We start from the raw sequence: 115,343 nt of genomic DNA on the forward strand, positions 1-115,343 counted from the left end.
ATGATTGCAGCGCTCAGTGAAAGTTTTGTCAGTACCGTGATGCAGTCTATTGTTCAGCAATATCCATGGATTAATTTTAAGCTTCGGGTCTTGGACAGTGATCGTATCGCTGATCTGGTGATCAATGCTGAACTCGACTTTGGCTTGATTCTGAATCCCAAACATCAGCATCAATTGCAGATCAGCGCCTTTATTGAAATGCCCTTGGGTTTCGTGATTCCCAAACAGCATGCTTTAGCCCATAAAGAAAAAATCTACTTTTCCGATACGCTGGAGTTCAATCATATTGTTGCTGCCGAACCATTGATTATTCATGATCATGTGCATGCACTCTATAAAAAGCATGACTTCAACCCAGCACACACCATCGAATGTAATGATATCCGCATGATGGTCTCATTGCTTAAGCAAAACTTAGGCATCAGCATCATGAGTTATCTGGATGCAGCCCCTTATATTGAAAATGGTGCGTTTGAGTTTAGAACAATTAATGACCACGGCCTTCATCCGATTACAGTTGCACTTTGTAATGCACCAAAACGGCAACTTTCCCGGATTGCGCAAATCATGATGAATCAAATCATTAACGAGATGGAGGCACTAAAATCGCGCATGCAAAACAATATTCATCAATAAAACTGTATTTTTGCACCAAAATAAAACACACAAGCCATTGATTTAAATCAACATAATATTTGACACTCAAAGATTCAATCGGGTAAGTTGATGTGAAGATTCACCTTTTTCACGATTCAGGCATTGCTATGGTTTGGTCCAGTACAGACGCTCATTTAACAGCAGATTATCCACGCGATATGGTCGGTTATGCCGATCAACCGCCCCATGCCCAATGGCCCAATCAAGCAAAAATCGCGGTGCAGTTTGTGCTGAATTATGAAGAAGGGGGTGAAAAACATATTCTGCATGGCGATGAAGGTTCGGAACAGTTCTTATCTGAAATCAGTGGCGCAGAAAGTTATCCAGCACGGCACCTTTCGATGGACTCGATTTATGAATATGGTTCACGAGTCGGTTTCTGGCGCATTCAGCAGGAGTTTGCCAAACGCCAATTGCCCATGACCATTTTTGCCGTTGCGATGGCTTTACAACGTAATCCTCTGGTGGTCGAAACCATCAAACAACACAACTATGATGTGGTCTCACATGGCTTACGCTGGATTCATTATCAAAATATGGATATTGAAACCGAGAAACAACATATGGATGAAGCCATGCACATCCTTAAAGATTTGTTTGGTGAAATGCCGACAGGCTGGTATACAGGCCGTGATAGCCCCAACACCCGTCAATTATTGGCAGAATATGATCAGGTGCAATATGACAGTGATTATTACGGCGATGACTTACCTTTTTGGACAACACTCCGCAATGCAGCAGGTGCAACCCGTCCGCATTTAATTATTCCTTATACACTTGATACCAACGATATGAAATTTGCATCTCCTACGGGTTTTAATCGTAGTGAGGATTTTTTTGAATATTTAAAAGATGCTTTTGATGTCTTGTACGCGGAAGGAGCAACTCGTCCAAAAATGCTTTCTATTGGCATGCATTGCCGCATTTTAGGACGTCCTGCCCGCTTTAAGGCGCTACAACGTTTTCTCGATTATGTGCAAAATCATGATCGGGTCTGGATTTGTACCCGTCAGCAAATTGCTGAGCATTGGTATAGACATCATCCTTTTCAAGCTTAATTTTATTAAAGCGTCCTAAAGTGTCGTATATCCGATTTAAACAATTTATCCAAAGAAAATAAGTTTTAAGCTACTCCTTTAGAATAAGGAGATGAACAGAATGAAAGTACAATATTTTGCAGCGAGTACATTAGATGGATTTATTGCGACCGAAGACGATTCTTTAGAATGGTTATTTATATTAGGCGGACTAGATAACTCAAGTTATCCAACCTTTATTGCAAATGTTGGTGCTCTGGTGATGGGTTCAGCAACTTATGAATGGATATTGAATAACGCAGAGCAAGTTGCTGCTGAAACAGGTTCACCTTGGCCCTATACCCAGCCAGCCTGGGTGTTTTCCAGCCGTAAACTGCCCCTAATTGAAGGAGCAAATATCCATTTTGTGCAAGGAGACATCACTCCGGTTTATGCTGAAATACAATCCATCATTGGGAACAAAAATATCTGGGTTGTAGGTGGCGGCGAATTGGCTGGCCAGTTTTATGATGCCAATTTGCTTGATGAACTCATTATACAAATTGGTTCAGTCACCCTTGCAAAAGGAAAAGCGCTTTTTCCCCGACGAGTATTTGCGCCAAAACTTAAATTAATCTCCGTTCATCACATGGGGGAAGGTATGGTTGAATTACATTATACCGTTGCACCCATATAAAATTAGCCAGATGTTGAATGCCTTAAATGATCTATTGCCTTAAATGATTTATTTATCTACCTTACTAGAGAACAGCAAAGCAATTGGCAAACTCCTCAACTCAGTCGAAACAACCCATTCTGTTGAATAAAATGGGTGATTCGGAAGAATTTTCCAATCTTTTAGCTGATACAATTTATGACCTGATTGCGAATCGACAACATGTGTCTATACGGCATTTCTTAATGCCCAAATGGAAAATAACTTAAAAGGAAGAACACTTATGGCGCTTATTTCATGCCCCGAATGCAGCAGTCAGGTTTCGACCCAAGCTAACTCCTGCCCGCATTGTGGTTATCCGCTGCAGACCCAACGTCACACGCCCGAGTCAGGGGCATTGCAATCACCGCATGTCTTGAGCCGCGCCATCATGGCACTCGGCGCTTGGCTGGTCACACCCTGGATCGCGCGACTTCTGTTCGGACTAGCGGTGCTTGTCTTCGCCTATTTTTCGCTCAAGAGTAAATAAATGATCTTAATGAAACAACTACATCGCCTTGTTGTACAGTTGTACACGTGATTTTTATTAAGCAACATAGGCATTTGAAGGACTTAAAGCGACTCAATTAAAACAAAACACGGTCAACATATAAGTAGAGTAATTAGACATGTTTTCAATGAACAGGTTCATGGTGCTGGGAATGGCATTGCTCGCTTGCTCCTGCACGAAGTCCCCCTCGACTGACGAGGCAAAGACCAATGATGCAACTGCGAAAACAGCCAAAGTCGCAGCCAAGTCCGCCGGGGATGTCGACTTCCCGGTAATCCCGCAAATCGTTGTGCCAGAGATCATCGGTATTGGCCCGGCCCAGCGAGCACTGGAAGCATCAATGCAAGACATCATTGATCCGGTTGCAGGTATTAGCGTTAAGCCCGCTCACTGTGCAACCGACGGCGCATTACTCAACGATGCAGGCATCACCAGCATGGATGCGCAAGGCAATCTGTCGCGCAACGGTAATGAAGGCATCTTCCATATCAACGCAGATGGCAGTGGCACCGCCAACTATGAAGGCGGCGTCATCGTCGTCAACGCAGACGGTAGTGGTACAATCAACGGTAATGGCGACGGTGGTGCTGACGATGGGATCATCTCGGTCGAGGCCGACGGTTCGGGCACGTATAACGGCAAGTACGGCATCATCGTACTGGACGGCAAAGGTGGTGGCACCTGGAATGGTGAACATGGTGTGATTCGCAACGAAGGTGATGGTTCAGGTAGTTGGAACGGTCCGCAAGGCATTGTCACTATCAATGCCGATGGCAGCGGTACCTGGAACGGCCCATACGGGTTGGTGAGCAACGACGGCAAAGGGAACGGCAGTATAGGTACACCAGCACGTCAAGTGAAAATGGCACCAATTCCCAAGGTCGCGCCAGCTGGCAAGTTTCCGCCGTTAAAAAAATTCGCTCCATCAGGCGCACCATGCGGGTTCATCATCACTCTCAATGATCAGGTGTTGTTCGATTTCGACAAGTCGGATATCCGTCCTGACGCAGCCAAGGTACTGGATAGCTTGGCCGTGGCCTTGCAGAAAGTACCAGCCAAGGCAATAGAAATTCGCGGTCACACCGATGCCAAGGGCAGTGACGCCTACAATCTGGATTTGTCCGAGCGCCGTGCCAAATCAGTGGGCATGGCCTTGCGCCAGCGTGGTGCCGCAGCTGCCGCCAGTACACATGGTTACGGCGAGTCGCAGCCTGTAGCGCCCAACGAGGTCAGTGGCCAAGACAACCCCTCCGGCAGACAGTTGAACCGACGGGTGGAAATCTTCGTGCGCACTTGATGATGTTGAATGGCTTATCTAGCCTGTAAATACTGATAAAGCAATTAAAGAACTCCTCAACTCAATCTACATAACCCATTCTGTTAAATAAAATGGGTTATTCGGAAGAATTATCCCATCTTTGAACTGATACAATTTTATGAGCTGATTGCGAATCGAGGAGATGCGTTTATACGACACTCCTTAATGCTCAAATGGAAAATAACTAACTACGATAAAATTAAAATTTAAATCAGTATCATTATTTAAATGGTGAGTAATGGTGCAGTTTTTGGAGATATAAATCATGAAATACGATGATGCTTCTTGGCATTATGGAGGTGACTTCCCTGTAGATCTTCCACAAGAAGCAGGAGCAACCCATATTGGAATGTTTTTAACATGGATGCTTCTTCACAACTTTGCTAGTGAAGAATTAATTGAAGATTCACGAGATGCAATTGAACATCTAAAGACAAAACAAATTACAGGAGCACATTTTCTCATTGATGAACTTGATGAAAAGCTCACTGACAATGATTTTAACGAAGAAGGTAATGCTTTTGCTTTGGCGTATTACGAAGGATTAAATAATGATAGTCGATATATTGATGACTACTTGCTTAGCTTTTCGGTAGATACGAATAACGTGTATAGAGTCGCTGATACTTGGGAAAATTACCACAAATTGGCAAACCATATTGCTGAAAGGTATCGTAAGTGGGTCATGGATGGTAGGCCAAAATACATAGCTGAACGGTAGCAATAAAACAGTAATCAAAAACTCTCTGAAAAAATAAAGCTTAATATATAAAAAATGTTTTTTAATAATGAACTAGAGGTATTTCGTGTCCTTATATCAAAAAGGAAAATATTGGTATGGTCAAAATCGAGACGACTTGCGTTTAGAAATGACTCGTTTCAGCCACCTAAATGGTTATGAAGCAAAAGAATTTGCATCAAGTTTCTGTCGATGTGGAAACCATATTTTCTGTTTAGAAAGTGACGAAAATGAAGGAATTGCTAGAAGGATCTGTACTCAATGTAACCATGCACATTTGATGGGAGATAGTGCTGAATATATTGAGAATGCCGAGCTAGAAGAACATATTTGTATTTGTGACAATGAACAATTTGAACTGGAATCTGCAGTTGCACTTTATGATGGATCAGATGATGTCCGCTGGTATTACATAGGCTGTCGTTGTACAAACTGCTCACTTATTGGTGTATTTGCAGATTGGAAATGTGAAGGCGGAAATGCAACCAAATTTTTAGCTAAAATATAAACACAAGTATTTTAACTCTTGGATAGTCACTCTTTAAGAAAGAGAGCTATCCAATTCCATAAGGTAATCCATTAGCTTAGGCTATTTTTGCCATACCCATACTGCGCTGTTGTAACAGCTTCACCGCTTGCTTTGCTTGCCAAGCTAACTCCATCATATCCAGATCAGGAACCTGATCATTTTCCATCACCATTTTCCCTGCTACAAACATCGCCTTAATGTGCGCGCGTCCACCACTTGCCACAGGTCCAATCGCCATATCATGTAATCCAAAATAACGAGGATCATCTAACTGATATATGACCAAGTCAGCCTGTTGCCCCACCTCGATTGTCCCAACTTGATCAAGCCCTAAAATCTTTGCTCCTCCCACCGTTCCCCAACGGATTACATCCTCAATACGGGCAGCATCTGCACCACCTTCAAATTGCCCTCCCTCATATTGTGGCTTGGCTAACATGCCCTTTCTGGCTCGCTGCAATAACCAAGCGGCATGGGTTTCAGACAACATATCTGCAGCCTCATTGGAACCTGCACCATCTACCCCGATCGAAATCGTCATGCCTGCCTGTTCCAAAGCAACCAGATCGGCAATACCACTACCCAAACGGGCGTTACTCTGCGGGCAATGTGTAATACCTGTCTGAGTTTGTCCCAGCAACTGAATTTCTTCGGGTAATAATTTCACCAGATGCGCAAACCAGACATCACTGCCAATCCAGTCCTGCTCGGCACAGAACTGGACTGGTGTCATACCAAACTTGGCGCGTGCTGCATCCAGATAATCCACCGTTTCAGATAAATGGCTATGCATCCGAATCCCCAATTGTCTAGCGATTTTGGCACTTTCCCGTAATTGCTGTGCTGTAGTCGAATGTAAAGTCGAGGTCGGTGCCATCACGATTTTTCGGAAAGCTTTTGAATCGGGTTGATGATAGTGCTGCACCAAACGCTCAATATCCGCCATATAGTCTTCAAACTTTTCAGGGCGTAGGGCTTGAGGCAATTCACTTTCCAAGCCACGTGTAAGTGTTGCACCACCACGACACAACACAAAGCGCATACCCAGTTTTTCGGCTTCATCAAATAAAATCGCAGCGCCATCAAATGGCATCTTGGGCCAATACAAATAATGATGGTCGGCTACCGTTGCACACCCCGAACGTAATAGCTCGACAAGACCAATCCGCACTGCAACCCGAAAAGTTGCTTCATCGAATGCTCTACGGAACCGATATGGTGTACTGGCAAGCCATGAGGTCAGATTTTGATTTAAACCTTGTGGCTCACCCTTTAACACGGACTGAAATAAATGATGATGGGTATTTACCCATGCCGGGTAAATTACACAATCTTTAGCATCAATCACCTGTTCATTCGGCTGAGCATTTAACCGACCTATTTCGATAATCTTACCTGACTGGATACGGATATCAGTGGATGAAGCACGTGCGGCCTCTCCAGATAAACCCGTTAAAATGGCATGGGCATTTTGAATTAAATAGCTTTGATTTAGCTTTGAACTCATACTTGTTCACTCTCATGCCATTTACTTAGAAAGAACTGGCTTAATAAAGACATCAACATAAACAAGCCCAAACCCGTACAGGTTATCAGGAATAAGGCAGCAAACATCAGCGGTAAATCCAGTTGAAAACCTGCTTGCAAGATTTGATAAGCCAAGCCTGCACTGGTCCCTCCCGCACCGGCAACGAACTCGGAAACCACCGCACCAATCAGCGCCAAACCGCAGGAAATACGTAAGCCGCCAAAGAAATAAGGCAACGCATTCGGTACACGTAAGCGCATCAGAATTTGCCAGCGACTGGCTTTATTGATTTGAAAAAGATTGAGCAAGCCTTTATTGACACTACGCAGACCCAAGGTGGTATTGGTTAATATAGGAAAAACCGCAACCAGCATGGCACAGACCACTAACGCTAAAGTGGTATTTTGAATCCAAATGATGACCAGAGGAGCGATTGCAACAATGGGTGTCACCTGAAATAAAATGGCATACGGCATAAAACAGGCTTCAAGTACACGATTCTGTACAAACACAAAAGCGACCAAAGTACCGATCAGCACCGCGCATGCAAAAGCCAATAAGGTAATTTTTAGAGTGACCCATAAACTGCCAAATAACATACTGGATTGATGAATCAACGCCATCACAATATCGCTGGGCTTGGGTACCACATAAACCGGCACCGCAAGCTGCTGGAAGCTCAACTGCCAAATCAGCAGGAAGACCAGCCCCAACCCGAGCGGAGCCGCGATACGTTGTACGGTTGGATGTTGTATCAAGGGTTTAATCATGAGCATGCCCTCCGCTTGCCTCAGCCAGTAATTGCGATAGATGCGAACATTGTCGGATAAAAATCTCTGAGCTTCGGAAAGCGTCGTCACGTAAATAAGGCCCTTCAATGTCCAGATCGGCGACTACCCGCCCAGGCCGTGCGCCCATCACAATGACCCGTGAAGACAAATACACGGCCTCATAAATACTATGCGTGACAAAAACCACGGTTAAATCACGTTCAGACCATAATTGGCGAATATCGCTATCCAGTTTATGACGGGTAAACTCATCCAATGCACCAAAAGGCTCATCCATTAACAACAAGTCTGGTTTCGTCACCAGTGCCCGAGCCAATGAAGCACGCATTTGCATCCCCCCTGAAAGTTCGCGTGGATAGGCTTTGCTAAACTTCTCTAAACCCACTGCTGCTAAAGCCGCGATCACTTTCGGGGTACTCACTGATTTTGAGATATGTTGTAAATCGAGAGGCAAACGAACATTGTCTTCGATATTGGCCCATGGCATCAGCGTTGCCTCCTGAAACACCATGGCCATTTTGCACTGTGATTGAATATCAGATTTACCATTCCAGCGCACTAATCCAGCAGAAGGTTGTTCTAGATCGGCAAACATTTTCAGCAAGGTGCTTTTACCGCAACCTGATGGTCCCAGTAATGAAATAATCTCACCGCGGGCAATATTTAAATCTAATCGTTGTAAGGCGTTGGTGCCATTTGGATAGGTTTTTTCAACCCCTCTGGCCATAATCATCGGCGTAATAAAGCTCGAAGACTCATGTATTGGTGTATCCATTGGTAAAGCAGAATTCATGTGGTTTCCCCTTCGTGCGAGTGCCCTATTTTGTTCACTCTTTCACCCTGACTTACTTCTCAGGCAAGTATCTAAGATTATTTGGCTGCTTTAACAAACTGAGTGGTATAAGCGGCTTTCCAATTGGTTTGGGCTTTGAGTAAACCTGCATTCACCATAAAATCTCGGGTTGCTTTCCAACGTGTGTCTGTCATGACGCCAATGCCTTGGGTCTTGGCATCGCCACCATCAATCAGTTTTAATTTGCGCATTTGCCCGACTGCAAAAGTGAGTAGTTCATCATTCATATTCGGGTTTTCTTTTTTAATGATGCTATTGCCCAAACGTGGATCGGCTAAGTAGTTTTTCCATCCCTCCATCGATGCCTGAACAAAACGGCGTAGTACCTCTGGTTTGTTTTGAATCACATCATTACGGGTCACCAAGATACCGCCATAGGCTGGATAACCCGCATCAGCAAATAAAAAGAAATTACTCGAAGGTTCTGCTTTTTTGGCCTGAAAAACTTCAGAGGTCGCATAGGCTTGCTGTGCGACATTTTTGCCTGCTAAAAAAGGCTGCATATTGAAGGTATACGGGCGAGCTTGTGCTGCATCTAATTTATATTTGCCTTTTAACCAAGGCCACCAGCTTGCTTGTCCACTGGTCGAGACCAGAATCGTTTTTCCTTTCAGATCGGCCAAAGACTTTACATCGCTATGGGTTAGTACACCTTGCGGATCAAACTGGAATGGTGCTGCCACCGCTTTGATGGGAAAGTTGCTTTCGATGCCTTTTAAGACCTGTAGATCATAATTAATAATAATATCGGCTCGCTTGGACAATAATAAGCTCATGTTATTGACTTGTGGCCCGCCGATTTTGATATCGACATCAAGTCCGTATTTTTTATAAATTCCCTGTGCCAGTGCCTGATAATATCCACCTTGCTCGGCTTGCGCATACCATGTGGTTTGTAAAACAAGTTTATCGGCTGCAAAACTGGTTGAGCTGATAACTGTTGCCAACCCCAATAACGCGCCCGCAATTACAGTACGTCGCCCTTTGCCTACATAGTGCTGAATATTCATAAGTAAGACCCCTAAATCTGTATGGATTCATCTTGCTATTCTTTTTAGGGGGATAATCAATGTATAAGTACACATTTCTCTCAAAGCCAAATCAATTGGCTTTGTCCCCGAAAGAGGAACAGCAAACGCTGTAGAGCAATGTCCCGTATGTTCACAACATACTGACCGCTTATACTCAATCATGATTTAGCAAGCTCTGTGCCAAGATTGATTCCACCTTGTTTTTGTTGGTAATTCTCTAGGTCGGATTTATTTTTAATTGTTCTAAGATGAATAGACTGTATTGAGTCTTTGGTTTTGAGTGCAGTTTAATGGTGCATTCAGTACGTGCAGCTGCACCTTAAATGAACTACCTACTGGACAAATGGATGTTTTAAATAGTCATGTTGCATATCAACAATTGTTCTAAAACTGGGTTTTAAAAAATAAGTTGCCATCAAGTTCCCGACACACATTCCTCGAAGTATCCATCAATCGTCACTATAGCGGGTAAAAAATCCAAATGTTGTGATGACTCAAAGATAATCATTATATTGATCCGATTATCTTCACCACCAAAATAGTTTTCATCGGAAACCTCTATTTCACAAGGGGAAAGATACTGCCAGATATGATGCACATCAGAACCAAAGTCGCTTGGAAGAAGTTCACAATCCTCAAAAACATCAACCATTGCCTTGCTTGCCAATGTCTTAATGGTAGTAACATCAGAAAGCAAACGAGTCATTCCTGCAATCTGCGCATCTGTTGGACCATCACGTTTTGCTCGAACAATAACCCTAAGCATCCCTTCAAATGTCCCAAGTTCAACTTCTCCCTGCCAATGTGCACTGCCGTATTTCAATCTTCCAAATGGTGGACAATTCACTGTATGCCGATTAAATACGCTCATTACTGTCCTTTCTTGCAGATAGTTTAACCATTGAATTAATTTTACGCAGTATGAATTAAACCATTCAACATAGCTCAAAATTCAGGCCGATTTTAACATCATTCTATTTCACTTTATAAACTGGCACAAAAACTGCTTCATCCTTTCTGTCAGAGTAGAAGCGTTCAGCATAGTCAGTCACATCGGCTGTTATGTGGGTCATTGCTCAGAAATCAGCTTAGGTTCTTCATCAGAACGATCTTTTGAAGGGAATGAAGCTTTTTTTTGAATGTGACCCCGTCTCTTTCAATTCATTTGATTGGGTCACGGTTTATCCAGAAGATGAGGTTGAAATATGAATAGCGCCAACATATCTGCATTAGCGGAAAATAACTACAGCTTAGAAGAACTGCAAAAAGAAGCGCGTATGGGCGCTTTAGGTCAAGAGTCCTTTGAACGTGAAGTTCGGGTGATTGATTTATCCAACTTTGAACAACGTAAATATGAAATTGCCGAACAGCTTTGGGCAGCAGCAACGGATATTGGTTTTTTTCAGGTCTCGCATCATGGTATTCCACTTGAGCAGATTCAAACCGCATTTGATATGACACAACAGTTTTTTGCTCTGCCTGAACCCGTCAAAGCACGTTACCCGCTCAACCGAAATGCAGGTTGGGAAAGCAAGGCTCAGGTTCGTCCATCAACCAGTACCCCAGACCAGAAAGAATCCTACCAAATTACTCGTCCACGAATGGAGGGACTGTATCCAACCGAACAAGAGCTGCCTGACTTTAAAAATACCATGCTTGAATTTGAACATGCCTGCTGGCAAGTTGGGATGAAAATACTCTCCTGCTTTGCTTATAAACTGGGTTTTGCCGATAATTTCTTTAGTCTTGCCCACGATGCTGAACAAGACAGCTATCAAAGTACTTTAAGAATGTTGCATTACTATGCCATTGATCCTGCGTTAAAAGACCAATTGGGACTATGGCGTGCCGGTGCACATACCGATTTTGATTGTTTGACCCTACTGTTCCAGCGTAAAGGCCAAGGCGGATTACAAGTCTGTCCAGGTAAAGATATGGAATAGCAACAATGGACCAGTATCGAGCCACGGGATGATGTGATCACCTGTAATATTGGTGATATGCTGATGCGTTGGAGTGATGATCAATTACCTTCTAATTTCCACCGAGTCAAAAATCCAGAAGCAAATGAGTATCAAGGAGCGCGATATAGTCTGGCGTTCTTCTGCCAAGCCAATGAAGATGTGCTGATTGAAAGCCCACAAAAGAAATATCCAGCAATTACAGCCAAAGAATATTTAAAACAACGCATCAGCGCCAACTTCAAAGGTAAATATTAATCCTCTATTCTTTGCAGACAGAGATAGATCATCTCTGTCTGTTATTAAAAATTATCGATTTATTTTTTCCGTGATCTCGTCTTGGTTCTTTTAGGTATCACTTTTTGGGGAATAATAATTTTTCCCGTGCCTAATCCTCGAAAAAAATAGTTAACAAGATAAATGAATAAAAAACCAAAATAAAAAAATGGGAATATAGTAAAGACACTAAACATACTTTCCCAAAAAAGTACACCAATCCGATAATTATAACCTAACTGGATAAGTGCACCTCTACGACTACCATCCTGAAAGGAGATATTTTCCAAAAGAAAATGGCCCATCCCCATGATAAAGCAGAATAAAAATATCCCTGAAACAATCGTTTTTTTTATCCATGGCTTCTCCAGCCACGGATATTTCTTCGATGCCTCAAACTCAGCCTGAAAGAATTTACTATAAATTTTTTCCTGAAATGCCTTGTTCATGCCTACTTTCTTAATAAATAACAGGCATATGTAACAGCTCGCGACAAAAGTTAAAATAGTACAATAAATACTTGAAAGAATAGTAAAAAATGGCAATGGACCTTTAGTCCCCACCGTAATCAACATCTGCTCTGTAATATAACGATAAATCTCATACTGCCACTGATTGCGTGGATATGCTGGAAATAAAAATAAGGGTAAAACAAATAAGATAATCCAAAAAGCAATCTGTAATTTCGCTTTTCTTTTTACTTTAGCTTGTTGTTCAAGCGCCAAACGTCTTTGTTCTAATTTTTCTTGCTTCTTTTGCTTTGTGTGCTGCTCAAGCAATTCTCTTGCTACATAACGTTTTGTTGACATAGAAAATCAATATTTATGTTTTATATAAAAATCTTAATTAGAAAAAAATAAAGATACGCGAATATTCTTACGATCAAGAATTCTAGATTAAAATGAACAACCTTCCAATATTTTAAAGTACATATCTTCTTTTTATAAAACTTGTACAGTCAGAGATTGACGATCTCTGACCGTACTAAAGCTTCAGTGATCCAGCGAACCTGAGATAAATGGTGGACATCACAATTACTGCCGCCACCAATACGATCGACCACTAAAAAATCACTGTTTGCTTCCAAGGTAATTAAAGGATGGTGCCATACCCCTTGATGATAAGTAATTCCCTGTTGTCCGTTACTGATAAAAGCTTGAATTCGTTGCTCATCAGGTATTGTTTGATCAAACGGTAATGCTACTACAACAATAAATTTTTGTTGCTGTAATGGAATAAAAGACTGCGAACCATAAGGATGTCGTTCCAGCATCTCAATTTGAAATGGAATCTGAGTTGCAAATAAATTATGAAAAATGCTCATCCCAACAGCAACATGATCACCTGAAATTTGCGCCAGTGATAAGGCGTGATAACGCTCAGTGAGTCCCTGATTAATCGGGATAAAGTCTTTGCCGCTCTTTTCAATGACCTCACCAAAAGCAGCAAAACTGTCCTGAGTTAAAGGCTGGATTACAATATTTTTTTCATGCATAGCCATTCTCTTTAATACAAAGAAATATCAGCTCAAATCTCACTTATCTAAATGAAAATTATAGTAATATTTCACTATCGTGGTTGGCGGCATGGATGCCGCCTGTTTGGCTGTGGTATCAAGGACGTACCATCAGCCAAACAAAGGATTTTTGTTACTTTTCATCCTTGAAAAGTAAAATAACACCTATATAAAAATCAGCTTATAAACAGCCAATTTATGAGATCGTACAATCGTACTAAATAATATAATTTAACTTATTCAACTACTTTTCCCCATAAACGAATCCGGCTAATCCCGCCATCGGGAATCATATTGACGCGGATATAGTTCACTTTTTGATGTTGCAGTACTTCTGCAACATATTCATGAATATGGTCCATGGTCAAAGGCTGCTGTTCCAATAGAAATGGCCAGAACATACTTTGCGGAATCAGTTGTGCATCGGTTGCATCTTCAATATAAGCGGCTTGAATCGAACAAAATGCGGGGAAATTGCCTTTAAAATACGCGGTATCGACTTCAATTTTTTCAACGAATCCAGATTGTCCCAAAGCAATAATGCACCAATCAAAACCAGGGGCACGGCGACGTTTGGTCTCCCAACCATCGCCCATATTAATGCCGCGATCAGGACTGATCAGATTATTCGGATGGCCAAAATGTGCATCGCTAAAGGCCACAATACGCCCGCCATTTTTTAAACCAATCAAGTCCATCTGCCGAGTTGTATCGACATGTTCAAGCACCACACGGCCATACACTCTTAAACGTGCAATCCCACCATCAGGGAAAATATTAATACGAATATGGGTAACTTTCTGAGCAGCGCAGTCGAAAAAATGATGCTGATCCGGAGATAAAACCGAGTTTTCTAATAAAGCAGTCCAGATGATCCCTTCCAATTGATTATCTGGTGCATAACAGCCCTCAATAGAAGCAGATGCCGGATAATTGCCAGTAAAGAATGAGGTATCAATATCAAATCCAGATACAATCCCCGTTACACCTAAACGAACAATACACCAGTCATAGCCAGACTCACGCTTACGGCGGGTCTCCCAACCATCCATCCATTTACCGTGATCATCATATTTTCCTTCGATGAATTGAGCGGGTGTGCTTTGCAACATTCTTGCAGCTTCTGCAAAAAACTCATCGGAACAACTCACAATATTTGCACCAATTCTGGCATCAGCGAGATTGGTTAACGCTTGCAAATGGGTCGGTAAAGCTATGGTTTTAGCAACATGCACTGTCATTGATCGTTCCTGAAGGTTTGATTTCTATTCTATTATGCAAGATCCAGTCCAACTGGTCTGACCTGTTGGTAAAAATATAACGATTTTTGATCGACAGCACCAACAAAAAGATGAATTTTGTGTAGAATCAAACTGTTTATTTTGATCTTTAAGGCGTGTTTCTTATGAGTCCACAAGCTCTGCTCAATGGAAAATCATCTCAGGTGACTGAGCAAGCGGTGGAAGTGATTCATCAACGCATTCAACAAAATACCTATCCTGTCGGTTCTGCCTTACCCTCACAACGTGATCTTGCCCTCCAGTTGGGCATCAGCCGTGCTTCGTTACGCGAGGCCCTCACCCGTCTTGCCGCTTTAGGATTATTGGAAATCAAGGCGGGTAAAGGGGTTTATGTGATTTCACAACATAGTCAGGCTGCCGAACAATGGGACGGCGAACACCGTGTTTCTCTCAAGGATTTCTATCAATTACGCTATGTACTGGAAAGTTTTTGCGCGCTGTTGGCCTGCGAATATTTAACTGAACAGGATAAGTCGACCTTACAGCAACATTACCAGTCGCTGGCCTCTGCAATTCAGGCACAGAACTGGCAGGCAGCCTCCGAGGCAGATTATGCCTTTCATCAGCACATTATTGAACTTAGTCATAATCAGTCGATTATTCAAACACTTAAAATGCATACTGAATGGATTAAAAAAAGCCAGATCCTGCCTTTTGTTCAGCCGAATCTGGCATTTAAAACCATTCAGGAACATGAAGTCATTCTGCAAGCCTTATTTAATCAGGATGTAGCAGCGGCTGAAAAAGCCATGCAAGCGCATATTATTGGTGCTGCGCAACGTGCGGGTGTCTATTTTTCTCGACATGAAAATGCTTAAAAATCCCTACATTTAATTTGAATATAAACTTTTATTGGCTATCGTGACTGGCGGCATGGATGCCGCCTGTTTAGCTGTGGTATCAGGGAAGTACCATCAGCTAATGAGCAGCGATTCAAGCTACGAAAGATTTTTTTCCTTACTAAATAAATCCGTCCCCCTTCAAAAGTAAGGTAAAAAATTATCGCTTTTAATTGTACCGAATTAAGTTATTTAGAATAATATTTTAAAATATGTAGCCTATCGTAATCACATAAATTTAAGAAAAATCTTATTTCTATTTAATATAAAAACTTGAACTTTTATTAATGCACCACTTTGCCCCATGCCTTGAACCATATCCATGCAGCCTTCCTTTTTATGCTTTTTAATAAAGCAAATCATCTGGTATGACCAGTAAAACCAGTTGCTAAAATTGGCACACTTCTCGCTTAGAACTGTTTAGAAACTTATTTATATATTTAGGGTCTGAACGATGAATATTGCGATTGTAGGTGCTGGTATGGGCGGTTTGACTGCTGGTATCGCGTTAAAAAAATTTGGTCATCAGGTCACGATCTATGAACAGGCAGCCGAAATATTACCTGTCGGTGCGGCCATTTCACTGTGGTCAAATGGAGTCAAATGCCTGAATTATCTAGGCCTTACCGATCAAATTCAGGCGCTAGGCGGGCAAATGGAGTCTTTGGCCTATGTGGATGGACTGAGCCAACAAACCATGACTCAATTTAGCTTATCACCTCTATATAAAGAAGTCGGGCAACGTGCCTATCCGGTCGCCCGGGCCGATCTACAACATTTATTAATGCAACAATTTGGTCTGGAAGATATCAAACTGGGCATGAAAATGACGGCGATTGAAAGCCATCAAGATGAGGTCACCCTTCATTTTCAGGATGGCTCACAAATTACAGCCGATTTACTGATTGGTGCAGATGGCACACATTCTCTCACCCGACAATTTGTCCTCGGTTATCAGGTTGAACGTCGCTATGCAGGTTATGTCAATTGGAACGGTCTGGTTAATATTGATGAAACCATTGCGCCTGCCATGCAATGGACCACTTATATCGGTGAAGGCAAACGTGTGTCACTGATGCCGGTGGCCCAAAATCGTTTTTATTTCTTCTTTGATGTCCCCTTAGAGGCAGGACTGGAAAATCGACGTGAATACTATAAGCAAGATCTCAAAACTCATTTTAGCGGCTGGTGTGAACCCGTACAAAAACTGATTGAACATTTAGATGAGCAAAAAACCAATCGTGTCGAAATCCATGATATTGAACCTTTTATGGACTTTTACAAAGGACGTGTGGTGCTGTTAGGTGATGCAGCACATAGCACCACACCAGATATTGGCCAAGGTGGCTGCCAGGCCATGGAAGATGCGATATATCTCGCCCGTGCCTTGCAAATCAATACCTTCGGTCTGGAAGATGCTTTGGCACGTTATCAAAACAAACGTAATGAACGCACACGAGAAATGGTCTTGAGAGCACGTAAACGTTGTGATGTCACCCATATGAAAGATCCGCAGGTGACTGAAGAATGGTATCAATCGCTCTATCAGGAGCAAGGGTCACACATCATGCAAGGCATCATCAGTAATATTATCGGCAATCCACTAGATTAAGTGTTTTTGTTTTTAACTCCCCCCTATCTAGGGGGCTTTTTTTCATCTCAGGTTGCAGTCCACAAAAAATGCATATCTCGACCAGAATATGCATTCGATGTTGAACTTATTGCTTAAAATTTATAAGTCAGTGACAAACGGTTCTGCAAGAAGTTCTTGTCATAACGTGGTGAAGTCTGAATCCCTGCAAAATTACTGATACTGAAACCTTTTAAAGCCCCCATAAAATTATAAATCCCAAACAGCATATATTCAGATTGGTTACGGCTGGCCACATGCTCTGCTTCCTTTAAATCCATAAATGAATAACGTGCCCCTGCAATCACTTGATCTGTTAGTTTACCCTCTAAGGACAACATCAAAGCATTGCCCGCACCTAAATCCTGAGTACTTGTAAAAAAAGGCTGGGCAAAAATTTCACCTGAAGAGGTTTTGGCGGCATACGGCGTTAACAGTGCACCATTCAGATAACTTTCACGATCCGGTTTAATATAGTTATATGCAACTTTTAAAGTGGCTACAGGCAAGACCTTAACTGCTGCCTGTGCACCAAAAATCTGGCTGTTCACCTCACCTGCCAGTGCTTTGCCCTGATCTTTGCCAGACATATATTGCAGTGAAAACTCAGGGGCATATTTAAGTTTTGGCATTGCCAGATCCGCTTGTGTATAAATCAGGCGGGTATAATCATCATAACTTTGATACCACAACTGCGTTTTTAGACTTCGGTCTTCGGCTAGGTTGAAACGCTTGCCGACACCCACTGACCAAACCCCATCGGTTTGCAGATTCGAATTCTGACGAGCGCTTTTTGTAAACTCATCTTCGCCATAACTTTTATATTTATTGACTTTGGTCAGGCGCAAGAAATCGTTATTGTCTCCGATCTGGACATCGGCGGCCTGATATAAAAACATCAAGACACGGCGGTCTGCATAATCCCCCATAAACGGTAAATTGAGACGCTGATTCCCGACGGTCACCCGAGCCAAATCATTTTTCCACGTCAGATAGGCTTCTGCTAAACCATCACCATCTTCCTTGAGTTCATCGACTTCAGCCTTATTATCTTTCTCATCTAAACGACGCTGAATATCATAACCAACAGCGGCCTGTACCCCATAAAAAGGCGCTGTTTCATACTTTATATAACCACCGATGACAGCCGTATCCTGATTCAGATTATCCACAAAATAAGCATTATTGAGTGAGTAATAAGTTGATTTCACTGCACCATGCAGACTGCCACAGGCAAATACCGCAGCCAGTTGATCGTTCGCCTGACAATCCTGTTGCAGGTTCAATAGATGATTCAGGCTAGTATCCGTTGCCCACGCCTGTATGGCTGGGCTCATCACGAGCACGAATATGGCTGATTTTAATTTAAAACTTCTCATAAAATTCCCCGTAAGATTTGATTTAAAAATCACTTTTGGCTTTTAAAAATCCTGTTTCTGGCTTTTTCAAGACAAAAACTCCCCTTGACCTATTCAAGCTTGAATAAGCAACTTTGAATAATGTGCAGGTAAAAAGCGGGATTCAGACTAAATATTCGACCCTGAACCCGCGATGATCAATGCCCTGAATTTACAGGCAAGCTTGCTACTTCCACTGTTTTTTTAGTGAACGGTAGATGGTTAAAAATGATGTTAAGTAAGATAGCGGTAATACAGGCTGAGCTAATACCTGAATGCAATAAGGTTTTTACCCATGTTGGAAATTGTGCATAGAATTCCTGATTGACGATAGGAATCATGCCGATAGCCAGTGAAGTGGCCACAATAATCAGGTTTTTATGATCGTTATAATCCACTTTGGCTAAGGTACGTATACCACTGGCGGCAACCGTACCGAACAACACGATGCCAGCACCACCCAAAACAGGCATGGGAATCGATGCCACCAGACGCCCCACGATGGGCAATAAGCCGAGGATAATCAAGATTCCTCCTGCAGTCGCCACCACAAAACGGCTTTTAATGCCAGTCATGGCAACCAACCCGACATTTTGGGCAAAAGCTGTTTGCATGAATGAACCAAAGATCGGAGAAATGGCGCTCGATAACATATCGGCACGTAAACCGTCGCCTATACGTTTCGAATCAACTTTGCTTCCAACAATTTCACCGATGGCAATAATATCGGCGGTGGTTTCGGTCATAATCACCAAGGTCACAATCGTCATGGAAAGAATGGCAGAAAACTCAAATACAGGCGAACCAAAATGGAAGAAACTTGGAAATGCAAAAACCGGACCTGTACTGACCTTTGAAAAATCGGTAAATCCTGCCGCATAGGCGAGCACAGTACCTAGAATAATGGCAACCAGAATCGCGAGCCGACGGAGCATCTGACTACGCAACATGCTGAAGATAATCACAATCGCCAGCGTCATCACCGCCAGACCGACATTAGCCGGATCGCCCCAGTTCTCAGCTTTGGGATTACCCCCCATAATCCAGCGGATCGCCACAGGCAGCAGTGAAATACCAATCATGGTAATCACACAACCGGTTACCACGGGGGGAAAAAAGCGGATGATTTTGGCAAAAAATGGCGTCAGCAATAAACCAATGAGGGAAGCAACAATTACGGCACCAAAGGCAGAGGCTAACCCGCCACCGGTGCTGACAATTGCCAGAATGGTCGCAACACCTGCAAAAGAAACGCCTTGAACAATCGGTAATTTTGCTCCGAAATGCTTGAAACCTAGGGTTTGCAACACCGTCGCCAGGCCCCCTACAAACAAGGCAGCAGCCACCAGCAATCCAATTTCTGAAGCCTCCAGTCCTGCAGCAGCTCCAATAATCAATGGGGGTGCAATAATTCCACCATACATCGTCAACACATGCTGCAAACCATATAAAATGTTTTTATTCATGCCTAAATATTGATGTTCTGCCGAGATCAGCGTATCTCGTTCTGTGGGTGTGTTGTCTTGATGCATGGTTAATTCCTCAAATTAGATTCATAAGGTCCACATTGTTTAAGTTGATTTAGCTGCCGCGATAAGTTGAATATGAAAAAGGACTGATCAATAAAGGCACGTGGTAATGCTGTTGCGTATCAGTGACCTTAAAATCGATACAGACGCTTGGATAGAAACTGGCTGTGTTCAAAGTCTGAAAATAATCCCCTACTTCAAAAATCAACTGATAATTGGCTTGGATAAATGCTTCGATCCTGAAAGCAGGAATACGGCCATCCGCATCCGTTAACTGTTCATCCTGCAAAATATATTGATGATTGATTTCCTGATAGAGTTTCACCAATACCTGAGGTGCTGGCTGCCCCAGTGCTGCATTTAAAATATGTGTGCTGATACCCGCCATTATTGAATCTCCTGTTCTAAACGAATCAAAGCAATTTCAGCCAATTGTTGTTTTACTTCGACTTGCTCTTGTTCGACTGTATTGAGTAAGCGACGTTGCAACTCGGACAAGATTTGCTGACCAGAGCGACCCGCTGCACGGATCAGAAAAATATGCCCAAATTTGTGCTCGTAATCTAAATTGCCCTGATAAAGTGCCAGTTGCAGCACAGCATCCGTTTCGACCTGAGCTTGCTCACGTTGGGAGAACTGCTGCTCTTTCTCAGATAAAACTGCTGCTGCTTTTTTCTCGCCAATACGGGGATGTTGCGCCAAAGCTATAGAAATTTCAGGCCATGACCATGCCTGCGCTTGTGTCACTGCAGCTTGATAAAGTTGCTCTTTAGCTGGATAAGGACGTTGCTGTAGCAGTTCAGCAATCCAGTTCGGGATATGCACACAGGCCTGTAAAACACCTGCTGCTCTGTCTGGATCGAGTTGATTAAATGTTTCGAGTTGCATCTCTGCTCCAATTTAAGGCATTGTCTGACTGGTCAGACCAGATATCCTAAATAAAGCAATGAATATGCCAATTATGGCGTATGGAGCTTTCGATAGCGTTTGTTAAAAAATGATCTGGATATCTAAATAAAAAACGGCAATCACCGAGGATTGCCGTTTTTTTATTACTATCAATTAAAAAAGCTTTAGTTCAGGCTGTAAGCAATCACATAATCACCATGATCAGGTGATTGACGCGCGCCACCTGCAGTAATCAGCACATACTGCTTACCTGATTTCGGTGACACATAACTGATTGGCGTACCTTGGCTACCGACAGGTAAACGCGCTTTCCACAGCTCCTTACCTGAAGATGAATCCAGTGCACGCAAGTAATAATCCTGAGTCGCGGCAAAGAAGACTAAACCACCTTGAGTTGCCATTGGACCGCCAATGGTTGGCATACCAATTGGAACAGGCAGGCCCATTTTGATTCCCATCGGGCCAGTATCCTCTACCGTTCCCATTGGCACTTGCCATGCAACCTGACGCGTTTTCATATCTACTGCAGTCATGGTGCCATACGGCGGTTTTTGGCAAGGAATCATTAATTTCGACCAGAAGCGGTCTTTATTGACTTTGTATGGAGTTCCTTTCATTGGCACGGCGCCCATACCAGTATTGACTTTTTCACCACCATTAGCCTGAACTGCGAGATCTTCCGGCGTCTGTTTAATTAACTGAATCCATAAGCCCAAACGCATGTCATTGACGAACATATATTGATGGCTTGGATCAAAGGCAATACTGCCCCAGTTCATACCGCCTAGAGAACCTGGGAAGCTCAATGATTTATCGGTACCCGGTGCAGTGAATAAACCTTCATAACGCATCGATTTAAAGTTAATACGACACATGAGCTGGTCAAATGGTGTGGCGCCCCACATATCAGATTCCGTTATGGTCTGGTTACCAATCTGCGGCATTTCGACTGAACGTGGCTGTGTTGGGCTGTATTGTTCCCCTGGAATATCCGCAGGCTTCACCGCTTGCTCAACCACCTTGGTTAATGGCTGCCCGGTTACACGATCCAGTACAAAGAACTGGCCGGATTTGGTCCCAATTACCACAGCAGGTTTGTTGCTGCCATCCTTCATCGGGAAATCAACTAGGCTTGGCTGCATTGGCAAATCAAAATCCCACAAATCATTATGAACCGTTTGATAGACCCACTTTTCCTGACCTGTGGTCGCATCTAAAGCCAGTACGGATGAGTTGTATTTATGGTCCAGTGGTTGACGGTTACCGCCCCAGACATCAACAGATGAGCTACCCATTGGTAAAAATACCGTGTTCATTTGCGGATCGTAAGACATCGCAGCCCATGAATTTGCCGAACTGCGTTTATAGGTTTCACCATCCTTCAATACATAGTTCGGATCAGGATTGCGTGGATCAAAGGCCCAACGTAATTCACCTGTAATGACATCGTATGCACGAATTACACCACCAGGCATATCCGCTGCAAAATTATCGGCAATACGGCTACCGACGACAATTACCGTACCCGCAATGGTTGGTGCTGAAGTCACTTCAAAACGTGGTGCTGTGGTTCCCTCACCCAAGCCTTTGAGCAAGTCAACCGTGCCTTCTACCCCAAAGTCTTTACAACGTTCGCCCGTATCTGCATTGACAGCAATTAAACGACCATCTGGTGTATTGGTATAAACACGACGTAGGCATGAGGTATTGTTCGCCACCGCTTTTACCGGTGTCGCTCCAGCCAACGTCGGCTGAACCAATGCTTGCGTTGAGTCAAAATAAGCAACACCACGGCAACGTTCCCATGCATCTGACTTGGAATTGACTTCTGCTTTCCAGAGTTGTTTACCGGAGTCCGCTGCCAGGGCAAAAATATTGTTATGCGGGGTACACAGGAAAATCTTGTTGCCCACCTGTAACGGCGTCATCTGATCTTCTGCACCATTGCCTGAACCCGTGGTGAAATCACCGGTACGGAAACGCCAGACTTCTTTCAGCTGATGCACATTATCACGTGTGATCTGATCCAGTGCCGCAAAACGGCTTCCACCTGCATCCTGACCATAATGCTGCCAGTTGGTCTGCTTCATATCGGTTTTTACCGGGATCAGCGGTAATGCCTGTCCCGACGCAGTGACGGTTGGATGTGGCTGGAACATCTGATAAAGACCAATCACCATGCCAATCACTGTCAATATTCCAAGACCATAAGCAGGTAAATCCGCACTCGGTTGAAATTGATAACGACGAATGGCAGGTAAAGTAAACATCAGGGCTGCAAATAAGCCTGCTGGAAACATCAGTCGAGAAAATAAAGGCCAGAACTCCAGCCCTGCATCAAACAACGACCAGACGATTGTCCCCGCAAACACCAGGGTAAATAACCAGACACCGAACGCTTTTTTCCTGAAAATAAAAAGTGCAGCGATGAGCGTAAGGACACCTGAAATCACGAAATACCAGGATCCACCTAAAGTCGCCAGCTTTACTCCACCGACTGTAAAAAACAGTCCGGTCAGCAATAAAACCAGCCCCAGAATAAAACACCATATTTTCAGCATGGTATGCGAGCTTGAAGATTCAGACATCTGTCATACTCCTGTATTAGAAATTCAGCCCAACTGAAATACCGGCTACCCAGACATTATCACGAGACGGATTGCCCCTTGGCTGATAAACATACTGGATATTGGGACGTAACATTACGGCTGGGGAATAGTTGTAAACATAGTTCAGTTCAACATTCATCTCATCATCACGATCATGATTGGCAGGGATCTGGTCGTTAAATTTATAACGTCCCACCCCGAAACCGATCTGGTCGGCCGGTCGTGATGGCAAGGCTCCCTTGTACCAGAAGGCGATTTGCTGGGTATCAGAAATATTGGCGGTTTTATCGTTGTTCCAGACCAGATTCACGGCGCCATATAAACCACCCTTTGAATCCGTGGCATTGCTGCTCAACTGTTGCTGGGTATTCAGCCAGATGGCCGACTTTGGATCTTGTCCTGCTTGTGCATCAACCCGGTCATAGTCATGACTACTCCAGAAACCGCCAACTTTATACTCGCCCGCCAAACCGTTTAATTTATTGGTTTTCCAAGCCAATTCGACTGGAATCAGGACACCTTTTGCCCGATCCGTAGACAGGTTGAAATTGGCATTGTCCTTCACTTCAGTATTTTCGGGATTATTTTCATAAACGCCCACACCAAACGTCCATTCAGGCAGAAACTGGTATTTAACATTTGCAGCCCAGCCACTCACCGGACCGTTATACCAGACATCGCCCTGACTCTTACCCACTTGGCCACCACATAAAATCAGACTCTGGAAATTACAGTGTGAACCATTAAAGTCCTCGGACATGCCCATCCGCCCAAGCTTAAACTGTAGGGTATTGTCCAGAAATCCTGTTTTAATCCATGCTTGCGTTAAGCGCCAGATATTACCGCGCCCATAGATTTCCGTTGGACTACCGTTCATGCCAATATTGCTGGCAATATTACGTCCATCCCGTTTGGTCACGGTGAGAGCGGCTGTCGTGTTGGGTAATCCCGCAATTTTAGCCAGATCAAAATTTGCACCCAATGCCATCTGATTGGCATTTTTGGTGGGATGATGGTCCAGACCGTCCAGCACTGTTGCTGTCTGGTTCATGACATTGAGGTTAAATTTATAGCCCTCTTTTTCCAGTTGCTGGCGCTGGCCATTCCAGTCGCCGAGGAGCCATTGACGATCCTGTGACCAGGGCTGATCCGCAAAAGCAGATTGAGCAGCACATAGCGCCACAGCCAGACAGCTCATCTTGAGCAAAAATGCATTCGAATTCATATTCAGCCTCCTTGCCGTTTATTTCAGTTTTACAGCTGAACTGAGTTCAGACGTTGCACCCAAACGATCCGTAATATTTGCTGTCACTGAAGCAACTTGTGCTGTTGGTTTCCAAGTCAGCGTCGCTATTCCTTGCGCATTGGTGGCAGCAACCGCCGAACCTAAATAAAACTCTGCTTCATTTGAATTTGCCGATGAGTTTCCAAAAAACTCGACCTGATAACGCTGGTTCGGCTGCGCTTTAACTTCGACTGCAATTTGTCCTTTGGACAAGGTTAATTTCGGTACCTGAATATTTTGGTTGGGTTGAGCATTACAGCCTTGCTCATTGGCCTGCTTGCAGGTCTTCTGCAAGTTTGCAGGATCAATCTTGACGCCATGACCGCGAGATCCTACAAAATGCGCATGTTCCAGCCCTGGAATGTCAAAAATAATCGCGCCGACACGTTGATTCGGTACGCAGCTGCCGCCTGCTTCACAACGTTTAATCTCTTTACCATTATTCCAGATTTGGTTTTTAGTCAATGTGATATGTGCATCGGCATCTTTCTCGGAACGAATGGCAATGCCAACCCGGTTGCCATGTACCTTATTGCTATCAAAAATGTTGCCATCACCCGTCAGGTTAAAACCGTTGGAGTTATTGGTCAGCTCGTTATAAGCAATATAGTTGCGTTTGCCCCAGTTGATCTGTAGGCCATCCGAATAGTTTTCAAATTTATTGCCGATGACTGCATTGTCATTGCCCCACAAGATTTCAATCCCTTGTGATGGTTCAGGATTGGCTGCTGTAGAAATAAAATGGTTATTGGCAACCAGATTGAATGCTGCACCACGGGTCAGTTCAAGACCATCGCCATTGTCCTGAAAATAGTTATTCAATACTTTGTTGTTATTGGTGGTGGTCGCTGTTGGATTGCCCTTACCATCGTCTCCAGTCAACATCACCCCTGCGCCGCCATAGTTATGCATGATGCGGTTATTTTGAATCAGGTTATTGCTGGCACGGTTCATTAAAATTCCGATACAGAAATGACGGATTTCCAAACCTTGGATGGTGACGCCATTGATGTCACGCAATACGATGCCCGGTAAAGTCGTCGTCCGCACATTGGTCCCGAATTGTCCTTCAACCGCCCCCGGACAAGCTTCAACTCCTGTGCCTTTAATATAATTTGATCCATCGACTGCAATAAACTCCCCTGTTTTTGCCCATTGCGTTCCGATAATTTTTACCGGTGCCTTGATCTCGGGTAATGGACGATTCACCTTGATCGCATAAGGGGCTTTGCCGACTGCCTGAATCAGAATCTCGCTGCTTTCTGTCGGCTTGCTGTTGGCTTGCTCAATTGCCCAGCGCAAAGAACCCTTATCAGTATCATCCTGATAACGATCAACAATATACGTTTCTGCTGCTGCCATTCCCGAAACCACCATCGCCACAGCTAAAGTGCTTAAACGTAAGTAAATTGCTTTCATGTCTAAACATCCTTTTTAAATTATTGTGTAGGCTGAACCGTTTTTAAAAACTGTTTCAGTTGCGTAACGTCGATCTGACCTGGTGCTGAAGCTTCACCAATCATGCCAAAGCTAAAGCTACCGCCCATGTTGGCAGTAGCGATGCGGGAAATCGTGCCCAGTTTGCCCATCGACATGGTCAGTAACGGTTTTTTAGACTGTTGACTCACTTTCAAGGTCGCATTCATGAGGGTAAATACATCCTGTTTGTTTTGCGGCATCACTGCAATTTTCAGAATATCGGCGCCTAACTCATCCTGTTGAAGTAACCGCTTGATAATCTCAGACTCGGGTGGCGTTTTCTGGAAGTCGTGATTGGACATGACGATCAGTACTTTTTTCGCATGCGCCATTTTCACGGTATCGTTCACAATCTGCTGATCACGGAACATTTCCACATCCAGCATATCCATAAATGGCTGCTGTAAATATGCCTGATAGGTCTTGCCATAATCTGCATCACTTATTGTTAATTGCCCACCTTCGTTATGGGTACGAATCGTGGCGATCAGCGGTTTAGTGCCTAATATCTGTTTGAGCTCATGGCCTAAGGCAATCACCTGCTTGCGATCACTGGCAAAATTGAGTAAATCAATCCGAAACTCCGCAAGATCGGCATCCGCATTGGCTGCAATCACTTTTGCCTGAGCAATAGCCTGCTCTCTGGTTTTGGCCGTAATGGGCACAATGGTTTTCACCGGCAGCTTTGCCAGTTCAGATAATTCAACCTGCTTTTGCTGATGATCTTGCGCTTGTGCTGCTTGAACCATCAATAAGGGGCTCAATGCAAAAATGAATGCTGCAATTTTTTTCCTATCCATGAAGATTTTCCTTTTTAAATATGTCCCTTTATAAATATGGAAACCAGGGAGTATAGTGTTTCAAACTCTTTAATAGGTTTGCCACATAAACACTTGTATGATATCTGATACTCGGAGACGTCATCCGCAACTGTCTGAGTCAGGACCAAATCAATAAAATGCCATTTCTGCGATAGCATCGAGACGTGCTGGTCTTGAACGAGTTTTGCGGATGACAATGGTTTTGCCTACTTTTCCCGAAAGAAAAGTAGGTCGAGCCGACGGCTGATCCTAAAATAAGATGAGAACTTAAAAAGACTCCGTTGTGAGCCTTAACCTTTAAATATCAAAGAACACGGTCTCATCATCACCCTGAATACGGATATCAAAGCGATAGACTACTTCACCATCCACGTCACTGCGTTTGGCGATTAAAGTCTGGCGACGTACTGCCCACTCGATGCTGTTCAGCACTGGATCATTGGCATTGGCATCCACCTCATCATCAAAATAGATACGGGTGTGCAAACCGATATTAATGCCACGTGCAAAAACTGCGACTGCAATATGTGGTGCCTGAATTGAGCCTTTGCGACCGGCAACAGCGCCCGGTTTTACCGTATGAAAACTCCAGAAGCCAGTTTCAAAATTGGCACCTGTGCGTCCCCATCCCTGAAAATGTGGGTCGGCAGTTTTGCCTTGGGTATCCGCCTGACTTGGATAAACCCCATTGGCATCTGCCTGCCAGATTTCCAGTAACACATCTCTTAATGGCAAACCGAGTCCGTCAAACACCTGACCTTCCAGACGAATCCGTTGCCCTTGCGTCTGCTCATTGACTAACTGGTTATCGAAGTTATGCTCAAATACTTCAATATTGGCCTGTTGTGGTAATAAGCCGATATGCACATAAGGACCGCCGGTTTGTGATGGGGTCTCTTTCAATTCCTGAAAATTCCATGCATTCATCGTATGTCTCCCTTATGTCAAATCATTTTCAAAATAAGTCGCACGACGACCACGCAGATGAATATCAAAGCGGTAACAACGGCTATCTGCTTCAATGAAATTGTTTTTATCTTCCAGTGCGATCAAGGCACGACGCTGATCTTCAGATGGAATGGTTTTTAAAATCGGACAGGTGTCAATCAGCGTATCGCCTTCAAAATAAAACTGCGAAATCAGACGCTGTGCCCAACCATCAGCGATCAGGGAAAAATGGATATGCGCCGGACGCCATTCATTAATCCGGTTACGCCATGGATATGGTCCCGGCTTGATGGTGCGGAAAATATAGAAACCATTTTCATCAGTTAAGGTACGGCCACAGCCACCAAAGTTAGGGTCCATCGCACCAATAAACTTGTCATTGGGATGACGATACCGACCCGATGCATTGGCTTGCCATACTTCCAGCAAGGCATTTTTCACAGGACGACCAAACTGATCACGTACATAACCATGCACAATGATACGTTCACCAATCGGTAATCCTTCTTTGGCATAGTTCAGAATCAGGTCATTATCTTTGGGACCAAAAATACTCGGTGAAAAATGCGGTGACGTCACTTCAGTCAAGGTTTCATTAATTGAAATCAATGCATTCTTTGGCGAGCGTAATACACTGGTCTTATAGCCGGGTGTATATGCTGGCGGATGATCATCGGTATTTCGTTGTGGGTATGCACCTAATGTATGCTTTAACATGCCTGTCTCCTTAATCCTGTGGTTGTGCCGCAACGGGTTGCACGTCAATGCCAAGTTCTTTAAAGACGTCTTCGGCCATATGCATCGCCGCATTCGCTGCTGGCAAACCGGCATATAAAGAACTATGTAAAATCAGTTCCTTTAATTCATCTTTAGTCACACCGTTATTGAAGCAGGCACGTAAATGCATTCTCAGTTCGTCTTCTCGCCCTAAAGCCAATAAGATGGCAATCGTGACCAGACTGCGGGTATGGCGTGGTAAACCTTCACGTGACCACACTTCCCCCCAGGCGAAGCGACTAATAAAGTTCTGGAAGTCCTGATTGAAATCATTCAGGTTCTGTAAAGAACGTCCGACATGTTTTTCGCCCAGTACTTCGGTACGGACTTTCAGTCCTTGTTGATAACGCTGCTCATCATTCATTGACTTTTTCCTCGATTAGGTTGCATCGGTATGGGCAACGATAGATTTAACAAAAATGGCGACTGCGGCTGCGGCTGCAGGAATCATTAGCAGGCTCAGAATGGCGGTAAATGACCAGTTATTTCCAAGCAGAATCGCCCCGATCCACGCACCAAATACCGCACCAAAACGTCCAATTCCCATCATCCATGCAATCCCTGTTGCACGACATTGAGTCGGGTAGAAACGGGCACTTAATGCAGGCATGGAAGACTGGGCACCATTGATGGCAACACCGGCACAAAGCACCAGAATGGCCAATAAGGTCGGGCTATTCAGGCTTTGACCAACGGCTACAGCGAAAATACCTGCCACGACATAGAACACTGCCAGTACCCGGTTCGGATTGAATTTATCCATTGCCCAGCCAATCACCAAGGCACTGAGTACACCGCCAAACTGGAATAACCCGCCGATAAATGCCGCACGTTCCATGCTCGCACCGGTTTCACGCATCAAGGTTGGCAACCAGCTGGTCAATAGGTAAATAATGACCAAGCCCATGAAATAGGTGAGCCACAATAAAACCGTACCTTTGGCATATTGTTTGGAAAACAACATCTTGAATACGTTGCCCTTTGGTGCAACATTGGATTCTTCTTCAGGAATATGAAACTGGCTAATACCTTGGACTTGTGAAGGCGCAATATGGTTTAAAATTTTACGTACTTTTTCAGGGCTCTTATTTTTTACAATCAGGAAGCGATAAGACTCCGGCAAGAACACAATCACCAGAAGCATCAATATCAAAGGAATGATTCCGCCAAACAGGAATAAGCTGTGCCAACCAAAAGCAGGAATCAGCCAGCTACTGATAAAGCCACCAATCGCCATGCCTAGGTTAAAACCGCAGAACATACACACCACTAAAATAGAGCGTACGCGTTTCGGGCAATATTCCGAGAACAAGGTTGTTGCATTCGGCATGGCTGCACCCAAACCAATGCCGGTTAAAAAGCGTAATACCACCAATTGATCCAGACCTGATGCATAGGCAGAAGCAAAGGTAAAACCACCAAAAATCAGCATGGCCACGGTCAAAACGATCTTACGGCCAAAACGGTCAGCAGTTGGTCCCGAGACTAAAGCCCCAATAATCATACCGCCCAAAGCGGCACTCATCACCGGACCTAACTGGGAACGGTCAATGCCCCAGTCCTGTGTGAGGGCTGGTGCAATAAAACCCATTGCAGCAGTATCCACACCATCAAAAAAAACAATTAAAAAACAGATGATTGCAATCATCCATTGATACTTGCTAATCGGCGCATTATCAATTAATTCCTGTGCATCCATGCTGTTATTTTTTGCAGCGTAATCCTGAAACGCCATAGTAGTCTCCTTGAGGCGAAATCCTTTTAACAAACCTAAGTGTTTATATTCTTTGGATAAACTTTGTCAGTTCCTGAGTAAATACTTGTGGTTGCTCAATATTCGATAAATGTGAAGCCAGCAAAATCTCAAGCTGACTGTTTGCAATGTGATGATGCATAAACTCTGCATCCTGGATTGTGGTGACGGGGTCGTATTGCCCTGCGATAATTAAAGTGGGAATTTGAATCTGAGCAAGTTGCGCCCGAACATCGGCATCAGCTAAAGCACGACATGCATTGGCATACCCCTGTGCAGGTGTCACCGCCAGACTCTGAATGGTTTTCTGTGCCAGCACATCATGCGCATAATCAAAATGCTCACTAAACCAACGGGTATGCGTGGTTTTTACAAGTTCTGCCAAACCGTTTTGCTCTACGCTATCTGCACGGGTATTCCATGCCTCGGCATTCCCAATTTTTGCTGCCGAATTTGCAACCGTGATGCTATGAAAGCGTTGTGCATGATTGATGGCCAAGGCCAAGGCTGTAATTCCACCCATTGAAATACCGCAGAAATGGGCTTTTTCAACAGCTAAAGCATCAAGAATATCGATCACATCTTCAGCCAGATTTTGCAAGCTCGTATCGGCAATCACGCTACTGGTACCATGTCCACGTGTGTCATAGGTAATGACCTGATAATGCTCAGCTAAAGCTGTCACTTGCGCCTGCCACATTCCATGATCGGTTCCCAATGAGTTAGAGAACATGATCACAGGTGCATCTTTGCGCCCTTGAACCTGAACAGCCAACGGATGTCCCTGACGATTATTAATGTGCGTAATCATGTGCTTACTCTCCTTGTTGTGCATGTAGGACTGCATCGATTTGAGCCTGAATATTGCCTAGGTAAGATGCAGGATTGAACAACTCATCTAATGCCTGATCATTAAAATGGGCTCGCACTTGCTCCATGTCTGCTAACACGGTTTTTAAATGCTGCTGTTGGGCAACAGCTTGCTGGCAGGCTTGCTCAACCAGATGATGTGCATTCAAACGGCCAAGCTTTGGGGCCAACGCCATCATCACCGCCTCTGCCATGATCAGGCCATGGGTACATTCAAGATTACGTTGCATCGCGTCTGTGTTGACCTGCATGTGCTCAAGTACGTCACTGCTTCGCTCTAAAGCACCTGCACATAGCTGGAAAATTTCTGGAATCGCCAGCCATTCCGCATGCCAAGCCCCCAAAGCCCGTTCATGCTCTTGCACCATGCTTTGAAAGACACTTGCCATTAAGGCCGGTACACGATTGGCTGCGGCAAGAATTGAAGCTGCTGCCACCGGATTACGCTTATGCGGCATGGTCGATGATCCACCACGCCCTTTTGCCGCCGGTTCAAAAACTTCTGCGATTTCGGTTTGCATCAGCAATGACCAGTCTTTTGCCATCTTGCCGACATTCCCTACAATCAAGGCAAGCGTGCTGGCAAGCTCAACCATACGGTCGCGCTCACCATGCCATGTACATTCAGGCGCTGTTAAATTGAGTTGTGCTGCAAAAGCGGCAACCACCGCAGAGCCTTGATCCTGTAAAGATGCCAGTGAACCTACTGCACCACCGAGTTGCGCAGTTAATACGCGACCTTTCATGGCCTGTAGACGATCAAGATCACGTTTCAAGGCAGCTGCCCAACGGGCAAATTTATGACCTAAAGTAATCGGTAAAGCCTGCTGTAGCCAGGTACGTCCAATCATGACCTGATGGCGATATTGCTGCGCTTGCTTTAAACAAATTTGATAGGCTTGTTGCAGTTGCTTTTCGATCAATGCCAAGGCATCTCGGCATTGTAAAATCGTTGCTGTATCAATAATATCCTGACTGGTTGCACCCCAGTGCACATAACGGGATGCATCTTCATCCTGCTGTTTTACCAAGGCAGTGAATTGCTTGACCAATGGAATCGCAACATTACCTGCCAGCCCTGCTGCTGTAGCCAACGCTTCCATATCGATTTGCGCTACAGCATTTTGACCAACCTGTTCAATCATCGTTGCCGCCGAAGCAGGAATGACGTTGACCTTTGCCTGAGCTTTAGCTAAAGCCACTTCGGCCTGAATCATATATCCCAATAAAGCGTGATCACTAAAAATGGCTGTGACATCAGGCTGATAAAATAAGCTGGCGTATAACTGGCTCATAACAGACCTCACTCAACACGTTGAATAATCAAGGCAATCCCTTGACCGACACCAATACACATCGAACACAAGGCATATTCACCTTTGATCTGTTCAAGCTGGTTTAAGGCCGTGGTCACCAGACGCGCACCAGAGGCACCTAAAGGATGACCCAAAGCAATTGCACCACCATTCGGATTAACCCGTGTATCATCATCCGCCAAGCCTAAATCACGGGTCACCGCCAAAGCTTGTGCTGCAAAAGCTTCGTTTAGCTCAATCACATCCATTTGTTCTAACGTGAGATTGGCCTGTTTCAGCAGTTTCTTGATCGCAGGTGCAGGCGCAAAGCCCATAATCCGTGGTTCAACCCCAACTGTGGTGGCTGCAATGATTTTGGCGCGTGGCTTGAGTTGGTATTTTTCTACCGCTTCGTCCGACGCAATCAACACAGCGGCTGCGCCGTCATTAATTCCAGAAGCATTACCTGCGGTCACAGTACCTTCGGCTTTGACCACACCTTTGAGTTTGGTTAATGCTTCTAAAGTGGTTGACGCACGTGGATGCTCATCAGTATCCACCACAATGGCATCCCCTTTACGCTGTGGAATGTTGACAGGCACGATTTCATTGCTGAAGAAGCCTTTAGCTTGCGCCGCTGCAGTACGCTGCTGACTGTTTAAAGCAAACTGGTCCTGATCGGCACGGTTGATGTTGAACTGTTCCGCCACGTTTTCTGCGGTTTGTGGCATGCTGTCCACGCCATACATTTCTTTCAGCTTAGGATTGATAAAACGCCATCCCATGGTGGTGTCTTCAATTTTTTGACTACGTCCAAAAGCACTATCCGATTTACCCATCACATAAGGCGCACGGCTCATGCTTTCGACGCCACCTGCAATAATCAGGTCGGCTTCATTGGCTTTAATGGCACGGGCAGCCATGGCAATGGCATCCAGTGATGAACCACACAAACGGTTAACCGTGGTGGCAGGCACCTGATAAGGTACACCTGCCAATAAGGCTGACATACGTCCCACATTACGGTTATCTTCACCCGCTTGGTTGGCACAACCATAGATGACATCATCCACCTGCTGCCAATCAACACTTGGGTTACGTTGCATCAAGGTCTGAATTGGAACTGCTCCCAGATCGTCAGCACGGACAGGTGCAAGACCGCCTGCATAACGACCAAATGGGGTACGGATGGCATCAATGATATAAGCGTTTTTCATAGTCTTACATTTCCATTTCTAAATCTGTTGTGAGCACTGCCACAAATTATGGGTTTAGTCATTCTTCCTTTGCGTAGGCAATGCCTATACAAAAAGCCTCTGCTTTAATCCGTAATTAGTGGCTGTGTAAACATTATCATTGCGTCGCATCAATCAACTGAGCACCCGTCAACGCCTGCAACTCCTCAAAGCTCAGACCTTCGACTTTCTCAATCACTTTCAAACCGTCTTGAGTCACATCAATCACACACAGGTCGGTATAAATCCGATCGACACATTTCAATCCCGTTGCCGGATAAGTGAGTGCTTCGACGATCTTCGGTTCACCTTGCTTGGTATTGTGATCAGTGGTGATAAATACTTTCTTGGCGCCGACAGCCAAATCCATCGCACCGCCCACGGCAGGAATGGCATCTGCTGCTCCAGTATGCCAGTTGGCCAGATCACCATTGGCCGCCACCTGAAATGCACCGAGTACCGCAATATCCAGATGTCCACCACGCATCATGGCAAAGGAGTCACCATGATGGAAAAAACTACCGCCAGTCAGCATGGTGACGTATTCCTTACCTGCATTGATCAACTCAGGATCTTCCTCACCTTTGGCTGGTGGCGGACCGAATGCGAGTAGGCCATTTTCCGAATGCAGGAACACATCTTTATCGGCTGGAAGATAATTGGAAATCTTGGTAGGCAGGCCAATGCCGAGATTGACATAAGCACCATCTGGAATATCTTGTGCGACACGTTCAGCAATCTGGTCACGGCTTAGTTTTTGATAGCTCATTGTTCTGCTCCTATGCCATTGGCTGCATCGACAGCGACCACATGCTGTACAAAAATCCCTGGAGTAATAATGTGTTCAGGATCAAGCTGACCGAGTTCAGCCAGTTCCGACACCTGTGCAATGGTGACATCCGCGGCCATCGCCATAATCGGGCCGAAGTTACGGGCAGATTTGTTATAGACCAGATTGCCCCAACGGTCGCCTTTGTGGGCCTTGATTAATGCGAAGTCAGCCTTGATCGGATATTCCAGTACATAGTCTTTGCCATCGATATGACGGGTTTCCTTGCCTTCTGCCAATAAAGTACCAAAACCAGTTGGGGTAAATACGGCACCTAAACCCATCCCAGCAGCTTGAATACGACAGGCCAGATTACCTTGCGGGACCAGTTCCAGTTCAATCTTGCCGGCACGATACAGTTCATCGAACACCCATGAGTCTGACTGACGCGGGAAGGAACAGATGATTTTACGAACCGCACCTGTTTTAAGCAGTTTGGCCAAACCGTAATCGCCATTGCCTGCATTGTTATTGACGATGACCAGATCCTTGATGCCGAGTTCGATCAGTCCATCAATCAGTTCAGCGGGTTGTCCTGCGGTGCCAAAGCCACCGATCATGATGGTTGCGCCATCCTTGATCTGTGCCAGTGCCTCAGTCAATGTGAGCGTACTTTTATCAATCATCTACCTACTTCCTGTACGATGCATCACTCGTATTTTCATCCTGAAAACCGATGAAATTAAGTCGAGTGCTTTGTTCGGATTTCTTCTATTCATTCTTGATAAATTCTGCGCTCACTTCTAGACGTTGAAGTGCATTTTGTTCGATGATTATTTTTTATGTTCGATCATCGAACATTATCCAAGTAAAATAGTCATGTTTAGTTTAGAATAAATTCTTCAACAAAAGATTTGGAACGGATACCTAATCAATGGAAAATGATGAAGCTAAAAGCCCTCGGTTAATTCACCATAATGAAAATAAAAAGACCATCCGCCATGAAGACTTTATTGCAGGAATCGCGAAAGGCTTGGCTATTCTGGAATGCTTCGGTCCCGAACGACACCGCTTGAATATGAGTACGGCGGCTGAAAAAACCGGGATGACCCGTGCTGCTGCACGACGCCATTTACTCACATTAGAATACTTAGGCTATTTAGATTTTGATGGGCATTACTATTATTTATCACCTAAGATTCTAAAATTTTCAGGGGCTTATCTGGATGGTTCTACACTTCCAAAAATCTGTCAGCCCTTATTAAATCTTTTAACCAATCAGACTTCACTGATTTACTCGGTCATGGTTTTAGATGGTTATGAAGCAATTACTATTGCCCGTAGTGCAGCTCACCAACAAACCGATCGGGTCAACCCTTATGGTTTGCATTTAGGTAATCGCCTCCCTGCCCATGCCACCTCTGCCGGCAAAATTTTATTGGCACATTTAACGCCCGAACAACAAAAGCGCTGGCTGGAAAAATATCCATTAAAACGCCTGACCAAATATACCCATACCGAAACTGATCTATTTTTAGAATTACTGCATGAAATCAAGGAACAGGATTGGTGTTACTCTTGTGAAGAACATGAGCTGGGCGTACATGCGGTGGCTGTACCTATATATGACTCCAATGCAAGCGTAGTCGCCGCACTGAACATTGTGTCCCCGACCATGCGCACTACCAAGGATTATTTAATTGCACATATTTTACCTTTGCTACAGGAAACGGCGCGTGATTTGCGCCAAGTGATTTAACCCGTCATCTAAATTCAAGGCAAAAAAATGCCACATCTGGAATGTGGCGAAAGGTGTACTGCGTCAACAATTGTGTTGGTATGTTTAAATTAATCAACTTTTCTTAAATGAATATTAATTTTCTTAACCATGTTGCTGTTTTATTATTCAGTCATTTTTAAATCTTTCGTATCAATATTTAAAATAAATCATATTTAACTAAAATTTGAATTCCTAAAAATTATAATTGGTATTTAAGTATTCATACTAAATGATAAATATACTAAAGATTTAACACTTTTAGTTTCAATGTGATATGTAGCTCACAATTTATACAACATAGTCTAAATGTTATGTTTTGTATTTAAAAATTACTTATTGTAATTACTATCTTAATATTTAATTTTTTTATCACACCTCAATCTAAATAATTAAAATAAAAAATTGATATATAAATATTTTTATAAAATTGCTTAGCTAAAAATCAGTTAATTTGTATTAGCAAAAGAAGCATAGTATTTTAAAAAACACATGAAAAATAAATAAATTTTAAACCTAAACATAGATCGAATAATAAAAGTGAGATCGAAAAATGATTGAATGGTTACAAGGCGAATTAAAACATAGCCCAGAAATCTTATTGTTCTTATCCTTGGCAATCGGTTTCTGGATTGGACAGTTTCAATTCGGAAAATTTCAGTTTGGTGGTGTAGCAGGGTCTCTACTTGTAGCAGTGGTACTCAGTCTTATCGGGGTTCCGGTCGATAACGGAGTCAAGGCAATTCTATTTGCATTGTTCATTTATGCCGTCGGTTTTGAAAGTGGACCCCAGTTCTTTAAATCGCTTGGCCCCCAATCAATCAAAGAAATCCTGTTAGCTGTATTCATGGCAGTAAGTGGTTTAATTACTGTCTTGATCATGGCAAAGCTATTCCATCTAGATAAAGGACTGGCAGCCGGATTAGCCGCAGGAGGCATGACCCAATCTGCAATTATTGGGACTGCAGGCGACGCAATTTCCCGTCTCGACTTACCTTTGGCTGAAATTCAAAAGCTGCAGGCCAATGTCGCGATCGGCTATGCCGTCACCTATATTTTTGGTTCATTGGGCGCGATTATTGTCTGTGTGAATATTCTGCCTAAATTTATGGGTAAGGAAATTCACGATGATGCTTTAAAAGCGCAGTCTGAACGTCTCAAGGGGGCTTTTGAATTAGCCCCAGGTCAAGAACTGGCAATGCCAGAAATCGTTGGACGTATCTATAAAGTCAAACAAGCCAGTGGCCAAACCGTTGCAGAACTTGAAGCCAAGCAAACCAGCATCACCATTGAGAGGATCAAACGCAAAGATCAATTCATTGATGTGGTACCAGAACTCACATTACAAACAGATGATGTGATCTTACTGGTCGGTCGTCGAGCCAGTGTGGTGTCTATTTCCGAGCAAATCGGGACAGAGTTACAGTCATCACAAGGCATGGAAATGATAATGGATACCACAGACGTGATCCTGAGAAATTCCAAATATATCCATCGTATGCTTGCTGATATCAAATCAAATACCCCTGCATATCTAAAGCATGGGATTTATGTGCTGGCGATTAAACGCAATGGTGAAACCCAAAGTTTGCATGATGATACTGTTTTACAGCAAGGTGATGTCATCACTGTGTATGGGACTAAAAGTGATCTTGATCGTTTAGTGAAAGAAGCAGGAAAAGCACTACCAGAAAGCTTAAAAACCGATTGGATTTTTCACGGTGCTGGTCTGGTGGTCGGCTTATTGATAGGTCTGTTTGTAATTCGCATCGGTGATGTACCTCTGACACTCGGCGCAGGCGGTGGTGCATTACTCTCAGGCCTTCTGTTTGGCTGGTTACGCAGCCGTAATCAAGTTCATGGCAACATGCCTTTAGCCGCATCACAACTGCTCAAAGATCTGGGGCTTGCCGGATTCGTGGCTGCGGTTGGCTTGCAATCTGGTTTACAGGCCATCCAAACCATTAAAGACAGCGGTCTGTCCCTCTTTATGATCGGAGTGGTGGTCACTTTAGTTCCGCTGATTCTTTCGATGCTTTTCGCACGCTATGTGCTGCGATATGACAATGTTGCGGTTATGGCGGGAGCATTATCGGGTTCACGCAGTGCCAACCCTGCCTTTGGTGCGATTTTAGATAAAGCAGGAAACTCCATTCCTACAGTTCCATTCGCCATTACTTATGCACTGGCAAACGTATTCTTGACCTTGCTTGGCCCCCTCATCGTCGGCCTAGCCTAAAGATAATTTTTTTCAATCACTTATTGCTTCCACTATAATTAAGGAGACTTCCCATGGGGAACGTTGATTATTCAAAATACTCAAAACTCAGTCCATTCGAACTCAAAGATAATTTAATTGAACTTGCTCAAAGCAAAACAGACCGGATGATGCTGAATGCAGGACGCGGTAATCCAAACTTTTTAGCCACCATTCCACGTCGAGCCTTCTTCCAATTGGGGCTGTTTTCAACTACCGAATCAGAGTTTTCATTCTCCTATATGCCAGAAGGTTTAGGTGGATTCCCTCGCCCTGTGGGTCTGCAATCTCGCTTCGACAACTTCATTATGCACAATCGGGATAAACCCGGCGTGGTCTTTCTCGGCAAAGCCATTTCCTATGTCCGAGATCAGCTCGGTTTAGATCCTGATGCTTTTTTACTGGAAATGGTCGAGGGAATCTTAGGCTGTAACTACCCTGTTCCAGACCGCATGCTACGTATCAGTGAATCCATCATCAAAGAATATATCCTGCGTGAAATGAGCGTCCAGGGCATGCCAAAAGAAGGCTTGGACCTGTTTGCGGTCGAAGGTGGAACCGCAGCAATGGCCTATATTTTTAACTCCTTAAAAGAGAATAAAATTATTGCCAATGGCGATCGTATCGCAATTGGTACGCCCATTTTCACACCGTATTTAGAAATTCCAAAACTGAATGACTATCAACTTGAAGAAGTCCTGATCGAGGCAGATCCACAGCTTGACTGGCAATATCCGGAATCTGAATTGCGGAAACTGGAAGACCCATCGATTAAAGCGTTCTTCCTTGTGAATCCAAGTAATCCACCTTCAGTAAAACTCAGCGATGAAGGTTTGGCGATCTTGGCTGATATCGTGAAAAAACGACCTGATCTGATTATTTTGACTGACGATGTATACGGTACCTTTGCAGACAATTTCAAATCACTGTTTGCCGTCTGTCCAGACAATACCATCTTGGTGTATTCATTCTCTAAATATTTTGGGGCAACTGGGTGGAGACTTGGGGTTATTGCCCTTTCCAACAATAATATTCTGGATCAAAAGCTGGCGGCACTGTCGAAAAAAGATAAAAAAGAACTGGAAGAACGTTATTCATCATTAACGACTGATCCAGCCAAGATCAAATTTATTGATCGTCTGGTCGCGGATAGCCGTAATGTGGCACTCAACCATACCGCAGGGCTTTCTACGCCACAGCAAGTACAGATGGTCCTGTTTGCCCTGTTCAATATGATGGATTCACAACAGAACTATAAAAAAGCCGTCAAATCCGTGGTACGTGAACGTGATGCTGCACTGTATCGCCAATTGGGGGTGGCAGTGCCAGAAGATCCAAATTCGGTTGATTACTACACCTTGGTCAATCTGGAAAATACCTCTCGAACACTTTATGGTGATGAGTTTGCGGATTGGGTGATGAAGAATAAAAATCCAACCGAGCTATTATTCCGCGTTGCCGATGAAACAGGTGTGGTGCTGTTACCAGGTTCTGGCTTTGGTGTATTGCATCCATCTGCCCGTGCATCATTGGCCAATTTGAATGAATATCAATATGCAGCTATCGGAGACTCATTAAGACGTTTTGCTGAAGAGTCCTATCAAGAGTACATAATCACCAAGCAAAACAAAAAATAAATCTGAATCAATGTTCATGATCAATAAAAAAGCAGCCTAGGCTGCTTTTTTAGATTTAATAATTAAAGTTTATAATTTAAAGATCAAGTACCAGTTTTTTGCCTTTGGCACGCGACACACAGATCATCATCGATTGCTGTGAGGCTTTTTCATCATCACTCAGATATTGGTCAAAATGCTCTGCCTCACCTTCCAGAATCGTGGTTTCACACGTCCCACATACCCCTTCACGGCATAAACACTCCACATCAATATTCAGCAATTCAATCGCTTGTAAAATGGTTTGATTGCCTTGAACTTCGACTTGCTGATTGGATTTGGCCAACACCACCGTAAATGCTTCCCCCTCTTCAGGTACAGTTGAAGCAAATTGTTCCCAGTGAATATATTCATCGCGATAACGATGGTAATTACAACGATCAATCACCGCATCAATCATCGGTTTCGGACCACATACATAGACATGCGTGCCTTTGGGTTGAGACCCAATCAGTTGATCCAGATCAAGACATTTTCCATCCGAATCGACATAGCTAAATATATGTTCGCCATGTTTTTGTTTTAACTCTTCCAACAATGCTGCATGCTCTGGTGAACGATAGGCATAATGCAACTCATAGTCGGCACCGCGTGCAGCCAGTTCATCCATTTGCGGTACAAACGGGGTAATCCCAATTCCACCCGCAATCAGAATATGTTTCTCGCCATCTGCCGCTAAGGGAAACAGGTTCTTCGGTTCAGAAATCAGAATCTCGCAGCCTTCATTACACTGATCATGCATAAAGACTGAACCGCCCTTACCTTCGACATCCTTGCGTACACAGACTTGATAAGTCGACAGATCTTGAGCACAGCTCATCAATGAATAAGCATTGGACAACTGGTCATTCATTTTCACAATGATATGACTGCCGCCATTAAACTGAGGGAAATTTTGTCCATCCTGACGTTTAAATGTGAACCGTTTAATCAATGGAGTCAGTTGCTCTACACAAGTGACCACTGAAGGGAACATTTCATAATGACTCGCCATGTCTAAATCCTCTTTACCGCCTGCTGCTCATCCCAGCATTTTCTATTTTTAAATGCAAATGGCCTGTTGGAACGATCATTCAGCTCGTCCCAACAGGCAGTATTGCTATAATCCTAAACACATATACTTAATGGTCATGAATTCTTCTAAACCGTATTTAGAACCTTCACGCCCCACTCCTGACTGTTTGACACCACCAAATGGCACGACTTCGTTGGAAATAGCGGTGGAATTCATCCCGACCATGCCATATTCCAGTTGCTCAGCCACACGCCAGATCCGTGAAATATTTTCGCTATAAACATAAGCGGCCAAACCAAAAATCGTATCGTTGGCTTGCGCCACCACATCGGCTTGATCCGTAAAGCGAATTAACGGTGCGACTGGGCCAAAAATTTCTTCCTGAACAATCTCCATGTCACGCGAAACATCAGTTAACACCGTTGGTTCAAAGAAAGTCTGACCCAATGCATGTTGTTGCCCCCCGCACGCCACTTGTGCACCTTTTTCACAGGCATCATCAATCAACTGCTTGGCTTTCAGTACCGCCTTGTCATTGATTAACGGTCCGATCTGCACATTCGGCTCCAAACCATTGCCGATTTTGAATTTCTGTACTTCTTGTACAAATTTCTCGGTAAAGGCCTGATAAACCTGGTCGTGTACGTAGATTCGATTGGCACAGACACAGGTTTGGCCAGCATTACGGAACTTGGCAAAGATTGCGCCTTGTACCGCTTTATCCAGATCGGCATCATCAAACACGATCAGAGGTGCATTGCCACCGAGTTCCAGCGCCAACTTTTTAATGGTGCCTGAACATTGCTGCATCAATAAACGGCCGACGGGCGTAGAACCAGTAAAGGTCAGTTTTTTGACTTTTTCATGGCTAGTAAAGACCGAACCAATCTCTTGTGATTTGCCTGTCACCACATTAATGACACCTGCTGGAATGCCTGCCATTTCTGCCAGCTTGGCAATTGCCAGTGCACAATACGGCGTTTCATTGGCAGGTTTAATAACGATGCTACAGCCTGCTGCCAAAGCTGGTGCTGCTTTACGGGTAATCATGGCAATCGGGAAGTTCCACGGCGTAATCGCTGCAACCACACCCACAGGTTCTTTGGTGACAATAAAACGTTGCTGACTGTTGGTGGTCGGAATCACATCGCCATAAACGCGCTTGCCTTCTTCGGCAAACCATTGAATAAATGAAGCAGCATATTTCACTTCACCCAAGGCTTCGGCTAAAGGCTTGCCCTGCTCAATGGTCATGATCCGTGCCAGCTCTTCCGCATGGCTCAAAACCAGTTGATACCAAGCCAGTAACAGATCTGCACGTTTTTGTGCCGTTAATCCTTTCCATGCTGCTAAAGCCTGATACGCCACTTCTACCGCTTGCGTAGCTTCCGCTGCACCCATATTTGGAATCTGGCCAATTTCTTCACCCGTCGCCGGATTGGTCACAGGGATTGTGGCACTGGATTGTGAACTCACCCATTCACCATTGATCAATCCGCGTTGTTGAAATAATGGACTTCCTTGCAAACTTGACATGTCATGATCCTATCGATTGAAAGCAAGGTACGGTCTGCGTCCCGTACCTTAAATGACTGAATAGCTGATACGCGATTATTTGTGATATTGCGCAACAAGATTCTGGAAATAGGCAATGCCATGCTCACTGATGCCTGAACGTTGCTTGTCGGTCATAATCCGGCCCTGACCACGATATCCCCGTGACTTCAAGCCACGTTGTACGCTTTCAACCAGTTCCAGGTCTTCAGGACGGAAGACATTGCGATACCATTCGATCAAATCTTTCTGATCTTGGGTCAATTCTTCATTGGTGAAGAAAATGTCATAGTGCTGCAAAGTAGTTTCCGCATCCATCGGAAACTCATAGATCACGGTCATGAAGTTTGCACCGGGTGGCACGTTAAACATGGTACATGGCCAGGTCCAGAAACCGCTAAAGGTCGGATCTTTCACCGATGGATCAAGCTTGAATGACTTTTCTGAAGAACGTGCATAACCATATTGCAACGTCCAGTTCTGATGAGTGGTATGCCAGTATTTATCCACCTGCACTGAATCGGCAAAACCGGGATGCGCCGGACCACAGTGATAACATTCCAAATAGTTATCCACGATTACTTTCCAGTTGGCAGGTGTTTCCGTTACGAAACGTGCCGCCAGTTTCAAGTCTTTAATCACCGCACAGGCTTCATTCAGTTTTTGTGCAAATTCAGGCAACTGATCTTCAACACAAGTGGCATTTTCATCCATATTGATAAAGACAAAACCGCCATATTCTTCCACTTTTAACGGCACCATGCTGGAGTTTTGCTTGTCAAAAGACTCGACATGATCACAGTTACGCGCCAGTGCCAAGCTCCCATCCAGCTTAAAGGTCCATGCATGATATGGACAGGTAATCACATTTTTAGCTTTACCGCTACCGCTTAACAGCTCATGACCACGATGTGGGCAGACATTATAAAATGCACGCAATACACTATCTTTGCCGCGAATCACGATGATGTTTTCACCAATGACCTTACGGGTAATATAGTCATTGTTCTGGGCAACTTCACTGCCATGTGCCACGCAAATCCAGCTTTTCGCAAAAATTTCTTCTTTTTCACGCTCAAACACCTGAGATGAGGTATAGAACACTTTGGGGAATGTCCATGCGACATCCGGGTTTGAACAGAAATCTTCTGGTAATTTTTCAACTGCATTCATGGTTTTACTCCATTAAACTGTTTTGTCCTAACGACCGTTTTATCAAAATTGGCTGGTGTTCAAATCACTTGAACATTTGCTTTAACGAACTCAGCATGTGCTGATATAAATCCTGTACCACAGGACAGTCCCGTACTAAACGTAAACTGCCATGCAGTAATCCTTTGCCGAGATAAAACTCGGCAGCAATATTGGCTTGTTTTAACTTGTCTACGAAAATACGTCCGTCGTCACTCAGTGGATCGTATTCAGCCACCGCAACAAAACTGCGCGGCATGTCAGAAAAATCCTGTGCGTTCAATGGCGCTAAACGTGTATCTTTCCAGTCGCTTGCATTCGGTGCATATTCCTTCAGGTAATAATGCATTTCCTCTAGCGTCAGTAACGGCGCATGTGCATGCTGCTGGCAAGATGCCGTATCAAAACTGCTGCCTAAACATGGGTAGATCAAGGCCAGTCCGCAGGCCTGTTTCCCTCTATGCTGCAACTGAACCGCCAGTGCTGCGGCTAGATTGCCACCTGCACTATCACCTGCTAATACCACCTGCGCTGGATTGATGTTCCAGTCTGCGCCATGCTCACGTAGCCAGTGATAGACCGTTTCACAATCCTCATAAGCCGCAGGAAAATGATGTTCTGGTATCAAACGGTAATCTACGCTCAACACTGCAACATTCAGATCACGGCATAAATAGCGGGTGATAAATTCATGTGAATCCAGATTGCCCAGCATCCAGCCACCACCATGGATAAACAACACGCAAGGCCACCCCTCCGCGGGTGCTTGGCCTAATGGTGAATACAACCGAACATTGACGGGATGAGTCGCATGCACAACGGTTTTATCTTCAATATGGACTGACCCATCGCGTGGCAAGGTATAATGCCGGCACATCGCATCATAGGCTGCACGTATTGAATCAATATCATTATCCGCAGCTGAATAAATGCTGCTCCAGTACACCAGACTTTGCATTTCTTCGCTTAACTCATAGCGCGTGTTCGGCTGCTGTGTCATGACAATTCCTTTTGACTGCTTTTATGTGCCAGTGTGGTTGCCGCAATATCAATCTGCATCTGTTGATTTGGATCAGTATGCTCAAGCGCGTCCAGATCACTAAAGCTGCGCTGTTCAATCAAATGCGATGGCACTTTGGAATAATCCTCAATCAACCATTTCACCAGGCCATAGGTCTGCACCAGAATAATCACAATAAACGGTAAGGCAGTCACAATAGTGGCCGTTTTCATGGTGTCTAAGGGCGCCTTTGAGAAAATCATCGCAATCGGCACTAGGGTTAACATCAGACACCAAAACAAACGCGCATTCGGAGATGGATCTTGCCCTTCACTTAAACCACGGGTACAGGTTGCAGACACCGCATAGCCCACCGCATCCATATGTGCCGCAAGGAAAATCACCATAATGCCAAGGAACAACCACATCATCAGTTTGCCTGCTGGCAATAAACCCAACAGTTGACCAATCGCCACTTCACCGCCTTGCTGACTCAAGATTTGCGGCACATTGACCATGCCGTGAATGAAGCTGTGAACGCTGTAATTTTCAAATACCCCAAAGATGAACCATAAACCAACGCTACCGCCGATGACCATGGCAAGAATCACTTCTTTAATGGTGCGCCCTTTAGACACACGGGTGACAAACAACGCCACGCCCGGTGCATAAGAAATCCACCATAACCAGTAGAACACGGTCCATTCACGGGTGAATTTCCCATCGCCCATCGGGTCGGTAAACAGGCTCATATCGACAAAGTTGGTTGCCATCAGTCCAAAACTCATCAATGAATTATTCATAATGAACTGGGTTGGGCCAAAGCACAGCACATAGATCGCAAACAGCACCACGCCCAAACACACCATATGACTCAAGCGCTGCATGCCTTTATCCATACCCACATACGAGCTCAGCGCAAATAAGATGGATACCGCTAAAATAATGATGACTTTGGTCATAAAGGTATTCGGAATACCCGTGAGTTGCGACAGAATGTTGGTAAAAGTCACCGCAGTCAAAACCAGCGAAATGGTCAAGGCACCAAACATACACAGCAAGAACATCAGGTCGACCACACGTCCAACCAGGCCCGTTGCTTTAAAACCGGTGACTGCTTCCACCATTGACGCCAGACTCAAGCCTTTGTTCTTTCTGACATGATAGCTATAACACAGTGAAATTGATGCCAAAGCATAGATCGACCATGCACTCAAACCAGAGTGAAAGAAGGAATAAGCCACGCTGTATTTCAGCGCTGCTGCCGATTCAGGGGCCAAATTCAAACCTGGGGTCTGGTAATAATACGCCCAGTCCAGAAAGCCCCAGTACAAGGTGGATGACCCAATCCCCGACAAAATGAACATGAAAATCCATGACATGGTGCTGTATTGGGGCTTGCCTTCACCCAGCTTGATTTTGCCGTATTTACTAAAGGCCAAACCGAAGGTAAAAATAATTGATAAAAAAGCAAATAACAGCACTGGCGTAGTGAATACCGAGGTGGTCCACTGCATCCATTTTGCCGCCAGTTGTATTGATTCAGATGAGTAGATTGCCAGACCAGCCACCGAGGTAAATACAACGGCCAGACTGGTGATCGCAAGCGTCTTATCTGTATAAGGTTTTGTAATTTGATTATCCATATCTATTCAATCCATCTCGGATAGTGACTATTCCCTGAGGGGTACTTACTCCATCGCGAATAAATCCATTTTTTGCTGAGTCACACAGGCTGCAATCGCATCACCCACTTCATAAGTCATGGCAGTTCCACCGACATCAGGTGTTTTCGGGCCATGCACCAACACATGCTCAATCGCCTGCATAATCTCCTGTCCTGCCTGAATCACCTGCTCATCTCCATCTGCCAAGAAATCCAGCATCATGGCACCCGACCAGATCGCGGCAATCGGGTTGGCAATTTGCTGACCGTAAATATCGGGTGCTGAACCATGTACAGGTTCAAACAAGGATGGAAACTTACGTTCAGGATTCAGGTTAGCCGAAGCCGCCAGACCAATGGTGCCGGTACAGGCAGGACCTAAATCCGACAAGATGTCACCAAATAAATTCGACGCCACCACCACATCAAAACGCTCTGGCTGTAGAACAAAACGTGCCGCTAAAATATCAACGTGTTGCTTATCTGCCTTGATATGCGGATAGCGTTTCGCCATTTCATCAACTCGTTCATCCCAATACGGCATGCTCACCGCAATCCCGTTCGACTTGGTTGCAGCCGTGATTTTCTTAGCCTCACGCTGATCGGCAAATTCAAAGGCATATTTCAAAATGCGATCGACACCGTGACGAGTAAATACCGCTTCCTGCAACACAAACTCACGATCAGTGCCTTCAAAGGCTTTACCACCAATGGCAGAATATTCACCTTCACTGTTTTCACGCACCACATAAAAATCGATATCGCCCGGTTGCTTGCCTGCCAGTGGACATTTCACTCCAGGCATTAACCGGACTGGGCGTAAATTCACATACTGATCAAAACGACGGCGGAACTGCAGCAATGATCCCCATAGTGAAATGTGATCCGGCACCTTTTCAGGCCAACCCACCGCACCAAAGAAAATTGCATCATATTCCTGTAAGACTTCAAACCAGTTATCCGGCATCATTTTGCCGTGTTCAAGGTAGTAATCACAGCTAGCCCAATCAAAGCTATCCATTTGAACTTGAATGCCATATTTGTCTGCTGCTGCCTTTACAACCTTGATGCCTTCTGGTAGAACTTCTAAGCCAATTCCATCGCCTGCAATCGTGGCAACTTTATACTTTTTTGCCATAACGCTCCCTTACACCTTTGGTTAATATCCTGAGTTGTAAACATGCTGTTTTCGGCAGCAATGATCAATAAGAAAACTATCACCCCAATGGACACGGATCGTGAATAATCTACCTAACCTATCGGATTTAAAGGTTTTTTGCACAGTCGCCAAACGCAAGAGTTTCGTCGACTCAGCGGAGGAGCTCGGTGTTTCACCTGCATTTATCAGTAAACGCATCAATATTTTAGAAACCAACCTGAACTGCAAACTGTTCCACCGCAGTACCCGCCATGTCAGTTTGACCGAAGATGGCAAACTGATTCTGGATCGGGTCTCCAATATTCTGGACGAATTTGATGAAATCAGTGAGCTGGTGAATAACCCCTTAAGCACGCCCACCGGTCATCTCGACATTGTCAGCAGCTTTGGTTTTGGCCGTAAACATGTTGCGCCCATTTTGTCTAAACTGATGACCATGTATCCAAAACTGGAAATTCAGTTTGATACCATCGACAACACCAAAGACCTGATTCAACACAGCATTGATCTGGATATTCGCATTGGCAATGACATTGCCCCGAATATGATTGCCAAAAAACTGGTACCGAATTTCCGGATTTTCTGCGCTGCGCCAAGCTATTTGTTGCAACAAGGCATGCCTGAAAGTCTGGACGATTTACGCAATCATGATTGCCTGACCATCAGTGAACGAGATCAATCCTCAGTGTTATGGAAATTACGCCATCCTTCGGAAGATCGGTCGGTACATGTCACACCACGTTTTATTTCCAATAACGGCGAGATTATTCACCAGTTGGCAATTGAAGGACATGGCATTATCTTACGTTCGATTTGGGATGTGGCGGATGAATTGATTAGCGGTCAGTTACAGCATATCTTGCCGGAATACTGGCAAGATGCCGATGTCTGGGCAGTGTATCCTTCACGTTTAAAAAGCTCGTCTAAACTACAGACCTGTATCCTGTTTATTCAAAATGAACTGATCAACCGTTTACAACATATCCAGAATCTAAGCCGTGGTCAGTTGATCCAACCGATTGAGCCGATCAATCCAAATACAGAGAAAGTATTTCTATAATCCCGCTAAGCTGCCGGCTTTCTTTTTTCAACCACATCATGCACATTAGCAAGATCATGAATTAACAGGCAGCTTATGAGCACGGCAATATTTGGCCTTATTTTACTTGCAGCGGCATGTCATGCCACATGGAATGCCATTGTAAAAGCGGGTACAAATAAGTTTTTAACCACGGTATTGGTCACTGCATCCGCAGCCGTCTTAGCTGCGATATTGTTGCCCTTTTTTCCAATACCGCAACGCGAGAGCTGGCCTTTTATTCTGGCTTCAACCGCAATACAAATTCTGTATTTTGGCATGGTGGCTAAAATCTATCGGGTTGCCGATATGGGCCTGACCTATCCCTTAATGCGTGGTACAGCACCACTGATTGTGGCCGTTTTAGGTACCTTGTTATTGCATGAACAACTTCAATTCAATGCATGGCTAGGCATCATCACCATTTCCATCGGCATTTTATCGATGATTCTGGCTGCACCCAAAACGGGACGCAAAGGCATTGGTTTAGCGTTGCTGAATGCAGTGCTGATCGCAGGTTATACTTTGCTGGATGGTCATGGCGTTCGTCTTGCAGGATCAGCGATTGCCTATATCCTATGGAGTTTCTTACTCTCCGGACTGATCTTTTTTATCTTTGCCCTGAAAATGCAATATCGTCAGATGGGTGAGTATTTTCGTCATAATTGGCATTTAGGTTTAATCGGTGGAATCGGTTCATTTTTCTCTTATGGTTTGGCACTGTGGGCGATGACACTTGCACCGGTTGCGATTGTTGCCGCACTAAGAGAAACCTCGATTTTATTTGCCACGCTGATCTCAATCTTTATTCTAAAAGAACGCATCAATGCAGTACGGATTATCTCCTCATGTATTATTTTAATCGGGGCGCTGATTTTAAGAACCACCTAAATGAAAAAAGCCAGTCTATCGCAAACAGACTGGCTCATTTTCCAAGCTGGATTTAGAAATAATACCCCAGCGATAAATAGAACAATTTATTCCATTGATTGCTGTCACCTTGTGCCAGTCCATCTGCGCCACTACCCGTCATTGGGTCATTGCGACTCCAGATATATTCACCCTGTATGCCTACTTTTTTATAGTTAAAATATAGACCCGCGATTAAGCGATCCGAATCTTGATAGCCTGCTTCATCTTTATAAAAACGACTATACGACACATAAGGTTTAATATTTTCTAACTGATGAAAAGGCTTGGCAAAGGTGTAGTTAATTTCATTGGCCATATATTTGCCTTTGTTAGCCACTTGATAAGGATAGTCAAATGCGCCAATGGTCGAACTTTTTGGCAAAAGATCATCTGCATTTTTAATGTCCTGCTCTCCTGCCAGGAACAACCACTGCCATGCCTGATAATTGGTGGTGCTAAAAATGCTCCATGTACTACGATGCCCATCTTTATTGGTTCGGTTATTTTCCAGCTCCGAATACCAGTAAGAGCCACCAATTTCCGTGGAGAAATTCTGGGATTGATCTAGTTCAAACTTTCGGGATAAACGTGTCACCCACATATTCTTTTCATCAATATCGGTGCCTTGAGTCAGATCGTCTGCCCGCACAAAGTTACCGCTATAGCGACTGGAATCCTTGGAGGTACCTTTGTAGTTGCCACCATCAGTTGGATAAAAACCGAGAATGAAGTTATACAGATTGTCCTTAAACTGGTACTTCACCCCAAGGTTTTGAATGTCTTCCAGTCCAACGGTATTCAACAAAGTTTCATAATAACTATTGCCCCACAGTCGTCCAAAGCCGAAATCAACCGATTGAAAACCAACTGTCAGCCGTTGCTGATCCGAGAATTTATAGCCTGCCCAAGCATCTTTTAAAAATAGGGCATCACATAAGCGATCATACTGGTAGCAACGCACATCCATCGATGCAATCCAGTCTGGGTTTTCATAACTGAGTACCGCTTTGATATCTGCCAGTTGCCAGTCATCATTTTTAGAGCCTTCATTGGCTTCGACAATATAGTCTTTATGGATATAGCGGGTACGGATTGCACCTGTCAGTTTCAGTTCACCCGCTTGGGTTTTCGGGTCACCGATACTGATATCAGCGGCCCAGACTGGCGTATTTGCCAACACACCCATTGAACCCAAGAGAAGCAGTGCTTTTTTCATTGTTGTACGTCCTTGTTTAACTTCATAAGAAAATGAAGAAATTCACGCTGACAAACAATGCTTAAACTATAAAGTCGGTCTTTACGGAATGTGTTTAATGGGACAGAATTCGAGTTGCTGAAGCTATGTGCACACAGATTAAAAAAATTTAATTCATGCCATAGATAGCTTCAGCTTTTTTCATGGTTTAAAAATTTACGGTAGAAATCTCTTCTACAACTTTTAACCCTTGCTGTGTTTTTTTAACCGAGTACATATTCAAATCAATTGATGAGGCTAAGCCAAATTGAAGCCTTGTGCTCAAAAGAATTGAAATGTTACTACTGTCATTTATCAACTGCGGCTCAAGTGTCTGTAGATGATCTGCGAATGCTTGGGCAAAAAATGAATTATTCAGTTTTGCTGGGTCATTGATCTGTACATCAAATAAAATGAGTTGAGTCTCTGATTCTTCATCCGTTTCTGAAATCCGTTTTACATGAATAATTTCTGGTTGAATGTCCTTAAACTTGTTAATTTCAACAGTATTATCACGATCAAATAGGTTGAAAGAAGATATGCCAGTACCTAAGCACACCAAGGTAATCAATGCTGCAAAAATCTTATGCTTAGTCCACATCTCAGGAACTTGCTGTTCTTGATCATCTTTTTTTAAATTAATCACCATTGAACCCGCAACAAAGTCATGAAGTGAGCGGCGGTTTTGTCGGTTAAAAATATAAAAATAAATAATCAGGATTTGTAAGCAGACCAACAATAGGTTGAATAATTCAGATAACAGTAAAATCGGAAAATAACCACTTAATGACACGAGGCAGGATGGCGCAAACAAGATGGCTGAACGAAGCAACGATGGGGCTACAGCAAGATCTTTCCCATGTGTGTCAGTCACTCTAATTTTTAGAAGCTGTTTGCCAAAAGTTTGTCCAGAATGTAAGCAACTGTTTAACAAACCGAAATACAAAACAACAAAGAAATATCCAATAAAAATAGATATAACTGGAAATGGATACATAAACTCAGAGAGAAGTCGAATCGTACTCCAGCAGAAGCCTCCTACCAGTAATAAATCAATAAGAAAAGCAAATGATCGGCGCCAGAAACCAGCGATATAAGAAGATTTTAAAGAAGACAAAACTTACCCTTTATAATTAATTAAAAAATTTATTATTTTAGCTATACAAACCAATATTTCAAGATTATATAATAAATCTTAATAAAATAAAGTAATTAAGAGAATAAACCAACTGTCTAGGCTCTATTTCATTTTACTTAATTGTAATTATAGGCAAACCATCACCACAGAATGTTGTTCCTTGTTCTTGATAAAACATACCAATATTCCACTCCTTATCAATTGGAGAGAAAGTTAATTTATCTTCTTCATTAATAATTTCTTTCGAATATTTTTTAGGTCGAATAACTTCTAACTGATGTTTTTTTCCATTACAAAAAATATCAGCATTTTTTATACTCTTATTAAAGGTCCACCCATTTTCCTTAATTTTTGGAAAAATATTTTTTTGATAACTTTCTTCATTAAGCTCTTCTATTGGAATTTGTACCACTAAAAAACTTTGTGTTGGAGCAAAAGCAATCCCCTCATCTCTTAAGATATATTTCTGATCGTTGAAAACCTTATCTAATTGCTCTTTGAAAAAACTTAACTGTCCCTTAAATTGATCTGGTGAGACGTTACTGTAATCTATTTTGGCTGTTTCATTTACATTCTGCCGTTTTGACTCAAGATCTTTATTGCAAGCTGATAATAAAATAACAAAACCTATAATCAATGTTAAATGATTAAATTTTTTCACAACTATTCACACCATTTTTGTTATAGTACAACCCTATATTCCAAGAGTTTATATCCTCATAAGTAATTTCCTCACCTTTCTTGTTTCTCTCAATCAAATCATTAGGATACAAAATCCCAATAAGCTGATAATTACCAAGACAATACAAGGTATAGTTTTCCGAATTTTCCATTTCAACCCACCCATCTGATTTTATTTTATTTTTTATCCCATCCATTTCTACATTTGATAGTTTTGTCTTATCAATTAAAATTGTTCCAGCATGATTTCCAGGGCGCCTAATAGATACTTCAAAAGCAGGGTCATAAGATTCAAAATATTTAGATGTGATATCTTCAAAACTCATCATTTCAGATTTTCCGCGTTCGCCTGTACAAGATAAAATAGACAAAACAAAAACCAACAAAATATTTATTTTAAAAAATTTTCTCATCCAAGCAATTATCATATAAAAAAACATTTAATCCAAATTAATTACTGGAATTTCGTCTTTAATACAATGCTTAACCCCTGCTTCGCTGTAAGACAATCCAACTGACCATTCATCTATGTTTTCATATTTTATTTCCTCACCATCATAACCATAGTGCTTTGGATTTATTAGATACAACACTCCGATATATAACTTTTTATCCAAACAATATTCAAAAAAACTATCATGACTTGATATTAGCACCCAACCATCATCTCGCAATTTTTTTGTATATTTTCAAAATCACCAAATGACATCCTTGATTTTTTCACATCTGCTGTGACGTACTTATTCATAGGCTTATTAATCCAAACTTTCTCTTTTGGGTCATAGTTTCCAAAGTAGTTATCAATTACTTTATTAAAATATTGATCTTGGTGTTTTTCATCAGCATTTGAACATGCAGTCAGCAAAAAAGATAAAAACAATATTGAAATAACTTTCATAAATTTACTCTTAATATTTAACCTACAGTTAAAAATAAAATACTAATCGAAGCACAAGCCTCTATTTCTATTGTTTTATAGATACTAATATTATCTCCAAGAAAATATTAAGAATACGTCTAAAGACAGTATTTCAAAACTTGTTCAAATTATCTTTTTAAATTAATCTAATTTAATTACGGGTATCTCATCTTTTCTACATTGATTCACTCCACTTTCCCCATAAGATAACCCTACTAGCCAGTCATTAATATCTGTATATTTAACTTCACGCCCTTCAGGGTTGTAATGATGTGGTCGTATTGGATAAAGTATACCTATATGTATTTTCTCACCCAAACAATACTCATAGTAGCTATCTTGATCAGAAATAAGTTTCCAACCATCAACTTCCAACTTCTTACGAATATTAGAAAAATCATTTAAAGAAAGATTTGATTTTTTTATTTTAGTAATTGAATATTTACTTTCTGGCTTATCGACCCAAATTTTCTCATTTGGTTGATATTCCCCAAAGTATTGATTAATAACATGTGTAAAATACTTACCTTGTTGAGTTTCTTCAACGCTAGCACAAGAAGAAACACATATAGTCAAGAATATTATTAAACTTCTTACAAACCAATATTTCATTTCTTTCCTGCCTTGTTAAAATTTGGTAATTTAAAATCTAAATCTATAGTTTCCGTTTCTGAATAATCAAAAATTGTTGTACCTATTCCTTTTTCCCATCCAATTTGACTCTTCGTAGAAAATAGCTTTTGCCCATCAGGAACTGTTACTCCTCCAGTTAAACCTAACAATCCGCCTGTAATAGTGAAGCCTCTACCAGGGAGCCATCTATTGACAAAATTAGCTGTGTCTTCTTCTTTGGGTTTATTTGAAATTGTACCAAAGCTACAACCTCCTCCTTTAGCAGTTACACTTTTTAAAATTGATTTTCCAAACTCAAAGGGATTTTTATTTCGATTTTCAATTATTCCAGTAACTCCCGAAGCAACAGTTGAAAGGCTTAATGCTTTAGCTTTATAAACACTTCCATCATGAAGATTAATTACAACACCACCTGCTAATGGACCAACACCGCCTGAACAAATAGCATAATCAACACTTGGTGGGCAAACATAAGGAGTATAAGCATTTTTACCCAATACTGCTCTTGAGCGTAATCCACCTGGTTGTCTAGGTCTAGGCGTGCTTTCACAGACTGTACTCCTATAGAACTCTTCTGCACTTTTAGCCTTTGCTTCGTCTGCTAGTTTCTGCTGTCTTTCTTTTTCCGCTGCTCTCTGTTTTGCTTGCTCATTTGCAAGCTTTACCTGTCTTGCACGCTGAGCTTGCTGCTCAAGGCGTGCATTCTCAGTTTTGAGCCATTCTGAAGAACCCTCAGGTATTCTAAAAGGGTCTTTTTTACTCTTATTCTCAGCCATTAATCCCATCGGATCGACCCATTGAGTTGGATCACTTACATAGGCAGAAGTGTTATATCCACCAAATAACCCTATCGGATCTTTACTCAAATACCTTGCACTATACGGCTCATAATAACGATAACGGTTATAATGCAGTCCTGTTTCATTATCGTAATACTGACCTTGGAATCTAAGATTACTCTGCTCAAATGGATTGTCCTTATTGAGCATTTGAATCTCAAGTGCAGCCCCCCACGTATCCTGAGTAATTTCCCAAACACATTCACCTGCGGCATTGCTCAATGTTTGCGGTGTTCCGACTTGATCACAATGATAAAAAGCTGTTTGCTCTAAAGCCACACGGTTCTTACGTGTATCGCAGCTCCAAATTGGATCTTTATAAACCGAATAAGGCTTGTTGAGATATTCACTATAATCAGGTGTTTCTATCAGTTGAATAAAACCCTGATAACCCGCCTGCATTAACGGTACAAAGCTATCAGACTCATAGACATAATGTTTGGTATAGCTACTCTCAGGATTCTCTGTGCTTCTTTTTGATTCCCAGATCATCAAATCACCATCCCAACCAAATAAGGTGAAGTCTTGGTTTGATGATTTCTTATATAAACGACGTCCAAAGACATCATAACCATACTGAGTTACTTGCCCATTTAAGTTACTTTGAATTAAACGGTTATGATTGTCCCACGTCAGCTTTAAGACCTTGCCATTTTGCGTGGTTTCAATCACATTGCCTTGTACATCATATTGATAATGCTTGCCTTGATACTGCTTGATTAAATTGTTTTTGGCATGTGTTGTCTGGTTGATTGGGTCAATCAGATTCCCCGCTGGATCGAACTTAAAACTCTCGTTTTTATGCTGACTTTGCGTTGAAATCAAACGTCCAATCGGATCATATTGATAATTAAGCTGTCCTAAACGACTGTCTTCAACTTGGGTGAGCAAATAGTTTTTATCGTATTGATAATGTCTATGCGCTTGATAACGGAGTCGATCTGAGGTTTCTTGCTCAGGCTCAATCTGTTGAGAAATCAATAACCCGACATCATTATAATGTTTGGTTTGTACCAAACCATTTGCCAGAAAACGTACCGTTTCACGATGTAAATCATCTCGCTGAAAAGAAACAACATCCTGCTGGTTAAGCGCAATTCCGTAGATATGTCCTGAACCATAGCTCAGATTGGTCTGCTGCTGTCCATCTGGGCGAATGGTTTTAACCAGATTGCCCAGTTCATCATATTCATAACGTAGTACAGCCGTTAGATTCAACATCTTATAATGCTGGTGTTCACGCACCAATTGTCCAAGCTGGTTACGATACATTTGAACTTGGCTCTCAGCATTACTGGCTGAGCTTAATTGTTGATTTAAATTATATTCAAATTGCTCTGTCTGGCTTTGGTGAGTATGCAGATTGGTATAAGTTTTTGAAGCAATCTGTCCATCATCATAATAGCTAAATTCGGTCAGAATATTGGGTTGTCGAATCTGGAACAATAGACCATTTTCACTATAGCTATATTGCTTTTCTTCACCATCAAATGCTTGTTCACGAACTAACTGACCAAACTTGTTATAGCTAAACTGGTATTCAGCCTGATTCTGGTTAATAAGTTTTTGGATACGACCCTGCTTATCCCATTGATAGCCCACACGGTGTTGATTGGCATCAATGCGTTCTTCTAACAGGCCGACAGTATTGTATTGATATTGAGTGGTTAAGCCATTGGTATCGGTGTGTTTGAGTAGACGCCCTTCTTGATCATGCTCAAATAGTTCTTTCAAGCCATCTGGATAAACAATCGCTTGAAGTTGCCCTTTATCTTTACCTTGCAGACTATACAGATATTGAACTTTCTGTTCATTTGCCGCTTGCTGCGCACTTAGATCACCTTCCTCATCATATTCCCATGTACTGCTTTTGCCCGAACAATCAGTATAAGACAGCATTTGCCCTTGATCATTATATTGGATTTTCTTGATACCTCCTTTGGCATCAATCACTTCCACCACTTGATTATTGCTATTGTATTTATATTGAGTGACATGACCTAAAGGATTAATCTCTTTACTGATATTGCCTTGTGTATCATATTCACGTTTCCAGATATTGCCTTCTGGATCTTTGGTCTCGGTTAAATTGCCTTGTTCATCATAAGCAAAGCGAATCACACCACCATTCGGCTGTACAATTTTCGCCAGTTGGCCCTGATCATTATATTCTTGCTGAGTTTCCCGACCTTCAAAATCAATTTGTCGGGTGATGCGTTTCTCACCGTCTCGAGAATACCAAGACTCTCGACCATCGGCTAAACGGATACGATAGGTAAAACCATCCAAATCGAAATAATAATAGGTCGGTACATCATAAGCATCGTAAACCGCAACTTGGCGTAAACGCGGATGCCATTTCAGTTTGGTATGGAAACTGCCGTCATCCGCCCATTCTTCAATGGCTTTGGCATTTGGCAACGTCGATTCATAGCGAATATTTTGTCCACGGCCTGTACGATCGGTATAGCGCGTTAGCTGATGCGCCTGATTATATTCGTATTGACGTGCGTGCCCATTTTGATCGAAAGCTGTGATCAGATTACCTTGTGCATCATAGTGATAGCGTGCCCATGGCTCAATTTGATCATCCACAAATACAGCAATAATCTTGACTTGTTCATTAAAGGCTAATTTTAGTTGATGCTGTGCATGTTCAAACTGGAAATCAATGGCTTGAAGATAAGCAACACCATCTGCCAAAAGGTAACTTAGGCTAATTTTTTCATTGGTGTTTTCATTGAATTGTTGGATTAAATGATAGGGCTGGCCAAGACCAAATTGATGAAAATGGAAACTCCAGTCACCACCAAAATTTAATAATAAATCACCATTTTCAATTGGGTGAACCGTCATTCCCTCAAAAGGAACCGTGTAAGCCTGCTGCAAAATCGTGGATGGTAAGGCATGTTTACGCCCTTTCGCATCAATGAAGATATAACCTTGTGGCTTTGGCAGGATCACATTGGAAAAAGGCATCATCCAACGAGCACCCATCATCCCCTGATCAAACTCATCCATTTGCGAGTTATATTGGCGACTAAATACAAAACCAACTTTCGGTAAATAGAAATCGGCATGCTGAACCCGCTCTGCGCCAATTGAATAACTGATACTCTTACTAGTCTCTGAACCATCACCTTCACAAGGCGGTGCATTCAAAGCATCCGCCTGTAAGCTCACAAACTCTAAGGTATCCCCTTTGGTATGGCGCTCATATTCTCCAGTCTGATTAATCGGCACACTGGCATTGCCTTTATTTTCGCTGGCCTGAATCGCAGTTAAAGTTTGTTGTAATAACCAAGCCAAGCTGTATTTCTGCCCTGCATTGGCTTGCTGCTGTAAGGTCTGGCTTAAAGTTGCAATTGCTTGTGTTGCTTTCTGTTGCAGGTGTGTTTGAATATTTGGTTGTAGTTTAGGGGTTAAATCTGCCTGACTCGGTTTACCGATTAAATCAATAAGAGGTGCAGCCCAATTGCTAAATTTAAGTTGGGGGTCTCTTTTCTCGGCTGTCGCACCTGCCGACGTTACAGTCATGCCCGCACTTATTGCTGTCGCAGGCACGGACAAACTCGTAAGAATACTACTTCCTAAAATCGTTGCCTGTGAGAGCAAGGTCGCTAATTTGGCTTGCGTTTCTTGTAAAAACTTTTCTAAATCACCTGCGACCATCGCATTCAGATGCAGGCCCAAGCGTTTAATATCCGCGTCTTTAATCTTTCCATTTTCTGGATATAAACATTGCGACATTAGACCAAACATCGGACGTAATACCATACGCGCATGTGCTTCATTGCTTGGTTCAGCAAATAAACCAATTAAATTTGCAGCGAGCAATGCACCCTGTTGTACCGCAGCATCCTCTGTCTTGCTGTCGGTCGCATATAAAATTAAATCCAGCACACTGCCTGTTAAAGCAAAAATATTGGCTACCGTTGCAGTATTCGCACTCCCTTGTAATTGTTCTAAACTGGTATTCCCACATACCTGTAAATAAAGCTGGATTTGCTTGGCAATCATTTGCAGGTCAGTTACCGTGTGTACGCTGTCCAAATTAAAAACAGCAAGTTCAACCTTCGACGCTTTTTGATCTGTTGCCTGTTGTGTTTTTTCCGTAGCCATCAATCTCAAACCCTTAATTTATTTCAATACATCTATTTTTTAAATTGCTGCGCGTGAATTAAAATCTGTCCTAACCATTGTTCTGACCATGAAAACGATCAACGATGCCTTGTTGAAGAATCGAATCCATTTGGGTGGACTCCGCCAATTTTGTAGCTGCCTGATCTTTTACAAAACCCACACCCTGTGCTTTGATCATGTCAACCGACTGGCTCGGATTCATGGCGAGTTGTGCCAAGCTTTTCATTTGGTCTGGAGAAATATTAAGGTTCAGTTGCTTTGAAACAGCACTTAAAGCGGTATTACTGACTTGATCCTTGATTTGCCCAACCGTCTGCTCAACCAAACCATTTAAGGTATTTTTACCTATATTTTTAAGACTATTTTTATCCATTGAAACTAAACTGCTGGTCAGCTGTTGCTTCATGTTCTGTCCCAATGCACTGCTTAATGAGGCGGCAACTTTTTCTACCGGCTCTGCCCAAGTATAATCACGTTTAAAGTCACTACTTGATGCCCATGCACTGGTCTCATCTTTTTCAAAAATGACCTTGGCTGCGCCTGGTGCAATACCTGTCACTTGAGCAAAACCATTTCCATCCAGTTTGCCAGTCAGTTGCTTACCCAGAGAATCAATCACTTTATAGCTGTTCTGCTTAAAGAAATTATCTCCCCCATAACTTCTTAATAACTGTAGCGCTCCTTTTAGTGATTTTGCTTGTGGTAACTGGGGTGCATTGCTGCTTGCACTTGCGCCTGAGGCCAGTAAATGCTGCCCAGCCTTCACCTCAAACTTGCCACTGGTCACGGGGAAAATCCCCGAACCATTCAGCTTAATCTGAGAACCACCGGCAGTAATCACAATCTCTTTCGGACTGGTAATTTCAATTCGATCTTCGGTTGAAATAATCTGAATACCTTGCTTGGCCAGTAAATCCATGCCATCCGACTGTGCTTGGACTTCAAACTTACCTTTCGCAGCCACCTGTTTAATCCCATTCTGCGCAGCAAACACACTGATTCTGTTTTGTGCATGCGTAATCAGATTTTTCTGCGTGCTTAAGTTGATACTATCGCCTGCAAACTGATTGATCTGCCCATCCGCAGATAAATGAATATCTTCATTGCTACTTAAACCAATACCCGCAGGTGAGTTCAGCAATAATAATGATTTTTTAAACTGGGCGATCTTCTCTTGAATCTGCTCAGCGAATTCTTTGAGTTGATCAACTGATTCAATCTCATCGGTCTGCTGGTTCTTGGCCACTTCACTTAAGGCTTTGGCATTGCTTTGGTTACCTTCTAGCTGCTGCTTGGCAGGCTGTGCATCCAGATGTTCGCCTTGGGCTTGATCCTGTTTATGCGTGGAAACGAGTAAACCTTCTCCAGCTCGTACGGCTCCCCATTGATCGGTACGCAGTTCAAAACCTTCGCCCCGATCTTCACTTTCCGCTTTATCTTTCGGGTGGCTCAGTTTACCTAAGTTAAGTTGACTAGCAGCATGACTGCTCTGCAGTTGTGCGCTAATCTGTCCAGTGGTGTCATCAAAGCGTAACTGGTTAAAGCCTTCGCCCTGATATTCTTTCGATTTGATCCCTGCCAGTTTTTTGGGGTCTGGTAGCTTGCCTGCATTGTCGAATTTGCTTGGACTACGATGGGCTTCGTGGATACGTCCCACTACAAATGGACGGGCAATGATGCCATCAAAGAAGGCGAGGACTACGATTTCAGCGATACGCGGCAGGAAGCGTGCGCCATAGCCTTCTCCAGCCCACGGGGGCAGCACATCGACCCAGGCTGAATCGGTATCGTTGTCATTGGCACCTGCACCGCCATCATGGCTATGATCTTCATTACGGGTAAACAGGAAACGGACTTTGATACGGCCCCATTCATCCACGTGAATTTCTTCGCCGCTTGGGCCAACTACTTTGGCCCGTTGCGGTGAAGCGGCTGGACGGTGTTGTAATGGGTTAAATTCAGGAACGGTTTTGATGCTACGTCGTTGCAGCGTCAGCTGATTGGCTTGGCGTTCTTCTGTATTGCTTTGTTGGCTTGGCTGCCAATTACTTTGGGCCAATAGCTGATGAATCTGCTGGTGCAAATCTTTAGGCAAGTTGTTCTGGTTATAAAAGTTTTTGCCTGTGATCAGGAATTCTTTATCATTGCCATCGTGTTGATCGATTTCAGGGTGTTCGGCCAGTTCAAACCAGTAACCGACATGGGTGTCACGGACGGTGGTCTTCGCCACGAACTGTTTGGATTGCAGATCGTAGTATTGTCCGAGGTTCTGATTGAGCTTTTCTATCTGGGCATTGCCGGACTGGGTTGCACCATCTTCACCATTCAGGTCTTGCATCCAGGCAGGTGAAAAATGCCAGACCTGTTCCAGCCCCAGACTGGCATTGTCATATTGTTCACTGTGTTTATGGGTGCTTTGTACACTGCCTGCACCGTCTTCCTGTTCCAGTGCATCAGCTTGCCAGCGTTGCACATGTACGCTGCTCGGTTGTAATGAGCGTTGTCCGACCAGACTGGTCATGCTATCGTATTGTTCGGTGGCACTGCTGCGGTGATAACGGATCTGGCGACGTTCCAGGGCCTGATACTGACTATTGTCATCAATCAGACGCAGTTTTTGCGGCTGAATCGCAGCACTACTTTGTGGAACGATTCGTTCTGCTTCATCCACCAGCCAGTTGATGCCTTCACTACGCAGTAAACGGGTAAGAAAGTCATAGTCGCTCTCATTGGACTGCATTATGAATGGGCGGACATCGTAGTCCTGACTGAGTCCACTGAGGTCCAGCGTTAGGCTGGAGGCAAATAAGGGGCTTTTTTGTTGCCATTCTTTAAAGACGACTTCCACTACATCGCGTACGCTTTTATTCATAAACACGCGGCTGTTACGGCGTTGTTTCCACAGTGCGGTTGGGTCTTCTAAAGTGAGTTTATAGAGGGTTAAACTACCGTCCGACTGGCCTTGCAAGGCTTGGGTGATAATGCCCGTGACACGGCTGAGTTGTCCCTGATCGGTGACGGTATCAATGGCGGCCTGGCTGCCGATGAACTGTTTCAGGGGAATGGTTGCATTGGTCGACAAACAGATCAGCTCAGCCTTAAAACCGGCATTCAGCGCATGCTGGCCATCAATGCGTTGCAGGAAAACTTGGGTATTTAAATTTTGATTCGAAAACTGAATATGAATGGCACGTTTTGGTGCTGTAAGGCCTAAACTTTCCAGAGCCTGAAAAATATTGTTCAGCATTTTTTATAGAACATTTCATTAAATTTGCCATATTTTACTCAAAAAAACGATTTAATGTCTATACAGTTCTGTCTATAGATGACCATAATTGTCACATTCTATTTATTTTTTTAAACTTCCCTGTTAAGTACTGCACACGCTGCTGCTCAAAAAGACATTTTCCCTTTGTTCAGCTGCTGCGGATTTATTTGGTCAAGCGGATGGCTTTACCGTAATGTGTTGGGTTGAGTCTGATCATCAGTATGCTCACCACCACTACCATTGCCAAATGCCAGATCCAACCAAGGGTATAACCACCTGTGAGACCGTGAAATACAGCAAGTAGCCACGGCGCAAGCGCTGCAAGTAAGAAACCACCACCTTGCATCAAGGCAGAAAGCTGTCCTGCATGTGCGGGATCAGCCAGATGATCAAGTACCACAATCATCAGTAAGGCAAAACTGCCACCCAAGCCTGCCCCTAAAACCACGACCCATAGATAAGGCAGATATTCAGGGATAAAAGCCAAGCCCGCAAATCCAAGTAGTTGCATGAGCAAAGTTAAACCAATCCATATCCGGCGGTCCTGATTGCTTCGGGATAAATAAGGCAATAGCAATGCTGCCGCAGCTTGACTGAGTGTCAGTACTGCCATCAAATTACCGCTCGCTGTTGCACTCCAGCCTCGCTCCTGATAGGCCGGCGCCAGCCATGCCACGATTGAGCTGTAGCCACCATTGATCAACCCAAAGCAAAAAATCAACAACCATGTCCGCGGCTGTTTCATGAATACACCAACCGATGGAAGTTTGTATTGAGATTTTGCAGGTCGAGCCAAAAAACAACTGGCAAGAAGAAATGCAGCAATTGCGGGTAAAGTGAAAATCGATAGACCAACTTTCCAGTCTCCACTTACGCTAGTGACTATCGGCGCAATTAAAGCACCCAAAGCCCCGCCGCCCATCAACATGGCTGAATATAGCCCCATCATCGGCCCTAGATGATCCGCAAATTCTCTTTTGATCATGCTTGGAAAGCAGGCCTGTACAATCGCCACACCTAAACCAATGATGGCAGCAGTCAAAATCAAGAATCCACCATTCGGCACAATAAAACGTAATGCACATCCCAGACAGATAATTGCTAAAGCCGTCAGAATGGACTTACGCTCACCAAGCGCACTTTGTATCGAAGGCCCAACAAAGGCAATGATTCCCATCAGCAGCATAGGAACTAAAGTGAGTAAGGCAATTCCTTGCAAACTCAGGCTGGTTCCTGTTCGTATCGGATTCGCAACTGGCCCAATGCTGGTCATAAAAGGCCGTAAATTGAGTCCGACCAATGCCACAGTTGCGATCAGCATCGGACGATGATTAAAGGAGGTCATCATCATTTAGGCCAATGATTTCCAGTAAGCATACAAATCTGGTTTTTGCTCCAGCCGTACAGGGACATAGCGAATCTGCATCGACTGCTCGGCAAAAGGCTTGGCCAGGTCGGCATAAATTGCAGCGGTAGATAAGCCAAAGGGTTCACCCGCTTCATTTGAGTAGGCATAAGTCACGGCTTGTATACCTGCCATACGCATGGCAGCCATACACATCGGACAGGGATGTCCACTGGCAAACACCGAACATCCTTCCAGATTGGCCGAGTTCAGCTGTTTGCTGGCTGCACGGATGGCCTGTAACTCTGCATGCGCAGTGGGATCATTGCTGCTGAGAATCTGATTCACACCGGTCGCAATGACCACGCCATCTTTGACAATCACCGCCCCGAATGGACGGCCACCCGCCTCACTATTTTGATAAGCAAGTTCAATGGCCTGACGTAGAAAATCCGTATGTTGATCCATGTTTATCTCCTGTCGGTTTTATTTTGCACCAGCAACCAATAATGCATTTTCAATCTGCTTATAACCACGCGTCTGCGCATGGGCTAGAGGTGTTACGCCATCACGATCAGCCAGATTGACATTGGCACCCGCCTTGATCAGCAGCTCGACGATTTGCTGATATCGCGTATCGCCATTGCCCAGCATGATGGCTTCCAGTAATGCCGTCCAGCCCAGATGATTAACATGATCAACATTCACACCAGCCGCAATCAGTGTTTTAACCGTTTCGACATGACCTCGCTCACAGGCAGGAATCAATGCTGTACCGCCATAACGATTGGTACTTTTCAGGTCTGCACCATGTTGCAAGGTCATGGTCAAGATCTCTAAATGCCCTCTTCCACCTGCATAGAGATAAGGACTGTCCTGAATATTATCTTTGGCATTGACATCAGCCCCCGCCTTGATCAACGCCTGTGCCGCCTGAATATGGTTGGCGCGTGTAGCAATCATTAACGCGGTTGCACCTGATGAGTCACGCACATCGATGTCTGGACTTTTAGACAAGAGTTGCTCGATTCGGACCACATCATTTTGTGCTGCCGCCTGATGTAAAGCATTATTTTGCATCGTATCTCCTGAGCTGGCATAACCACAGGCAGACAATGCCATGATTAAAGCAGCAGCGATTAAGGATTTGTTCATCGACTTCCTCCTAGCCAACATAAAAAGGCAGCAAAGATGCCGACAACCTTGTGGTTGATCAATACCATCCTTGCAGTCAATCTACCTCTGAGTTGAGCATAGCGAGATTCATGACTATTTAAAAATTAAATTATTGAATCAAATGTATTAAGATAATGAATACCTATTTAAGTCTTAAATGGAAAAATAATTCCAAACAATGAGTTATTGCGATGTTTGATCCACGTTTGTTACGCGCCTTTGTCACGATTATTGAAGCGGGCAGTTTTACTTTAGCGGCAGAACGCTTGCACATGACACAATCGACAGTCAGTCAGCAATTGGCAAGGCTGGAACAAGCTACAGGAAAACAGTTGATTGATCGTCATGCCCGGCCAATGCAACTCACCAGCGCAGGTGAATACCTGATTAGTTATGCCCGGCGTATTCTGGCACTGCAGCAAGAGGCTCAGAACGTGCTCGGTGATCCAACAGGCACCATCCCGATTCATATCGGCTTGCCGGAAGATATTATGAATACCGACATGGCGCTGGCCTTGAGTCGGTTTAGCAAACAACATCGTAGTATTCGGCTAGATGTGACTGCAGGACTGAGTCGTGATCTGATGGAAGGCTACCGAAGTGGACAATTTGATCTGGTGATTGTGAAAGAAGCCATTGCCAGTGCGGATCATCATGCGACTTTTCCTGAAGAAATGGCTTGGTTTGAAAGTATTGATCATGGCGGAAACTGGTCTGATCCCCTGCCACTGGTGACCTTTCCACAAGGTGGGCTATATCGCGAAGATATGTTTGAGCAGATCGAACGTGAACGGCAACATTGGTATATCGCATTTACCAGTAACAGTTTAGCCAGCGTACTGATTGGTGTTGAAACCGGGCTGGGCGTGTCTCTGCTTCCGGTGGTTACCACCCGAGGCTATCGGGTACGTGAATATCTTGCGTTGGGTAAAGCACAGCCAATGACAGTTTCGATCTATGCCTGGGATAAAGACGGGCTGGTTGCACAGCTTTTACAGCAAATGACCGAAGTATTGAATCGACGTTTTGAACACTCAAAGGCGTCTGCTTTCTGATTTTTAAATGACCAGAAAGACAAAATTAAATCGTCTTTAAGTGTCAAAAAATATGCTTCATGTGCCAATAATCTGTTTCATGGCACAAGAAGTTAAATTCATTCATCTACTGTCAAGACATGTCTGATACTGCTTACTACTATCAATAGACATCAGTCCATTTGATAAGTAGATCACCATGGCAAAAAAAACAGCCACAAGATACAGCGAATATCATCGCAATAACCTGATTTTCAAGGTCATTGATACAGGTCCAATTGATGGTAAACCAGTTATTCTTTTACATGGCTTTCCAGAAACTGCCCACAGTTGGCAAGCAACTAGTGAAATCCTCAATCAGCATAACTTCCGCACTTTTGCCATTGAACAACGTGGCTATAGCTTAACTGCTGCTCCCAAAGGTCGTTTCCAATATTCGATTGGTGAACTGGTTGCCGATGTCAAAGCTTTCATTGATTTGTTAGGAAAGCCTGTATACGTCATAGGTCATGACTGGGGTTCGATCGTTGCTTGTGAATTGGCCTTGCAATACCCAAATTTGGTAAAACATCTAACGCTGGTTTCTGTTCCTCATACAGGCGCATTTCTAAAAGCCATGCTGAGCAGTACGCAAATCTTCACCTCTTATTATATTGGCTTTTTCCAGTTGCCATTCATTCCTGAACTGTTATTTAAAAGAGCCAAGACGCTCAGCCATTTTTTATTGAAAAATTCGGGAATGAATACTGCACAGATCAACGATTTTCAGCAGTATTTTGTTCAGGAGGATCGTATTGGCGCGGCGATTAACTGGTATCGCAGTATGCCACTGGCCCCAATTCGCTCTACCTTCAAGAAAGTCAAAGTGCCAGCCCTGTTTATTTGGGGGAATCAAGATATTGCGATTGGCAAAAAAAGTGCCCAGCTCAATAAACAGTTTTTTGCTGGTCCTTATCAAGAAGTTCATCTGGATGCCACCCACTGGATTCCGGTCCAGAATGCTGAACAGCTCAGCCATTATTTTCTAAAAGCAGTCAATTAAGGAGAACTGTAATGCACCCTAAACAACGACTGGAAAACCATTATTTGGAACAGCGCCGTGTCCAATTTGATTTTAGCCAAACCCCTGAACACTGGATTTATAACAATCCTTTTGCCACGCATTTAATTAATGCCGTGCATTTAATTTTACCAGTGGGTGAACTGTGGATGTGTCGTGCCTTTAATGAAGCGCTACCCTATGTAAAAGATGAAAAGCTTCGTGCTGATGTAAAAGGCTTTGTACATCAAGAAGCACATCATGCCTCTGCCCACAAAGTCGCGCAAGACTATTTAAGACATTATGGCTATGAAATTGATGACTTTATTGCTGCCCTAGATACAATATCGAAGCAACTCAATACAGCGCCTTTGGGCTTGGCATTACCGCAAAATCTGGCTTATCGCTGGTTAACCGTCCGTGTCGGCATTGCCGCAGCAGTCGAGCATTTCACCACCATGTTGGGAACCTGGTGTCTGGATGACCAACCTTGGCAAAACAAAACTGCCGATGAGATGATGTCTGATCTGATGACCTGGCATCTGGCGGAAGAGGTTGAGCACCGTAGTGTCGCTTTTGATCTGTATATGCATTTATGTGGTGAAGACAATAAAACTTTTGCCTATTTACAGCGCCAGATGATCATGATGGGTGTTGCGCCAGGCTTTACCCTCGCGATTTATCAATGCTTTAAGAAATTAGCACAGCAAGATACACAGGCCCAGCGCTATAGCCAGTACGGTTTACTGCGTTCTTTGGGTCAAACCGCAATTGAAAATGCCCGTAGCAAACAGGTCCCAAGTTTCTTCTCCATGATCTTTAGTTTAAGGCATTGGGTGAAACCAAGTTATCATCCCTACGATGAGGGAGATACACTTAAGGCCTTAGAAGTGATTAATAACTCTGCTGCAGTAAAAGCCCTAACCAGGCTCCGCGTCTGTTAAAGCAAAGTTGGTCACTTTTCTCAGGCACATCAAGTGCCTGTTTTTTTAATTCTAGATTAAATAAAAAAGCCTTATGCAATGACATAAGGCTTTTTTTTATCGTTAACCTTAAAGGAATCTATAATTCTTGCTATCAAAGTGCTCCAGATCATTTCTCATATATTGCATGGTCCAAGGATAATTAACCACATTGGTTTTATTTTCATCCAGATAATAACTTGCGCAACCACCTTGATTAAATACCGTGCCATGTAGCTTATTCTGCAATGTACGGTTAAATTGATCATCCGCGAAATGATTGATTTCAAAGCTGGCCAATTGATTATCCAGTACAAAACGAATTGCCTGAACCGCATAGTTCACCTGATTTTCAGCTGCCGTAATTAAAGAGTTATAGCTAATACTATTCGGTCCAAGCAACATAAACGCATTTGGCAAATCCTTGATCACACAGCCTTTATAGGCTTGAACAGTTTGTTTTGACCAAATGTCATCCAGCAAAGTTCCTTTTTTAGTGATAATCCGTTTCGCAATCGGCGGTTTTGCGACCTCGAAACCGGTACTCCAGACAATAATATCCAGTTGGATTTCTTGCCCATCGACCAAAATCCCCTTAGGGGTAATCTCCTTCACTCCTTGATTGATCAGATTTACATTTTTTGCAGCCAAGGCCGGATAATAAGTATTGGAAAACAAAATCCGTTTACAGCCCAAAGTAAATTTAGGAGTTAGCTTTGTACGCAGTACTGGATCCTGAACCTGATAATGCATCCAGTTAATCAATCCTTTGCCCAATACATTCAAGGTTTTGGGTTGATTGACACTTGAACTGAACATATCCATGGAAATGCTGGTGACTTTACGCAGCGATTGCATGGTAAAAGGGACTTTTTGCTGTAAATTTTTAGAACTTTCATTCAATACCAGATTCGGTTTTGGAATCACCCACGGTGCTGTTCTTTGAAATACATACAGTCGCTCAACGATGGGCTGAATTGCAGGAATAATCTGAATCGCGGATGCACCTGTTCCAATGACGGCAACCCGCTTGTTGCTTAAATCAACCGAGTGATCCCATTGTGCAGAATGAAATACCTTTCCCTTGAAGCTCTCCAAGCCCTTAACAGCTGGAGTTGCGGGTTCACTTAGAGGCCCGGTCGCAAAAAATACGAACTTGGCGGTGTAGCGTCCCTGATTGGTGTCAATCAACCAGACTTGTTGCTCATTTGACCAAGCCGCAGTAGATAGCTCGGTATTGAATAAAATATGTTGATCCATTTTAAAGCGGCTGGAGACATCTTTAATATATTGCTGTATTTCTTTCTGTTTCGAGAAAATATGGCTCCAATTGGGATTCGGGGCAAATGAATAAGAGTAGATGGATGACGGTACATCACATTCACAACCTGGATAAGTATTTTCACGCCAAACGCCCCCAACCTCATTGGATTTTTCCAAAATAATAAAATTATGAATGTTTTCCTTCTGGAGTTTTATTCCTGCTGCAATCCCTGAGAAACCGGCACCTATAATCACCACATCAAATGAATAAGCTTTAGTATTCCCATTTTGACCTAAATCTGACATTTTCCACTCCAAGAGATAAAGTTTTACTCGCTAAGCCTTTCAATACATTTCAAGTAGGCTTAAAAGACATATCCTTGGAAAATAATTAAATTTAGTACTAAAAACTTGACAGTAAATGCCACGGAGAAGAAAGATAAGTCAAATCAACACAATTTACTTATTCAACCATCTAATAATATTTTGATTTTTAATAGAATATTTCTCCAACTCTAAATAAAAGTATTCTGTCCTTTGATGATAAAGCTGAATGTGAGTAAATACGTTAAAATAACCAGGTAAATAAAAAAATCTGATCAATCCTATATTTTATTCACATGAAGTTAAAGGATTTGACTTTGATATCAGCAGAGCATTTATGACCGAAACACCAAGTATTCCCTCGGTTCTATTAGAACTGATTGCAAAGTATTTACAACAAAGAAATATGTCCAATTCCCAACTCGATGAATTGAGTCAACAATATGCTCATCAACAACGAATGCCGCTAAGTAAATGGTGGGAATTATTAGAAGAAATCTACCAGCAACATCCGACACCAGTTTTGGGGCACTATATTGGCGAATTGGCTGAACCACACCATATTCATATTTTAGGCTATTTGGCACTTTCCAATCCTAATCTGAACAGTTTTTTAAACTGCTTCAAGAATTTTCAGCCAATTTTACAAAATTCAGCGGCCTTTTCAATCCTGCAAAAAGAAGACAGCTTTTGTATGTGCTGGACCCCAGTGGTGCATAAAAACTCCCAACTTTCCAATGAGGTGCTAATTTCTGGTGTAATCAGTACAATTCGAAAAATTTTACATCGTCCCGATATCCAGCCTTTAAAAATAGAGTTTTCAGCTGTGGCGCCAGCAGACTGTACGCCTTATCAACAGGTCTATGGCTGCCCTGTCAGCTTTGATTCTGAAGTACTACGCTTATGGCTGCCACTCGAAATCCTGCATCTACCGATTCCGAGCAGCGATCCTCATCTCAAAAAACTATTGGATCAACAGGCTGAAGCCTTACTTAAAAGTATCCCAAACCCGGATACCTTTTTGAAAGATCTACAGTTGCTCATCGTCAATATGCTCAAGAGTGGCGAACCCTCTGCAGAGCATATTGCCAGACAGATGAAACTATCCTTAAGAAGTTTTTATCGTAAATTGGGCAGCTATAATTTGCAATACAGTGATCTGGTTAAAAGTATACGTTTAGAACTGGCAAAAACTTATCTGATTAAATCGGAACTCTCACTGACGGAAATTGCGTTATTGTTGGGTTATGCCGAGCAAAGTGCTTTTAGCCGTGCCTTTAAACAATGGGAAAAAGTATCTCCCTCTGAATATCGAAAAAATCATCTTCCCTAACCCACGCTTAAAAAGTAAAAGGAGTGAATCATGGCCATGACTCACTCCTTCTAGAAACGTAATGAATAAATCTTAGAAACTAAAGCCTATATTGAGATTGATACGGTATAACCATTGGTCACTATAGGGTGAAACCGTTGAGGTATAACCTGTGGCATTAGAAGCCCCACCGATAATATTGGAGTTTTTACCCCAGGTATAATCGGCCCAGACCATAAACGGTGAAGCAATAAACATCATCCCGGTGGTATTCATTTGTGAAGCTGACCAGTCATCACGTTTCTTGTCCATATAACTATAGTCATTATAGAAACGGATGGCCTTGAGTTTGCCCATATCCTGCACAGGCAAGGTATAAGCCAGATTTAAACTGGCAACAGTGGCTTCCGAAGCAATAAAATATGCAGGCGTAAATCCATTATTACCCATCAAGGTCACATCATTGCTCACGCCATCTGGGTTTTTGGCATCATATTGATAATGAATCACCGAGCTTTGTAAATTAAAGCGCTTATAATTATTGTCGCTATGCAGACCGACCGCATAATACTGACCATTCTTATCGGTAGTCTTGTTATGCAGTTGCGCAATCGCACCCGACACACCAAATTCCTGCTTGCCGAATTCAGTTTCAAGTTTGCGTACAATACGGGTGTTAAACTGATGGCGCTTTTCATTTTGGTAGGCTTTTTGAGTTGGGAAAGCATTTTCAGCCAAATCATCATAAGTGGCACTTTCAGGCGAATAGCGCAGACTGGTATCCAGCATCTGCGGATAATAGCCCAGCTTGATATCCCAGTCCTTGTTATTAAAATTCCAGTTCAATCCGGGTGCGATATTATTGCCATAGCCCAGGAAAAACGGAATATGGTAAGTCCAGCCATTTTGCGGATAAGGATAAATCGCAAAAGGTTTGTACACCAGACCAGCTTCAATACTGTTGTTCTGATCAAAATTATAGCCCACATAGGCTTTCTCGACCGAACGCTTTTCCTGATCCTGAAACAGGTAACTGGCATTAAAATAGGCATCGTCAAACTTGCCTTTCAGGTCAACCCTGAAAATATCAAAATAAAGCTTACCGAATCCGCCATTCGGTCCTTCCCAAGCTTCATAACGCTGATTCAGTCGCACCACCCCGCCGAGTTTAACTGAATCAGTTCCATCTTCACTTTTCCATTCTAGGGCTGAGCTTTGTGCAAACACCTGGGATGGTGTACCCAAATAACATGCAGCAAGCATCGCGACCATCACTGTCTTTTTCATCGGTTGTTCCTTCGCTTTCGTCCCAACGATCCTGTTGGTCTTGTTGTTGTTTTACCTATAAAACATAGTTTTTATTGCGTTATGGGCAAAAAATTTTGCCCATAACGCGGTCTTCACATCAGCACGGACTGCCAATGCTCAGTGGGATTAGTACAGTTTTTTCTGTGGTGGACCTGCGAAGTTCAATGGCCCAATTGAATGCATATCCAGTTCAATCACACTTGGCCCTTGAAAAGCAACCGCTTGCTGAATCACGGTCTTGAATTCATCAGCACTGCCCACTTTCCAGCTCTTCACGCCCATCGCTTCGCCTAAAACCTTATAGTCTGGGGTATGCAATTCATTGAAATACTGGCGACCACCGAAGTAGTTGTTTTGAATACCGCGCATCACGCCATAGCCACCATCATTCATGATCATCAGCACCATATTGGTATTTTCTTGCGCCATGGTTGCGATTTCGCCGATGCCTAACATTAAACCACCATCACCGACCAAGCCAATGACTTTTTTATCAGGATTGGCAATCGAAGCACCAATCGCAGTCGCCAGCCCCAAACCAATGGCACCTGCTAAAGAGTGAATATTTTGATTCGGTGCCTGTACCGGGAATAAACGGCTGCCCCAGGTACTGCCTGACATAGTAATGTCGCGTACGAAAATACCGTCTTGTGGTAATGCAGCGCGTAAGTGATCACAGATCAAGGCATATTGATCAAGCTGCTTGCGTAAAGCTTCAATCGCAGCCTGTTTTGCCTGAGCCACTGCTGCATCATAATCTGCGTCAACTTTTGAGATACCTTGCAGGCCCGTCAATACACGTTGCAGCACATCTTTGGCGTCACCACAAATGAAATTACGAACTTTGTAATTACGCTGTTGTGCGACTGGATTGGCATCAATCTGGATAATATTGTCAGGGAATTGCACTGAATAGGTCTTGGTTTCATTACTACGTAAACGTGAACCCACCACTACTAATAGATCAGCATCTTTAAGCAACTGCTCTACGCCAGCCGAGTTATGGAATGCGCCTAAACTACGTGGATGATCATCGGCCAATACGCCACGCGCATGTGTTGATGACACCACAGGAATACCAAGATCAGCAATCGCCTTGACTTCTGCCACACTGTTCAACGTACCACCACCGATCCAGAACACTGGACGTTTGGCTTTTTTCAGTTCATCGACAATCAGGTCAACTTCGATCTGTTCAGCCTGTGGCAATTCCAGTGCTTTCACTGGCCCTAAGTTCAATGGCAAATCGATTTCGGCTGCCTGTACATCAATCGGTAACTCAACACTGACTGGCCCCATCGGCACTGTCGTGGCGACACGAATCGCTTCACGGATCACACCCACCGCATTGTCAGGGCTGGTGATACGAAATGCAGCTTTGCTCGATGCACGCAAGAAGGTCAGTTGATCTTTGGTTTCATGAATAAAACTGGCATCACGATCCAAATATTCACGTTCCACCTGTCCGGTTAAATGCAACACTGGACTGCCTGCATTCATCGCTTCAATCAGTGAACCGACCGCATTACCTGCACCCGCGCCGGTACTGGTGAGCGCCACACCGAGTCCTTTAAAACGAGAGTGACCATCGGCCATGGTGACTGCACCTGCTTCACCGCGTGCCGCCACAAAACGAATTTTTTCACGGCGACCCACTGCATCAGCAATCGGTAAGTTATGGATCGAGATCACGCCATAAATACTGTCTACTTGGTGTGCTTCTAAAACACGGGCGATGGCTTCGCCGACATTTACACGTTCTGTCATTTATATATTCCTCAAAAACTGTTCATTCCATGAATGTATTAATTCGCCCAAGGATTTGGCTGCTCGCTTAATCCCATATAGATACTTTTTTGTTGCATGTAAGACAAAATGCCTAAACGACCTTTTTCACGCCCGATACCACTTTCTTTAAAGCCACCAAATGGCGCTGAAATCGAGAATTTTTTATAGGTATTGATCCAAACCGTACCCACTTCTAAAGCACGGGCAATTTGCCATGCCTTACGATAGTTTTCCGTCCAGATGCCTGCGGCAAGACCAAAACAACTGTCATTGGCTTGGGCAAGCAAATCTTGTTCATCGTCATATTTCATCACCACCAGCACAGGACCAAAAATCTCTTCCTGACAGGTTTGTGCTGAATTGCTTAAGCCCGTGATAATGGTTGGCAAGTAATAGCTACCTTTGGCAAACTCACCTTCGGTTAAGGCATGACCACCCACAAGGACTTGTCCACCTTCTTGTTTCGCAAGCTGTACATAGGCATCGACAGAAGCCAAATGCTTCGGGTTAATCAAAGACCCGAGATGTACGCCTGCTGTTTCAGGATGTCCAACACGTAAGCCTTTAGTGATCTCAACCAGACGATTGAGGAACTGATCATAGATGCTGCTGTGTACAAATAAACGTGAACCTGCAATACAAGCTTGTCCAGCCGAACTAAAGATGCCATAAGCCACGCCCTTGGCTGCCAGTTCAATATCTGCATCTGGCAATACAATCGTTGGAGACTTTCCACCCAATTCCAAAGAGGTGGTGATCAGTTTATCGGCTGCTAAATGTGCCAGATGACGACCCGTGGTGGTTCCACCAGTAAATGAAATTTTACGTACCAAAGGATGCTTTACGATTGCATCACCAATCACCGAACCACGTCCGACCAGTACACTGAGTAAACCTTTCGGTAGTCCTGCTTCTTCAAAGATTTTGGCGAGTTCCAATGCAATCAAAGAAGTCACTTCCGCAGGTTTTAGAATCACTGCATTACCGCCCGCAAGTGCAGGTGCCAATTTTTGTACTTCACTGGCAATTGGCGAGTTCCACGGGGTAATTGCAGCGACCACGCCCACAGGTTCATGCACACTCATGGTCATGAAATCTGCGGTACGTTGCGTGGTCAGCTCATCATTTAAGGTTTCACACGCTGCAGCTACATAACGTGCTGTTGCCGCTGCACTTAGGGTCAAGGCACGAGTTTCAGCCAATGGCTTGCCATTATCACGAGTTTGCAACTTTGAAAGCTCATCCACACGCGCTTCAATAATGTCGGCCACTTTATATAAAATACGGGCACGTTCATGCGGCATGCTGTTGCGCCATTCCGCCTTACGCCAAGCCGCATCTGCCTTTTCGATGGCTTCATTGACATCGTCCAGACTCGCCGTTGATATTTCAGCATTCACCGATTGATCTGCTGGAAATAAACTTTGAATCGTAGCGCCTTTACCTAATCGCCATTCACCTGCGATATAAATTTCCTTTACCATGATCAAATCCTTTTAAATCTGAATTGCTTCAACGCTATTGCGGCAAGCGCGAATGACACTTAATGCAGCCAAGGTTGAGGTTTTGGGATTACTCGCCAATGGGACCCCCACCAGTTCAACGGTCATCTCACCAAACACGCCTTCCGCCACGATGGTGTGTTTGTTTTTGTTGATATTTGGATCAACCGTCAGCTCCACCAGGGTCTGATCCATACCCAGTCCAGCCAGTGCAATTGTGGCGGCCACATTGGCATTGGCTGGAAACTTCAAGGCAGCTTCTCTGGCTGTGCCACGGAAAAAAACCGTTGCTTCGCTGACCTGATCGAGGTCGACCAGTTGTTCTGCATAGCTGCCACGCCAGCTTTTCGGACTCTTACAGCCCTTGTAAGTGACCTTTTCCAGACCGCCTTCTTTGGCTGCAGAGATACCATCAATCCCGGCAATTGCACCTGCTAAAAGGTGCAGATGTGCATCATGTTGTTCTGCAGTTTTTTTCAGTTGAATTAAAAATTCGTTATCCGCCAAAGTGCCCACTGAAATCAGGCCAATGGTCCAGCCTTTTTCCAGCACTTTTTGCGCATGTTCTTTCACCGCTGCCTGACCAGCCACTTCAATCACATAGTCCGGTGTACCCTGACATTGATCAATTGAAGAAATGACCTGTACATCAGCCGCAACCTGCGCCCGTACTTTTTCGACACTGCGTGCAGGGACCACAATCCATTTAAGTTGCAGGTCTTGAGGCATATGCGCATACACTTCTGCTGCCATGGCGCCAAAACCGATCATCATCAACTGTTTCATGGGAACACCTTATAAATGTTTATTAAATCCACCAGAGACATCGAGTGTCGAACCTGTGGTATAGGATGCTAAAGGTGATGCAAGGAACACCAAGGCACGTGCCGGTTCTTCCGGCTTGCCTAGACGTTGCATTGGAATACCACGGTTTTTGGCGATATTGCCAGTCCACTGCTCCCATGTTGCATTGAGGTCTGAACGGGTTTCAAAACGGCGTTTCCACTGGGCCGACTCCACCATGCCCAACAGGATTGAGTTGACCCGGATGCCGTACTGGGTAAATTCATGCGCCAGTGAATGGGTCAGGTTCAGCAATGCCGCACGTGCAGATGAAGTCGCAATCATGTGCGGTTCAGGTTGCAGGGCCAGCAAAGAATTCACATTGGTAATCGACCCGCAAGCCGACTGTTTTAAATCTTCCAGAAATGCCCGCACAGGATGCAACACACTGAAATACTTCAGTTCAATTTCCTTCATCCAGTCTTCATCCTGAGTATCTTCAAAATTAGACACACGGCCCTGACCTGCATTATTGATCAGCATGTCGACATTGCCCAGATGCTGATGGACCTGTTGGGCAAAGCGTTTCACATCTTGTTTATCCAAGACATTGCATGCGCTGGTGAAGATATTGGCATGCGGATATTGTTCTAAAATATATCGTTTTGATGCTGCCAAACGCTGCTCATCACGGCCACACCACGCCACCTTGGCACCTTCTGCAACTAAAATTTCGACTGCAGCCAAACCAATGCCTGACGAGCCACCTGTGACAACTGCTACTTTTCCTTCAACTTGGAAGCTCATATCCATATCTCTCGTTTAAGTCTTAATGCGCCGATAAAACAATGTCGTTAAACTGTTCAGGTTGATCGACATAACTCAGATGACCTGCATCGGTAATGAGATGACATCGGCTCAATTGCATTTCTACAGCCAGTTCCTTGATCGCTTGCGCAGGTGTAATTCCATCCTTGTCACCCGCAATGACCACACAAGGAACTGTCAGTTCTGTTAAATAATTTCGAATTTCGTCATACGCCAGCAAATAAGATGCTCGGGTAAAACCGTCTAATGTCAGTTGCCCCATCACTTCACTGACCAATGCCAGTGCCTGAGGGTCCTGTTTATAAATCAAATGCGGACCACGACTGGCTGCCATGCCTGCATTGCCCAAGCTTTTCAACATATTTGGTCGTTTTTGATAGACCTGTGCTTTGGTGTCTTCATCGGAACGTTGATAGCCTTGTGCCGCATTGGCAAGCACTAAAGTCTGTACCCGTTCAGGATAAAGATGGGCAAATGCACTGGCTTGCAATGCACCCAATGAATGACCAATCAGCATGGCTTTTGCAATGTTCAGCGCATCCATCAACCCCAATACACGTTCTGCATAATCACTTGCATCCGGTTGATCTGTGCTTAAGCCATCGGATAAGCCATAACCCGGTGCATCCCAGGCAATGACATGAAAATGCTGACTGAGTGTCTCTAGCTGGTTAATCCAGGATGCTGAACCCGAGCTAATCCCGTGTAGCAAAATCAGCGGCTGGCCTTGACCTGCTTCGCGGTAAGCCTGCACAGCGCCATTGACGACAACGGTTTTAACGGGATAGTGAATTAAGCGCTCAGTCAGGGTCATCATGTCATTCCTTCTACAGTTATGAAATCAATCGGATTAACGTTTGATTTGAGACAATGGATGCTCAGGTGGATAGTTCGGAATGGTCGGCTTACCCGCACCCAACATCACACACATCAAGGCATCTTCCTGACCCGGATTAAACAAGCCACGATAAATACCCGGTGGAATTGAAATCAGGTCACGCTCTTTCAGTCGGGTCTCGAATTTTTCGTCGTTATGTTCAATGAACAGGTCAATTTCGCCACGTAACATGAAAAACACTTCTTCCACATCGTGATGAATGTGCAAAGGCCCTTCGCACTGTGCTGGAAGCACCATAGTTGAAAAGGTAAAGTTTTCAGCTGGAACCGTATTGCCATCATTGACCACACCTGTTGCACCAGTACCCATATAACGCATTTGTGCACGGCGATATTTCGGGTCGTAATCTGCCTGAAACTTCAAGGCATCGAAATCATATTTACGTGTTTCAAAGCGTGCGATACGGGTATTTAACCAGTCTTGTAAGCTTGTACCTTCAGGTTGTGTCCATGATTCAAATTGTTGAGTAGTCATGTTTTAACTCCTAGGTTTTTGTTCAATAGTTTGATTAATAGCGTTTCAATAAAGGAACCAAGAAAAACGATCCGATCACGGCGACGGCTGCCAGGAAAGTAATTCCTAAATTAAAACTGTGGGTTTGCATCACGATGTAACCGATCAGAACAGGTGCAATTGCACTGGCAAAATTCCCCATTCCGTTGAAAATTCCACCCGCAGTTGCCCCCACATCGGCAGTGGTGACACGGGCAAGTAAGGCGAATACAGCTGCGACACCAAAGCCCCACGCCATTGCACTTAAAGACATGGCCGCGATAACGAGAATTGGGTCAGTCATAATGACCATGACATACATAAAGATGCCTGCCACCAACAGTCCACTGAAGACCTGAACAGCACGGCGGCCTAACTTGTCAGAAAGGAAAGCACCAATCACTTCACCAATCAGCATGGCAATAAATGGCAAGCTTGAATAAATACCAAACTCTTTGAGGTTAAAGCCTTTGTCCTGAATCAGATAAGAAGGTACCCAGCTGTTTAAGCCCCACAGATAAGTCATCAAGGCAATATTAAAAATACATACCAGCCAGAAAGCACGGTTTTGCAATAACAGCTTGGTATTGTGAATATGACCTTTGAAATTCAAACGCTTGCTGCTCGATTCCAGTTCAATGGTTTTCTTGAGTTGTAAATTACGCAAACCAAATGCAATGGCCAGCAGTGCAATCACCGTTAAACCCGCCATTACAAAGAAGGTGGTGTGCCAGTCATGCTTCGCAAGTACCGCTGCGGTAATGGGAAAACCCAGAAATGCACCAATTGGTGTTCCTAACAGGAACATGGTCGAAGCACGTGCCTGCTGGCGGTCGGTATAAGTCTGTTTAACGATGGCATACGCCAGTGCAAACAATGGTCCCTCAGCCAAACCCAGCAAAACCCGCAAAATCAGCATGCCGGTATAGTTGGTGGTAAAGCCCATGCAGAACATCAGGATGCCCCACGAAGCGACGCTCCAGAACAGCATTTTCTTCGGATTAAAAATATCGCCGAGGAAACTCAGGAATACCGAGGAAAAACCATAGGCTAAGAGAAAGCTGGTCATCAGCCATCCCAACTTGGCCTTATCTTGTGCAATTCCCATGGCACCTTGAAAGTGCGGGTCGGCAAATAATACGGCAATACTGATTTTGTCGAAGAATGCCAGTACGACACATACCATCAGGACAAAAGCAGGAACCCAATGCTTTAATCCACTTTTCTCTTCATTACTCATACTTCATCCCTTTGATTGAGTCATGAACCGGATTTAATGTTTATGGTTTTAATTTCATGACATTAAATTCAGGGTCTGCTAATAAGTTTGGGTCTAACACGGTATTCGACTGCATCCAGCGCTTTGCCAGTTTGACCAGTTTTGAATCATTAATGGCGATCATGTTGAGTAAACGGTTTTGATCATCCAGATACAAATAGCTGCATTGATCATCTGCGCTTTTACGAACCACAATCTGCCCGGTTTTTTCAGGTTGATAGGTGCCTAATATCTGAATATTGAAGTGATACTGATCAGACCATAACCACGGAATATCGCTATATTCGGTTGCGATGCCCAGCATTGATTTTGCTGCGGCAATCGCCTGATTCTGTGCATTGGCCCAAGACTGGATGCAATAGCCAAGACCCGGATGAATCGCTACATCACCTGCGGCATAAATATCCTGGTCAGACGTCTGTCCAAAACCATCCACCACAATGCCATCTTTCACGTCCAGACCTGCGTTGACACCCAGTTCTTTAGCAATATCTGCACCAGCACCGACCACCACACAATCGAACAGTTCACTTGCATTCGGATGATTCACCACTTCAACTTTTTGCTGACCGGCTTCAATCAAATGCAGATTTTTACTATCTAAATGAATCTGTGTCCCTTGTTGCTCATGCATGTTTTTCAAGAACTCAGAGACATCGGGACTGACGCTACGCGCGCACAGACGATCGCCATATTCAAAAATATGAACCTCTTTGCCTTGTTTACGTGCTGTCGCTGCAATTTCCAGACCGATCCAGCCACCACCAATCACGGCCAGCTTTTGCGAATGCTGCAAAATTTCGGCTAAACGCTCACAATCCTGAACATTACGTAAAGTCACCACATTGGGAATAAACTGCCACGTATTCACAGGAACACGCGCACGGCTACCTGTGGCAATCAACAATTTGTCATACGGTAAAACCTGACCGCTTTCCAGAACCACCTGCTTTTGCTGGCGATCTACCTGAGTAGCAACTGCTGGCTTGTGCCATTGGATATTAAAATCCTGCACCTGCTCTGGAGAAAACAGATGCAAGCTTTCATAAGTGGCTTCTTTTGAAAGTACCTGTTTTGACAATGGCGGGCGTTCATAGAACACACGGTCTTCATTAGAGACCACATGAATTTCACCTGCATAACCATTCTGGCGCAAGGTACTGACGGCCCAACCTGCGGCTTGTCCTGCACCCACAATTACAATTCTTTCCATCGCTTGCACTCCCTGCTCAACCGGACTTATACAGGTTTGATCTGACGGCGGGTCTGATCATCCAGACCGCCTTCAATCGCCCATTCTGTAAAGAGTTCCAGACGATGTTCTTCGATGCGTGGCTGCCATTCTTCAGTCAGGTAGTCATCGTTGGTGTAATACTCAAATGCGCCACCCAGCGGTGAATTGACATACCAGAAGTAAGCTGAAGAAATCGGATGACGCCCCGGGCCAATGAAAGTCGACCAGTCAGAACGGTTCATGTGCAATCCACCACCAATCACCTCATGGATATCACGAACGACGAATGCGACATGATTGAGTCCAGCAGGTTTATTTGGCACCGAAAGCAAGAACAGGTCATGGTGGAAACCTTTACCGCGACAGCGTAAGAATGCACCACGATTGCGATAAGCATCTGATAAGAAGAAACCAAGTTTTTCGATATAGAACTGTTCCGTCTTTGCTAAATCAGGGGTAAAAAACACCACATGACCAATTGCGACCGGTTGCCCCTTGTCATAAACAGGGCTGGCTGCATTGACACGCTGCACGTTGCCGTACTGGTTAATGCCTTCTGTTTTTAAGGCAGGTAGATCTTGGGTAAAGCTTTTCTGAAAGCGAATGGTCATGCCATTCGGGTCCAGACACTGCACCATGTCCGCAGTGGCCTGATAACCCTCTACATCCTTTAAAGCGGTTGCTAAATTTGCCAAATCCTGTGCCGCATCATCTAGCCCCCAAGTCACTTCACGTAACGTTGAACCTGACTCAATGGCTTTTGGTAAACGCTGGTCATCGCAATCATATAAGTAAATCTTGCTGCCATTTTGGGTCTGGTAAAGATCAGTCCCTTCAATATCCGACTGGCTTTGCTTGAGACCGAAATCTGCCAAAAATTTATTCGAAGCAGCTCTGTCTTCAACGCCAAACTTTAAAATCTCAATCCCTGTAATCATGAGATGACTCCTTAATTAAAGACAAAACCGCCATTTACCGGAATATTCTGTCCTGTCACAAACGAGGACAAATCTGACAGTAGATAAAGGGCTGTTCCGTTCAAATCCTGTGGTAACTGCTGACGTTGAATCGCACGGCCATTCACATAGAGATCATGGCGTTCTTGCGGCACATAGGCTGTAGCTTCGACCAAAGTCAGTCCCGGTGAAAGCGTATTGATACAGATATTGAACGGTCCAAGTTCTCTCGCCATGGAACGGGTCATGGCGGTTAATGCACCTTTGCTCGCCACATAGGCCATCAGATTCGGTGCGCCCCATAAAGCAGTATCCGAAGCCACATTAATAATTTTGCCTGCACTAGATTGCTGGAGATAAGGCACCGCAGCCTTGGTCACCAACCAGGTACCTTTGACATTGATGTTCATGACACGATCCCAGAGATCAGGGTCATAATCCATCATGCTTTTACCACCGACATTGGTTGCCAGTGCGGCACAATTCACCAGACCATCTATTCCGCCCATGCGTTCAGCCGCTTGCTGAACTGCTTGCTGGATCGAGTCGGCATTTGCCAGATCAATACTGACCGCATCAACCTTAAAGCCTTGTGCTTGTAAAGCAGCGGCTTCTTCTTGTACCAGATCAGTCAAGATATCAGCCATGACTACTTGAGCGCCTGCTTCCGCAATCGCTTGTGCAAAGTCTCGACCCAAGCCTCTTGCCGCACCTGTGACAAGGACTTTTTTGTCCTGTAACAATGCGACATTAACCATGAACTTCTTCCTGCATTTCAATACGGTTTGAGGTATTCAATGCTGCAATTTTCTTTAACTGTTTTTCCGCTTCTTTTTTCATTAAACGGCGTAAACGGGACAGACCAACATCATGTTGATACAGGAATTCGTGTTGACGGGCATTCGGTGCAAGATTTTCTAAAATAATGCGATCCTGTTCCAATACATCCCAGTGCAATTTTTCTAAGTGATTGCGGTAAAGGAAACGCCACACATTACGTTGCCAGCCACTAACTTTACGACAGCGCCAGAAAAATACACGGGTATTGTTGGCATCAATCGGGGTGGCATAACCCACAATCCAGAACTCGCCGCCTGGACCAAAGTCTTTACGATACGGGATTGAAAGACGTAACCAGCTTGCACCAGTATTGGCATATTCAACCCAGTCAAAATTCACACCAACCTGGCCTTCTTTTTCAAAAATAAAGCCATTTGGCGTTGAACGATGTTTCATTTCCGCCGTACGGTCACCCTCTGCCATTGAGTGTGAGGTGCAATGCAAATAACTGCCGTGCATCGGGTCCATGACATTATCAATCGCATACTGATGATTCACTTTCCAGTCCGCCTGACATAAGAATGAACTCCATTCTTCACTTGCCAGTTGTTCAGGAAAATCTAGCGGCTTAGGTTCTTCATTGGCATCGATACCGAACCACATGAAAATTGCACCATGCTGTTCAATCACAGGATAGCTTTTGACACATGAAGTACCTTTCATTGGACAATCATGTACCGCAGGCACATCTTCTACCACGCCATCATGGCGAACTTCAACACCGTGATACCAGCAAGCCACACGATTGCCCAGATTCCAGCCCAAAGAAAGACGTGCGCCACGATGCGGGCAACGATCCTCCAAGGCATGCACCTGACCTTCTGCGTCACGCCAAACCACGATATTTTCACCTAAACGGGTAATACCGACTGGATTTGCAGCCACTTCCCAGCTTGCTAACACAGGATGCCACTGATCACGTAAACCTAAATCTAAATACTCTTCTACACTTGGAGTCACTGATACTGCTGCGTTCATCACTATTCTTCCTTGAATTAATAACCTAAACGTTGCATTTCTTCTGAGAACTTTTCAGAAGTCCAAAGCTCACCAGATTCACAGCGAAAACCTTGCTGGTTTAAAGACTGGACTAAATCTGTGAGTTCAGTGACGCCTGTAGAAAAGGCTTTGATGAGATGCTGAACAAAATCCTGTTCATAGACCGTTGGCTCTTTATAACGCGTTTGCCAAACCAGCAACTCTGCCTGTCCCGGTATCTGAATATTGTTAATCCCTGCTTCGGTTGCTGGCGTGGCATGAATCCAGTTCGCTAGCTTCTCATTAAAAGTTTTCATGAGATTCCATCCTTAAAAATAAACTTATAGTTGAATTTGAACGTCCTGCCCTTCAACCCGTACCGGATAGGTGCACAAATCACGGCATCCCGGCCCACTCTTCAACTCACCTGTCTGGATATCAAAGATCGCCTCATGCAACGGGCATTCCACGGTCTGATCTTCGATAAAGCCTTCGGTTAACAAGGCATAGGCATGGGGGCAAACATTCTCGATAGCAAAATAATTGTCATCGATGAAAAATACGCCAATTTTCTTACCGTCGACTTCAATGGCTTTCGGCTCGTCTTCGGTGATGTCGTCTTGCTGACAAACTGAGATCCAACTCATCCTTGCATCCTCATTTGTTTTATATATAAAACATTATTTGATATAACAAACTTTAGATAAGAATACTCCCATGATGTTTTTTCTGTCAAATTAAATATATTTATAAAATTCAATATCTTGAATTTTAAAACACATTCTTTTACGTTTTACTAAAAAAATTTTGTTTTATATATAAAAAAATATTTTATAAATCTAATTGCAGTTACAATACAAATCGAAGAAAACGAAATGTACAGCAGTGTGCTTTTTTGATAGGAAAATTGAACAGATGAATTCAAGCATTGAAACAGACTCCCAAGAATCTGATGCAATAAAAAATGAAGAACGCTATTTAGTCCCTGGCTTAGTGCGTGGTTTGGCAATCTTGCAAGCGTTTAACCAGCAAACCCAAGAAATGACCATTACCGAAATTGCCGAAATTCTGGATGTTAACCGTTCCAGCGCTTTTCGCCTGATCTATACGCTGGAGTCTTGTGGCTTTTTACGCAAAGCCTCACAGAAAACCTATGCTTTGGACTCAAAGGTCATGGAACTTGGCTTTAATAGCTTAGCCAGACAGTCCTTACTGGATTTAGCCACACCATTAATGAAAGAGCTGCGTGATCAAACCCAGCTTGCAGTCCATCTTTCAATTCTGGAAGGTACACATATTGTTTTTATCAACAATATTCAGTCCAATGGCACATTTACCAGCAACATCGGTCTGGGTACACGCTGGCCTGCACATGCAACCGTAATTGGGCAAATGCTATTGGCAGATTTAACTGAAGCCGAAATTAAAGAGCGTTATAAAGGTTTTAATCAATGGGACACTTTTTCTGAACTTACCCCGAAAAATCTCAAAGAGCTGTTACAGCGTCTCCATTTTGTAAAGACACAACGTTCTATGGTGAGTTGGGGCCACTATAACCATGATATGGCTGCTTGCGCTGCGCCGATTTATAAACAATCCACCAGTAAAATGGCCGCAGTTTTATCCGTGAGTTGTCCGCTTGGCAGTTATGATGAACAGTATTTTAGAAATGAAGTTGCCGAAGCAGTCATTCAGACTGCAGACAAGATTTCTAAATTTATCTATTAATATAAAAAAGCAGCTTTCGCTGCTTTTCTTTTAACTCGGAATTGCCAAGTTCTGGTTTTGGCTTAAAGATCTGCTTCCAATTTATTTTTTAAACGTTTATCCATGCGCTGAAACAATGGTCGGGATAGATTCATCATCCAGGTTGGTACGGTATTTAAAAGTGCATTGGCCACCAACCCTGTCTTGCTGCTAACACGATAGGATTTTTCAGTAATCGCTTTCACAATCCATCCTGCTGCCGTTGCTGTATCCAGCATTTTCATATGTTTATAAATCGCCGTTTTAGATGACATTGGTGTTCTAACCATCGGAAAATACACAATGCTGACATCAACGCCTTTGTCCTTAAGCTCCATTGACAAAGAGCGGGAAAAAGATTCAAGCGCGGATTTACTGGCCAGATAGGCCGAAAACAAAGGAATGGGAACTTGCGTTGACATGGTCGAAATATTAACAATATGCCCTGCACCATTTTCCAGAAAATGCGGCAATATATGCAGGGTCATATTCACCGCAGCAAAATAATTAATCTGCATGGTGCGCTCGTAGTCATGTAAACGATCAAGTGACTCGAGTATAGGACGTCGAATTGATCGAGCTGCATTATTCACCAGCACATCAACCTTTTGATGCTCGGCTAAAATCAAGGCGATGCAGGTTTTTAACTGCGCCGAATCCGTAATATCTGCTGGGTAGATAAATACTTGCCCTGCCTGTGCTTGAATAACTGAATGTATGCGTTGCAGTTCTTCAGTGCGGCGTGCAATAAGACAAACTTTCGCACCTGCTTGTGCAAGTTGAATCGCCGCTTCTTCACCAATTCCACTGGAAGCACCAGTAATAATAATCGTCTTATTGCTGAGATCCATCGTTTTCCCTCTTGCTGGATATTGAAAGCCTGATGATGGGCTTAATATTTTAATCTATCGAGTTTAATAGACTTTTGTCGTAGAGTTGCCATTTTCAGGCATACCAAATCATCATGTACTCCTACCATGATCATTGAGGCTTATATTGCTCGATTTGTGCTGCGACTTTTTTTAATCCTCGGGTAGCTGACCATTTGAGTTGAGCCAAGACCAATTTTGCAAGTAAAGGGATTTTACTTTGCAACCAGATGGTATAGCTTACGTAGGTAATCCCCTCTTTTTCTTCAAATTCCAGACGGCCTAAATGAAAAGAAAACATACAGTTCCTTAACATTTGATATTCAATCATCTGATTGGGGATCATTTTGGTAATTTCTTCCTGAATAAACTTAAAAGGTCCAATTCCCATTTTTCTGATCGAACCAATACCATCACTATTTTGTGGATCTTGAGCACTTTTAAACAGGACAGAATGCAATGGCCACAAGATAATATTAAATGTTCTATGTTTGCAAAAAATAGGAAAAACCAAATCTAAAGAGGCATTAAACTGTTGTTTCATCACTATATATTTGATCATATCTATTCTACCTTTTCTGCCCTGGCAAGTATAAAATTATCTCATTCTCTTCTAACAGGAATGTGAGCACTAAGATTCTGAGCTAATTTAGTTTTAATGGATTAAATTCCTACAGTTGAATACGCTTAGTAAGCAACTTTGAAAAACTGAACTCTCAATTATATAGATCCGATAAAATGTATCTTGACGTTTATCTATCAATTTGACTTTTTGTGCCATTCCATCTAGAGACATGTCAGCCAGTTATATCTCAAATATTAACACTCGCACACACCAAACATATTATAGATAAAATATACGGGTGCATCTTCTGGATAGGCATCACTATCCTTCACTACAAATAAAACATTATTACTCAATATAATTAATGAGTTATCATTCCGACTTAAAACTGCTCCCTTCGCTATTTTCTCATTTAATTTATTGAGATGCTGATCACGCTTTATAAAAAAAACTTTCTGCCCCGACTTGATTTCACCAGGATTAATTTTTTTATATAAACCACACTTTTTACAGACCCATTTCTTCATTATCAAACTCAAAATAAAAATATGATAATAAAAATAGTCAAGCAATACTTAACAGCATAAACATTAAAAATTAACATCATGGTCTTTTTATATTCAATGATCCACAATAAAATATGATTTAAACATCAAAAACAAACAAAAAGGGACAGTTCTTTTTTTCTTAAAAACTTTAATAATATAAGTGATAAACCGCTATAAAATAGAATACATTTTTTGATGCTTCAAACAGTAAAGCAAATACCAGTCGTTATTTATTCTATGTAAAATACATAAGCTGAAAGTTAAAATTTTCTATCCGGATTCAATTTTTGCACACAATCTAGTCTTACAGATATTGACACTGAACAAAATAATCCATTGATTTTTCAAATTTTATAAGCTTTAAAAATTGCCAGATCCTCTCCACAATATTTATCATTTTTCATAAATTTCAAGAAACCTTATTCAAGGCTTCTTGTTTGAATAAAATTAATCAACGTTTGCTGTTATTTTAGTTTTTAGATTAGTATTTACGCCTGATTTTGTATTTGCACTCGAGTTATGCTGGCTTTGCGCTGAGCTCTTCAACTGGCTGTTCAGATTAGATTTTAAACGTGCTTGAGCATTTGATTTAAGTTTTTTTGACTTCTTTTGTTGAGATCCTGCATTCTTCTTCAAGCGTGCTTTTGTATCTGAAGTTACTTTCCCGGCAGCCTTGGCTGAACCAGCGCCATACGCTGTTGTTTTGCTCATCGCATTTTCAGTCTTAGTAACAGCGTTTGAGCCCACTTGAGTTGCTGTGCTCATCGTCGCTTGAGCGTGTTTCGTCCCTGCTTGCAGGGTATTTTTCGCAGTATGAGCTGCATTGACTGCACCGTTAGCAGAACCATTTGCATTGACTTGCACCTGAGCTGAACCATTGGCTGCATTCTGGGCATTTTTTACGCTTGCTGCCGTCTGCTGCGCAATTCCAGTTCCAATATCTCTCGCGGTACCTAGTGTTTTTTGTGCTCCCCCTACACCAGCATTCATCGTATTCTGGCTGGTACTTTTTACTGCGCCTGTCACACCATTTACTAAATGGCCAGTTTCAACATTTGCCTGAGCCGAGCCATTTACATGCGCACCAACAGTCTGAGCAAAAGCCGAGGCAGAAACAAGCATGCTGGTTGTTACGATAGCGCTTTTGATCAATTTATTCATGACAACTTCCTTTAATTTTAGACCCTATGAGGTCGTTTGGAAAATGCATCATAGCGACTAAAAAAAGGCAATATGAAAAATTCATTAAAACTTTACAGCTCAAACACAGGCCGTAAAACATCAGGGAGAAATGATGGATTATACAATTCAAATTTGAAAGTGATTCAATTTTAGGCAGTATTATCGATTCAAAACAGAACGACTAATATAAAAATAATTTTTAGTTTATTTGCCCTTCTTGGCTGATATGATCCCTTATGAAAGAACATACCTGCATGATTCACAGTAATTATCTTAACATTCTGCTTGATACTGCTGCGGAGTTTCGTATTTCAAAACAGGAACTCATAAAGAGAAGCCAACTTCCCTTGTCTTTATTTGATCAAGAACATCTTCCTGAAAAAATAAAATTTAGTGACTGGGTTTGTATTATTTCTTATCTCCTCGAACTTGTACCTGACAAAGGTATTGGATATAGGTTTGGCCTTAACTGTCGTGTGACATCACATGAAACATTAGGTTTTGCCATGCTTTCAAATGATACTCTTGGCAACGTAATTCTTGATCTACAAAAATATTTTAATATCCGTCTTCATAAGATGGAACTGAATATTTATAATAAGAATGATAAATTAATCATGACCATACATCCACTTTATCAATTAGAGAAGCACATAAAAGTCGAAAAACAGGAGGCCATTAGTCAGTTCTTAACAGAAGCAGCGATTGTGAATATCATCACAAATCTTAAAGAAATTACAGAGTATGAAATTACCGGTATGCAGGTACGGGTCAAGTGGGGGAAAAATTATTATCATTCTCTATTTGAAAAGCGCCTTCCAGAATTTAAATTCAATCAAGACAAGAACCAAATCATTTTCGATCTTAAATGTCTTGATCTCCCTCTCAAATTCAGTTCCAAATCAGCTTATCATTTTGCGATTCAGCATGTTCAAGAAGAATATTTAATTTCTCAAGAGCCAGATAATAAAATTGTTTCTTTAGTGAATAGAAATATCAGGCTTATCCCCAACGAAGGCTTTCCGACACTCACAGATACAGCTAGAAAACTACGCGTCTCTGAAAGGGTACTCAAAAGAGAACTGATGCTCGCCAATACCACATTTTCATCGTTGATTCAGACCAAAAAATTTGCGCTGACCAAACAATTAATCTCTTCCAATAAAAGTATTCAGGAAATCTCGGACATTCTGGGATATAGCCATATCAATGCTTTTTCTCGAGCATTTAGAGGCTGGACGGGTAAAAATCCTAGAGACTATATCCGCGATCAAAAAAGCAGCTCAGGATACGTCGCTCAATTACATTAAAAGTATCAACTTTTAGGCTGGGGAAGCTGGTTTAAAATATGAGGTGCCAAAACTTCAAATTTCTTAATTAAGAAATCTAGAAAAAAACGGATTCTCGGCGCAATATATTTATTCTTATGCATAACCGCATAGATACCAGCTTCCCTGACGATGCCTTCCGTTAAAATCGCCTGTAGATTTCCTTTTTTTAAGTCCGAAGCGACATCCCAGATAATTTTTCTGGTGATGCCATGGCCTGCAAGTGCCCACATACGGGCTTGAACACTGTCATTAGTTTCCCAGGCAGTCTCCATATGTACAGTATATTTTAAGTTTTGCTGATCAAAATTAAAATAATATTCATTCAAGGGGCCATTTTCTGTCGTCAGCACAATGAATTTATGTTTGGCCAGATCCGAAGGACGTTCAGGGATTCCATATTTTTCCAGATAGGCAGGTGACGCGCAAAGTACTCGCCAGTTGGGTGCCAGATAACGAGCCACTAGCAAATCATTATCTGGTAGGCCAAATCTGATGGCAATGTCGATATCATCATGGATCAGATTGGAATTTGAGTCCGTCAAGGTCAGAGAAATACTCAAGTCTTGATAAATGAAACTAAACTCCTCAATCCATTGACTGAGCAAGTTACGCCCTAAATCTACAGCTGCAGAAATCCTGATCTTCCCTTTAACTGTAGATTGTTTATCTTGCAAGGCAACTTCTGCATCATCTATAGCTTGTAAGGCAATTCGACAATACCTTAAAAAAACCTGCCCTTCATCGGTCAACCTTAAACTACGCGTTGTCCGATCAAATAACTTGGCTTCAAGTGATGACTCCAGCTTGATCAGTCGGGCACTGGCGGCAGCAGGAGAAATGCCCATTTTACGCCCAGCAGCGGACAGGCTTTTTAATTCTGTTGCCTCGACAAAGAGGCGCATATCACCTAAACGATCAGTCGCCATTTTAAATCTAGATTAGAAAGTTAGTTCATTATTAGAGACATTATCAAATTGCAGCGAATCGATCAAACTATCTGCAATGCTATCTTGTATATTATCTATGAAACAACAGCTGCACCCTTCTCATACTGAACCGACAACGATTAATGATTTGGCACAACTGCCAATCGCCCCATTGCTAGCCCTGATGCTTGCAAGTTTCTTAGCCACAGCCAACGAAACCATTCCTGCAGGCTTGCTTACCCAGATTGCCTCGGGTTTCATGACCAATGAGGCATGGGCTGGCCAAACCGTTACCTTGTGTGCATTAGGTGCTGGAATCTCGGCGATTCCTTTAACCTTACTCACTCAAAAATTTCAGCAACGTCATCTGTTACTGGTAAGTTTAATCACCTTTGCCGTATGTAATTTTTTAACCGCTTTATCTCACAATTTCATTTTTGTCCTATTACTACGTTTTCTGATTGGTTTAGCCACAGGACTAGCCTGGAGTATCTTGGCAACTTATGCACGCAGCATGGCCCCAAAGCAATTACAAGGTCGTGCCTTAGCCCTCGCCATGCTCGGCATTCCATTGGCTTTAGCCTTGGGAGTCCCCATGAGTGCCTGGCTAAGCAACTTCATTGGCTGGCGTAATATTTTTATAATTTTATCTCTTATCGCAATCCTCTTGGCTCTTTGGATCTTTTTCCGGGTACCCTCTTATCATCAACGCTCTCGTCAACAGCATGTTCCATTAAAAACCGTGCTGCAAATACCTGGCTTAGGTCCAATCCTGTTTCTGGTCATGGCATGGATCCTTTCACATTACTTGTTGTATACCTATATTGCTCCATTACTGGCAGCTATAGGTTTAACCTATCAACTTGACTTTGTTCTGCTTATTTTTGGTCTGGCTGCTCTAATCGGGATTTGGCTCGTTGGAATGCTGGTCGATCAATATTTAAAAAAACTCATATTCATCAGCCTTGGGGCTTTTCTGCTTATCTCAGTTTTATTCAGTATTTATTTTCATCTCCTAGATTTAAAATTTTTTGCCCTTTTTACTGTAATTTGGGGTCTAAGTTTTAGTGGTGCCCCCACTTTACTACAAACTGTCCTTGCCAATGCTGCACAACATTATGCAGATGTCGCACAATCACTGTTAGTTACGGTTTTTAATCTTTCCTTTGCCTGTAGTGGCATCATCGGTGGGATTTTATTAGAAACCTTAGGAATACAATATTTCCCTTTCATGATCTCATTTATTTTAGCCACAGCGATTGCAGTAATGCTTATCCATAGAAACAATATTTTTAAATAAAATCATTTCAACATGGTCATTAAATAAGGACTTAGTGACCACACTTTTATCTGTAAAATATTAGCTTGAAGTTAATAATCATTTAAATCGGTTTATTGATTGCAAGAATAAATAACCATAATTTCAAAGCTCAGAAAAAAAGGAGTTCCACCACGTTGATCCGATAACCTTATATTTTATTAATTAAACTATAGGTTAAAAATTTCATAATTTATTTTTAAGGGAAAATTAAAAGGATTATGAAAATGAAAAATATATTTTTAAGGAATCAAAACAAAATGTCAGCAATCAAGTTAGGTTTTATTTTTGGAACAGTTATGATGACAACGACTACTTTTGCTCAATATGATTGTAATAGTTTAGGTCTAAAGGATTGTCCTTCCCCCCTTGATAAAAATTTACCTGCTGCCCATGACATGCTGTCCTGGTCGCAAAATGACAGGATCATTGGCTTTAGAAACACGTACCAACTGTATGATGGTAGCGTTTTCAGACCCGACCGAAAAAATACCCTTACACTTCCAAAAAGTAAGTCTAACTTAAACAATAACACCATAAGCTATAGCATAAATAATAAAAAATATGATCTAAATCAATATTTAAAAAATCAGAATGTGACCGGATTAATAATTTTGAAAGATGGCAAGGTTGCACTTGAATATTATGGGCACGGTAATACACCAACTACGCTCTGGACTTCTCGCTCAATTGGCAAATCTGTAGTATCGACCTTAGTAGGTATTGCCATTCAACAAGAAAAGATCGATTCTGTTGATGATCCAATAATTAAATATCTTCCAGACTTGCAAGGTACTGCCTGGCAACACGTGACCTTAAAGCAAATCTTGCAACATACCTCTGGAGTAGAATGGAATGAAGACTATACCGACCCAGTCTCTGATTTTGCCCACATGACTTACTGTGAAGCCAAAATCAATCCGGATGAATGTGTATATCAGCTGGTTAAAAATGTAAAAGCAAAAAACAAGCCTGGCGAAGTGTGGTCTTATAATACTGGCGGTGCATGGTTGGTCGGTAAAGTACTGGAAGCTGCGACAGGACAAAATATTGCTGCCTATTTACAGGACAATCTATGGAAAAAAGCAGGCATGGAACGTGAAGGTGTATGGCATTCCTATCAACGTGATGTGACTGATATGGGTGGCCACGGTTTTAATGCCACATTAAGAGATTATGCAAGATTTGCACTTTTCGTTTCTAGAGAAGGAAAACTGTCTAATGGCCAAAAACTGCTTCCGGATCACTGGTTAGCAGATTCAAGTAACTGGACTCAAGCCCGTAATTCGGTCACGCCAGAATATCCTAAAGGTCAATACGGCTATCAATGGTGGAATTATCATCCAACCTCAGGCACACCCTTAAGCTCGAAAAATATGGATGCGACCTTCTGGGGACGCGGTATATTCGGGCAACGCATGGCGATTAATCCTAAAAATAATATTGTGATGGTGCAATGGAGTGCCTGGGATTCTGCACGTCCATCGGCTGAAATTGAAAATGAAAATGCCCTGTTCTTTAATGCAGTAACGAATTATCTGAATCAGTAGAATCTCAGGACAATACTGGCACATCAAGTCAGTATTGTTCCTGCTTTAAAGCATAGGTCCTTAAAATTCAGTTGAGCGATCGGGTTATATTTCTAAAACAGGTTTTGTGCGTAGGATCTATCAGCTTTTCAATAAGAAACAATCCTGCTACCCAAGCCTGTCATTAAGTCTATACAATTGTTTTCATTATTTTAATCTAGATGTGCGCATGAAAATAGAAGAAGAACTGACTCTGAAAAAAATCCAGATTTTTTTAGCGTTTATGCGCCATGGCAACTTGTCAAAAACTGCTGATGAAATGCAAATCAGTAATGTCAGTGTGCATAAGGCCCTGCATTCACTGGAAAGTTCTCTGGGTTGTCCTTTATTTAAAAATGAAGGACGAAACCTGATCCCCCTGAAAAGTGCCTACGTGTTACAGGAGCATTCGCAACAACTGGTCCAGGACCTGCTCAATGCTGTCAATAAAACCCGTGAAGCAGCAGGCTTTGCTGCAAAAATTTTAAAACTGGGTTCACTCTATTCCTTAACGGTCAATACCATTCCCAATGTCATTAGCGGGTTGAAATTAAGACGAGGCGAACTGGACATCCAGTTGCTGCTCAGCTCAAATCTGGATCTGGTCAAGAAACTGAAATCGACAGAACTGGATGCCATCATTGTGGCGCTAAATGACACCACCTGCGATGCTGATTTTGAAAAACTGCCGATGTTTCAGGACAATATTTATTTGGCTGTCAATAAAAACTCTGCATTGGCGACCTTGGACAATATCGACCTGAGTAGCTTGAAAGACGAAAAATTTTTAACCCTTTCACAAGGCTTTGCAACGCGCAATGATTCGGACATTTTGTTTGAAAAGGCTGGCATCGATCCCAAAGTGTTTTTACAAGTCAGTGATATTTTTACCTTGATCAGTATGGTCAGCACGGGTGTAGGCTTGGCCCTGTTGCCGGGGCGCATCTCAACAATTTATGAAAGCTCGGTCAAACTTATTCCACTACAGGCCCCTTATCAGATCAAACAGGAAATTGGTCTGGTGTTTCTTAAAAGTAAAGAGCGCGATCCAAATCTGCTGGCCCTGATCGCCGAGTGCCGTATGTTTGCAAGACAATATTTTTAATTATTCAGTCACTTAGTATTATTATAACGAGCCCACCAGATCATTCATTTTTATATAAAAATAGAACCTTAGCCGATCAAGACAAGGTTCTATTTTGCTTCTCTTGATATCAATCCAGATGCATCACCACAGTTCTAGTGGTTTTCTTCTTTCGGGTCACAATCAGTCCACAAATCACCACGCCTATGGTGACACTCAAGGATAAGGTGGTTTCATAGCTATACTGCGGTGAAAAGAACATATAAGCCAATACACTCAGGATAATGAGGATCACGAACCAGGTTAGCCACGGAAATAACCACATTTTAAATGGCACTTCCACGCCAGCTTGCTCCAGTTTTGTTCTTAGGCGTAGTTGTGAAAAAGCAATCACCAGATAGACCAGTAATGCAATTGAACCGGTACTGGAGAGTAACAACCCAAACACCTTGCCTGGAAATGCATAATTGATGACACAACAAATGAGACCAATAAATGTTGAGGAGAACACCGCAACTGCAGGCACACCCGCGTAATTGATATGGGTAACTTTGCTCGGTGCTTCATGACGGGTACCTAAACGGAATAACATACGCGAGGAGGTATAGATCGCCGCATTCATACAGCTTGCGACTGCAATAAATACGACTGCATCAATAATAAGTTTAGTTCCGGGAACATTCAGGCTCATCAGGACATACTGGAAAGTGCCATACTTTTGCAAATCTGGTGAGCGCCAGTCGACCAAGGCAACCGCAATAAACATCGAGACCACAAAGAATAGGATAATACGATACAGCACCAGATTGGTGGCCCGTCTTATTTTCTGTTGCGGATTAGACGATTCTGCTGCCGCAATCGACACAATCTCCACACCGAAAAATGAAAATGCCGTAATCAGGATTGCGGCTAAAATGCCGCCAACGCCATGTGGCATGAATCCCGAATTGTTGTATAAATTGGCAACACCGCTGACATTTTGCGCTAAAGGCCAGAACCCGGAAATCGCCAATATACCAATGATAATAAATCCAATAATGGCAACCACTTTAATTAAAGAGAACCAGAATTCAAATTCACCAAAACTTTTGGTACTGAAAAAGTTGGCCAGACTCAAAAAAACGATAAAACAGAAGGCATAAGTGGAAACCGAAAAATAAGGAAACCATGAATATAAAATTTGCGCACCCGCAATTGCTTCGACAGGAATCGCCAATACCCAGAACCACCAATATAACCAGCCAATTGTAAATCCTGCCCAGGGACCTATCGCCTTCCGTGCATAAGTTGAAAATGAACCGGTATCGGGTTCCAATACCGCCATTTCTCCGAGCATACGCATCACCAGAAACACCATGATACTGGTGGTCAGGTAGGCCAGAATCACTGCAGGACCTGCCTTGGCAATCGCCGTCGATGAACCGACAAATAAACCTGCACCAATCACACCGCCGATACTAATCATTGTAATGTGGCGATTTGAAAGTCCTTCGCCTAATTTTTTTGTTTTAACGCTATCCATATTTTATTCCTTAAAATAATTTAGGTTGGTTCACGACATGTTTCAATTCCTATCCAAAGAAAAAGGGAAAACTCAGGTTTTCCCTTGATGCAAAAATTAATTTAAAGTTGGCATCGCGAACTGTTTGGCTTCACGGACTTGCGCAGAAGGCCAGCGTTGGGTAATGGTTTTGCGACGGGTATAGAAACGCACGCCATCCGGGCCATAGGCATGCAGATCACCAAATAATGAACGCTTCCAGCCACCAAAGCTATGATAGGCCACTGGAACGGGTAAAGGCACATTGATCCCGACCATACCGACCTGGATATGACTGCTAAAATAACGGGCGGCTTCACCATCACGGGTATAGATGCAGGTCCCGTTACCATATTCATGCTCATTGATCAGTTGCATGGCTTGCTGCATGGTATCCACCCGCATCACTTGCAATACGGGCCCAAAAATTTCCTGTTGATAGCTGGTCATCTTCGGTGTGACCTGATCAATCAAGGTCGGCCCGACAAAGAAACCATTTTCATAACCAGCAGGTTTGGCATCACGGCCATCGACCACAATTTTGGCACCTTGCTGTTCTGCACTCTGAATATAGGCTTGCACCTTATCTTTATGGGCTTGCGTGATGAAGGGGCCAAAATCATTATTACTATCGGCATAATGCCCAAATTTCAATTTCTGCATTTCTTGGGTCAGCTTCTCAATCACAATATCTGCGACTTCATCACCAATCGCTACAGCGACTGAAAGCGCCATACAACGCTCGCCGGAAGAACCGAAAGCAGCACCTAATAATGAAGTCACTACATTATCAATATCTGCATCGGGCATAATAATCGCGTGGTTTTTTGCACCGCCCAAGGCCTGACAACGCTTGCCTGCTGCCGTGGCCGTACGATAGATATATTCAGCAATAGGGGTTGAACCGACAAAACTGACCGCCTGAATTTTTGGATGGTTCAATAAGGTATCAACCGCTTCTTTGTCGCCATTGACGACATTAAAAACTCCATCCGGTAACCCGGCCTGTTTTAATAATTCAGCCAGGAATAAGACCACTGACGGCGCTTTTTCTGAAGGCTTTAATACAAAACAGTTACCACAGACCAGCGCCATCGGGAACATCCACAACGCCACCATTGCAGGGAAATTAAATGGGGTAATACCTGCAACTACGCCTAATGGCTGAAATTCACTCCACGAATCAATATCTGGCCCGACATTTTTTGAATATTCACCTTTGAGTAACTCTGGTGCACCACAGGCGTATTCCACATTTTCAATGCCGCGTTGCAGTTCACCTTTCGCGTCATGGGAAATCTTGCCATGCTCCTCTCCAATCAATTCACAGATTTTTTCAGCATTTTCTTCCAGTAACTGTTTAAACTTAAACATCACGCGCGCACGCTTGATTACTGGTGTGTCACGCCATGCCGGAAAAGCCTGCTCTGCCACGTGAACCACGTCATTCACCGTTTGAGAATCTGCAATTTCAACCACTTTACTGATTTCACCCGTTGCCGGATTATAAACAGGCTGTCTTTTGGCAGACTTGGACACCATCTTTCCATTAATAAAATGTCCAAGCACCTGTGTTGCCTGGGCTGCTTGACCGTCATGGCTATGCGTCGTTTCACTTGAAAAATGTTCTAAGTTATTCATCTCTTATTCCTTGTAGGGGATCATGTCTTCCGATTGATTTGCTTTTGAGTTAAAAATTGAATTTATTTCACCTGATAAAGTGCATCGCCAACCGCATTCATCAATCTTGATAATTGCGCCTCGGTGCTATTAAACATTGGGCCAAACTGTAAGGTATCTCCGCCAAAACGGACAAAGAAACCGGCTTTCCAAAGTTTCATTCCAAGTTCAAAACCTCGGATCGTGGCATCACCATCGCGTGGCGCCAGTTGTACAGCACCAATCAGTCCACAATTACGGATATCCAGAATATGTGGTGCACCTTTTAATTCGTGTAGTAGCGTTTCAAAGCTTGGTGCCAATGCCGCAGATTGTGCCAATAAATTCTGTTTTTCCAATACATCCAGTGTGGCTAAAGCTGCTGCACAGGCGACCGGATGCGCGGAATAGGTATAACCATGCGTGAACTCAACCACATGCTCAGGTAAATCTTGCTGCATGAACGCGTCATAGATGTCATGACTTGCCACAACCCCACCGAGTGGAATTGCTCCATTGGTAATCTGTTTGGCAAAATTCAGAATATCGGGGGCGACACCAAAATACTCGGCTGCGGTCCATTTCCCCATACGACCAAAGCCGGTAATGACCTCATCAAAAATCAACAAGATATCGTGCTGGTCACAGATTTCCCGAAGTCGTTTTAAATAACCTGTGGGTGGCACAATACAGCCTGCAGATCCTGATACAGGTTCAACAATGACAGCCGCAATATTGGACGCATCATGTAACTCGATCAGCTTGAGCATTTCATCTGCCAGCTCAATCCCACCTGTTTCTGCACAGCCTTTGGTAAAACTCAAGTCGGGTTGCAAGGTATGGGGCAAATGATCCACATCCATCAACTGACCAAACATTTTACGGTTGCCTCCGATCCCGCCAAGGCTGGTTCCTGCGACATTGACGCCATGGTAACCACGCGCACGGCCAATCAGTTTGGTCTTGCTAGGTTTCCCCTTAATCCGCCAATAGGCACGCGCCATCTTGATTGCAGTGTCAGCTGATTCCGATCCAGAATCCGTAAAAAACACATGTTGTAATTTTTCAGGCATGTGCTGAATAATTTTTTCTGCCAGTTGAAACGACAAGGGATGCCCAAACTGAAAGCCAGGAGAATAATCCAGTTTTGATAACTGCTGGCTCACCGCCTGCTGGATTTCCGGCAAAGTATGCCCTGCCCCACAGGTCCATAACCCAGACAAGGAGTCATAGACTTCACGGCCTGTGCTATCCACTAAATAGGCGCCTTTCGCTCCCACAATGATACGTGGGTCTTTATGGAAGTTACGGTTGGCAGAAAATGGCATCCAGTGTGCTTGATAATTGAGGCTCATCTGGGCGCTTGGCGAGGTTGCTTCCAATGCTTCATCAGGGTCATTTGCGGTATCGATATCAAACATAATCACTCTTCTTGTTTTGTGGTTATCTCTGGAGTGTACAGAGCCAAATAGTTTTGATAAATTCAAATTGTCTTGAGTTTAGATATAAAAAAGCAAAACTAAATGAAACCGAAAAAATTAAATCAAGTGACTGATTTTGATATAAAACTTCTTAAAATATTTAAAACGGTTTGTGACTGCCATAGTTTTAGTTCCGCTGAAAGTATTCTTGGGATTAGTCGTTCAGCCATCAGTCTGCACATGAGTGATCTGGAAAATCGCTTGGGTATTCGGCTGTGTCAACGTGGACGTGCGGGCTTTGCCCTCACCGACGAAGGACGGGAAATTTTGGAATATATCGAAGTTCTAACGGCTTCGATTGAAGACTTCCGTGCCAAAATCAACCAGATGCACAACCAGCTCAAGGGAGAATTTAATATCGGGATTATTAATAATCTGGTAACCATGCCCAGTCTGTATATCACCAATACGCTGGCCCAACTTGCGGAAGAAAATGCAGAAGTGGTGATTAATATCAGTATGAGCACCCTTTCCGATATCGAATGCCGGGTACTGGACAACCGTTTACACGCGGGCGTGATTCCTCTGGTGACGCCATTGTCTGGACTGGATTATTTGCATTTATATGAAGAAAAGTCATTTCTGTATTGCGGCAGAAATCATCCTTTGTTTAATCATCTGGATGAAATCAAATCGAAGGATCTGAATAACTGGCAAGCGGTGTTGCCGAATTATGCGATAACCGCAGAAGCATCTAAACTACATCAACTTCTGGACTGTTCAGCCACTGCCAGTGACCGTGAAGGGATTGCTTTTATGATCCTGACCGGGAAATTTCTTGGCTTCCTGCCCGATCACTATGCCAAGAAATGGGTCGATGATGGTTTTATGCAACCGGTTCTGCAACAGGTCATCCATCATAGCACCCCGATTTGCCTGATTACCCATAAAGGCAAAAATTACAATATGGTGTTAAAAGCATTTATGGATATTCTTAAAACCAGAATTATACCGCTAAGTTAGTGCATTTTTAGACAAAGCAAAAAGCCGATTGCAAAGACCATCGACTTTCCTGTTCCAGAGATTAATAATGCAGGTTAAGCTTCGCCTGTTTCTGCAACCTTTATCTTGGAGTTGTCTGTCATTTTACTGCCATGATCCGACTCATGCCGTTTTAGCATTGATATAGCAAAGATCGCAATGATGGCTGGAATGGCAATCATCACAAAATTGAGTTTATGTGGCAGCCCTAAACTCAGTAATATTCCAGTCAAAATTGGTCCAACAACTGCACCCAGTCGCCCTACTGAAGAAGCACAGCCAATACCCGTGGAACGAATACTTAAAGGATAGTATTGAGCGACATAACTATAAAGCAGGATTGATGTTCCAATTGTTGCTGCCCCCGCAACTGTCACCAAACCATATAAAACATATACTGGCGAGTTATAGCCCAGTCCTAGCAACGCAAAAACGCCAGCAACAAACATGGTTAAAATCACCGGCTTCAAATGGAATTTATCTGCAAGGATTCCTCCAGCGATCGCACCAATCATGGCACCGACATTCAACGCCAGCAGGAATAAAATACTTTTGCCTAATGAATAACCTGCTGCCAGCATCAGTTTCGGTAACCAGCTATTTAGGGTATAAACCATCAGCAGGCACATAAAGAATAATACCCAGAACATGAATGTACTTAGCGCACGACCTTGCTGGAATAGTGCTTTAGCAGAGCTCCCTGTCACCAGATTATCTTCATTTAAATATAATCGTGTATTGCGGCTTAATGCTTGTTCGGGTGCGATTTTTTGGATAATGGTATAAGCCTGCTCAGTCTTGCCAGTTTTAACCAAGAAGGTTAAGGACTCGGGTAAGAACTTCCATAGAATCGGTAATAATAGTAAGGGAATGCCTGCAATAAGGAACATGATTTGCCAGCCTTGGCTTTCTACCAGATAACTGCCGAGCAATGCAGAAATCATTCCACCAATCGCATAGCCACTAAACATGCTCCCCACCAAGGTACTGCGTATGCGCTTTGGTGCATATTCAGAGGTTAATGCCACCAGATTCGGCATTACCCCCCCGATACCCAAACCAGCCAAAAATCTCAAGGCACCAAACTCAAAAGGACTTGATGCAAAAGCACCTAAAAGGGTAAAACCACTAAAAAAAGCCACACAAATCAAGATGACATTTTTTCGACCAATTTTATCAGCCAAAGCACCAAAAAATATGCCACCAATCATCATTCCACATATCGCAGTACTGGCCAGCATACCTGCCTGTACCGCTGTGAGTGACCACTCTTGCATCAGCACAGGCAAAACTACACCATAAATTACCAAGTCATAACCGTCAAAAATAATAATCAGTAAACACCAGAGCAAAATACTCCAGTGAAAAGGGGTAAATTTTGCCTGGTCAATGATTGCATTGACATTCAGCCTCGAATCCGTCATTTATACATCTCCTCAATGAGATAAATCCCTGTTTATTTTTTAAAACAACATAGTGCATCCTAAAGAAAAACAATATTATTCAAATCATTAATTAAAAGTCGTAACTCGCCATCATGTTAACGCGATTATCAATCCCGTTACGGCCGTCGAAGGTTTCACGCTCGCCATAGACATATTCCACGCCCAAGGTAATTGGCTTGTACGGGTTGTACATCGCATTAATCCAGCCCTGCCATAATTCTTTATTCTGGGTGAGATTGCTTTTCTGGATTTCAGCAAAGCGATTGTCATCCTTGGCCTTCATATAGCCATAACCTAAAGTGGAGCGCAGCTGGGAATTAAACTGATGGGTGATGCCCGCAGAAATCGTATCGAACTCGTTGCTCTGAATATTATTTTGATCATCAATCACATAACTATTATTGGCCCAAAGCAGAAAGCGACCATCCCCTTTGACATGGTAATAATCAGCTTTTAAAAAGGTTTGCGGACTCAATTGATATTTGCCCCCTAGCCCGACACCCCATGCCCACTCCTTGTCCGTACTGGTTTTTTTCTCAGCCATAAACGTTCGGCCTGACAATAACGAGCCATTGTCAAATTTATGATTGAGGCGTCCCACCAAGGCTGGCATACGCATTTCATTGTCCGGATCTGAAGTTGCAGTATATTTTGGATCTTCAATCGCGACCGCAAAACTGGTGTTTGCCGAGAGCTTATCGCTATAGCGCAGCATCGGCGAACGTTGCAAGGCACCGCCCACAAAAGTTCCGGCATCCACCGTTTCTGGATAGTATTCAGGTGCAATAAACGTCGACCAGGTCTGACCGATCAGCCACTGATCCAAAGTGATATACGCATGACGGATACGGAATTGATCCCGCGTTGCACCCCCAAAGAAATCCATTTCCAGCTTACCGCCAACTTCACCAGCGACACTCGGTGTTTTAAAGTTTAGCCCCAGACGCGTAACATTGACGGTTGAGTGTAAACGGTCTTTTTGCTGCGCTTCCTCTGCCGTGTGTTCCAGTGGCACACCACTGATATTGTTATACATGGTCGATGCACCTTTGGCCTGATAAGAGGCATCGGCACGGATATAACCATATAAATTGACCTCTGCACCGCCTTTACTCAGATTCAGCTTAGGGGCTGTTGTCTCCATTACTTGGGGTGAAGCCGTCACAGCCACTGGATTGGCAGGTTGTACAGGAGCTTTTTGCTGCACATATTGCTGCAACATCGCCCTTAATTGTTGTACTTCCTGTCGGAGTTGCGCAATTTCGGCCTGATCCGTTGCTGCATAAACAGGTGACATCACCGTTATAACTGACAGCGCCAGCAGGCTTTTTTGTACCGTTAAAATAAACTTATCCATTTAAATCAATTTCCTTGTTCGCAGATCTTCCCGACCTTTTAAGATCATTGTTTATTTGTGTTTTTCCTTTGCCTGAAAGGCAATTTCACAGCACATTTTTTATTTTAAAAATCAACACCATTTGATTTATTTGGTTTCACCTCCTCTGTTTTAATCCTTGCGAGGTCTTTCTATTCTTAAATGGCAACACAAGCCAAAGCCGAATTGTCCAAACATGACAATCGCCATTGATCAGCTTAATTTTTCTGTGCAATCAGCCCCTGATAGGCCAAGGTCTGGCTAAAAACATGGACATTGCTAAAACCGGCATGACTAAGCAGGTGCTGATAATTCGTGAAAGACAGCGTGTAAAAATCCTGTCCTAAACGTTCCATCATCGCCTGACTCTGAGCTGCGCTCAGTCCATTGGCCTGGCATAACAACGGTAAGGCTTTCATTTGCACTGTGTCTTCACAATGCATCAGATCGTAGGTCAATAAAATGCCACTGCTTTTTAAGCGTTTTGCCATCTCAAAAAAGAAAGCGGGCTTGTTCTCATGCGCAATAAAATGAGCAACGAGAATACAAAGTACGGCATCAAACCTTTGCAGTTCGGATAAACAAGTTGTCTCTCCATGTACAAAGTTAACGCGAGCTTGCTGCCCGATTGCCTGAATTTGCGCTTGAGCCTTTTGCAGCATGGCGAGAGAAGGATCAACAGCGGTAAAAGACCAACTCGCATGCTTGTTCAGTAGATATTCCAGCTCATAACCTGTGCCGCAACCCACCACCAGAATATGCGCATCACCTCTCAAACTGGCCTGTAAAATGGCATCGACTTGCTGATGCATCAGCTCGTAGCCCGGAATCAGACAACGGATATGATCGTCATAACGCTCCACCACTTTGTGGCTATTAAAATCTTTGGCCATTTCATCCCCTGTTTTTTAGTCACGTGACACTCAGCAATCGCTAAAATCCTGAGTGATCCCATCGCGCTTAATTTTAATCAAAGACTTCTGCTGTCAGGTTTAACTCGGCACGCATGATTTCCTGCAATTTAAATTTCTGTGCTTTACCTGAGGCTGTCATGGGGAATTCAGCAAAGAATTTGACATAGCGTGGCACTTTATTATGTGAAATATGTTCTTTGCAGAAGTGTCTAATACTGTCTTCATCACATTGGTGATGTTCATGCAAAATAATGCAGGCGCAGAGTTCCTCGCCATAACGGCTGTCTGGCAGACCAATCACCTGAACATCCGAAATATCGGGGTGGGTATATAAGAAATCTTCGATTTCCTTCGGAAACAGGTTTTCCCCGCCACGGATCACCACATCCTTGATGCGGCCTTTGATTTTGATAAAACCGTCTTGATCCATTTCTGCGATATCACCGGTATGCATCCAGCCTGCCGCATCAATGACCTCTTTGGTTTTTTCAGGCTCATCCCAATAACCTGCCATGACTGAATAGCCACGGACACAAAGTTCACCCAGCACACCTTGCGGAACAATCTCGCCTGCCAGATCGACAATTTTGACTTCCAGATGCGGATGCACATGTCCAACTGTACTGACCCGTTTATCAATGGAATCATCAATATAACTTTGTACACTGACCGGTGACGTCTCGGTCATGCCATAACAAATGGTAATGTCAGACATGTGCATGCGGTCTATGACCCGCTGCATGATTTCTCGTGGACATGGACTACCTGCCATGATACCGGTACGTAAACTGGATAAATCGAATTCGGTAAATTGCTCATGCTCTAACATGGCAATAAACATGGTCGGCACCCCGTAAGCTGCGGTGCATTTTTCCTGGTGGATGGTTTTTAAAGACTCTAGCGGATTAAAAACGGCAGCTGGATACACCATGGTTGAACCGTGGGTAATACAAGCCAGATTCCCCATGACCATGCCAAAACAATGGAATAAAGGCACCGAAATACAGACCCGATCCTGCGGGGTTAAACCAATGCCTTCACCGACAAAATAACCATTATTGAGAATATTGTGATGGGTCAGCATGGTTCCTTTCGGATTTCCTGTGGTACCGGAAGTAAATTGGATATTAATGGTTTCATCAAACTGCAAATGCTGGGCTAAAGCATGTAGCTGCTCGAGTTGCTGGGGTGTCGGCTGTTCGACCAGATCGCTAAAACGGTGAATACCGCTATGCTGCTGCTCATCAATTTTGATCACATATTTTAAATGCGGTAAACGTGCTGAATGAAGTACCTTATCTGTACTCAATGCCAGTTCAGGTGCTATCTTGCTTAGTAATTCCTGATAATCTGTGGTCTTGAATTGCGCTGCAATGACCAACCCTTTACAGGCCACCTTGTTCAGTACGTATTCCAGTTCATGGCTTTTATAAGCCGTGTTCAGATTGACCAGAATAATGCCGGCTTTTGCGGCTGCAAACTGCGTCACGGTCCATTCCACACAGTTCGGAGACCAAATCGCTAAACGATCGCCCTTTTTTAATCCCAGTTTTAACAGGCTACAGGCAAAGGCATTGACTTCATCCTGCAATGCCTTATAGCTCAATCGTCTGTTCTGATGAGCACTGACAATGGCCTCCTGCTCCGCATATTGCGCACAGGCCTGATCAAATTTTTCTCCAATCGTCATCCCCAACAGGGGCTGAGAACTGGTTCCAGAGACATAGCTTAACCGTTGTTGTTGCATTGAATCACTCTCCTTGATTCTTTGTAATTCTGTTTTCAGTCATCTAATTATTTTGAGTACAGCTACTTTTCCAACATCCTGTTGTGTCATTCTAATGATGCTGTTGGCCTTACTTTTTCTGCACCGCATCCACACAAAAGTCAGCAATCTGCTTGGAAAAATAGTTTTTATACTGCTGATCAAACTTGATATTTTGCGCTGGATCTAAAGGTTCAACCACCACATAGGTCATGGCACCCACCACACACAGCGCTGCGGTATTAAGATCCTCCAGCACAAACTCACCACTTGCATTTCCATCTGCAAGGATTTTTTTAATACTCTGTTTAATCAGCTGTTTCACACGGAAACGCTCATGTTCAACTGTAGAATCAACAGGTTCAAACATGAGTGAATAGGCCAGCTGAGGACTATTCAGTGCCCGTTTTACAAAGCTGGTAACAGCCTTATGTAATTTCTGCTGTGCGCTTAAATTACTTTCGGTAATCGAATCAATTACCAATAGTTCGGTATTAATCGCCTCGGATAAAACTTCAATCAGCACCTGACTTTTATTATCAAAGTAACGATACACCAGCCCACTTGAAACACCTGCTTGCTCAGCAATGGTTTGTATCTGTGCGTCCTTGAATCCTCCCTCCGAAATCAATTTTCTGGCTGAACTCAAAATCGCTTTGCGATTTTGTTCCATCCGCTCCTGCATCAAAGATGATCGTTTATAGCTCATGAATTTTATTCTCTACCAAATAAAATGAATTGTAAATCATTTTATGAATCAGTATTCACTTTTTCAAAAAATCATTGTATGGTACTTCTTAAGCACATACAACAACGCTTTTTGGAACAACAAATATAACCAATGGGATGACGATACAATGAACTTACGTAGCTTGAATTTTGGTCTGGATGAAACGTTAATTGCGCTACAAGATTCAGTAGCTGCATTTTGTGCAAAGGAAATTGCACCCATTGCCCAGCAAGTTGATCAGGACAATCTATTCCCGGCCCAGCTCTGGAAAAAATTTGGTGATATGGGCCTGCTCGGTCTTACCGTTTCTGAAGAATACGGCGGCACCAATTTAGGCTATCTGGCACACATCATTGTGCTACAGGAAATTTCACGCGCATCTGCCTCCATCGGGCTTTCTTATGGTGCGCATTCCAACTTGTGTATCAACCAGATTAACCGCAATGGTAGCGAACAACAGAAACAGAAATATTTACCAAAACTGATTTCAGGTGACTTTGTCGGTGCTTTGGCAATGTCAGAACCGAATGCAGGTTCCGATGTGGTCAGCATGAAACTGCGTGCCGAGCAAAAAGGTGATCATTTTGTTCTCAATGGTTCGAAAATGTGGATCACCAATGGCGGTGATGCCGATGTACTGGTGGTTTATGCCAAAACTGATCCACACGCAGGTGCCAAAGGCATGACCGCCTTCCTGATTGAAAAAGACATGAAAGGCTTTAGTCATGGCAGCCATTTAGACAAACTCGGTATGCGTGGTTCCAATACTTATCCGCTATTTTTTGACAATGTCGAAGTACCTGCCGAAAACGTATTGGGCGGTGTCGGTAACGGTGCCAAAGTACTGATGAGTGGTCTGGATTATGAACGTGCTGTATTAAGTGCCGGCCCGCTTGGCATTATGGATGCCTGTCTGGATGTGGTGATTCCCTATTTACATGAACGTGAACAGTTTGGTCAGGCTTTAGGTGAATTCCAGCTTATGCAAGGCAAACTGGCCGATATGTATTCCACCTGGCTGGCGTGTAAAGCTTTGGTTTACGCGGTTGGTGCAGCTTGTGACAAAGCTGATCATGACCGTAGCTTACGTAAAGATGCAGCAAGTGCCATTTTATATGCGGCTGAAAAAGCCACATGGATGGCAGGTGAAACCATTCAGACTTTAGGCGGCAATGGTTATATCAATGAATACGCTGCAGGCCGTTTATGGCGTGATGCCAAACTTTATGAAATCGGTGCAGGGACCTCTGAAATTCGCCGTATGCTGATTGGCCGCGAACTGTTCAATGAAACCAAATAATAATGATAAATCAGGATGCAGCGTATGAACCAATTACACAGCAAGATCAATGTTCGAAGTGAAGACTTCAAAACCAACCAGCAAGCCATGCAGACCTTGGTTGCAGACCTTCAACAGGTTGCTCAAAAAGTGGCGCTTGGTGGTGGTGAAAATGCCCGCCAAAAGCATCTCGCCAGAGGTAAACTGCTGCCACGAGACCGTATTGATCAACTGATTGATGTGGGTACCGCGTTTTTAGAAATTGGTCAGTTGGCTGCTTACAAAGTTTATGAAGATGATATTCCTGCTGCGGGCGTGATTGCAGGTATTGGACAAGTCAACGGTGTGACCTGCATGATCGTCGCCAATGATGCAACAGTTAAAGGTGGCACCTATTATCCCCTGACTGTGAAAAAGCATTTACGTGCCCAGGAAATTGCCGAACAAAATCATTTGCCTTGTATTTATCTGGTCGATTCAGGCGGTGCGTTCTTACCGATGCAGGATGAGGTCTTCCCTGACCGCGATCACTTCGGACGAATTTTCTATAATCAGGCCCGTATGTCGAGTCTGGGAATTGCCCAGATTGCGGTGGTGATGGGCAGTTGTACCGCTGGTGGTGCCTATGTCCCTGCCATGTCCGATGAAACCATTATTGTCCGCAATCAAGGCACCATTTTCTTAGGCGGCCCGCCTCTGGTCAAAGCTGCGACTGGCGAAGTGGTCAGTAGTGAAGATTTAGGCGGTGGTGATGTGCATACACGTCTTTCGGGTGTAGCTGACCATTTAGCTGAAAACGATGAACATGCGCTTGCGATTGCACGAAACATTGTCGCGAACCTCAATAAAAAGCCAAATGCCTTAAATAAACAAGTTGATGAACCGTTGTTTGATGCATCGGAACTCTATGGCGTAGTCCCAAGTGATGCACGTAAACCGTTTGATGTCCGTGAAGTAATTGCCCGTATTGTAGACGGCTCACGTTTTGATGAGTTTAAGGCGCGCTTTGGTTCTACATTGATTACTGGTTTCGCTTCACTCTACGGCATGCCAGTCGGGATTATTGCCAATAACGGTATTTTATTCTCTGAGTCTGCACAAAAAGGTGCGCACTTTATTGAGCTCTGTACACAGCGCAATATTCCATTGTTATTCCTGCAAAACATTACCGGTTTTATGGTGGGTCGCCAGTATGAAAATGAAGGGATTGCCAAAAATGGCGCCAAACTGGTGATGGCAGTTGCCACTGCAAATGTACCAAAACTCACCTTGATTATTGGTGGTTCGTTTGGTGCAGGTAACTACGGTATGTGCGGCCGTGCTTATTCACCCCGCTTTTTATGGACTTGGCCGAACTCTCGTATTTCAGTGATGGGCGGCGAACAAGCAGCAAGCGTGCTCTCGACTTTAAAACGTGATCAGATTGAGCAAAAAGGTGCCGAGTGGTCTGCGCAACAAGAAGATGAATTTAAACAACCCATTCGTGAACAATACGAGCGCCAAGGTCACCCATACTATGCTTCTGCCCGCCTTTGGGATGACGGTGTCATTGACCCTGCGCAAACCCGTCATGTATTGGGTTTAAGTCTTGCTGCTGCGATGAATGCCCCGATCCAGCCAACCAAATTTGGCGTGTTCCGCATGTAAGAGGTGTCTATGAGCTATCAATTTTTACAACTCGAACAACATGATCAGGTTGCCTATGTGTGGCTAAACCGCCCTGAATTGCACAATGCCTTCAATACAACCGTCATTGAAGAACTACATGCCTGCTTTAAGCAAATTAATACACGTGATGATATTCGTGTTGTGGTTTTAGCAGGTCGCGGCAAAAGCTTTTCGGCAGGTGCCGACCTCAACTGGATGAAACAGGCAGGTCAGGCATCTTCAGCAGAGAATGAAGCCGATGCATTAAAACTGGCGCAAATGCTGGAAGCACTCGCAACCCTTAAACAACCGACTATAGCCCGTGTACATGGTATTGCCTTTGGTGGTGGTATGGGCTTGGCATCAGCATGTGATATTTGCATTGCCAGCACCGATGCCAAGTTTGCAACTTCTGAGGTGCGTTTAGGGCTTGCTCCATCTACCATTAGTCCCTATGTGATTCGGGCAATTGGTGCAAGACAAGCCTCTCGGTACTTCTTAACAGCCGAGCGAATTTCGGCACGTGAAGCCAAACAGATTGGTTTAGCCCATGAAGTAGCAGATGCTGAAGACTTGGATAAAAAAGTTCAAGAAATTATTGATGCTTTATTACTCGGTGGCCCTTATGCGCAAGCGGCCTCAAAACAACTCATTCAAATGGTGAGCAACCAGACCATGAGCAATGATTTGCTGCAACAGACAGCCCATCATATTGCTCAAGTTCGTCAAGGCAGTGAGGCAAAACAAGGGCTGAGTGCCTTTTTAAATAAACAGCAGCCTGCTTGGGTTTCTAATTCGAATAACAATAATTAAGGACGATCATCATGTTTGAAAAGATTTTAATTGCGAACCGTGGCGAGATTGCCTGCCGTGTGATTCGTACAGCTAAAAAATTAGGGATTGCAACGGTTGCGGTGTATTCAGATGCAGATGCAAACGCACAACACGTCAAACTTGCAGATGAAGCGGTTTATATTGGTCAGTCCCCTGCAACACAAAGTTATTTACAGGTGGATCGTATTATTCAGGCAGCGATTGATACCGGTAGCCAAGCGGTGCATCCGGGTTACGGCTTCCTGTCTGAAAATGACCAGTTTGCGCTCGCTTGCCAACAACATAACATTTGCTTTATTGGCCCGCCAGTAGATGCCATTTTAGCGATGGGTTTAAAAGCAACCTCTAAAGCTTTAATGGAAAAAGCAGGTGTTCCTTTAACACCGGGCTATCACGGAACCAACCAGGATGCCGACTTTTTAAAACAACAGGCAGACCGAATTGGCTATCCAGTTTTAATCAAGGCCAGTGCTGGCGGCGGCGGTAAAGGCATGAGTCTGGTTGAGCGCAGTGAAGATTTTCTGCATGCCTTAGCTTCGTGTAAACGCGAAGCCAAATCGAGCTTTGGTAATGATGACGTCTTGATTGAGCGTTATGTGATTCAACCTCGCCATATTGAAGTGCAAGTATTTGGTGATACCCACGGCAACTATGTGCATTTATTTGAACGCGACTGTTCGGTACAGCGTCGCCATCAAAAAGTACTCGAAGAAGCCCCTGCTCCACAAATGCCAAGCGAAAAGCTAGATGCTATGCGCCAAGCTGCAATTGATGCTGCACGTGCGGTAAATTACGTTGGTGCAGGTACGGTTGAGTTTATTGTGGAACAAGACGGCACCGCGTATTTCATGGAAATGAATACCCGCCTACAAGTCGAACACCCTGTCACTGAAATGATTACAGGTGAAGACTTGGTTGAATGGCAACTTCGTGTGGCTTATGGCGAAGCTTTGCCTAAACTACAAAACCAATTGCAAATTCACGGCCATGCGCTCGAAGCACGTATTTACGCCGAAGAACCAGAAAAAGGTTTTTTACCTGCCATTGGTAAAATTGACTATCTGCACTACCCAACGCAAACCCCATATGTGCGTGTCGACAGCGGTATTGTTGAAGGCGATGAAATCACGACCTATTACGACCCAATGATTGCCAAACTCATCGTATGGGGTAAAAACCGTGAAGCGGCACTCATTCAAATGCAGCATGCTTTAAGTCAATTCCATGTCGATGGTTTAGGCAACAACATTGCCTTTCTGGAAAAAATTGTTCGCAGCGAATCCTTTAAACAAGCCAAGCTTGATACCAACCTGATTCAACGTGAACATGATTTTCTGTTTAACATACAACAGACAAAACCTGAGCTTATCGTCGCAGCAGCATTTATTGAGTTTCTCAGCAAACTCGATAGCAATTGCTTAAGCCAGAAACAGCTTTGGCAAGCTCAACCCCTATGGCGTTTAAATATTGCTTATCAGCACAGTATTAAACTGAACTATTTAGATCAGCCTATTACAATTAAATTTGCCTCAAATAAAGATGGCTTCACCGCAGAATATAACGGTCAAAGCTACCCGATTTCTGGTCAATTGATTGATACACACACCGCCTCTATTCAAATTGGCGGGTCTCAGCAAAAGCTGTCTTTTAACCAAAATCAGCAAGGAATTACCTTGTTCCAGAATGGACAAAGCTATAAGTTTGCTTATATTCGCCAAGACTTTAATCAGACAGATCACCAAGCCGATGAAGGCCACCTAAAAGCACCAATGCCGGGTGTGGTCACTCAAGTGCTGGTAAGCGCAAATCATAGCGTGAAGAAAGACGATATTCTGATGACGCTTGAAGCCATGAAAATGGAATATACCATCCGTGCGCCTAAAGACGGCTTGATTGTAGATTCCTATTTCCAGGTGGGTGATCAGGTCAAAGCTGGCGACGAGCTTGTGGAATTTCAGCCTGCGCAGGAGGAAGTTGCATGAGTGAGTTTGTCAAAATTGTGGAGGTCGGTCCCAGAGATGGCCTGCAAAACGAAAAGCAGGCTTTAACTGTTGAACAACGCTTAAACTTCATTGATGACCTGATTCATGCAGGCCTGAAATCGATTGAAGTGGGTTCCTGTGTCTCGGCAAAATGGGTACCACAAATGGCACAGAGTGACGAGCTGTTTAAGCAACTCACCCAAACTAGCGATGTGCAATTTAGCCTGCTCACGCCCAATATCAAAGGTTTTGAGACTGCTCAAGCGGTCGGATGTAAAGAGGTTGCGGTGTTTACCGCCGCTTCGGAAAGCTTTACCCGTAAAAATATCAACTGCTCTATTGATGAAAGCTTTGAAAAATTCGCGGATGTGCTAAGTGCAGCCAAAGCACAGCATATCCGTGTGCGCGGTTATGTCTCCTGTATTGTCGATTGTCCCTATGAAGGCGCAATTGCTCCGGAGCAAGTGGTAAAAGTTGTAAAACGACTGTATGACATGGGTTGTTATGAAGTGTCTTTAGGTGAAACCATTGGCACCGCAACGCCTGATCGCGTTCAAAAAGTCTGGCAAGCCTGTCTGGCTGAACTGGACAGCACCGTTTTAGCTGGGCATTTCCACAATACCTACGGCATGGCGATTGCCAATATTTATCAGTCTTTACAGCAAGGCATTCGTGTTTTTGACTCGTCTCTTGCAGGACTAGGTGGCTGCCCTTATGCCAAAGGTGCCTCTGGTAATGTAGCGACCGAAGATCTGTTTTATCTACTCTCTCATATGGGCTTCGAAACGGGCATTGATCTGGAAAAACTGATGCAGGCCAGCCAGAATATTAGCAAGGTACTCAACCGAAAAAGCTTGTCGAATTATGCCAATGCCTATTGGCAAACCAAGTGTGCCTAATCATAAATTAAAATAGCCCAGCATCTGGTATAAGGCTTAATATTAGGCAAAGTACCAGATCATCCTCTCTTATCTTTATCTCATTTCATTCAGGAATTGGGATTAAATTCTTCATGCAATTTTTTTAAAATTTATGGTTTATCTCTGTATGAAATGCCTCTTTCTAAAGAAGCATTTTCTACTTTTAATTTTAATCCTTATTATTTTGGGTTTCTTTACTACCACACCTCAAATAATTTATAAAAAATAATCGGTATCTTGCTGTATTTTTGGAGAAACATGTTGCTCAACCCACTCCAGCCATGTCCGCGTTTTGACATCGACAAAATCCCGTGACGGCAGCAAGGTATACACGCCAATATCGGGAGAACGCCACGCTGGTAAAATACGGCGTAATCGACCTGTGCGAATTGCATCGATGGAGGAAAAGGTAGGCAACAAGGCAATACCCATATCCTGCTGCACCACATCCAGTAGCAATTCAGGAGTATCGGCAATGAGTGGGCCATTGATATCAATCTGATACGAACAGCTATTTTCACTGGTCAGATGCCACTGTGGTGTAATCGAAGGATTGACCAGACGTAAACAGGCATGTTGCTGCAAATCATCCAGTGATTGAGGTTCGCCATGCTTTTCCAGATAGGCAGGCGAAGCACACAACACCGAAAAAATCGTACCAATGCGACGCGCCACAAATCTTGAATCCGCCAGAGATTCAGTCAAGTAAAGACTGACATCAATGCCCTTACCCAATAGATCGGGTACGTTTTGTGAGGTTCGATATTCAACTGTCAGGTCGGGATAGGTTTGACAGAACTCCGCCATCATCGGTGCCAGATAATGATGACCGAAACTCGCCATACTCAGCACCCGTAATCGGCCCTGCGGCTTGGTGGCCATGCCCATTGCCTGCGCTTCAGCTTCCTCCACCATGGCAAGCACCTGTCGACACTGCTCGGAATAGGTCTCGCCAATCTCGGTCAAGGCATGTTGGCGGGTTGATCGTTGTAGTAGTTTTGTACCTAAGCGCCCTTCTAATTCGCTAATTAATCGCGAAACTTGCGCAGTTGTCAGTTCCATCTGTTCAGCGGCAGCCGTGAAACTCCCGCTATCAATCACTTTCAGGAAGGCATGCATGGCATGCAAAAGTCCACCATCAAGATTTTTGCGCATAACGTAAATATCTTTTTCTAAATTACGCATTGTTGCACCAGTTTGGATCAACCACAATGACAAATATGTACATTGATTGAACAGTTTTTTTAGCGAACGCCGCTGATCAATCATTCTTTTTAAATATGTAC

Annotated in this window: 99 protein-coding genes and 2 pseudogenes (1 of these 101 only partly in view); 30 read left to right on the plus strand and 71 right to left on the minus strand. The window is 43.4% G+C overall.

All coding sequences use genetic code 11. The features are described from left to right. The 7 genes from MSG93_RS13430 to MSG93_RS13460 form a co-directional block, all read left to right on the plus strand. Positions 1-636: the 3' portion of a LysR family transcriptional regulator gene (locus tag MSG93_RS13430; protein ID WP_324622168.1), read on the plus strand. It extends 297 nt beyond the left edge of the window; the window shows 636 of its 933 coding nt (coding positions 298-933); the start codon falls outside the window, past its left edge; the stop codon is at positions 634-636. Between the two features lie 128 nt (positions 637-764). Continuing rightward, positions 765-1,715: an allantoinase PuuE gene (gene puuE, locus MSG93_RS13435; RefSeq protein ID WP_324622288.1), complete on the plus strand. Its 951-nt coding sequence runs from the start codon at positions 765-767 to the stop codon at positions 1,713-1,715. 100 nt (positions 1,716-1,815) lie between these two features. Then, positions 1,816-2,370, plus strand: coding sequence for a dihydrofolate reductase family protein (locus tag MSG93_RS13440; protein ID WP_324622169.1), 555 nt, complete (start codon positions 1,816-1,818; stop codon positions 2,368-2,370). Between the two features lie 262 nt (positions 2,371-2,632). Then, on the plus strand, positions 2,633-2,878 hold the full coding sequence (locus tag MSG93_RS13445; RefSeq protein ID WP_005231085.1) for a zinc ribbon domain-containing protein: 246 nt from the start codon (positions 2,633-2,635) through the stop codon (positions 2,876-2,878). Positions 2,879-3,017: 139 nt separating this feature from the next. Beyond that, positions 3,018-4,196, plus strand: a complete 1,179-nt coding sequence (locus MSG93_RS13450) for an OmpA family protein (RefSeq protein ID WP_324622170.1) — start codon at positions 3,018-3,020, stop codon at positions 4,194-4,196. 286 nt (positions 4,197-4,482) lie between these two features. Continuing rightward, complete coding sequence (locus tag MSG93_RS13455) at positions 4,483-4,938, plus strand: hypothetical protein (protein WP_324622171.1); 456 nt, start codon at positions 4,483-4,485, stop codon at positions 4,936-4,938. A gap of 85 nt (positions 4,939-5,023) precedes the next feature. Continuing rightward, entirely contained in the window at positions 5,024-5,464 is a 441-nt protein-coding gene (locus tag MSG93_RS13460) for a hypothetical protein (RefSeq protein ID WP_324622172.1), read from the plus strand. A gap of 76 nt (positions 5,465-5,540) precedes the next feature. Here MSG93_RS13460 and MSG93_RS13465 read toward each other — a convergent pair whose 3' ends face one another. The 5 genes from MSG93_RS13465 to MSG93_RS13485 form a co-directional block, all read right to left on the minus strand. Continuing rightward, on the minus strand, positions 5,541-6,992 hold the full coding sequence (locus MSG93_RS13465) for an amidohydrolase family protein (RefSeq protein WP_324622173.1): 1,452 nt from the start codon (positions 6,990-6,992) through the stop codon (positions 5,541-5,543). Continuing rightward, a complete protein-coding gene (locus MSG93_RS13470) occupies positions 6,989-7,783 on the minus strand; it encodes an ABC transporter permease (RefSeq protein WP_324622174.1) in 795 nt (264 codons plus the stop codon). Before MSG93_RS13470 ends, MSG93_RS13465 begins: the two co-directional genes overlap by 4 nt. Further along, entirely contained in the window at positions 7,776-8,597 is an 822-nt protein-coding gene (locus tag MSG93_RS13475) for an ABC transporter ATP-binding protein (protein WP_262769793.1), read from the minus strand. Before MSG93_RS13475 ends, MSG93_RS13470 begins: the two co-directional genes overlap by 8 nt. A 77-nt stretch (positions 8,598-8,674) precedes the next feature. After that, a complete protein-coding gene (locus MSG93_RS13480) occupies positions 8,675-9,667 on the minus strand; it encodes an ABC transporter substrate-binding protein (protein ID WP_324622175.1) in 993 nt (330 codons plus the stop codon). A gap of 436 nt (positions 9,668-10,103) precedes the next feature. Beyond that, the gene (locus MSG93_RS13485) at positions 10,104-10,559 is read right to left on the minus strand and encodes a hypothetical protein (protein ID WP_324622176.1); all 456 of its coding nucleotides are present in this window, start codon (positions 10,557-10,559) and stop codon (positions 10,104-10,106) included. A 334-nt stretch (positions 10,560-10,893) separates the two neighbouring features. On the opposite strand from MSG93_RS13485, the pseudogene MSG93_RS13490 reads away from it, so the two are divergent. Further along, positions 10,894-11,907: pseudogene (locus MSG93_RS13490) on the plus strand (isopenicillin N synthase family dioxygenase). A 59-nt stretch (positions 11,908-11,966) separates the two neighbouring features. Here the strand turns inward: MSG93_RS13490 and MSG93_RS13495 are convergent. The 3 genes from MSG93_RS13495 to alc all read right to left on the minus strand — a co-directional run bounded on the left by MSG93_RS13495 (position 11,967) and on the right by alc (position 14,682). After that, positions 11,967-12,734, minus strand: coding sequence for a hypothetical protein (locus MSG93_RS13495; protein WP_324622177.1), 768 nt, complete (start codon positions 12,732-12,734; stop codon positions 11,967-11,969). A gap of 149 nt (positions 12,735-12,883) precedes the next feature. Continuing rightward, a complete protein-coding gene (locus MSG93_RS13500) occupies positions 12,884-13,420 on the minus strand; it encodes an ureidoglycolate lyase (protein WP_324622178.1) in 537 nt (178 codons plus the stop codon). A 257-nt stretch (positions 13,421-13,677) separates the two neighbouring features. Continuing rightward, positions 13,678-14,682: an allantoicase gene (gene alc, locus MSG93_RS13505; protein ID WP_324622179.1), complete on the minus strand. Its 1,005-nt coding sequence runs from the start codon at positions 14,680-14,682 to the stop codon at positions 13,678-13,680. Positions 14,683-14,846: 164 nt separating this feature from the next. On the opposite strand from alc, the gene MSG93_RS13510 reads away from it, so the two are divergent. After that, on the plus strand, positions 14,847-15,560 hold the full coding sequence (locus MSG93_RS13510) for a FadR/GntR family transcriptional regulator (RefSeq protein ID WP_324622180.1): 714 nt from the start codon (positions 14,847-14,849) through the stop codon (positions 15,558-15,560). A gap of 475 nt (positions 15,561-16,035) precedes the next feature. Next, the gene (gene hpxO / locus MSG93_RS13515; protein WP_324622181.1) at positions 16,036-17,193 is read left to right on the plus strand and encodes an FAD-dependent urate hydroxylase HpxO; all 1,158 of its coding nucleotides are present in this window, start codon (positions 16,036-16,038) and stop codon (positions 17,191-17,193) included. A gap of 113 nt (positions 17,194-17,306) precedes the next feature. Here hpxO and MSG93_RS13520 read toward each other — a convergent pair whose 3' ends face one another. The 17 genes from MSG93_RS13520 to MSG93_RS13600 form a co-directional block, all read right to left on the minus strand. Beyond that, a complete protein-coding gene (locus tag MSG93_RS13520) occupies positions 17,307-18,590 on the minus strand; it encodes an OprD family outer membrane porin (protein ID WP_324622182.1) in 1,284 nt (427 codons plus the stop codon). 176 nt (positions 18,591-18,766) lie between these two features. Continuing rightward, positions 18,767-20,140 carry a nucleobase:cation symporter-2 family protein gene (locus MSG93_RS13525; RefSeq protein ID WP_202741020.1) on the minus strand — a complete coding sequence of 458 codons (1,374 nt, stop codon included), beginning with the start codon at positions 20,138-20,140 and terminating at the stop codon, positions 18,767-18,769. A gap of 49 nt (positions 20,141-20,189) precedes the next feature. Further along, entirely contained in the window at positions 20,190-20,525 is a 336-nt protein-coding gene (gene uraH, locus MSG93_RS13530; protein ID WP_324622183.1) for a hydroxyisourate hydrolase, read from the minus strand. Further along, the gene (gene uraD / locus MSG93_RS13535; RefSeq protein WP_324622184.1) at positions 20,525-21,025 is read right to left on the minus strand and encodes a 2-oxo-4-hydroxy-4-carboxy-5-ureidoimidazoline decarboxylase; all 501 of its coding nucleotides are present in this window, start codon (positions 21,023-21,025) and stop codon (positions 20,525-20,527) included. The genes uraH and uraD overlap by 1 nt, the downstream gene beginning before the upstream one ends. 185 nt (positions 21,026-21,210) lie before the next feature. Continuing rightward, positions 21,211-23,634: a glucose/quinate/shikimate family membrane-bound PQQ-dependent dehydrogenase gene (locus MSG93_RS13540; protein ID WP_324622185.1), complete on the minus strand. Its 2,424-nt coding sequence runs from the start codon at positions 23,632-23,634 to the stop codon at positions 21,211-21,213. Between the two features lie 16 nt (positions 23,635-23,650). After that, positions 23,651-24,880: a carbohydrate porin gene (locus tag MSG93_RS13545; protein ID WP_324622186.1), complete on the minus strand. Its 1,230-nt coding sequence runs from the start codon at positions 24,878-24,880 to the stop codon at positions 23,651-23,653. 18 nt (positions 24,881-24,898) lie between these two features. Continuing rightward, positions 24,899-26,359: a right-handed parallel beta-helix repeat-containing protein gene (locus MSG93_RS13550; protein ID WP_324622187.1), complete on the minus strand. Its 1,461-nt coding sequence runs from the start codon at positions 26,357-26,359 to the stop codon at positions 24,899-24,901. Positions 26,360-26,379: 20 nt separating this feature from the next. Next, entirely contained in the window at positions 26,380-27,219 is an 840-nt protein-coding gene (gene aroD, locus MSG93_RS13555; RefSeq protein WP_324622188.1) for a type I 3-dehydroquinate dehydratase, read from the minus strand. 318 nt (positions 27,220-27,537) lie between these two features. Then, positions 27,538-28,167 carry a protocatechuate 3,4-dioxygenase subunit alpha gene (pcaG, locus tag MSG93_RS13560; protein ID WP_005231114.1) on the minus strand — a complete coding sequence of 210 codons (630 nt, stop codon included), beginning with the start codon at positions 28,165-28,167 and terminating at the stop codon, positions 27,538-27,540. Positions 28,168-28,179: 12 nt separating this feature from the next. Then, positions 28,180-28,905 (minus strand): protocatechuate 3,4-dioxygenase subunit beta, encoded by a 726-nt coding sequence (gene pcaH, locus MSG93_RS13565; protein ID WP_004654275.1) that lies wholly within the window; start codon positions 28,903-28,905, stop codon positions 28,180-28,182. Positions 28,906-28,915: 10 nt separating this feature from the next. Then, entirely contained in the window at positions 28,916-29,329 is a 414-nt protein-coding gene (gene pcaC, locus MSG93_RS13570; protein WP_009509226.1) for a 4-carboxymuconolactone decarboxylase, read from the minus strand. A gap of 15 nt (positions 29,330-29,344) precedes the next feature. Next, a complete protein-coding gene (locus MSG93_RS13575; protein WP_262755650.1) occupies positions 29,345-30,700 on the minus strand; it encodes an MFS transporter in 1,356 nt (451 codons plus the stop codon). Positions 30,701-30,743: 43 nt separating this feature from the next. Beyond that, positions 30,744-31,529, minus strand: a complete 786-nt coding sequence (gene pcaD, locus MSG93_RS13580; RefSeq protein WP_324622189.1) for a 3-oxoadipate enol-lactonase — start codon at positions 31,527-31,529, stop codon at positions 30,744-30,746. A 4-nt stretch (positions 31,530-31,533) separates the two neighbouring features. After that, entirely contained in the window at positions 31,534-32,883 is a 1,350-nt protein-coding gene (locus tag MSG93_RS13585) for a 3-carboxy-cis,cis-muconate cycloisomerase (protein ID WP_324622190.1), read from the minus strand. An 8-nt stretch (positions 32,884-32,891) separates the two neighbouring features. Continuing rightward, a complete protein-coding gene (gene pcaF / locus MSG93_RS13590; protein WP_324622191.1) occupies positions 32,892-34,100 on the minus strand; it encodes a 3-oxoadipyl-CoA thiolase in 1,209 nt (402 codons plus the stop codon). 136 nt (positions 34,101-34,236) lie between these two features. Then, on the minus strand, positions 34,237-34,887 hold the full coding sequence (locus tag MSG93_RS13595; protein WP_324622192.1) for a 3-oxoacid CoA-transferase subunit B: 651 nt from the start codon (positions 34,885-34,887) through the stop codon (positions 34,237-34,239). Beyond that, the gene (locus MSG93_RS13600; RefSeq protein ID WP_324622193.1) at positions 34,884-35,573 is read right to left on the minus strand and encodes a 3-oxoacid CoA-transferase subunit A; all 690 of its coding nucleotides are present in this window, start codon (positions 35,571-35,573) and stop codon (positions 34,884-34,886) included. The genes MSG93_RS13595 and MSG93_RS13600 overlap by 4 nt, the downstream gene beginning before the upstream one ends. A gap of 248 nt (positions 35,574-35,821) precedes the next feature. On the opposite strand from MSG93_RS13600, the gene pcaU reads away from it, so the two are divergent. The 3 genes from pcaU to MSG93_RS13615 all read left to right on the plus strand — a co-directional run bounded on the left by pcaU (position 35,822) and on the right by MSG93_RS13615 (position 40,558). Next, positions 35,822-36,646 carry an IclR family transcriptional regulator PcaU gene (gene pcaU, locus MSG93_RS13605; protein WP_005231122.1) on the plus strand — a complete coding sequence of 275 codons (825 nt, stop codon included), beginning with the start codon at positions 35,822-35,824 and terminating at the stop codon, positions 36,644-36,646. Positions 36,647-37,217: 571 nt separating this feature from the next. Beyond that, complete coding sequence (gene aspT, locus MSG93_RS13610; RefSeq protein ID WP_324622194.1) at positions 37,218-38,903, plus strand: aspartate-alanine antiporter; 1,686 nt, start codon at positions 37,218-37,220, stop codon at positions 38,901-38,903. Between the two features lie 53 nt (positions 38,904-38,956). After that, positions 38,957-40,558 carry a bifunctional aspartate transaminase/aspartate 4-decarboxylase gene (locus tag MSG93_RS13615; RefSeq protein ID WP_324622195.1) on the plus strand — a complete coding sequence of 534 codons (1,602 nt, stop codon included), beginning with the start codon at positions 38,957-38,959 and terminating at the stop codon, positions 40,556-40,558. Positions 40,559-40,634: 76 nt separating this feature from the next. On the opposite strand, the gene cntB is transcribed toward MSG93_RS13615, so the two are convergent. The 6 genes from cntB to MSG93_RS13645 all read right to left on the minus strand — a co-directional run bounded on the left by cntB (position 40,635) and on the right by MSG93_RS13645 (position 48,161). After that, positions 40,635-41,591 carry a carnitine monooxygenase, reductase subunit CntB gene (cntB, locus tag MSG93_RS13620; protein ID WP_009509186.1) on the minus strand — a complete coding sequence of 319 codons (957 nt, stop codon included), beginning with the start codon at positions 41,589-41,591 and terminating at the stop codon, positions 40,635-40,637. 105 nt (positions 41,592-41,696) lie between these two features. Beyond that, positions 41,697-43,148: an NAD-dependent succinate-semialdehyde dehydrogenase gene (locus MSG93_RS13625; RefSeq protein ID WP_324622196.1), complete on the minus strand. Its 1,452-nt coding sequence runs from the start codon at positions 43,146-43,148 to the stop codon at positions 41,697-41,699. A 75-nt stretch (positions 43,149-43,223) separates the two neighbouring features. Beyond that, positions 43,224-44,339, minus strand: a complete 1,116-nt coding sequence (gene cntA, locus MSG93_RS13630; RefSeq protein WP_005286894.1) for a carnitine monooxygenase subunit alpha — start codon at positions 44,337-44,339, stop codon at positions 43,224-43,226. Positions 44,340-44,403: 64 nt separating this feature from the next. Beyond that, complete coding sequence (locus MSG93_RS13635; RefSeq protein ID WP_324622197.1) at positions 44,404-45,357, minus strand: alpha/beta hydrolase; 954 nt, start codon at positions 45,355-45,357, stop codon at positions 44,404-44,406. Next, positions 45,354-47,009, minus strand: a complete 1,656-nt coding sequence (locus MSG93_RS13640) for a BCCT family transporter (RefSeq protein WP_324622289.1) — start codon at positions 47,007-47,009, stop codon at positions 45,354-45,356. The genes MSG93_RS13635 and MSG93_RS13640 overlap by 4 nt, the downstream gene beginning before the upstream one ends. A gap of 39 nt (positions 47,010-47,048) precedes the next feature. Next, positions 47,049-48,161: a tartrate dehydrogenase gene (locus MSG93_RS13645; RefSeq protein WP_324622198.1), complete on the minus strand. Its 1,113-nt coding sequence runs from the start codon at positions 48,159-48,161 to the stop codon at positions 47,049-47,051. Positions 48,162-48,261: 100 nt separating this feature from the next. On the opposite strand from MSG93_RS13645, the gene MSG93_RS13650 reads away from it, so the two are divergent. Both MSG93_RS13650 and MSG93_RS13655 read left to right on the plus strand, forming a co-directional pair. Next, on the plus strand, positions 48,262-49,242 hold the full coding sequence (locus MSG93_RS13650) for a LysR family transcriptional regulator (RefSeq protein WP_005286906.1): 981 nt from the start codon (positions 48,262-48,264) through the stop codon (positions 49,240-49,242). Positions 49,243-49,317: 75 nt separating this feature from the next. Continuing rightward, the gene (locus tag MSG93_RS13655; RefSeq protein WP_324622199.1) at positions 49,318-50,151 is read left to right on the plus strand and encodes an EamA family transporter; all 834 of its coding nucleotides are present in this window, start codon (positions 49,318-49,320) and stop codon (positions 50,149-50,151) included. Positions 50,152-50,203: 52 nt separating this feature from the next. Here the strand turns inward: MSG93_RS13655 and MSG93_RS13660 are convergent, their stop codons facing one another. From MSG93_RS13660 to MSG93_RS13710, 11 genes and pseudogenes are all read right to left on the minus strand, one after another. Continuing rightward, entirely contained in the window at positions 50,204-51,388 is a 1,185-nt protein-coding gene (locus tag MSG93_RS13660; protein WP_324622200.1) for a porin, read from the minus strand. A gap of 187 nt (positions 51,389-51,575) precedes the next feature. Further along, positions 51,576-52,523 (minus strand): RDD family protein, encoded by a 948-nt coding sequence (locus MSG93_RS13665; protein WP_324622201.1) that lies wholly within the window; start codon positions 52,521-52,523, stop codon positions 51,576-51,578. Positions 52,524-52,656: 133 nt separating this feature from the next. Then, a complete protein-coding gene (locus tag MSG93_RS13670; RefSeq protein ID WP_324622202.1) occupies positions 52,657-53,205 on the minus strand; it encodes a hypothetical protein in 549 nt (182 codons plus the stop codon). Further along, a complete protein-coding gene (locus MSG93_RS13675; protein WP_324622203.1) occupies positions 53,192-53,653 on the minus strand; it encodes a hypothetical protein in 462 nt (153 codons plus the stop codon). The genes MSG93_RS13670 and MSG93_RS13675 overlap by 14 nt, the downstream gene beginning before the upstream one ends. A gap of 12 nt (positions 53,654-53,665) precedes the next feature. Beyond that, positions 53,666-54,123: pseudogene (locus tag MSG93_RS13680) on the minus strand (hypothetical protein). Positions 54,124-54,285: 162 nt separating this feature from the next. Next, positions 54,286-54,756, minus strand: coding sequence for a hypothetical protein (locus MSG93_RS13685; protein WP_324622204.1), 471 nt, complete (start codon positions 54,754-54,756; stop codon positions 54,286-54,288). Next, positions 54,753-59,738, minus strand: coding sequence for an RHS repeat-associated core domain-containing protein (locus tag MSG93_RS13690; protein ID WP_324622205.1), 4,986 nt, complete (start codon positions 59,736-59,738; stop codon positions 54,753-54,755). Before MSG93_RS13690 ends, MSG93_RS13685 begins: the two co-directional genes overlap by 4 nt. Positions 59,739-59,808: 70 nt before the next feature. After that, on the minus strand, positions 59,809-63,006 hold the full coding sequence (locus MSG93_RS13695) for a type VI secretion system Vgr family protein (RefSeq protein ID WP_324622206.1): 3,198 nt from the start codon (positions 63,004-63,006) through the stop codon (positions 59,809-59,811). A gap of 184 nt (positions 63,007-63,190) precedes the next feature. Then, the gene (locus MSG93_RS13700) at positions 63,191-64,375 is read right to left on the minus strand and encodes a cyanate transporter (RefSeq protein WP_324622290.1); all 1,185 of its coding nucleotides are present in this window, start codon (positions 64,373-64,375) and stop codon (positions 63,191-63,193) included. 3 nt (positions 64,376-64,378) lie between these two features. Beyond that, entirely contained in the window at positions 64,379-64,840 is a 462-nt protein-coding gene (locus MSG93_RS13705; RefSeq protein ID WP_324622207.1) for a nucleoside deaminase, read from the minus strand. Between the two features lie 18 nt (positions 64,841-64,858). Continuing rightward, positions 64,859-65,527 carry an ankyrin repeat domain-containing protein gene (locus tag MSG93_RS13710; RefSeq protein ID WP_324622208.1) on the minus strand — a complete coding sequence of 223 codons (669 nt, stop codon included), beginning with the start codon at positions 65,525-65,527 and terminating at the stop codon, positions 64,859-64,861. A 212-nt stretch (positions 65,528-65,739) separates the two neighbouring features. Between MSG93_RS13710 and MSG93_RS13715 the strand changes: the two genes are divergently transcribed. The 3 genes from MSG93_RS13715 to MSG93_RS13725 all read left to right on the plus strand — a co-directional run bounded on the left by MSG93_RS13715 (position 65,740) and on the right by MSG93_RS13725 (position 68,565). Beyond that, positions 65,740-66,603, plus strand: a complete 864-nt coding sequence (locus MSG93_RS13715; protein ID WP_324622209.1) for a LysR family transcriptional regulator — start codon at positions 65,740-65,742, stop codon at positions 66,601-66,603. A gap of 178 nt (positions 66,604-66,781) precedes the next feature. Next, entirely contained in the window at positions 66,782-67,624 is an 843-nt protein-coding gene (locus MSG93_RS13720) for an alpha/beta hydrolase (RefSeq protein WP_324622210.1), read from the plus strand. Positions 67,625-67,635: 11 nt separating this feature from the next. Further along, positions 67,636-68,565 carry a metal-dependent hydrolase gene (locus tag MSG93_RS13725; protein ID WP_324622211.1) on the plus strand — a complete coding sequence of 310 codons (930 nt, stop codon included), beginning with the start codon at positions 67,636-67,638 and terminating at the stop codon, positions 68,563-68,565. A 108-nt stretch (positions 68,566-68,673) separates the two neighbouring features. Here MSG93_RS13725 and MSG93_RS13730 read toward each other — a convergent pair whose 3' ends face one another. Then, complete coding sequence (locus tag MSG93_RS13730; RefSeq protein ID WP_324622212.1) at positions 68,674-70,152, minus strand: NAD(P)/FAD-dependent oxidoreductase; 1,479 nt, start codon at positions 70,150-70,152, stop codon at positions 68,674-68,676. Between the two features lie 355 nt (positions 70,153-70,507). On the opposite strand from MSG93_RS13730, the gene MSG93_RS13735 reads away from it, so the two are divergent. Continuing rightward, positions 70,508-71,503 carry an AraC family transcriptional regulator gene (locus MSG93_RS13735; protein WP_324622213.1) on the plus strand — a complete coding sequence of 332 codons (996 nt, stop codon included), beginning with the start codon at positions 70,508-70,510 and terminating at the stop codon, positions 71,501-71,503. Positions 71,504-71,575: 72 nt separating this feature from the next. On the opposite strand, the gene MSG93_RS13740 is transcribed toward MSG93_RS13735, so the two are convergent. The 14 genes from MSG93_RS13740 to MSG93_RS13805 form a co-directional block, all read right to left on the minus strand. Continuing rightward, positions 71,576-72,769 (minus strand): hypothetical protein, encoded by a 1,194-nt coding sequence (locus MSG93_RS13740; protein WP_324622214.1) that lies wholly within the window; start codon positions 72,767-72,769, stop codon positions 71,576-71,578. A gap of 147 nt (positions 72,770-72,916) precedes the next feature. Further along, positions 72,917-74,557, minus strand: coding sequence for a thiamine pyrophosphate-binding protein (locus MSG93_RS13745; protein WP_324622215.1), 1,641 nt, complete (start codon positions 74,555-74,557; stop codon positions 72,917-72,919). A gap of 38 nt (positions 74,558-74,595) precedes the next feature. Continuing rightward, on the minus strand, positions 74,596-76,062 hold the full coding sequence (locus MSG93_RS13750) for an aldehyde dehydrogenase (RefSeq protein WP_324622216.1): 1,467 nt from the start codon (positions 76,060-76,062) through the stop codon (positions 74,596-74,598). Between the two features lie 12 nt (positions 76,063-76,074). After that, entirely contained in the window at positions 76,075-76,866 is a 792-nt protein-coding gene (locus tag MSG93_RS13755; RefSeq protein ID WP_324622217.1) for an aspartate dehydrogenase, read from the minus strand. Between the two features lie 9 nt (positions 76,867-76,875). After that, positions 76,876-77,670 (minus strand): SDR family oxidoreductase, encoded by a 795-nt coding sequence (locus MSG93_RS13760; protein ID WP_005286958.1) that lies wholly within the window; start codon positions 77,668-77,670, stop codon positions 76,876-76,878. A gap of 22 nt (positions 77,671-77,692) precedes the next feature. Next, positions 77,693-78,508: an alpha/beta fold hydrolase gene (locus MSG93_RS13765; RefSeq protein WP_005286961.1), complete on the minus strand. Its 816-nt coding sequence runs from the start codon at positions 78,506-78,508 to the stop codon at positions 77,693-77,695. A 33-nt stretch (positions 78,509-78,541) separates the two neighbouring features. Beyond that, entirely contained in the window at positions 78,542-79,063 is a 522-nt protein-coding gene (locus MSG93_RS13770; RefSeq protein WP_324622218.1) for a cupin domain-containing protein, read from the minus strand. A 34-nt stretch (positions 79,064-79,097) separates the two neighbouring features. Beyond that, the gene (locus MSG93_RS13775; RefSeq protein WP_005231168.1) at positions 79,098-80,321 is read right to left on the minus strand and encodes an MFS transporter; all 1,224 of its coding nucleotides are present in this window, start codon (positions 80,319-80,321) and stop codon (positions 79,098-79,100) included. Between the two features lie 40 nt (positions 80,322-80,361). Continuing rightward, the gene (locus tag MSG93_RS13780; RefSeq protein ID WP_324622219.1) at positions 80,362-81,573 is read right to left on the minus strand and encodes an NAD(P)/FAD-dependent oxidoreductase; all 1,212 of its coding nucleotides are present in this window, start codon (positions 81,571-81,573) and stop codon (positions 80,362-80,364) included. A 26-nt stretch (positions 81,574-81,599) separates the two neighbouring features. Next, positions 81,600-82,532 carry a VOC family protein gene (locus MSG93_RS13785; RefSeq protein ID WP_324622220.1) on the minus strand — a complete coding sequence of 311 codons (933 nt, stop codon included), beginning with the start codon at positions 82,530-82,532 and terminating at the stop codon, positions 81,600-81,602. A gap of 11 nt (positions 82,533-82,543) precedes the next feature. Continuing rightward, positions 82,544-83,308: an SDR family oxidoreductase gene (locus MSG93_RS13790; protein WP_324622221.1), complete on the minus strand. Its 765-nt coding sequence runs from the start codon at positions 83,306-83,308 to the stop codon at positions 82,544-82,546. Next, on the minus strand, positions 83,301-84,368 hold the full coding sequence (locus tag MSG93_RS13795; RefSeq protein ID WP_005231177.1) for an aromatic ring-hydroxylating oxygenase subunit alpha: 1,068 nt from the start codon (positions 84,366-84,368) through the stop codon (positions 83,301-83,303). Before MSG93_RS13795 ends, MSG93_RS13790 begins: the two co-directional genes overlap by 8 nt. A gap of 17 nt (positions 84,369-84,385) precedes the next feature. Then, positions 84,386-84,685: a recombinase-like helix-turn-helix domain-containing protein gene (locus tag MSG93_RS13800; RefSeq protein ID WP_004772875.1), complete on the minus strand. Its 300-nt coding sequence runs from the start codon at positions 84,683-84,685 to the stop codon at positions 84,386-84,388. A gap of 24 nt (positions 84,686-84,709) precedes the next feature. Next, complete coding sequence (locus MSG93_RS13805; protein WP_005231180.1) at positions 84,710-85,015, minus strand: non-heme iron oxygenase ferredoxin subunit; 306 nt, start codon at positions 85,013-85,015, stop codon at positions 84,710-84,712. A 268-nt stretch (positions 85,016-85,283) separates the two neighbouring features. Here MSG93_RS13805 and MSG93_RS13810 point away from each other — a divergent pair, with 268 nt between their 5' ends. Continuing rightward, positions 85,284-86,096: an IclR family transcriptional regulator gene (locus MSG93_RS13810; protein WP_005231181.1), complete on the plus strand. Its 813-nt coding sequence runs from the start codon at positions 85,284-85,286 to the stop codon at positions 86,094-86,096. 62 nt (positions 86,097-86,158) lie between these two features. On the opposite strand, the gene MSG93_RS13815 is transcribed toward MSG93_RS13810, so the two are convergent. The 4 genes from MSG93_RS13815 to MSG93_RS13830 form a co-directional block, all read right to left on the minus strand. Continuing rightward, a complete protein-coding gene (locus tag MSG93_RS13815; protein WP_324622222.1) occupies positions 86,159-86,965 on the minus strand; it encodes an SDR family NAD(P)-dependent oxidoreductase in 807 nt (268 codons plus the stop codon). 130 nt (positions 86,966-87,095) lie between these two features. Next, entirely contained in the window at positions 87,096-87,545 is a 450-nt protein-coding gene (locus MSG93_RS13820; protein WP_324622223.1) for an SRPBCC family protein, read from the minus strand. A gap of 257 nt (positions 87,546-87,802) precedes the next feature. Then, positions 87,803-88,075, minus strand: coding sequence for a hypothetical protein (locus tag MSG93_RS13825; protein WP_005286985.1), 273 nt, complete (start codon positions 88,073-88,075; stop codon positions 87,803-87,805). Between the two features lie 468 nt (positions 88,076-88,543). Continuing rightward, positions 88,544-89,257 carry a hypothetical protein gene (locus MSG93_RS13830; protein ID WP_324622224.1) on the minus strand — a complete coding sequence of 238 codons (714 nt, stop codon included), beginning with the start codon at positions 89,255-89,257 and terminating at the stop codon, positions 88,544-88,546. A 257-nt stretch (positions 89,258-89,514) separates the two neighbouring features. On the opposite strand from MSG93_RS13830, the gene MSG93_RS13835 reads away from it, so the two are divergent. Next, positions 89,515-90,588 (plus strand): AraC family transcriptional regulator, encoded by a 1,074-nt coding sequence (locus MSG93_RS13835; protein WP_324622225.1) that lies wholly within the window; start codon positions 89,515-89,517, stop codon positions 90,586-90,588. A gap of 5 nt (positions 90,589-90,593) precedes the next feature. Here the strand turns inward: MSG93_RS13835 and MSG93_RS13840 are convergent, their stop codons facing one another. Continuing rightward, the gene (locus MSG93_RS13840) at positions 90,594-91,535 is read right to left on the minus strand and encodes a LysR family transcriptional regulator (RefSeq protein WP_005286995.1); all 942 of its coding nucleotides are present in this window, start codon (positions 91,533-91,535) and stop codon (positions 90,594-90,596) included. A gap of 97 nt (positions 91,536-91,632) precedes the next feature. On the opposite strand from MSG93_RS13840, the gene MSG93_RS13845 reads away from it, so the two are divergent. From MSG93_RS13845 to MSG93_RS13855, 3 genes are all read left to right on the plus strand, one after another. Then, a complete protein-coding gene (locus tag MSG93_RS13845) occupies positions 91,633-92,835 on the plus strand; it encodes an MFS transporter (RefSeq protein WP_324622226.1) in 1,203 nt (400 codons plus the stop codon). A gap of 278 nt (positions 92,836-93,113) precedes the next feature. Next, positions 93,114-94,403: a serine hydrolase gene (locus MSG93_RS13850; protein ID WP_324622227.1), complete on the plus strand. Its 1,290-nt coding sequence runs from the start codon at positions 93,114-93,116 to the stop codon at positions 94,401-94,403. Between the two features lie 208 nt (positions 94,404-94,611). Next, entirely contained in the window at positions 94,612-95,526 is a 915-nt protein-coding gene (locus tag MSG93_RS13855) for a LysR family transcriptional regulator (RefSeq protein WP_005287006.1), read from the plus strand. A 109-nt stretch (positions 95,527-95,635) separates the two neighbouring features. On the opposite strand, the gene MSG93_RS13860 is transcribed toward MSG93_RS13855, so the two are convergent. The 3 genes from MSG93_RS13860 to MSG93_RS13870 all read right to left on the minus strand — a co-directional run bounded on the left by MSG93_RS13860 (position 95,636) and on the right by MSG93_RS13870 (position 100,131). After that, positions 95,636-97,027, minus strand: a complete 1,392-nt coding sequence (locus MSG93_RS13860) for an amino acid permease (RefSeq protein ID WP_324622228.1) — start codon at positions 97,025-97,027, stop codon at positions 95,636-95,638. A gap of 96 nt (positions 97,028-97,123) precedes the next feature. Continuing rightward, positions 97,124-98,686, minus strand: coding sequence for a CoA-acylating methylmalonate-semialdehyde dehydrogenase (locus tag MSG93_RS13865; RefSeq protein WP_324622229.1), 1,563 nt, complete (start codon positions 98,684-98,686; stop codon positions 97,124-97,126). A 62-nt stretch (positions 98,687-98,748) separates the two neighbouring features. Continuing rightward, a complete protein-coding gene (locus tag MSG93_RS13870; protein WP_324622230.1) occupies positions 98,749-100,131 on the minus strand; it encodes an aspartate aminotransferase family protein in 1,383 nt (460 codons plus the stop codon). A 96-nt stretch (positions 100,132-100,227) separates the two neighbouring features. Here MSG93_RS13870 and MSG93_RS13875 point away from each other — a divergent pair, with 96 nt between their 5' ends. After that, positions 100,228-101,148, plus strand: a complete 921-nt coding sequence (locus MSG93_RS13875) for a LysR family transcriptional regulator (protein ID WP_324622231.1) — start codon at positions 100,228-100,230, stop codon at positions 101,146-101,148. A 74-nt stretch (positions 101,149-101,222) separates the two neighbouring features. Here MSG93_RS13875 and MSG93_RS13880 read toward each other — a convergent pair whose 3' ends face one another. The 5 genes from MSG93_RS13880 to MSG93_RS13900 form a co-directional block, all read right to left on the minus strand. Then, complete coding sequence (locus MSG93_RS13880) at positions 101,223-102,590, minus strand: MFS transporter (RefSeq protein ID WP_324622232.1); 1,368 nt, start codon at positions 102,588-102,590, stop codon at positions 101,223-101,225. 91 nt (positions 102,591-102,681) lie between these two features. Next, the gene (locus MSG93_RS13885) at positions 102,682-103,968 is read right to left on the minus strand and encodes a DcaP family trimeric outer membrane transporter (protein WP_324622233.1); all 1,287 of its coding nucleotides are present in this window, start codon (positions 103,966-103,968) and stop codon (positions 102,682-102,684) included. A 236-nt stretch (positions 103,969-104,204) separates the two neighbouring features. Next, a complete protein-coding gene (locus tag MSG93_RS13890; RefSeq protein WP_324622234.1) occupies positions 104,205-104,879 on the minus strand; it encodes a class I SAM-dependent methyltransferase in 675 nt (224 codons plus the stop codon). Between the two features lie 73 nt (positions 104,880-104,952). Further along, positions 104,953-106,647 carry an AMP-binding protein gene (locus MSG93_RS13895; protein WP_324622235.1) on the minus strand — a complete coding sequence of 565 codons (1,695 nt, stop codon included), beginning with the start codon at positions 106,645-106,647 and terminating at the stop codon, positions 104,953-104,955. Between the two features lie 109 nt (positions 106,648-106,756). Then, complete coding sequence (locus MSG93_RS13900; protein WP_005231201.1) at positions 106,757-107,374, minus strand: TetR/AcrR family transcriptional regulator; 618 nt, start codon at positions 107,372-107,374, stop codon at positions 106,757-106,759. A 148-nt stretch (positions 107,375-107,522) separates the two neighbouring features. On the opposite strand from MSG93_RS13900, the gene MSG93_RS13905 reads away from it, so the two are divergent. Genes MSG93_RS13905 through MSG93_RS13925 form a run of 5 tightly spaced genes read left to right on the plus strand, consistent with a single transcriptional unit; the run spans position 107,523 to position 114,036 of the window. Further along, a complete protein-coding gene (locus MSG93_RS13905) occupies positions 107,523-108,695 on the plus strand; it encodes an isovaleryl-CoA dehydrogenase (RefSeq protein ID WP_005231202.1) in 1,173 nt (390 codons plus the stop codon). A 24-nt stretch (positions 108,696-108,719) separates the two neighbouring features. Beyond that, positions 108,720-110,321 (plus strand): carboxyl transferase domain-containing protein, encoded by a 1,602-nt coding sequence (locus tag MSG93_RS13910; RefSeq protein WP_324622236.1) that lies wholly within the window; start codon positions 108,720-108,722, stop codon positions 110,319-110,321. Between the two features lie 9 nt (positions 110,322-110,330). Continuing rightward, positions 110,331-111,134, plus strand: a complete 804-nt coding sequence (locus MSG93_RS13915) for an enoyl-CoA hydratase/isomerase family protein (protein WP_324622237.1) — start codon at positions 110,331-110,333, stop codon at positions 111,132-111,134. Between the two features lie 11 nt (positions 111,135-111,145). Further along, entirely contained in the window at positions 111,146-113,137 is a 1,992-nt protein-coding gene (locus MSG93_RS13920; RefSeq protein WP_324622238.1) for an acetyl/propionyl/methylcrotonyl-CoA carboxylase subunit alpha, read from the plus strand. Next, positions 113,134-114,036, plus strand: a complete 903-nt coding sequence (locus MSG93_RS13925; RefSeq protein ID WP_324622239.1) for a hydroxymethylglutaryl-CoA lyase — start codon at positions 113,134-113,136, stop codon at positions 114,034-114,036. The genes MSG93_RS13920 and MSG93_RS13925 overlap by 4 nt, the downstream gene beginning before the upstream one ends. Positions 114,037-114,273: 237 nt before the next feature. Here MSG93_RS13925 and MSG93_RS13930 read toward each other — a convergent pair whose 3' ends face one another. Further along, positions 114,274-115,212, minus strand: a complete 939-nt coding sequence (locus MSG93_RS13930; RefSeq protein WP_324622291.1) for a LysR family transcriptional regulator — start codon at positions 115,210-115,212, stop codon at positions 114,274-114,276. Between the last annotated feature and the right edge of the window lie 131 nt (positions 115,213-115,343).

Origin of the sequence: Acinetobacter sp. IK40, from assembly GCF_035615075.1 — a bacterium.
GTDB lineage: Bacteria > Pseudomonadota > Gammaproteobacteria > Pseudomonadales > Moraxellaceae > Acinetobacter > Acinetobacter courvalinii.

Coding starts and splice junctions, on each gene's coding strand:
- MSG93_RS13885 (WP_324622233.1), bottom strand. CDS start 103,968: ATGGATAAGTTTATTTTAACGGTACAAAAAAGCCTGCTGGCGCTGTCA.
- MSG93_RS13920 (WP_324622238.1), top strand. CDS start 111,146: ATGTTTGAAAAGATTTTAATTGCGAACCGTGGCGAGATTGCCTGCCGT.
- MSG93_RS13895 (WP_324622235.1), bottom strand. CDS start 106,647: ATGCAACAACAACGGTTAAGCTATGTCTCTGGAACCAGTTCTCAGCCC.
- MSG93_RS13840 (WP_005286995.1), bottom strand. CDS start 91,535: ATGGCGACTGATCGTTTAGGTGATATGCGCCTCTTTGTCGAGGCAACA.
- MSG93_RS13865 (WP_324622229.1), bottom strand. CDS start 98,686: ATGAATAACTTAGAACATTTTTCAAGTGAAACGACGCATAGCCATGAC.
- hpxO (WP_324622181.1), top strand. CDS start 16,036: ATGAATATTGCGATTGTAGGTGCTGGTATGGGCGGTTTGACTGCTGGT.
- uraD (WP_324622184.1), bottom strand. CDS start 21,025: ATGCAACTCGAAACATTTAATCAACTCGATCCAGACAGAGCAGCAGGT.
- MSG93_RS13485 (WP_324622176.1), bottom strand. CDS start 10,559: ATGAGCGTATTTAATCGGCATACAGTGAATTGTCCACCATTTGGAAGA.
- MSG93_RS13715 (WP_324622209.1), top strand. CDS start 65,740: ATGTTTGATCCACGTTTGTTACGCGCCTTTGTCACGATTATTGAAGCG.
- MSG93_RS13910 (WP_324622236.1), top strand. CDS start 108,720: ATGAACCAATTACACAGCAAGATCAATGTTCGAAGTGAAGACTTCAAA.
- MSG93_RS13765 (WP_005286961.1), bottom strand. CDS start 78,508: ATGATGACCCTGACTGAGCGCTTAATTCACTATCCCGTTAAAACCGTT.
- MSG93_RS13775 (WP_005231168.1), bottom strand. CDS start 80,321: ATGAGTAATGAAGAGAAAAGTGGATTAAAGCATTGGGTTCCTGCTTTT.
- MSG93_RS13450 (WP_324622170.1), top strand. CDS start 3,018: ATGTTTTCAATGAACAGGTTCATGGTGCTGGGAATGGCATTGCTCGCT.
- MSG93_RS13830 (WP_324622224.1), bottom strand. CDS start 89,257: ATGAATAAATTGATCAAAAGCGCTATCGTAACAACCAGCATGCTTGTT.
- cntB (WP_009509186.1), bottom strand. CDS start 41,591: ATGGCGAGTCATTATGAAATGTTCCCTTCAGTGGTCACTTGTGTAGAG.
- MSG93_RS13595 (WP_324622192.1), bottom strand. CDS start 34,887: ATGAGCTATCAAAAACTAAGCCGTGACCAGATTGCTGAACGTGTCGCA.
- MSG93_RS13585 (WP_324622190.1), bottom strand. CDS start 32,883: ATGAGCCAGTTATACGCCAGCTTATTTTATCAGCCTGATGTCACAGCC.
- MSG93_RS13730 (WP_324622212.1), bottom strand. CDS start 70,152: ATGTCAGATTTAGGTCAAAATGGGAATACTAAAGCTTATTCATTTGAT.
- pcaC (WP_009509226.1), bottom strand. CDS start 29,329: ATGAATGATGAGCAGCGTTATCAACAAGGACTGAAAGTCCGTACCGAA.
- MSG93_RS13540 (WP_324622185.1), bottom strand. CDS start 23,634: ATGTCTGAATCTTCAAGCTCGCATACCATGCTGAAAATATGGTGTTTT.
- MSG93_RS13575 (WP_262755650.1), bottom strand. CDS start 30,700: ATGGCGTTTCAGGATTACGCTGCAAAAAATAACAGCATGGATGCACAG.
- MSG93_RS13890 (WP_324622234.1), bottom strand. CDS start 104,879: ATGGCCAAAGATTTTAATAGCCACAAAGTGGTGGAGCGTTATGACGAT.
- MSG93_RS13655 (WP_324622199.1), top strand. CDS start 49,318: ATGAGCACGGCAATATTTGGCCTTATTTTACTTGCAGCGGCATGTCAT.
- puuE (WP_324622288.1), top strand. CDS start 765: ATGGTTTGGTCCAGTACAGACGCTCATTTAACAGCAGATTATCCACGC.
- MSG93_RS13820 (WP_324622223.1), bottom strand. CDS start 87,545: ATGATCAAATATATAGTGATGAAACAACAGTTTAATGCCTCTTTAGAT.
- MSG93_RS13465 (WP_324622173.1), bottom strand. CDS start 6,992: ATGAGTTCAAAGCTAAATCAAAGCTATTTAATTCAAAATGCCCATGCC.
- MSG93_RS13725 (WP_324622211.1), top strand. CDS start 67,636: ATGCACCCTAAACAACGACTGGAAAACCATTATTTGGAACAGCGCCGT.
- MSG93_RS13705 (WP_324622207.1), bottom strand. CDS start 64,840: ATGGATCAACATACGGATTTTCTACGTCAGGCCATTGAACTTGCTTAT.
- MSG93_RS13500 (WP_324622178.1), bottom strand. CDS start 13,420: ATGCATGAAAAAAATATTGTAATCCAGCCTTTAACTCAGGACAGTTTT.
- MSG93_RS13475 (WP_262769793.1), bottom strand. CDS start 8,597: ATGAATTCTGCTTTACCAATGGATACACCAATACATGAGTCTTCGAGC.
- MSG93_RS13615 (WP_324622195.1), top strand. CDS start 38,957: ATGGGGAACGTTGATTATTCAAAATACTCAAAACTCAGTCCATTCGAA.
- MSG93_RS13760 (WP_005286958.1), bottom strand. CDS start 77,670: ATGAGCTTCCAAGTTGAAGGAAAAGTAGCAGTTGTCACAGGTGGCTCG.
- pcaU (WP_005231122.1), top strand. CDS start 35,822: ATGGAAAATGATGAAGCTAAAAGCCCTCGGTTAATTCACCATAATGAA.
- pcaF (WP_324622191.1), bottom strand. CDS start 34,100: ATGAAAAACGCTTATATCATTGATGCCATCCGTACCCCATTTGGTCGT.
- MSG93_RS13545 (WP_324622186.1), bottom strand. CDS start 24,880: ATGAATTCGAATGCATTTTTGCTCAAGATGAGCTGTCTGGCTGTGGCG.
- MSG93_RS13445 (WP_005231085.1), top strand. CDS start 2,633: ATGGCGCTTATTTCATGCCCCGAATGCAGCAGTCAGGTTTCGACCCAA.
- cntA (WP_005286894.1), bottom strand. CDS start 44,339: ATGAATGCAGTTGAAAAATTACCAGAAGATTTCTGTTCAAACCCGGAT.
- MSG93_RS13825 (WP_005286985.1), bottom strand. CDS start 88,075: ATGAAGAAATGGGTCTGTAAAAAGTGTGGTTTATATAAAAAAATTAAT.
- MSG93_RS13740 (WP_324622214.1), bottom strand. CDS start 72,769: ATGAAAAAGACAGTGATGGTCGCGATGCTTGCTGCATGTTATTTGGGT.
- MSG93_RS13455 (WP_324622171.1), top strand. CDS start 4,483: ATGAAATACGATGATGCTTCTTGGCATTATGGAGGTGACTTCCCTGTA.
- MSG93_RS13685 (WP_324622204.1), bottom strand. CDS start 54,756: ATGAAATATTGGTTTGTAAGAAGTTTAATAATATTCTTGACTATATGT.
- MSG93_RS13675 (WP_324622203.1), bottom strand. CDS start 53,653: ATGATAATTGCTTGGATGAGAAAATTTTTTAAAATAAATATTTTGTTG.
- MSG93_RS13795 (WP_005231177.1), bottom strand. CDS start 84,368: ATGAACGCAGCAGTATCAGTGACTCCAAGTGTAGAAGAGTATTTAGAT.
- MSG93_RS13710 (WP_324622208.1), bottom strand. CDS start 65,527: ATGAACAAATCCTTAATCGCTGCTGCTTTAATCATGGCATTGTCTGCC.
- MSG93_RS13845 (WP_324622226.1), top strand. CDS start 91,633: ATGAAACAACAGCTGCACCCTTCTCATACTGAACCGACAACGATTAAT.
- uraH (WP_324622183.1), bottom strand. CDS start 20,525: ATGGCGGGTATCAGCACACATATTTTAAATGCAGCACTGGGGCAGCCA.
- MSG93_RS13735 (WP_324622213.1), top strand. CDS start 70,508: ATGACCGAAACACCAAGTATTCCCTCGGTTCTATTAGAACTGATTGCA.
- MSG93_RS13750 (WP_324622216.1), bottom strand. CDS start 76,062: ATGGTAAAGGAAATTTATATCGCAGGTGAATGGCGATTAGGTAAAGGC.
- MSG93_RS13600 (WP_324622193.1), bottom strand. CDS start 35,573: ATGATTGATAAAAGTACGCTCACATTGACTGAGGCACTGGCACAGATC.
- MSG93_RS13805 (WP_005231180.1), bottom strand. CDS start 85,015: ATGAGTTGGATCTCAGTTTGTCAGCAAGACGACATCACCGAAGACGAG.
- MSG93_RS13790 (WP_324622221.1), bottom strand. CDS start 83,308: ATGGTTAATGTCGCATTGTTACAGGACAAAAAAGTCCTTGTCACAGGT.
- MSG93_RS13800 (WP_004772875.1), bottom strand. CDS start 84,685: ATGAAAACTTTTAATGAGAAGCTAGCGAACTGGATTCATGCCACGCCA.
- MSG93_RS13860 (WP_324622228.1), bottom strand. CDS start 97,027: ATGGATAGCGTTAAAACAAAAAAATTAGGCGAAGGACTTTCAAATCGC.
- MSG93_RS13690 (WP_324622205.1), bottom strand. CDS start 59,738: ATGGCTACGGAAAAAACACAACAGGCAACAGATCAAAAAGCGTCGAAG.
- aroD (WP_324622188.1), bottom strand. CDS start 27,219: ATGGATAGGAAAAAAATTGCAGCATTCATTTTTGCATTGAGCCCCTTA.
- MSG93_RS13550 (WP_324622187.1), bottom strand. CDS start 26,359: ATGAAAGCAATTTACTTACGTTTAAGCACTTTAGCTGTGGCGATGGTG.
- MSG93_RS13720 (WP_324622210.1), top strand. CDS start 66,782: ATGGCAAAAAAAACAGCCACAAGATACAGCGAATATCATCGCAATAAC.
- MSG93_RS13815 (WP_324622222.1), bottom strand. CDS start 86,965: ATGGATCTCAGCAATAAGACGATTATTATTACTGGTGCTTCCAGTGGA.
- MSG93_RS13900 (WP_005231201.1), bottom strand. CDS start 107,374: ATGAGCTATAAACGATCATCTTTGATGCAGGAGCGGATGGAACAAAAT.
- MSG93_RS13930 (WP_324622291.1), bottom strand. CDS start 115,212: ATGCGCAAAAATCTTGATGGTGGACTTTTGCATGCCATGCATGCCTTC.
- MSG93_RS13660 (WP_324622200.1), bottom strand. CDS start 51,388: ATGAAAAAAGCACTGCTTCTCTTGGGTTCAATGGGTGTGTTGGCAAAT.
- MSG93_RS13625 (WP_324622196.1), bottom strand. CDS start 43,148: ATGTCAAGTTTGCAAGGAAGTCCATTATTTCAACAACGCGGATTGATC.
- MSG93_RS13695 (WP_324622206.1), bottom strand. CDS start 63,006: ATGCTGAACAATATTTTTCAGGCTCTGGAAAGTTTAGGCCTTACAGCA.
- MSG93_RS13925 (WP_324622239.1), top strand. CDS start 113,134: ATGAGTGAGTTTGTCAAAATTGTGGAGGTCGGTCCCAGAGATGGCCTG.
- MSG93_RS13850 (WP_324622227.1), top strand. CDS start 93,114: ATGTCAGCAATCAAGTTAGGTTTTATTTTTGGAACAGTTATGATGACA.
- pcaD (WP_324622189.1), bottom strand. CDS start 31,529: ATGATTACGCACATTAATAATCGTCAGGGACATCCGTTGGCTGTTCAG.
- MSG93_RS13525 (WP_202741020.1), bottom strand. CDS start 20,140: ATGCATCAAGACAACACACCCACAGAACGAGATACGCTGATCTCGGCA.
- MSG93_RS13855 (WP_005287006.1), top strand. CDS start 94,612: ATGAAAATAGAAGAAGAACTGACTCTGAAAAAAATCCAGATTTTTTTA.
- MSG93_RS13520 (WP_324622182.1), bottom strand. CDS start 18,590: ATGAGAAGTTTTAAATTAAAATCAGCCATATTCGTGCTCGTGATGAGC.
- MSG93_RS13480 (WP_324622175.1), bottom strand. CDS start 9,667: ATGAATATTCAGCACTATGTAGGCAAAGGGCGACGTACTGTAATTGCG.
- MSG93_RS13635 (WP_324622197.1), bottom strand. CDS start 45,357: ATGACACAGCAGCCGAACACGCGCTATGAGTTAAGCGAAGAAATGCAA.
- MSG93_RS13510 (WP_324622180.1), top strand. CDS start 14,847: ATGAGTCCACAAGCTCTGCTCAATGGAAAATCATCTCAGGTGACTGAG.
- MSG93_RS13915 (WP_324622237.1), top strand. CDS start 110,331: ATGAGCTATCAATTTTTACAACTCGAACAACATGATCAGGTTGCCTAT.
- MSG93_RS13780 (WP_324622219.1), bottom strand. CDS start 81,573: ATGGAAAGAATTGTAATTGTGGGTGCAGGACAAGCCGCAGGTTGGGCC.
- pcaH (WP_004654275.1), bottom strand. CDS start 28,905: ATGTTAAAGCATACATTAGGTGCATACCCACAACGAAATACCGATGAT.
- MSG93_RS13755 (WP_324622217.1), bottom strand. CDS start 76,866: ATGAAACAGTTGATGATGATCGGTTTTGGCGCCATGGCAGCAGAAGTG.
- MSG93_RS13810 (WP_005231181.1), top strand. CDS start 85,284: ATGAATTCAAGCATTGAAACAGACTCCCAAGAATCTGATGCAATAAAA.
- MSG93_RS13835 (WP_324622225.1), top strand. CDS start 89,515: ATGAAAGAACATACCTGCATGATTCACAGTAATTATCTTAACATTCTG.
- alc (WP_324622179.1), bottom strand. CDS start 14,682: ATGACAGTGCATGTTGCTAAAACCATAGCTTTACCGACCCATTTGCAA.
- MSG93_RS13645 (WP_324622198.1), bottom strand. CDS start 48,161: ATGGCAAAAAAGTATAAAGTTGCCACGATTGCAGGCGATGGAATTGGC.
- MSG93_RS13785 (WP_324622220.1), bottom strand. CDS start 82,532: ATGATTACAGGGATTGAGATTTTAAAGTTTGGCGTTGAAGACAGAGCT.
- MSG93_RS13700 (WP_324622290.1), bottom strand. CDS start 64,375: ATGATGACCTCCTTTAATCATCGTCCGATGCTGATCGCAACTGTGGCA.
- MSG93_RS13770 (WP_324622218.1), bottom strand. CDS start 79,063: ATGACTACTCAACAATTTGAATCATGGACACAACCTGAAGGTACAAGC.
- MSG93_RS13875 (WP_324622231.1), top strand. CDS start 100,228: ATGAAACCGAAAAAATTAAATCAAGTGACTGATTTTGATATAAAACTT.
- MSG93_RS13880 (WP_324622232.1), bottom strand. CDS start 102,590: ATGACGGATTCGAGGCTGAATGTCAATGCAATCATTGACCAGGCAAAA.
- MSG93_RS13495 (WP_324622177.1), bottom strand. CDS start 12,734: ATGTCAACAAAACGTTATGTAGCAAGAGAATTGCTTGAGCAGCACACA.
- MSG93_RS13745 (WP_324622215.1), bottom strand. CDS start 74,557: ATGACAGAACGTGTAAATGTCGGCGAAGCCATCGCCCGTGTTTTAGAA.
- MSG93_RS13470 (WP_324622174.1), bottom strand. CDS start 7,783: ATGATTAAACCCTTGATACAACATCCAACCGTACAACGTATCGCGGCT.
- pcaG (WP_005231114.1), bottom strand. CDS start 28,167: ATGAATGCATGGAATTTTCAGGAATTGAAAGAGACCCCATCACAAACC.
- aspT (WP_324622194.1), top strand. CDS start 37,218: ATGATTGAATGGTTACAAGGCGAATTAAAACATAGCCCAGAAATCTTA.
- MSG93_RS13440 (WP_324622169.1), top strand. CDS start 1,816: ATGAAAGTACAATATTTTGCAGCGAGTACATTAGATGGATTTATTGCG.
- MSG93_RS13905 (WP_005231202.1), top strand. CDS start 107,523: ATGAACTTACGTAGCTTGAATTTTGGTCTGGATGAAACGTTAATTGCG.